This window comes from Chryseobacterium camelliae (genome assembly GCF_002770595.1).
Lineage (GTDB): Bacteria > Bacteroidota > Bacteroidia > Flavobacteriales > Weeksellaceae > Chryseobacterium > Chryseobacterium camelliae.
Window position 1 is genome coordinate 2,768,230 of the sequence record NZ_CP022986.1, and the last position, 115,343, is coordinate 2,883,572.

Here is a 115,343-nt window from a genome sequence, read left to right on the forward strand (position 1 = left end):
CACCAGAGCTTTCTTATCTTTAAAATTAAAATCTTTGATTGTTTTCATAAAATATCCTAGAATTTTCTCTTTCACAAATGTAAGATTTTAAAATCTGGGAAAGAATCGGAACAAATAAAAGTTTTCAAAAAAAATAATCCGCAGACCCAACACTCACTAACCAACAATTTCTTTTTCTATAAAAAAAAATAATGTTACTGTTGTTGAGTGTTGTGAATTTAGGGGATAAGTTTTCAGGAAATACTTCATAACATTTGTTTGGAGGTGCAATTCACATTTTATTTACATTATAATTTTTTGAAAATCAGTTTTTTCAGGTACTTATTAACAAATATGGATAACTTTTCCCCAATTTCCATTATGAATAACTGATTTCTGGAAAAGCCGGAGAATTTCTGCCGGAAAGTTCCGCGAACATTTTCCTTGAAAATTTGAAAAGGATTTCTATTACAAATTTTTTCAGTGTTACGAAACATTTATTTTGCCGGACTTATCCACACTTACTAACAAACCTTTTAACAATTAATCCCCGATCCGCTAACAAACTTTGTGAATATTCTTACCTTTGTAAGGAAATAGATCAAAAAGAGACTTAATAAAATTGTTATGAAAAGAAAAATCGCTATTGCGGCTGACCACGCTGGTTTTGAGTACAAAGAAATTGTTAAGAACTTTCTTTCAGAAAACTTTGAGGTTCAGGATTTTGGAACTTTATCCACAGCGAGTGTGGATTATCCTGACTTTGTACACCCCGCTGCGACCTCTGTGGAGAACGGAGAAAATGAGCTGGGTATCCTGATCTGCGGAAGCGGAAACGGAGTGCAGATTACAGCCAATAAGCATCAGAAGATAAGATGTGCGCTTTGCTGGATGCCGGAGATTGCAGTACTGGCAAGACAGCATAATGACGCCAATATGATTTCCATCCCGGCAAGATTCATATCCAAGGAGCTGGCTATAGAAATTGCAGAGAAATTCCTGTCTACCGACTTTGAAGGCGGCAGGCATCAGACCAGAGTAGATAAAATTGCATATTGCTAAGATGATACAAGGCTTGTAAATTGATTTACAGGCTTTATTATTTTTTATTCGTATATTTGCAGGGTCTGGCAGAAAAACAATCTGTCAATTCCATATAACCTGTAGTGTGCCGATGAGCATTTCTGTCAAAGGTTACCCCCACTTCTCCACTTTATACCATCAACTAAAAACTTCTGTTAACCGGCAGTTGGAAAGAAAATTGATGTTGTAAAGCAAATATTGCATTACATTTGAAGTAAAATCTTTGCGTATTTTTATTCCGTATTGCAGGAATGAAAAAATACAATCGTTAGAAAATGTAAAAAAAGGATCCGGAAAGGAATAATCAAAGCATTCAATTGTCCGGTCCCAAATAATCATCGGAGCCATGCGGCTCATAAAAAGAATTTAAAATGCCAAAAAAAAGAAAATATATAAGTCAGAAAAATGACCATAAGCTCCAGGAGATCGGAAAGCTGATCCTCCGTTATATGAATGAAAATTCAACAAAAGTTTATAATTACAAGCAGATTGCTGACGGAATCGATTATAAGAATCCGAGGCAGAGAGAGCTGGTCATCCAGGCGCTGCATAAACTGCAGGCGGCGGACAGGATCAAAGAATCCGAAAAAGGAAAATACATCGTTAACCTCAACATTAAGGGAACGCTGACCGGAACCATAGATTTTAACCAGTCGGGTAATGCCTATGTAAGTGTAGAAGGTGTGGAAGATGATATTTTCATCCATTCCAAAAATGTGAAAGATGCCCTTCAGGGCGATAAGGTTTTAATTGTTACGTATACCTACAAAGGCAAAAAGCTGGAAGGTTCCGTCCTGGAAGTTCTGGAAAGGACCAGAACGGAATTCGTAGGTACTTTGCAGGTCGTTCCTCATAAGGATTTCGGGTTTGTGGTCTGCGATAAGAAAACGATCAATACCGATATATTCATTCCGAAGGGTAAATTCGGAGGAGCGGAAAACGGTGACAAGGTGATCGTAAAAATGACAGAATGGAGACCGGGAGACAAAAATCCCGAAGGAGAGATCATCCAGGTTTTGGGCGCTCCTGGAGAGCACGAAACTGAAATCCATTCCATTCTTGCCGAATACGGACTCCCGTATACATTCCCTGAGGAAGTGGAGCGGGATGCTGATACAATAGACCGCAGCATCAATGATGAAGAAGTCGCCAAGCGCTGGGATATGCGTGATGTATGTACCTTCACCATTGACCCTAAGGATGCCAAAGATTTTGATGACGCCCTATCCATCAGGAAACTGGATAACGGATACTGGGAAATCGGGGTTCACATTGCCGATGTATCGCATTATGTAGTTCCGGGAACACTGCTGGATGACGAAGCATACCAGAGGGCGACCTCCGTGTACCTGGTAGACCGTGTGGTCCCGATGCTTCCGGAAGTACTGAGTAATGATGTCTGTTCCCTGCGTCCTAATGAAGATAAATTTACCTTCTCGGCTGTATTCCAGCTGGATGATCAGGCCAGAATCCAGAAACAGTGGTTTGGCAGGACAGTGATCCATTCAGACCGCAGGTTTACGTATGAGGAAGCCCAGGAAAGAATTGAAACCAAGCAGGGAGATCTTCAGGAAGAAATCAATGTGCTGGACAGGTTGGCTAAAATCATGCGTGCGGAAAGGATCCGACAGGGGGCCATTACCTTCGACCGCAGTGAAGTACGCTTTAATCTTGATGAAAACAATGAACCGATCGGCGTATACTTCAAGATCAGCAAAGATTCAAACCACCTGATTGAGGAATTCATGCTGTTGGCCAATAAAAAAGTATCCGAATTTATATCGCTGAATAAAAAAGGGGATATCTCACAGAATACCTTCATCTACAGGGTCCACGCGGACCCGGATCCGGCAAAGCTGGAAGCGCTGAGAGATTTTGTCTCTACTTTCGGATATAAAATGGATTTAGCGAATACGAAAAAAGTAGCCGAATCCCTGAACCGTTTACTGCATGACGTAAAAGGAAAAGGGGAAGAAAATATGATTGAAACCCTGGCCATGCGCAGCATGAGCAAAGCGGTTTATTCTACGGAACCGATCGGACATTACGGACTCGGATTCGATTATTACAGCCATTTCACTTCTCCGATCAGGCGTTATCCCGATCTGATCGCTCACAGGCTGCTTCAACATTACCTGAACGGAGGTAAATCCCCGGATAGGAATGCTCTGGAGGAACAGGCGAAACACTGCAGTGCCATGGAAAGGTTAGCTGCTGATGCCGAAAGGGATTCCATTAAATTCATGCAGGTGAAATTCATGGAAAAACACCTGGGCGAAACGTTTACCGGCGTAATTTCCGGGGTGGCGGAATTCGGGTTCTGGGTGGAAATTCCTGAGAACGGTGCTGAAGGGCTGATCAAGCTCAGGGATCTGGTAGACGATTCCTATACGTATGACGCCAAAACCCATGCGGTGTATGGCAACAGGCACGGAAAAAGGTACCAGCTGGGAGATCAGGTGCAGATCAAAGTGGTTAAAGCTAACCTAATACAGAAACAGCTGGATTTCAAGATTGTTGACTGATTATATTGCGAAGGTTAAATACACATCCTTTTTAAGAACAACAGAATTTGAATAAGTACTGATCAACTCTGGAAGAGTGAATCAATAATCAAAAATTTGAAAGATCACAAATTGTGGTCTTTTTTTCTTTTGTTTTAATTCAAACTCAAAGGCAGTTTTAATTCAAATAAAAATATAATCTTTAAATTTGGCTTTGAAACAAATTAGAAATGTTTGAATTAATAATTTCTGCCGTTATACTGGGGTTCATGCTGAGCTTGGTTTTTATAGGACCTATTTTTTTCCTGTTGATTGAAACCAGCTTTTCCCGGGGCCCGAAACATGCCTTAGCACTGGATATCGGAGTCATTTCAGCAGACCTGTTATGTATTGTTGCAGCCTATTATGCGAGTGCAGACATTGTAACGCTGATTGACAAGCATCCGGGGTTTTACCGCATCACCTCCATACTCATCTTTGCTTACGGAATCGTGATGATGGTTACCAAAACCAAGATGCACATGCACGGCGAAGAGAAATTCATCAGTCAGAATTACGTCAAGACGTTTGCCAACGGATTTTTCTTCAACCTCCTGAATGTAGGCGTTATTCTTTTTTGGCTGGTAACGGTGATTTCGGTAAGAAATCAGTATCCGGATACGGGCAATTTTATTTTATACATCGGCATCGTTATTGCCACCTATCTGGGCATAGACCTTGCTAAAATATTTCTTGCCAAACAGTTCCATGATAAGCTGACCCAGAAACTGGCTAACCAAATCAGGAGAATCGTAGGCGGAATTTTAATTGTTTTCAGCTTCTTTATTTTTTTACAGAGCTTTAAAAAATTCAATCAGTTTGACAAGAGGCTGGAAGAAGCCGAAAAGACTGAAGTAAAATACCAGAAACACCATGAGCAAAATAATACTTCCGGAACCACTAAAAAGCGGTGATGCTATTGCTATCATCTCTCCTGCTGGTTCTGTAGATCCCGCTCAGCTGGAGCAGGGATTGCAGATGATCCGCAACAAAGGCTTCGAACCTGTTTTGGGAGAGCACGTATACAGCCGTTTTTCAAACGGGTATTCCTATGCAGGAACCGAACAGGAAAGGATGGAAGACATCAGCAATGCCCTTAATGATCCTGACATCAAAGCGGTTTGGGCTTCCCGAGGCGGATACGGCTGTCAGCACCTGCTCCGGAAGCTTAAAATCAAATCATTCAAAAAAAGTCCGAAATGGTACATCGGCTATTCAGATAATACAGTGATCCAGAGTTACCTGATGAAGAAGGGATATGCTTCTGTCCACGGACAGACAGTAAAAACATCCAGCTTTGGGGTAACGGAAGAAAGCTATGAAAGGATCTTCGGTATCCTCGCCGGAAACCTTCCTGATTATACCCTGCTTCCCCACTCCCTGAACCGGTCCGGAGAGGCAGAAGGAAAGCTGATCGGAGGAAACCTTGCTCTGGTATATGCCCTTCTGGGCACCAAATATTCTTTTGATTTCAAAGACCACATCCTTTTTATCGAAGATATCGGAGAAAACTTTTACGCGCTGGACCGCATGATCATGAGCCTGGAGCTTGCCGGTGTCTTTAAGAAGATCAAAGGACTGATCATTGGTGGCATGACCAATATGGGAGAGGAAAAGGATAATGCAGAATATAATGAAAGCTTTGACGGACTGGCCTACCGGATCATCTCAGAAAAGGTTTCGGGATATAAGTTTCCGGTTGCTTTTGGCTTCCCGAACGGGCATATCCGGGATAACAGGCCTTTGATTATAGGAGGGCACCTTTCCTTAAAGGTGGGAGAAACTGTTTCATTACATTTCAGGAACTGATGCTGTATTCAAAATTCATATTAGCATTCTTACTGATGGTTGCCGGGATCGTACATTTTGTGAAACCGCAGATCTTTCTGAAAATTATGCCCGGTTACGTTCCGTTTCACCTGCCCATGGTATATATCAGCGGAATCGCTGAAATCGTCTGCGGAATCCTTCTGCTGTTCCCTGCTACTCAGAAGATCGGCGCCTATCTCTGTATCGCTTTGTTTATAGCCGTGTTTCCTGCCAATATCGAAATGGCAAGAAAGTTCTACCTGATCCATCATCAATATTTTTGGCTGACTGTATTAAGGCTTCCCCTGCAGCTTGTCCTGATCTGGTGGGCCTGGCAGTTCCGGAAATAAAGAAAGAATAGCATCGGTATATCGTCTTGTCAATGAAAATCAACAGCTTAAAATAAAACTCTCAAACTCAGGAACCCTCCTACCCTAAAACTCAAAAAATCGATGGCAACACACAATGATTTCGGTAAAAAAGCAGAAGATCTGGCTGTTGAGCATCTTCTCAGAAGCGGTTACAAGATCCTGTCACGGAACTTCCGCTTCCAGAAAGCAGAAATCGATATCATTGCTGAGAAAGAGGACCTGATTATTATTGTGGAGGTAAAGGCACGCTCTACCGATGCTTTTATGCTGCCCCAGGAAGCGGTTAAAAAATCAAAAATAAAACTGATTGTCTCTGCGGCGAATCGTTATCTTGAACAATACAACAGGAATGAGGAAGTCAGGTTTGATATCATTACCGTGCTTCCCGATGAGGAGAGAAATTTGGTTATCGAGCATATTATCCATGCCTTCGATGCCTTTGATGCCAATTAAAGAGTACGTTGCAGCAATCTACCAGTTTAACAGTATAATAATAAATCATGTACAGATCGTAATGGTACATTTAGTTTTAAAAATATAGAATTATGAAAACGATATTGGTGACCGGAGCCACATCCGGAATCGGGAAGGCAACGGCAGAGCTGCTTGCTGAGCAGGGAAACAGAATCATCATCTGCGGGAGGAGGACTGCTGTACTGGAAGAGGAAAAAAAACGACTTTCTGCTTTTACCGAAGTCCTGACGCTCAGGTTTGATGTGAGGAACCTTGAAGAGGTTGAACAGGCATTCAGCACGCTTCCTGAAGAATGGAGGACCATTGATGTCCTGATCAACAATGCCGGCAATGCCCATGGGCTCGATCCGCTTTCGGCCGGGAAAACCGATGACTGGGATTCGATGATCGACGGTAACGTAAAAGGACTGCTGTATGTTTCAAAAATGGTCATACCGGGGATGAAGGAACGGAATTCCGGGCATATTGTCAACATCAGTTCGGTAGCGGCCAGGCAGACGTATGCTAATGGTGTCGTGTACTGTGCCACGAAAAAAGCTGTGGATGTTATTTCCGAAGGAATGAGGCTGGAGCTGACCGAATTCGGAATCAGGGTAACCAATATCCAGCCGGGCGCTGTGGAAACCGATTTTTCACTGGTACGATTCAAAGGTGACCAGGAACGCGCAGCCACCGTATATGCAGGCTATGAAGCCCTGAGAGCTGAAGATATTGCCGATTCCATTGCTTACTGCGTCAATACGCCGAAGCACGTCTGCATCTCTGATATGACCATCTACCCTTCTGCACAGGCAGAGCCAAGGACCATTTACAGAAAGTAATTTCAGAATAATGGCTTACATTTGCCTATTGATAAACGGTTACAATTAAAATGAAAATATTATACCTTGAAACGTCTTCCAAAAACTGCTCGGTAGCGGTATCTGATGATGAAAAGCTTCTGTGCCTCTGTGAAGAAGTTTCAGAAAACTACAAACAGTCGGAGAGCCTACATACTTTTGTGGAATGGGCACTGGAAGGAGCCGGATTATCATTGAAAGAAATTGAGGCGGTATCATTAGGTAAAGGCCCGGGATCATACACCGGACTAAGAATCGGGGCTTCTTCAGCCAAAGGGTTCTGCTATGGCCTCAAAGTTCCTCTTATTGCCGTCAATTCCATGGAAAGCATGATAGAGCCTTTTTTAGGACAGAACTTTAATTACATTATATCTTTAGTCGATGCAAGGCGAATGGAAGTATATACGGCAGTATATGACGGTATCACAGGCAATGAGATTTCTGCTACTGAAGCCAAAATACTCGATGAACAATCATTCGTGGAATTCAAAGACAAAAAAGTAATTTTTGTGGGCGACGGAGCCAGGAAAGCAAAAGAAGTGCTGCAGCTTCCGGATGCAGTGTTCAATGATACCATCTACCCTTCCGCACAGTACCTGATTCGCAAAACACTGGAGAAAGCCGGAAACAAGGACTTTGAAGATATCGCCTATTTTGAACCTTTCTACCTGAAAGATTTCCATGGCGTAAAGAAAAAAAGGATGTCCGATCAGGATTGAATATAAAAAATAAAAGCGAAGACTCATCATCTTCGCTTTTATTTTATTGTGGTTTCGCAGGCATGTTACCGGAATTATTCTGCATCCGCATCTGCTGCATGTTAGAGTTGGTATTGTTGCCGGGTTTTTTCGGCTGGTTATTATTGTTATTCGGCTGAGCCGGCGGCCCGTTTAAAACGGCGTTCACATTCTGGGCCGTCCCCTGCTGGCTGGCAGCTCTGTTTGCCTGTGGGTTCATTGGATTTCCCCGGTTGTCCGTAGGCTGGAAGCTGAGGTCGCTTTTCAGGTAGTTGAGCATTTCTTTTGCTTTTAACCCTTCCGGCGTTTTGGAGTAATTCAGGGCAATCTGTTCCAGCTGTAGGATCATGACTTCCTTTCCGCTTGATTTTCCGGCGTTGAAAGCATTCAGCAGATACAGCTTCGGAACCATGGCATCCTTAGGATATTTCTGGATCATCTGGTCCAGGACCTCCCTGCTTTCCGCAAATTTTTCAGATTCAAATAAGGCATAGGCCCGTTTATATTCGTTTTCCACCTCCGGAGACGACTTTACAAATGTGCTGTTTTTAGGATTTCTTGCAAATTCAGCATAAGATGTATAGGGGTAATCTTTCAGGAGAATCTGTTTGGCTCTTTCTGCAGCCTGTGGATTCTTCAGGTAATTCATGGCAAAGATTTCATATAAAGCCTGCAGCATGACCTTTTCTTCAGGTTTTACATCCACCAGGTCATAGAGCGTTTTGGTGGCCAGCGGAGTATTTGTAAAATAGTTCTGATACATAATCCCCAGTCCCAGCGAGGCCGTGTCACGGTCTTTTTTCAGGACGTCCAGTTTGCTGGCGTCTGTAGGGATCTGTTCGATGTAAAAGGCCGGTTCATAACGCCTCGGATTCGGTGCTGCCGCTACGCCCAGAGCTTCACTCTTCATATCCTCAATGGTCGTCATTTTCTTGGAATACCTCCAGTTATCGACCAGCGCACGCTCTCCCCATACCTGTTTGAATGAAGAAGAACCTTTGCTCACCGTACCGGTATTGGAGAAATAAAATCCTCTGGAAGCCACTCCGAAATCCTCAAAAGAATTTGAGCTGTTGGCAAAGACAGAATTGGCGCTGTAATCTCCTGTATCGAAGCCTTTATTTCTCTCCGCGCGCCTTCTTTCCAGTTCCTCTTTTTCCTCTTTGGCCTTGAGCTTGGCAATGTATTTTGAAAAGAAATCTGTTTTCTGGGCATCGTTCATCTTGGCTAAAGCCAGGATGCTGTCGTTTTTCTTGATCAGGTAATAGTTTTTGGAAATCTTTTTGATGTAGGCAGCCTGATCCTGCAGAAGGATCTTGGAAGGCTCATAGGTCATTACAGCCAGGGCAGAATCATAATAGCTTCCGGCCCCGATATAATCATTCTTATCCAGGTAGTTCTTCCCTATTTCATAATACGCCAGTCCGCGTACCTGAGGGTCTGAAACTTTCTCTTTCAGGGATTGCCTGAAAAACTGCTGGGCCTCATCTTTTTTACCGGCTTTGTTGGCCATTAATCCCAGTGCGTAATAGAATTCATTTTTCCGGGATGAATAAGTTCCTTTGCTGCTGATGTTTTCGAGATAAGCCCTCGCTCCGTTATAATCCCCGGTCCCATTGAACGTCTTCGCGATTTCGATCTGTGATTTCACCTCAAATTCAAAATCATTGGCATATTTGTATGCAGCAAGGAAGCTTTCTCTTGCCTTATCGTTTTGGTTGAGGTTTTCAAGCACCTGCCCTCTCAGGAATGCAATCCTGCTTTTCAGCTTCCTGTCGGTATTCAGGTCGAAGGCACGGTCGAGCTCCTTCACGGCTTCCTGCTTTTTGCCTGCATCCAGCAGCGATTCCGAATAATAAATACTCAGTAATTTATCCTGGGATTTATCTACACCTTCCGCCCTTGTTTTTTCAAAAATCTCCTGCGCCCGGTGGTAATCCTTCATTTCATTGTAGGCTACTCCCTGGTAAATTTTGGCCAGCGGGGCTCTTTTATCATCCTTCATATGGGTAAACACATAATTGAGGGCGTCCAGTGCTTCCAATGGCTTATTCTGGTAAATCCTGGACTGTACCAGGATCATGTAGGCATCAAAAATCTGCTTGTTTTTTTCTTCCCCGTTTTTAATAACCGAATATTTATTGATCGCCTTTAAGGCTTTTGCTTCTGCAATCTGAAGGGTGGATGCCCCTTTCTTTTCCGGCTGATTGGGATCTTCCGAAATGGAATTTCCTGCATTCATTCCGCCTGGCACTCCCGGACCGCCCGGCATACCCTGTGGCATCTGCGGAGGCATTCCAGGGGCTCCCCTGCCATTATTGTTGGCCGGCTGCCGGTTCACTTCCGCCATTTTCATGGAATTTTCGGCAAAAGCAGCCGACTGGCCCAGGTCGCTGCCCAGAGGCTGGTCTTCGTAGGTAAGGATGGGGATGTATGGTGCGTAGAAATTGTCCTTATGGTTCTTATCCCTGCTTTCAAACTCACTGTTCAATGCATCCTTTGCATTGAACAGTGTATTGTAATATGTGGAAAATCCTTTCATGAATTTGGATCGCTGTTCCGGCCGTTTGGTTTTTGTGGCACAGGAAGCGACCAGGCAAAATGCTAAAAGGAAGAATATATTCTTTTTCATTATTCAATATAACTCGCTAATCTGCTTTTTATTATAAGCAGGTTGATAATTTTGTAAAAATAATAAAATTTATGTTGGGAAATGATTATATTTCTTTGAGGATTTTGTAAACCAGATGGGTGGGCAGCCCCATGATGGTATAGAAGCTTCCTGTCATCTTTCTGATTTTGGCCATGCCCAGCCATTCCTGTATGCCATAGCTTCCGGCTTTGTCAAAGGGCCTGTAGGTCGTGATATAATACTCTGCTTCTTCCCGGGTAACGCTGTCAAACTCAACTTCAGCGGCATCTGTCATGGTCATGGATTTTTCAGCTGTTTTTACCGTAATGCCGGTATATACAATATGGCTCCTCCCCGACAACTGACTGATCATAGCCCTTGCCTCCTTTTCATCCGCAGGTTTTCCCAGTATGGTGTTATCAATTGCGACTACCGTATCGGCGGTAAGGAGTACTTCATCACCGGTAAGGCTTCTGAAAGTGTCCGCCTTCAGCTGGGAAAGATAAGCGGCTGCCTGGTCTATGGCTGTTCCTTCCGGGAGAATCTCATCACAGTTAATGGATACCACTTCAAAATCGAAGCCTAATCCTGAAAGCAGTTCTTTCCTTCTCGGCGATTGTGAGGCTAATAGTAATTTCATCGTTTTAAACAGATTGTGTTTGATCGTCATTCCATGTTCCCTGGACTTTCATTACCTGTTCGATCACGTCGCGCACTGCACCGGTACCGCCAGGTTTCGGGGAGATGTAATCTGCGATCTCCTTAATTTCAGCAACGGCATTCGGCGGGCAGGCACCGATGGCGGAATGCTTCATGATATGAAGGTCCGGGATGTCATCCCCCATCGTCAGGATTTCTTCGTTCTTAAGTTTGTATTTTTTCTTGAAATCTTCAAAATCAACCATCTTGTCATGGGATTTAGGATAATAGTCTTCAATGCCGAGATATCCGATCCTGTGCTTTACCATTTCATCATTGCCGCCGGTGATCACGCCGATGCGGTAATTGTTTTTCAGGGCTTTAATCACCGCATATCCGTCCAGGACATTCATCACCCGGCACATATTGCCTCCCGGAAGAAGGTATACGCTCCCGTCGGTAAAAACGCCGTCCACATCAAATACAAATGCCTTGATATCTTTTAATTTCTCTTTATAGCTCATACATGTTCTGAATAGAATGATTCATTGTTTTATAGATTTCCAGGCTTTCACCATGAAGCAGTTGCTCATGAAGTTCCAGAATTCTCTTATCGTTGCGTACTGCGGGGCCTGTCTGTGCCTCTTTCGGGGCTACCAAATGAATTTTCTGCACAGTTTCATCGATCAGCGGAAGGAAGTAATCAAACGGGATCTCCTGAGAATCTGAAATTTCCTTGGCCCTGGAAAAAAGGTGGTTTACAAAATTGCATGCAAAAACAGCCGTCAGATGGATGTATTTTCTCTTTTCATAAGTACTTTCCATCACATGCCCGGAAATACGGGAAGCCAGTTGTAACAATAGGGTCTGGTCTTCTGCATGGTCTGCTTCGATGAAGAACGGGATTTCGGAATACTTCAGTTCCTTGGCCTTTGAAAACGTCTGCAAAGGATAAAAGCTTGCTTTACGGTACTCCCCTTTAAGGGTTTCTTTCGGGAGCGAACCGGAAGTATGGGCAACCAGGCAGTCTTCTTCACTGATCAGGCCCGAGACGTCCTCTACAGCATTATCGCTCACACAGATGAGGTACAGGTCTGCTTTTTCCGGGCGTCCTGTTGAGTAAGGAATATTCAGTGCTGAGGAAATACTTTTTAATTCCTGTTCATTTCTTCCGACAATCTGTGCTACGGGGACCTTATTCATCATGAATGCTTTCGCAAGGTGAAAAGCAACATTTCCGGATCCGATGATTACAATTTGCATACAACAAAGATAACGGTTTTCACTTAAGTTATGAGAACGTTGATGCCGGCTGCAGATATTGGCATTTGCTGCAAAGTGTTCAGGCATAAGATCTACAGTGTTGTCATTTCTAAAAGTATCCGGATGGAGACCGATTTTGTCGTAAAGACGGGGAGAATTCTTATATTTATCCGATAATGGATTAAAAATTGAATAAGTAATTTAACTTTCAGTTATTTTTGTAATCCAAAACAATGAAAGCATCTTATGAAGAGTAAGGACGCGGAGATTATTTCAATGATGCAGAATCCCCGGACGCAGGAAAAAGGCGTCCGCGCACTCATGGATGCTTATCAGAGTAGATTGTACTGGCATATAAGAAGGATTATTGTGGACGCGGACCTTGCTCAGGATACTTTGCAGGAAACATTTATAAAAGCTTATCAGAACTTTCATCAGTTTAAAAACGATAGCCAGCTGTATACCTGGCTGTACAGGATTGCTACCAATGAAGCCCTCCAGCAGATCAACAAACTGAAGAAGATGCAGAAGACGGATGAAGATCCGGATTATTATATGCAGAACCTCGTTGCAGACAATGCAGGAGGCGATGCAGAGGAAATACAGATATTATTGCAGAATGCCATACAAAGCCTGCCTGAAAAGCAGAAACTGGTATTTACCATGCGGTATTATGATGATCTGCCGTACGAAGAAATATCCAAGATAGTGGATATGTCCGTAGGCACGCTTAAAACCAATTATCATTATGCCAAACAGAAGATAGAGGAATATATAAAAGAAAATTACGACAGATAATTTCTGAAATGACCAAGATGAAAGAGTTCGATATAGAAAAATTAGAACGTAAGAATATTTACAAAGTTCCTGATGATATGTTCCGGAATATCCAGGATAGCGTAATGAAGGATGTACAGGCCCGTAAGAAGGCCCCTGTTTTTAAGCTGAACTGGGCTTATGCGGCGGCGGCATCAGTCGTTTTGATCTTTGGTGCTACATTTGTATTGAATTCCGGCGGAGATGATCCGGTGAATGATTCAGCCGGTACCACAAAAAATTATGCAGCAAATGCTGCGCCTGCCAGAGAAAGTGAACAGGCATACAAAGTTTTACAATCTGATTTAACCTCTGTTGAAAAAAGTAATCAAACAAGTGAAAATCGTGAAAATAATTCCGGATATGCCCAGACTTTGACAGACAAAAGCGATAAAAAACCACAGACAGTAAAAACTGTTTCTAAACAGACAGAAACTCAGATGAACGAATACCTGGATTCATTTTCCAATGCTGAAATCAGTGAACTGGCTAATAATTCAACCCAGGATGTCTATCTGGATCTGTATAATTAAGAGGAACATGAAAAAAATATTATTCACGCTTTTTATAATCTACGGTTTTGGCCTGAATGCCCAAAGGATGGATTATGACTGGAAGAAGATGGACCCGAAGCAGAGGAAAGAGATTATCAATAACCTGTCTCCTGAAGAAAGAAAAGATCTTCTTAAAAAATTCAGGAACAATATGGTAACCGATAACCTGGATATTGATGCTGAAGACAAAGCGGAATTTACTCAGCTGTATGATGAATACCTGGAAAACCAGAAGCAGATCAAAAGCCAGTTTAATCCGGATTTTGACCCGGAAGCCTTATCTGATGATGAAGCAAAAGCCAAGCTGCAGCAAAGTTTTGAAGTAGGACAGAGGTTACTGGATAACCGTAAAAAATATGCTGATAAAATGCAGCAGATTATTCCCTGCCAGAAAGTCCTGAAGCTGTTCCAGACCGAAGGGATGATGCGCGATAAAATGAACGAAAAGAAATCTTCACGGAATAAAGCTACGGGGCCTAAGCAGAACCCATAATAGTTTATTTTTTTAATGTTGGACGACTCTCATCATTCTTATGATGAGAGTCGTTTGATTTATGCCTGTTGGACCTGAGGAATTAAATCATTTTTTTACCTACATTAGGGATATGAAAAAAATACTTATCCTTTTGCTGTTCTCAGGCGTAGTATTAGCCCAGAAAACAGAAGTTATAGACCTTTCAAAATCTGTGAAGGACAGTAAGAATTCAGTCGGAAGTTTTTCCGTAATAGACCAGAGGGCAGACCAGCAGGTAGGATCGGTCATGTATCATGATGACCCGGTACCCATCCTGTTTGAACATAATGCATCCCAGGATATCAAAGATTGGTTTTATAAATACAACCCGGGAAAAGGCAGTAATAATATGGTTTTTTTACTGGAGGACCTGAAAGTGTCGGAAGACAAGAAAGAAAAGTATTCTGTCGGTAAGCTGGAACTTCGTGCCAGCATTTTTATGAAGAAGGACGACGGATACCATTTTGTGTACAGAAAAGATACAGTAGCCACGGTTTCATCACGGAATACCCCGTATATGGCACAGAGCCTGGCAAAGAAAATAACCCTTATTTTTACCGACCTCCTGAAAGGATCTTATACCAGGAATCCCTGGGATCTGAGCATCCGGGAAAACGAACTCTCTGATTATGCATCTTTGTTAAAGGGAAAGCTGGACATCCTTAAGGCAGACAGCCTTAAAGATGGCGTCTATAAAGATTATTACAGCTTCTTTACACACCATCCGGAATCCGGATTTGTATTACAGGCCAATGATAAAGGCGTTCTGACCAAAGCGGTGAAAGGAGAGGAGAAAACACCCTTAAGGAATTTCTATGCAGTCGTATATAAGGGTGTAGCCTATAAAATTATTCCTGTAGGCTATGCCGAAATTTTCAGAAATGAAAATGGTCTTTTTATAGAGGCTAAAAGGGAAGAATTGTTTCCGGCAAGCAATACGAGCTTTGCTCAGATCGGCGGGGCAACAGGCGGTCTGGTGGGTGGCCTGATTGGTGCCGTCATTGATGTGAGCACAGCAAAACAGAGAAAACGGATTCCAGGATCTGAAGTATACATCGATCCGCTCACCGGCAATTACATCTTACCGGAAGATTTCGGTAAATATAGATAAATCAAAAGAGACAGCCGCGAGCTGTCTCTTTTGATTGTTATGGCTTAGAATAAGAATACGGAAAATCCTTTTCATCCGTTCCCCGGTCTTTATTCGGCTGGGAAACCATTTCAAAATTCAGCTTTGCCCCCTTCATCAGTTCCTGATGACCGAGCCAGTTTTTGGAGTATTTTTTTCCGTTGAATTTTAGCGATTGTACAAACCGGTTATTGTCATTATTATTCCTCGCATTAACCTCAATCGTTTTTCCGTTTTCGAGATGGACGATAGCTTTCTTAAATAGTGGAGCACCCAGAACATATTGGTCCGTAGCCGGCGTTACCGGATAAAATCCGAGTGCTGAGAACACATACCATGCTGAAGTCTGGCCATTGTCCTCATCACCGCAATATCCGTCGGGAGTAGGCTGGTACAGGCGGTCCATGGTTTCGCGCACCCAGTACTGCGTTTTCCAGGGTTCCCCGGAATAATTGTATAGATAGATAATATGCTGGGCCGGCTGGTTCCCGTGGGCATACTGTCCCATATCGGCATTTACCATCTCCTGTATTTCGTGGATGGTTGAACCATAATAGTTGTCATCGTATACCGGCGGCATTTCAAAAATGGAATCCAGTTTTTTAGAGAACTCCTTCCTACCGCCCATCAGGCCGGCTAATCCTTCGATATCTTGGAATACGGACCAGGTATAGTGCCAGCTGTTTCCTTCCGTAAAAGCATCGCCCCATTTGAAAGGGTTGAAAGGGGCCTGGAAACTTCCATCCTGGTTCCTGCCACGCGCAAGCCTGGTCTCAGGATCAATCACTTTCCTGAAATTCTGGGAACGCCTGTAATATTCGCCCCATTCGGATTCAGGTTTTCCCAATGCTTTTCCTAGTTGGGCAATAGCAAAGTCATCATAGGCATATTCCAGGGTCCTTGCTGCATTTTCATTGATCTTCACGTCATAAGGCACATAACCCAGCTTCTTATAGTACCCGATGCCAAGCCTTCCGGTAGCCTGCGGCCCTTCGTTATTTGCACCATGGAGCAGGGCCTGATATAAGGTTTCAATGTCGTAGCCTCTCAGGCCTTTCAGGTAAGCATCAGCAACGACGGAAGCTGAATTGTTGCCGATCATGATATCGGAATAGGAGGGGCTTGACCATTCCGGCAGCCAGCCGCCTTCTTTATAATCTCTGATCAGCCCTTTCTGCATTTCTACATTGATGCCCGGATAAACCAGATTTAGGAAAGGGTAGAGTGCCCTGAAGGTATCCCAAAAGCCTGTACCTGCAAAACGGTATCCTGATTCAGTCTTTCCGGAGTACGGGCTGTAATGAACGATCTTTCCGGTTTTATCAATCTCATACATCTTATGCGGGAAGCAGAGCATCCGGTAAAGACAGGAATAGAATGTCCGCATCTGATCGATGGTTCCGCCTGCGACTTCCACTCTTTTCAGCTTTTCATTCCAGGCAGCTTTCGCTTTCGTGTAGGTATCATCAAAGGAATCTTTATTCAGCTCCCTCTGTAAATTCAGTTCCGCCTGCTCCTGGCTGATGAATGAAGAAGCAATCCTCAGATGGACTTTTTCCCCTTTCTTCGTCGCAAAACCTACGACTGCTCCACAGTGATCACCTTTAATTTCCAGTGCGCCCTGTACAAAATCTTTATCTTTCCATGCCGAATACCGGGTGAACGGCTTGTCTGCATAGATCACAAAATAGTTCTTGAAACCGGTGAGCTTACCGCGGGAATACCGGGTTGAGTAACCTGTAATTTTGTTCTGTGAAGGGATAATCGTAATTGCCGAGCCTTTATCAAAAGCGTCCACCACAAACCAGGAGTTTTCGGAGTCCGGATAGGTCAGGCGCATCTGGGCAGCTCTTTCCGTAGGCGCAATTTCAGCCTTGACATTGTGGTCAGACAGGTAAACACTGTAGTAATAAGGTTTTGATACTTCGGATTTATGAGAAAACCAGCTGGCTCGTTCATCCTCACTAAAACGCATTTTTCCTGTAACAGGCATAATGGAAAACATGCCGTAATCGTTCATCCACGGCGAAGGCTGATGGGTCTGTTTAATGCCCCGGATCTTATCGGCATCGTAGGTATACTGCCATCCGTTTCCGTTTTTCCCGGTCTGTGGTGTCCATAAGTTCATGCCATGAGGGACAGCTACCGCCGGATAGGTGTTTCCGTTTGATAAAGATGGTTTGGAAAGCGTCCCGATAAGCGGATTTACCAGCTCTTCAGGATGGGATACGGCATGTTCAACCCATTGCGATGGTACGGCAATAAAAGGGAAGATAGCCATCAGCAGGAGAATTTTTTTCATAAGTACTATTGATTTCGGCTTTTCTTAAAAAGATTTAAAGTGAAAAGGTAAAAAATATTTATTACATACAGGCAGGATTGCGGATTCTCACTAATGATCAATGGTTGTCATGCTATTTCGTGCAGTCCGGACTTTACTCCTATGATCAATCCTGTCCGGAAACAAAAGGGTATTAAAAATTCCCGGTTAAAATAATTTTTGCTCCATCGGATTAAGAATGAGGAATTACCTTTCAATTTATTATCTTTGCCAATTACAAGGTTCTTAAATGAAAAACATACGAAATTTTTGCATAATTGCCCATATCGACCACGGAAAAAGTACGCTGGCGGACCGTCTTCTTGAGTATACGAATACCGTGACTCAAAGAGAGCTGCAGTCTCAGACCCTGGATGATATGGATCTGGAAAAAGAACGAGGGATTACCATCAAGTCCCACGCCATCCAGATGGATTATGAATACAAAGGAGAAAAATATATCTTAAACCTCATCGATACACCGGGACACGTGGATTTTTCCTACGAAGTTTCCCGTTCCATTGCAGCCTGTGAGGGGGCGCTTCTTATCGTGGATGCGGCTCAGAGCATCCAGGCCCAGACCATCAGTAACCTGTACCTGGCATTGGAAAATGACCTTACGATCATTCCGATCCTGAATAAAATCGACCTTCCTTCAGCCAATCCTGAAGAAGTAACGGATGAAATCATGAACCTGATCGGGTGTGATTATGAAGATGTCTTAAGGGTTTCCGGAAAAACGGGAGAAGGCGTCCACCATCTGCTCGAACAGATTGTAGAAAGGATTCCTGCTCCGGTAGGTGATCCGGATGCACCGCTTCAGGCGCTGGTCTTTGACTCGGTATACAATCCGTTCAGAGGGATCGAAGCCTATTTCAAAGTGGTTAACGGAAGTATTTCCAAAAATGAAAAAATCAAATTCTTTGCTACCGGTAAAGAATACGGAGCTGATGAGGTAGGAACCCTTAAACTGAAACAGGTTCCTAAGAAAACCGTTGGATGCGGTGATGTAGGTTACCTGGTTTCCGGAATCAAGGATGCCCGTGAGGTAAAAGTCGGGGATACTATTACCTCATTCGATAAACCTGCTGCAGGGCCGATTGAAGGTTTTGAGGAAGTAAAGCCGATGGTTTTCGCCGGTATTTACCCGATTGATTCCGAAGACTTCGAAGAACTCAGGTTCTCTCTCGAAAAGCTGAGGCTGAATGACGCTTCCCTGGTTTTCGAGCCGGAAAGTTCAGCGGCATTAGGTTTCGGGTTCCGTTGCGGATTCCTGGGCATGCTCCACATGGAGATCGTACAGGAACGTCTGGACCGTGAGTTCAATATGAATGTGATTACAACGGTACCGAACGTATCGTATTTCGGGTATTCTAAAAAAGAGCCTGAAGTTCCGATCCTGATCAATAACCCGTCAGAAATGATGGATCCTTCCATCATGGACAGAGTGGAAGAACCGTTTATCAAGGCTTCCATCATTACCAAATCCGATTTTGTAGGCCCGGTAATGACTTTATGCATCGAAAAAAGAGGTGAAATCGTTAACCAGAGCTACCTGACTTCGGAAAGGGTTGAACTGGTGTTCAACATGCCGCTTGCAGAAGTGGTGTTTGACTTCTACGACAGGCTGAAATCGATTTCCAAAGGATATGCGTCCTTCGATTACCATCCGATCGGATTCCGGGCTTCCAAGCTCGTAAAAATGGATATCCTGATCAATGGGGATATGGTGGATGCTTTATCATCATTGATTCACGATTCCAATGCCTATTATATCGGTAAAAAGATGTGTGAAAAGCTCCGTGAGCTGATCCCGAGACAGCAGTTCGATATTGCCGTTCAGGCAGCCTTAGGAACAAAAGTAATCGCCAGGGAAACCATTAAAGCGCTGAGGAAAGACGTTACCGCAAAATGTTACGGAGGGGATATTTCCAGAAAGAGAAAGCTATTGGAAAAGCAGAAGGAAGGTAAGAAGAAAATGAAGCAGATCGGAAGGGTAGAAGTGCCGCAGTCGGCATTTATGGCAGTACTGAAGCTGAATGATTAATGAATTCATAGCCCTCGAATGGGTAAATAATAAAAGAAGTCCGCAGATCTATTTCTGCGGATTTTCTGTTTATGACACAAATCCTTTTTTTACGATGATCTAAACCGTAACTTTGTGTACTCACAACGCAAATCAGGGCAATGAACACTCCAAAGAAATTACAGGATATTAAAGTAGCGGTAGACGCAGTTGTTTTCGGGTATTTTGATAAAGAAGACCTTCAGATCCTTCTGATCAAAAGGAAAATAGAACCGTTCCAAGGAGGCTGGGCCCTTCCCGGCGGATTGGTACTTGATGATGAAAACCTGGACGATGCCGTTAAAAGGGAACTCCATGAAGAGGCAGGCATAAAACCCGATTTCCTGGAACAACTGTATACCTTTGGCAATGTAGGCCGTGATCCCCGAAACAGGGTAGTTTCCGTGGCTTATCTGGGGCTTGTGAACCCTTCATACCATGAACTGTCGGCTGACTCCGATGCAGATGATACGCAATGGTTCAGCGTCAACCGCTTGCCCGCACTGGCTTTTGATCACCAGACCATCATCGACCTGGCGTTGAAGAGGCTCCGTACAAAAATACAGTACCAGCCGATCGGATTCAATCTGCTGAATGATGAATTTCCGTTTTCAGACCTTGAGAACCTGTATAAGACCATTATCGGACAGGAAATCGACCGCCGGAATTTCCGGAAAAAAATCATGAGTTACGGACTATTGAACGAAACCAATAACCTCAAAAAAGAAGGCAGTGGGAGGCCGGGGAAAATGTTTACTTTTAATCAGGAAAAATACAAAGAACTGGAAGAGCAGGGCTTTTATTTTGAAATAAAATAGGTCCTGATCAGATGATAGCATCTGCTGATTGGTCAGCAACGGATAATTTTCATCCTTAAATACTTCATATACCTCTTCAATAACAACAAAACCCATAGGATTTTCATCAGGCATCATCCATCGTGTTTCACTGGAATTTATTGATTTGTCTTCATCAGCCTTTTCTAGATTGTAAATTTTTATATCTGAAAATCAGATACTTATTTTATTTAGCGTAAAATTAACGCAAATTAATTTGGCAGATAGAATCATATTCTTTTAAATTTGTGTAAAAATAACGCAATAGTTGAATTTATCTTATGGTCTATTGGGATTTGCTTTAATGGATGTACGGGATGAATTGAGAAATAAACACCAGACAAAAACGGAATATTATGGAAAAGACAGTATTGCATACGCAGATATTTCTGATCGAGGATTTCCTGACTGATCAAGAATGTGATCATTATATCACACAGGCAGAAGACCAGGACTTCGAAGAAGCAAAGATCAACATGAAGGGCAGGCAAGTGATGAGCAAAGGGATCAGGAACAATGACCGGCTGATGGTTTTCGATAATGAACTAGCTGAAAACCTTTTCAGGAAAGCCGCTGAATTTCTTCCCCAGTCCCATGAGAACTACCACATTTCAGGTTTTAATGAAATGTTCAGGATCTATAAATATTCGCCGGGACAGCGATTCAAGATGCATAGGGATGGCAGTTATGTCAGAAATGAAAATGAAAAAAGCTTTTACACCTTCCTGATCTATCTGAACGATGATTTTGAGGGCGGAGAAACCGAGTTTGAAGGCTTATTTACTGTAGCTCCGAAGAAAGGTTCTGCCCTGGTCTTTTATCATCCGCTCAGGCATGAAGGAAAAACACTGATCAGCGGGTTGAAGTACGTCCTGAGGACAGACGTAATGTATACTACACAATCATAAACGAAATATTGAATACATCTGTATTCTTCTAAAAGTCAGCTGTAAGCTGGCACATCAACAATATTAATGGTCTTTAACTAAAATTTAAGTTATGGGAAGTACAAGATACGATATGGACGCTCGTTTCGACAGAGCAAGAAAAATGGGCTATGCATCTAAAAGTGCAGGTGAAATTTTCACTCAGAATGCTAAAAGAATGGCACATGAGTCTATGAATCCAAACGGCATCCTTTTCAGGGAAGCCAGGGACTCATCCGTACACCCGGAATCATTTCCGATTATTTTAGGACTGGACGTTACCGGAAGCATGGGTCATATCCCGTACAACCTGATCCAGGAAGGCCTTCCAAAACTTATGGGAGGAATTATCCAGGGCGGGGTTCCAGATGCCGCATTACTGTTTATGGGGATCGGAGACCATGAATGCGATCATTATCCTTTACAGGTCGGGCAGTTTGAATCCGGAGACGAAGAACTGGATATGTGGCTCACCAGAACCTATATTGAATCCGGCGGCGGTGGCAACGGCGGAGAAAGTTATCTTTTAGCCTGGTATTTTGCCGCTTTCCACACCAGGACAGATGCTTTTGAGAAAAGAAACCAGAAGGGGATTCTCTTTACGGTAGGTGACGAACCCTGTTTAAAAACCCTTCCAGCCTCTGCCATCAGGGAGATTATGGGAACGGGACAGCAGACATTCAGCCATAAGGAACTGTTGGCCGAAGCTCAAAGAAAATATGAAATATATCACATTAACGTTTTGCATTCAGACCAGGCAGTGCGTGCAGACCGCGGATGGAAAGAATTACTGGGACAGAACTGTATTTCCATTACAGACTACCGGGATGTTCCTTATGTGATCAAAGAAATTGTCTGCAAAACCCGCAGGACTGGAAACACTGAACACAAAGACGGGTGGGGCGGAATGTTACAAAGATTCCTGAAATGAAAACAGCAGATATCATCATAGGTTTGGGATTCGGGGACGAAGGAAAAGGGATTACCACAGATTTCCTGGCAGCCCGGAATCCCGATGCAGTGGTCATCCGGTTTTCCGGAGGCCAGCAGGCGGCGCATACGGTGATGATCGGCGACCGGAAACATGTGCATTCCAGCTTTTGCAGCGGGGCTTTGCGGGGACTGCCATCTTACTTCACCGAGCACTGCACCATTCATCCTGTATTTATGTACAATGAGTGGAAGGAACTGAAAAGCAAGAATGGAAATACCAGCCTCCATATCCATCCGCTGGCTAAAGTAACCACCCCTTTTGATGTCCTTCACAACAGGAAAGACATCAGGAATACGCAGCACGGAACCTGCGGGAAAGGTATTGGAGCTACGATGAAAAGACATGAAAGCCCATACCGGCTGTTTGCTGCCGACCTGATAGCGCCGAGAGCCATGCTGATTGAAAAACTGAAAGGTATTGCTTTCTACTATGGTTTTTCGGACGGAGAAGAAATACAGGCGGCCCTGGATGACTTTCTGCATGCCATTGATCAGATGGAATGGAAAATTGAGGGCTACAGCTACCTGGATACATTTGACCATCTGATTTTTGAAGGAAGCCAGGGAATCCTGCTGGATATGGACCACGGTGTTTTTCCGAATGTGACCTATGCCCGTACCACCTCAAAAAATGCGTATGAGGTATGCAGGCAGATCGGGATTGACCACATAGAAATGTATTACGTAACCAGAAGTTATGCAACACGCCACGGAAACGGCTGGATGAGCAATGAAAAAGAGCTTTCATTACAGAATAATGACGAAGAAACCTGTACCTTTAATGAATACCAGGGAGCCTTCCGGACCGGTGATCTGGATTACGAACTGCTGAATTATGCGCTGAAAGTAGACGAAGGCTATGGTTCTGCACACCGAAAGCATCTGGTAGTTACCTGCCTGGATCAGCTGGATGTACCGTTTAAGCTTGAAAAACTGGAGGTAAAGTTTGAAGCGGTATTTGGGTCTTATGCTCCGTATTCAAATGCATTCAGAAGAATTGACGGTTTGGAATAGCCTGTCTGGTGCAACCGATGTATCGATTGTTAAACGGACAAGAATAAAATTAAGGATGAACACGATAGAATATCTAAAAGGCGACGCAACAAGGCCGGCATCTGAAGGAAATGCCATCATCGCCCATATCTGCAATGATATCGGAGGCTGGGGAAAAGGTTTCGTCATGGCCATCTCCGGAAAATGGAAGGAGCCGGAAGCAGCGTACAGGAAGTGGTTTAAAAGCAAGGAACACTTCAGCCTTGGTGAAATTCAGATGGTTCAGGTAGAAGAAGGCCTCTGGATCTGCAATATGATCGGGCAGCATAAAACAATTTCAAAGTCAGGAGGAAAGCCGCCGATCCGGTATGAGGCTGTCGAACAATGCCTGGAGAAATTGGCTGCTGAAGCTTTGCAACGGAATGCTTCCGTTCATATGCCTAGAATAGGCTGCGGACTGGCCGGCGGAAAATGGGAAGAAATAGAACCGATCATCGGGCGGACTTTACTGAATCATCAACTGAAGGTTTTCGTGTATGATTTTAAATAAGATGAAATTCAATCTTAAAAGCCTGATGATAACAGGTATCATTAATTAAATTAGAAATATGAAGATCGAACTCATTAAAGGCGATATCACCAAAATACAAGCAGGAGCCATCGTTAATGCGGCCAATTCCTCTTTGTTGGGCGGTGGCGGGGTAGACGGGGCCATTCACCGGGCAGGCGGAAAGCAGATCCTTGAAGAATGTATCATGATCAGGAACAAACAAGGAAAATGCAATACCGGGGAAGCGGTAGTAACTACAGCGGGAAATCTTCCGGCGCAATATGTCATTCATACGGTTGGCCCGGTCTGGAATGGGGATGAAAAAGAGTGCGCTTCTCTGTTGGAGAACTGCTACAACAATTCATTGAAACTGGCAGAAAGCCTGGATGTAAAAACAATTGCATTTCCTAACATCAGTACCGGGGTCTATCGCTTTCCGAAAGAACGGGCAGGACAAATTGCGGTGGAGACTGTAAAGAACTTCCGGTCAGACAGCATTGAAAAAATTATTTTCGTCTGTTTTGATGATGAAAATGAAGCGATTTATAAAAGGCTTTTAGCATAATGAAAAAGTATAATTTCAGATTTGTATATGATCCAGAAAATCAAAATATAGGATTGACCACTGATGAAATTAATGTATTTCAAAAAGAATTACACCTGAAATTTCCGGAAGCTTATATATTGTATCTTCAGACTGCAGGGAAGAACTCAAATGTTTTTCCTGTTGAAGATAATCCTGAAAAATTAAAAAGAATCCAGGAGGAGTTGAGGGCAGAATTAGAACAGCTGAAGTTGCCAGAAAATAAAAATGTTTTTTGCTTAAGAAAAGATAATTATTATTGTAACTATTTTCAGAGAAATTTTGAATCTTACCTTTTTTTAACTTGTATGAAAACGCAGAAAATTCTAAACTGTATCTTCTTGATGAAATTTGCATCAATGAAGGATGGAATGCTTTTCAGAAACAGGTGACAGAAAAAGATGATTTTGTATCGTTTATTAACAATAAAACGAGAGAGAAATATGGAATCAGTATAAGGCAGCATTTTAAAAATATTCCCTTGTACATTATTTCTGTACCGATAACTATTGCTATCGTAACAGTTATGGCCTTTCAGGTTATAAAAGAAAAAATTGTAAACAAATGAAAAAATTAACCGTATTAACCGGTGCCGGAATCAGTGCCGAAAGCGGAATAAAGACCTTCAGGGACGGAGACGGGCTCTGGGAAAATCACAGCATCACCGATGTGGCCAGTCCGGAAGGATGGCGGAAAGACCGGGCACTGGTCCTGGAATTCTATAACCAGAGGCGGCGCCAGCTTCATGAAGTGGAGCCTAATGAGGCACACCGGTTACTGGCAGAACTGGAAAACTATTTCGAGGTACAGATCATTACGCAAAATATTGATGACCTGCATGAGCGGGCCGGTTCTACCCATATCCTGCATCTGCATGGAGAGTTGTTCAAATCCTGCTCCTGCAATAATAAAAATCTGATTTATGAGCATAAAAACGACATCAATATCGGTGATAAAGCCGAAGATGGTGCTCAGCTAAGGCCGTTTATCGTCTGGTTCGGGGAAGAAGTCCCGTTGATGAAGGAAGCGACGAAAATAGTTAAGGAAGCCGATATCTTCCTGGTGATCGGAACTTCTCTTCAGGTATATCCTGCTGCCGGGTTGCTGCATGATATTAAAGAGGACTGCCTTCTGATCGTTATCAATCCCAACGAAACAGGTTTCGGCTACGGGCAGAGAGCGGTGGTGATGAAAGAAACGGCCACTCAGGGAATGAAGCTGCTGTTTGATCAACTGGTAAATCTTGCCTGATGAAAAATAGTGTAAAAGCGGGAATTTTCGGAGTCTGTATAGGCGATGCGCTGGGTGTGCCGGTAGAATTTAAAAAAAGAGCAGATCTTAAAAGGGCTCCTGTTACAAATATGCAGGCGTTTGGATCCTGGAACCAGCCGAAAGGAACATGGAGTGATGACAGTTCGTTAACACTTTGCCTGGCTGAAAGTTTAACAGACGGCTATGATCTGGAAAAGATTGGCGAAAGCTTTGTGAAATGGGTAGAAGACGGACACTGGACGGCGCATGGGAAGCTTTTTGATATCGGAGGAACAACCCGGCATTCCATTGCAAGGCTCATCAAAGGGGAAAGCGCCAGGTTTTCAGGGAATATTTTTGAAGAAGATAATGGAAATGGTTCTTTAATGAGAATCCTGCCGTTAGCATTTTATCTTAAGGACGAAGAAAATATCGAAAGTTTATACCGGACGGTAAAGGAGGTGTCATCCATTACGCACGGGCATTTCCGCTCTGTTTTTGCCTGCTTTGTCTATGTGGTTTTTGCAATTGCATTGATCAAAGGAAAAGATAAAAGAGAAGCATATACCCATACGCAAAGAGTAGCTTCAGAATTTGCAGAAATTCAGGGTTTTAACCCAAAAGAAATTAAACTTTTTGAACGGATTCTGAAAAATGATATTTCTGTCTGTCCTGAAGATGAAATAAATTCCGGGGGTTACGTCCTTCACAGCCTGGAAGCCTCATTATGGTGTTTCCTGAATTCCGAAAACTATTCCGAAGCAGTTCTGAAAGCCGTTAATCTAGGCGAGGATACCGATACCACCGGAGCCATCACCGGCGGACTGGCAGGATTGTATTACGGCTTTGAAAGTATACCTGAAGAGTGGGTGGCAGAGCTGGTAAGGAAAGACGATATTGAGAAGCTGAGTATAACATTAGAAGATCAATTGATGAAATAAATATCATGGATGAACAACAGAAAAAGAAAATCAGCAAATTTTTAAGCCTTGTGCTCAGGCATAAGCCTGAAACCATCCATCTGAATTTGGATGAAAACGGATGGGCATATGTTGATGAATTAATCACAAAATCAAGAAGAGATTCTTATCATGCTTTTACTTTCGAGGAACTCGATGAGATCGTGGCAACCAATGATAAACAACGGTTTATTTTTAATAAGGATAAAAAGAAAATCCGCGCAAATCAGGGACACTCGGTAGCCATCGACCTGGCTTTACAGTCACGACAGCCACCGGAATTCCTGTACCATGGAACGGCAGAAGTCAATGTTCCGTCCATCCTTGAAAACGGGATTGAAAAGCGCAGCCGGCAGCATGTGCACTTAAGCCAGGATAAAGAAACCGCCACCAAAGTAGGAATGCGGCACGGGAAGCCGGTTATTCTGACGGTTCTGACCGGAAAAATGCATGAGGACGGAATGCTGTTTTATCTTTCGGACAATAAAGTCTGGCTGACGGATTTTGTAGCTCCGGAATATATTATGAAGGTATGAAAAGAACATTAGCAATAGGTGACATCCACGGAGGGCTCAGAGCCCTGAAGCAGGTCCTGGAAAGGGCAAACGTTACCAAAGATGATGCATTGATCTTCCTGGGAGATTATGTAGACGGCTGGAGCGAATCTGCCATGGTGATCGATTTTTTAATGAATGTTGCAGAAGGCCAGGACTGTATCTTCATCAGAGGCAACCACGATGCCTGGTGTGAAGACTGGCTTTTTTCCGGAAAAAGTGATGACACCTGGCTGTCCAACGGCGGAAGAAGTACGGTTGAAGTTATACGGCCTATTCTCCGGATAAACAGGAAATGCACCTGGAATTTTTCCGGCGGATGAAAAACTATCATGCAGATGAGGAAAACCGCCTGTTTATTCACGCAGGGTATTCTTCCATGCACGGTCCGGATAAAGAAGTATACTCTACCAATTACCGCTGGGACAGGACGCTTTGGGAAACTGCTGTAGCCATGGATAAAAAGCTGTCCAGAAATTCCATACTGTATCCCAAGAGGTTCCTCCTGTACAAAGAAATATTCATCGGCCATACCCCGACCCTGCATCTGGAAAGTAAAGAACCGTTACATAAGGCCAATATCTGGAATATTGATACCGGAGCAGGTTTCACCGGATCACTGACCATCATGGATATCCATACCAAAGAATTCTGGCAGAGCGATCCGCTTCCTGGGTTATATCCTGATGAGACAGGACGTAATAAGGAGGCTGTTAAGACACTGAAATAGTTCCTTACTTAGAGTTGGATCCATGGTATGCACAGACCAAACCATCTCTGCTGGAAGGATGAATCAGCCAAAACTCATGAATTGGGAGTAGATTATCCTACATAGCGATACATACCAGATGAATGCTCTTTCCATCCCGCCAAATGCTTTAAATAAGGTCAATCCGTTTCCAAAAACTTTAAGTAATTTTAAAGCCTGAAATTCCCATCAATGAAACTATATGCCCTTTTGTTTCTTTTTGCTTCATCCCTGCTGTATTGCCAGAACGGTTTTAAAACGCCTTTTGAAGAAGGCAATGGCAACCGGACGGTAACGTATGACGAAATGAATGCCTGGTATGAAAACCTGGCGAGGAATTTCAGCACCATCCAATACCTGAAAAAAGGAGAGGATGACAATGGAAAACCAATTTATGTAGTCCTGTATAATCCTTTTCCGGAAAAAGACATGGAACGGCTGAGAAAAGAAAAAGCAGTGCTGTTCATCAATAACGGAATCCATCCCGGTGAACCGGATGGCATTGATGCCACCATGATGCTGATGCGGGATCTGGCAACCGGTAAGATCAGGCGCCCGCAGAATTTTGTGGTGGCCGCTATTTCAGCCTATAATGTCAGCGGAATGCTGAACAGAGGTTCATTTTCAAGAGCCAATCAGAATGGCCCCGAAGCATACGGGTTCCGGGGTAACGCGAGGAATTATGACCTGAACCGGGATTTCATTAAAGCCGATACGAAGAATGCAAGAAGCTTCCAGCAGATCTACCAGTGGCTGAAACCGGATGTTTTTATTGATAACCACGTCAGCAACGGCGCAGATTATCAGTATACTTTTACCTATATCTCCACATTCAAGGAGCGCCTGGGTCATGTTTTGGGAAATTATTTCTACACAACTTATCAGGCAAAAAACCTGGAAGACCTGAAAAAGATCGGGTATGAAAGTACCCCCTATGTCAATATTCACGGGGATGTTCCCGAAGTGGGATTCGCTGCTTTCGAGGATTCACCGAGATATTCTACGGGATATACCACTTTATTCAATACACTGGGTACGGTTCCCGAAACGCATATGCTGAAACCCTATGATAAAAGGGTGGATGCTACCTATCAGTACATGTTGGTCAACCTGAAGAATTTAGACCAGGAGTACAAAAAGATCAGGCAGCTCCGCATCGAAAACCTGAAGCAATACCAGCCGGGAAAACGGTATGGGATCCGATGGAAGATCGATTCCACAAAGTATACGACCATGGATTTCAAAGGCTATGAAGGAAAGTATAAGCCGAGTGACATTTCAGGGAAGCCCAGGTTGTATTATGACCGCAATAAGCCCTTTACGAAAAATATAAAGCTGTTTACGACTGCGGTGCCTACCGGTTACATTACCATTCCGGAGTATTATGTCGTTCCACAGTCACAATACCGGGTGATCGAGGAATTGAGAAGGAACAATATTCAGATGAAGCCGATAAGGAAGGACAGCACCATTGCTGTGGAAGCCTATAAAATCAATGATTTTAAAACCGTTAAAAACCCTTATGAAGGGCATTACCTGCATTTTGACACTGGCGTGGAAGCTTCCAACAGGACCATTGCCTTTATGGCAGGGGATTACCTGGTGCCCACCCGGCAGGAAGGGGTGAAATACATCATTGAGACCTTGGAGCCTGAAGCACTGGACTCTTTCTTCAACTGGAATTTCTTTGATGGGATTTTAGCACAGAAAGAATATTATTCAGCCTATATCTTTGAAGACACGGCTTCCGGCCTTCTGAAAAAAGACCGTGATCTGAAACAGAAATTTGAGGCTAAGAAAGCTTCCGATCCTGCATTTGCAGAAGACGGGACTGCCCAGCTGGACTGGATCTACAGGAATTCGCCTTATTTTGAAGAGAAAACCTTCCGGCAGTATCCGGTATTCAGGATTCTGAATCCTTAGCCAACGCTTAATATGGTCTTCCAAATGATCATTTTAAGCCGATCAGGTTCAGAAACATAGTCCTTTTTTACACCAGCGTGTTCGTATGGTACTAAAAATAGTCTGTCACTGCTGTAAAAACACCATAAAAAATTCTCCGAAAATTCAAATATCATTATATTTGTTGTAATGGCAACAAAGGCACTCTTTAATACGGTGGTCAACTGGTTTATCCGTCAGCGGATCGATCAGATCCAGAATTTTATCGACCATCCTATTGAAACTCAGAAAGGTATCCTGTTTTCTCAGCTGTTTCATGCTGAAGACACGGAATATGGGAAGAAGTATGGGTTCAATTCCATATCCAGCTATCAGGACTTTAAGAACAAGGTTCCGGTAGTTTGCTACGAAGATATGGAGCCTTATATCGAAAAGGCGCGGCAGGGATGCAAAGATGTAAGCTGGCCCGGATACATCAAGCATTTTGCGAAATCTTCCGGTACCACCAATGCCAAAAGCAAATTTATCCCCATTTCTGCAGAAAGCCTTGAATACTGCCATATGAAAGCCGGAAAAGACATGGTGTCCATATATGCCAACAACCATCCTGAAAACCAGCTTTTCACCAACAAAAACCTGCGCCTGGGCGGAAGCTCAGAGCTGTATGCGGACTTTAATACCAAATTCGGGGACCTTTCGGCGATCCTGATTGATAACCTGCCTTTCTGGGTGGAAGTGACGACGACGCCGAGCAAGAAAGTTTCGCTGATGTCCGAATGGGAAAGCAAGCTGAAAGCGATTGTTTCCGAAGTGAAAAATCAGGATGTCGGCAGTATCCTGGGCGTACCGAGCTGGATGATGGTACTGTTGCAGAGGATCTTAAATGAGAAAGACATCAGCAGCATTTCCGAGCTCTGGCCAAACCTTGAGGTATTCTTCCACGGCGGGATCAGCTTTAAGCCTTACCGGGAACAGTACAAGCAGATCATCGGCAAAAAGATCAACTATTACGAAATTTATAATGCCTCTGAAGGGTTTTTCGGCATCCAGGACCGGTCAGACAGCGATGAAATGCTGCTGATGCTGGATTACGGGATCTTCTATGAATTTATTCCGATGGACCAGTTTCACTCTTCTAACCGGAAAGTCGTGAACCTGGAAGACGTGGAAATCGGCAGGAATTATGCCATGGTCATCACTACCAACGGGGGACTTTGGAGGTATCTGATCGGTGATACAGTGGTCTTCACTTCCGTAAATCCGTTCAGGATTAAAATTACGGGAAGAACAAAGCATTATATCAATGCGTTCGGGGAAGAGCTGATGATCACCAACGTAGAATCTGCGCTTTCCAGGGCCTGTGAAGAAACCGGTGCTTACATTACGGAATTTACCGGAGCGCCGATATTCATGAAAGAAAATGAAAGCGGAGCCCATGAGTGGATCTTTGAATTCAGCCGCCAGCCGGATAGCCTGGAACATTTCATCGACATTTTTGACAACCACCTTAAATCCATCAATTCGGATTATGAGGCTAAAAGATACAACAATATCACCCTGAAACGGCCGGTAGTGCATAGGGCACGGCCTAACCTTTTTTACTGCTGGCTGGAGTCCAAAGGCAAGCTGGGAGGGCAGAATAAAGTCCCGAGGCTGTGCAACGACCGGGAATATATGGATCCTTTGCTGGAAATGAACAGATAAAAAAAAACCGCAGTCTCCTGCGGTTTTGTATTGGTGGTTACTTTTTAAGGTCTTCTTTAAGCTTCCTGGCCCCTTCTTCCACTTTTGAAGCGCCTTTGGCGGCGGCATCTTTTACATCGTTCCCGATTTCCTTTCCGGCTTCTTTGAGGTCTTTCCCGGCCTCTTTAAGGTCCTGCTTTGTTTTTTGCGCGGCAGCATCGATCTTTTCACCGGTTTCATGGGCTTTTACTTTTGCATTTTGTCGCGCTTCATTAACTTTAGAAGTGTCTACCAGTCCGGTATTTTCTGTTACTGTAGTCGTGGTCGTTACAGATCCGTCAGGATTTTCTACCTGTTCTGTTTTGGTCGTTGATTTGGTGCATGAAGCTACCATAACTGAAACCAGCAATCCTGCTAAAATTTGTTTTTTCATATTGTATATTTTTTAAAAGGTTAATTTCATCCTATTGGGCTGCCGGTGCAGGCGGATCTGCCTGTTGCTTTTCCCGGGCTGCTTTTTTCTTTTCTTCCTCCAGTTTCTGCTTATTTTCCTGCTCTGCTTCCTTGGCGATACGGTCCTGCTCTGCCTGCAGCCTTGATGCCTCCTTGATAGAATCTTTGTATTTCTGGGAAGACATCCTGATCTGCCTGATCACATCTACAGAGGTGGCCCCCTGTGAAAAAGAGTCTACTGCTGCAGTATCGTAATCCGCTTTAGCGCTGTACTCTGGGTAGGGATCAGCATGCTCTTTCCTGGAACACGAAAGAAATACGGTACCTAAAGCGCAGATAGCAAACACTGAATTTTTCATGAAAGCTAATTTAGCAGAAATTCTGCAATTACAGGATAGTGATCCGATAATTTTACAGAATGGTCTACTTTGTAACTCAGCGGGATAATGGATTTTGAAGTGAATATGTAATCGATTCTCAGCGGGACTTTATAATCATGGAAACTGGTAGAGCTTCCGTTCCCCGCCGTTAGGAATGCATCCTGAAGGTCTTTGCCCAGGTTAAAATATTCATAGGAATTCGGCACGGAATTGAAGTCGCCGGCCAGGATAACCGGATAGGGCGAAAGGTCTACGGCCTTCCTTATTTTCTTGATCTGCTCTTCATGGGCTTTAAAAGTCGGGGTCATATGAGAAAACAGAGCATTGATCTTGCTTCCTTCCTTTCCGATCCCGTCAAACTTCAGCATTGATTTATGCAGCCTGAAGGGTTCCAGATACACATTCACCACCCTTACGATCTTTCCGTTGATATCAATATCCGCATAGAAAGAATTTCCTCTGGACCGGTCTTCTATGAGTTCTGCCTGCCTGATGATCCTGTGTTTGGTTTTCAGGATCACGGTAGGATATTTTACCATGTCTTTTTTAATCGCGTGGTTGGTATCTTTTTCCTGGACGAGAATGATATCTGCCTTCTGGTCCTCAATATATTTTTTAACCTTATCCCAACCGAAGAAACCGTATTTTACATTGAACGTCAGTACTTTAATATTACGCATTGACTTTACATCTTCCTTCTCCGGCGAAAAGTTAATCCAGCGCCGTATAGGGTTGTAAAACAGGAATGTGACCGCTACAAAGGCTAATGCAATTTTTTCCCTTTTGAAAGCCCATATCAGGGTCAGGATGATATGAAGGATAATCAGATAAGGAAACCCGAGGGAGAGAAAATTCAGGTTGGCAAGGATATTAGGCGGTATCCATGCATTCCCTAAGGTACACAACAACAGAATAATGACGATAATATGAATACCTAATAAGATCCGTGGCAGTTTCATGAAGCAGTATCAATCCGCTAACTTTAAGCAAAAATCTTACCAGTAAGGCCGGTCTTAACTAATTTTGGGAGTTTTTAGCATTTAATCTGAAGGTGGCCAGCACCGGATCATGATCCGATAAATTAACGGAACGGTCTACATGGTAACTTACTGCTTCTATATTCTTTGAAGTGAATATATAATCAATTCGTATAGGGAATTTATAATCGTGGAAGCTGGTGCCGCTGCCGCGTCCGGCTTCTACAAATGCATCTTTCAGGTATCCGGCGATGTGATAATATTCGTAAGAATTGGGAACCGCATTGAAGTCTCCGGCTACAATCACGGGGTAAGGAGAATGTTCAGCAGCTTGTCTGATGAGTTCTACCTGCTCCTGATGGATTTTAAAGGTAGACAGGAGCCTGCTGAGAACATTTTTGACTTTTACCTTGTCCTCCTGCTCGTTACCGTTGAGCTTCAGGTTTTCCTTTTCAAAATAATACGACTGTAGGTGGACATTGATGATACGGTAGATGTTTCCTTTAATTTCAATATCATTTTGTGTCGCATAAGCATTTTCTGTATCCCCGTTTCTATTTTCAATCAATTCTTTCTGGCTGATGATCTTATATTTGGATAGGATGGAAACGACAGCATTGGTTTTTTTTTCAGGAAAGCCTTTAAAATAGCTTACATCATAACATTCCTGCAAAAGCACAATGTCCGGGTTGTTTTGGCTGACATAGCGCTGAATTTCATCCTGTCCATATTTTCCGCCTTTGATGTTATAGGACATGATCTTCAGGTCCGGTGTTGTTTTACTGGGCGGAGTATAATTGATCCAGCGGATGGTTGCATTAAAAAAAAGAAGGCCAAACAAAAGGAATATAACGGCTCTTTTCTTCCACAGTACAATCCATAGAAATGTCAGCAGGATATAAGCAATCATCAGGATCGGAAAACCCAGAGACAGCAGATTAAGCCAGGAAAAAGTTTTAGGCGAAATGTAATCGTTCAGCAGCATGGCTGACAAAAGCATAAGAATCCCTACATGAACGAGCAGAAACACAAAACGGACAATCTTCACAAATGTATTTTTTAATTAAAACGGTAGATGTGTTTTCTCCAGCTTCTGGCCAGGAGCCAGCCTACCAGTGCGCCTCCTACATGGGCAAAGTGAGCAATTCCGCCTGCATTTCCGGATACTCCCAGAAATACGGAAACCACAATAATAACCGGCAGTAAAAATTTTACTTTTACCGGAACAGGAATAAACATGATCATGATCTTGGCATCAGGATAGAGCGTAGCAAATGCAGCAATAACCCCGAAGATGGCTCCTGATGCGCCCACCATAGGAACCCTGAGTGCCATGTACAGCTGTTGTGACAGAGCCTGTCCTTCAGGTGTTTTTGCGCTGATCTGAAGGTCTCCGGAATATCCGATTGCTGCTTTAGGATAAATTTCAGAGGCATTCAGCCCTAATTGCTCCATGCCGGAAACAATCTGCTGTACTTCAATAAAATTCCAGAGGTTAAACAGGATAAATGCTCCGATACCACAGGCAAAATAAAGGATCAGGTATCTTTTTTCTCCCAGGCTTTGTTCCAGGATCGGCCCGAAACTCCATAAAGTCAGCATATTGAATAAAATGTGCATGATGCTTCCGTGCATGAACATATGGGTGATGATCTGCCAAGAATGGAAGTTGGGTGAAAAAGGATAATAGGCTGCAAGCGTCTCATTGAGCTGCGGGAATATAAACGACGTTATAACAAAAACGATAACGTTAATGATGATAATATTTCGTGTAATTGGAGGTAGCGTATTAAACATTGCTTAAAATTTGGATTTAAAATCATTGAAAGGGACCTCGTAAAAGCATCTTTTGCCATTAGGCAGGAATTCCGGAAAACCGAGCGCCGTAAAATCCCTGATCAGCTGTTCCGCATCCTTCTTGTAAATAAAATCAAACCTGGATTTGGACTGCATTTTATTCCACTGGTTCTGGTAAAAGTGCATGAATTCGTCTTCCGTACGGTATTCCAGTATTTCAAAAAGATCTTCAAGGAACTTCATGACCTGGGTTTCTTTCAGGCCTTCAGGCACAGCATCGATCCTCAGTACGCTTTCATGAGCAATTTTCATGTCAAACCCTAATTCCGGAAGGAATTTCTTGATGGATTTGTATTTGTTTTTCTCAATTTCGTTCATATGGTACTCCAGGGAGAAAAGCAGGGCATGGGTATTGGGCACGCCTTTTTTAGAAGGTCTCGTACTTTCTGCTACTACCAGCCTGTGCATCCTGCCCAGGTCCAGCATCAGGGTCCTGTCGCCTTTATTGAACAGCCAGTAGCCGCTCGGGAGCCTCATCAGGTCCTCATCGAAATCCTCATCTTCAAAAAGGTTAATCTTGGAAGGTTCCGCAGAAATATTCTGGTGGTACATCTCTGCCAGGTTACTGATCTCCGTCTGCTTAAACTCCCGCTCCTGAAGGAAAGGATTGTAATCCCTGTCAACAATGATTTCAGGCATCTTTACCGTACCGCTGTTCGCTTTGCTCGGGAACGATTTCTGCATGATTTCATCGATCTTCGGATCCTTTTCAAAGTCCAGGCTGGGAGCTACATTGTAGATTCCCAGGGATCTTTTTATGGTGGAACGGATCAGCGCAAAAATAAGGTGCTCATCCTCAAATTTAACTTCCGTTTTCTGGGGATGGATGTTGACATCGATTTTCTCAGGGTCAAGCTCCAGGTACAGGAAGAAGGTGGGAATATAACCCGGCAGAAGCAGGCCATCAAAAGCTTCCTGCACTGCTTTGTTGAAATAAGCGCTTTTAAAGTACCTTCCGTTGACGAACAGGAACTGTTCCCCTCTGGTCTTTTTGGCTCCCTCCGGTTTGGCTACGAAGCCATGGAGCTGGCACCAGATGATATCTTCTTTGATCGGGATCAGCTGCGGCTGGAGTTTCCTTCCGAAAATATCCACGATACGCTGCATCTGGCTTCCCTTTCTCAGCCTGAATACGGCTTCGTCATCGTGGTAAAGCGAGAACTCCAAGTTTTCATGGGCCAGGGCTACCCGCTGGAACTCATCAATCACATGCCTGAATTCGATATTATTGTTTTTCAGGAATTTCCTGCGGGCAGGGACATTGTAAAAAAGATTCTTAACGAGGAAGTTGGAGCCTTCGGCAGTCTGTACAGGATCCTGGAACTGGAATACGCCGCCTTCAATGTAAATATTGGTTCCGATAGAGGCTCCTGCCTGTTTGGTCCTCAGCTCCACCTGCGATACGGCAGCAATAGAAGCCAGTGCCTCACCCCTGAACCCTTTGGTTGATATTTTGAAAATGTCTTCCGTTCCTTTTATCTTGGAGGTAGCATGCCGCTCAAAAGCCATTCTGGCATCCGTCTCAGACATTCCTTTGCCGTCATCAACTACCTGGATGAGATTCTTGCCCGCATCCCGTACGATCAGTTCTATCTTGGCAGCCTCTGCATCGATCGCATTTTCCAAGAGTTCCTTCACAATAGATGCAGGCCTCTGCACGACTTCCCCTGCAGCAATCTGGTTGGCTACATGATCCGGTAAAAGCTGAATAATATCTGACATAAAAACGTAAATCAACTTACAAAAATAGTCAATGAAAACGGGAATAAAAACATTCCAGCCGTGAATTAAGATTTAATTATCAACAATTAAGAACGTTTTATCAAGGTCTTTGTGTGGATAAAATAACAACCCCCTAATTGCAGAGAGAATTAGAGGATTGCTTCAGCTAAGTTTACACAAAATTAATACTGATATTGTTTTTTATTATTTGTCGAAGACAAGGTTCCTTTTTTCTTTTTTATCAGGCTGTTCCCCATGGATCTTTTCATACAGGGACGCTACCACATTGGGTTTCTTATAAATTTTCGCATACCGGTACTGCGTATTGAAATGCCTTAAATGGATTTTATAGGCGTCATACCCGATTACCACCAATAGACAGGCGCTGATCACATAAAACACCCTGAATTCCAGGTGATAATAGGTAAGCCCGGAGAAGATCGCTCCCATTACATATGAGATCATGATGCTCATCAGAAGCTTGGCTCTTGCCGTAAGCTCGGGATTGCTCCTGAACTTTTTCTGCGTAAACATGGAAAACAGGATTCCAAGGTCGGTTGTAGTTCCTGTAAGATGGGTGGTTTTAACAGAGAAGTTGGAAATGCTTGCCGTAAGCCCGTTCTGAAGCCCTGTGGCAAACAACATGAGAGCAACCAGTGCCTCGGTTTCCCCGAGCGTCTGCTGGTAATACAGCTGCCCGTACACCCCTACAAACATCAGGCATATAATCTCCAGAACAATCGGCATGGCATGGGCAAAATACTTGCTCTTCCGGTTAAAGTTGATCACAATAAAATTGGACACGAAACCTCCGAAGAAGAATAAGAAAATCCATCCTCCCACCACGGCTACCTGTGACCAGTTACCCTTGCTGATTTCCGCTGCAAAAATGGCATAATGCCCCGTTACATTGGAGGTAAAGGAAAGGAAGATCAGTAATGAGGCAATATTGATGGTCCCTGCGGTAAAAGCAGTCAGAGTCCCCAGCCTGATATTATCTCCCAACGTTCTGCTATTACTGTATTTTCTTAACATGTTCTAATTTTTTTTAAAGTGTTTTTTCTGATTTGAATGGTCAAACCTCTACAAAGATCTCAGCGAGTTTTCCTCTTTCTGGGAGCTTCTCACGGGTATCCAGTGAAATCTCGCGCGACTGAAGGTCTGCGTTCTTCCTGATATAAGGAATGATGTCAAACATGCCCTTATCTCTGCTCCTGACCGATGAGGAAAAATATGCTTCCTCAACAGAATTCGATTTTACGTATTGGTTAAACGTACGCTGGAAGCTTCCTGTAAAAACATCACAGGTAATTTTGCTGATCAGATGAGGGTACTTGTTCCTGATGATGCTGTAGGCTTCACAGAATTCCTTAGGCCTGATTTTATTGAAGATGCTGCCTTTCGTGTTGAACAGAAGATCCCTGATGGAATCCCCGGTATCATAACCCGAAACCAAAAGAACATGGTATTGATTGGAATCTCCCGATTCATCTTTCTCTTTGAGAACTTTTTTCAAAATATTCAGCGACTCCAGGGAGTAGTCTGTGGCAATTAAAATGGTCCTGTTCATATCTCAAGGTTTTGCGTTATCTTAATTTTTGATACTACAAAACTAAAGCGACCGTATTAGAAGAGCTTTGGAATGAAATTAAAATGTGATTAAGGAGATTAAAATGAGATTAGAAATGGGTAATGGGCAAATTTGGGAGCAGTACTTACATTTCCTGGTTCTGCGTGCTGTAGAAATTGGGGAAGCGCATCTGTACGGTAGTTCCGTGGTTCTCATGTGAGGTCACCACCAGTTCGCCGTGGTGCATGCGTACAATATTCCTGGCCAGCGGAAGGCCGATCCCGTATCCTTCATAATTATCCGTATTCGAAGCCCTGAAAAACGGATCGTATATTTTGTTCATTTCCTGCTGCGGAATCCCGATTCCGTTGTCTTTCACAATCAGGTATACATCATTGTCTGTGGCGCCCAGGGCGACTTTAACCTGCTGGAAGTCCGAATATTTACATCCGTTGCTGATGATGTTGGCAACGGCCAGGTGCAGCAGCTGTTCATTGCCCTGTACCTTAAGTTTCTTAGGGTTGTCAGGCAACATACTGATGTCAAGAAAAATATTGTTGCGGGCATCGATTTTCCTCAGGGTTTCAATCACGTCCCAAAGGAGCTGGTCCATCCGTACTTTATCCATCTTCTGGATTTTTCCGTCGAAACCGGTCTGGGCAATCATCAGCAGGGCCTTGATCTTCCTATCCAGCTTTTCCGCTTCATCCAGGATAATACCGAGGGTTTCGCGGTATTCGCCGGCTGTCCTCGTGATAGAGAGGGCCACATCGGCTTCCCCCATGATAGAGGTAAGCGGGGTCCTCAATTCATGCGAAACATTGCCGATGAGGTGGTTCTGGGTCTCAAACGAGGTTTCAATACGGTTAAGCATATCGTTGAACGTATCCACCAGCTCATTAAGCTCTTTATTGCCCGGCTGAGATTCCAGCCTGAGGTGCAGGTTCTCGGAACTGATTTCCTTTACCTTGCCGGTAATTTTCAGAATAGGCTTGAATAAAGTCTTGGACAGGTAAAAAGAGAAAATCATACTGAAAAACAGTGACAGGACGATACAGGTGATCAGTGTCCTCTTTAAAAAACCGAGGTAGTACACAACGTAATGGTTTTTGGCCGAAGCAATGGCAATGTAGTTTTTGCTGCCGTATCTGAACGTCTGCCCGATATAGTAGAATTCCTTGTCATTGTAATTGGCTTCACCCTGCTTGACAATATTTTTGAAAAATGAAGAAGGAATATGCACCTCCTGTGATATTTTCCTGAAATTGGAATCTGAAGGAACCGCGAAAACATAGTCGCGTTCCATGGGAAGCTCCTCATCATTCAGCCGGTTCAGGATATGGTTTTCCGGCAGGTCCAGGTGTTCCTTGCCTTTTTCAATCTGAATGATGGTTGCCGTACGGATTTTCAGGAGTTCATAAAACCGCTGGTGGGAAAAGTTGACAATAGAAAAGTAAACCAGGCCGCTGAAAAGCAGGATGATTGCGGTAAAAACCATCATGAGGAGCACCATGGTTTTGGTCTGGTTGGTCATTACTCTATTGAACATTCTTTATGGTTTTTTTAAGACATACCCCATTCCGATGACCGTATGGATCAGCTTCTGGTCCTCCTGGTAATCCAGCTTTTTTCTCAGATAATTAACGTAAACATCCACTACATTGGTCCCCAGTTCATAATTGACGCCCCAAACGGCCTCTAAGATTTCGGCTCGTGAAATGACCTTTTCAGGATTATTGACAAAATACAGCAGGAGCTTATATTCAGTGGAGGTCAGCGAAATCTCTTCCCCGCCCCTTGTTACTGTTTTGGTATAGTCATTGACAACAAGGTCTGAAAACCTGAATATATATTCCTGATCCGTTTCCGGCCCGGCTGTTTCCTGGACACCGCTATGGGTATTGCTTCTTCTCAGCAGTGATTTTACACGGGCGACCAGCTCTATGAACTTAAAAGGCTTCACAAGATAATCATCACCTCCGCACTCCAGTCCCAGTACGATGTTTTCGGAGGTTCCCAGAGCAGTTAAAAACAGGATCGGAACATGCTGGTTGGTTTTCCTGATCTCCTTGCAAACATCCAGTCCGTTCATCTCCGGCAGCATGATGTCCAGAATCACCAGGTCGAAATCATTGGACTGTACCAGCTGTACCCCTGTTTTTCCGTCAAAAGCAACGGAAACTTCATAGCCGTTCTCCTGCAGTCCTTTCTTGATGAAAGAGACTACGCTGGTTTCGTCTTCAATAAGGATGATTTTTTTCATGAGGTATGGGAATGACACAAAAATAGGAAATAAATCTGAGTAGCAGCTATAGGCTATCATCTCTATATTTGCCATGGCGGCCGTTCCATACGGTAATTACAGTAAACAGGATATCAATACAGGTTTGCCGGATATCAATTCTTTCGTGCCGGTTTCTTCTTAAATGAGTAATCTTGTTATACTCCGAAGTTGAAACAAAACGAATATTATGAAAGAATCCCTTAACCAGGAAGCGTGGAATGCGCTTATGGACAATAATTATCCCTTAGCGGCAAAATATTGGGTGGACGGGTACGGCCTTCCGGATGATGATGAAGAGCTGGAACGCATATTTCAGCATGTGAACACCCTCAATACAGCACAGCACCATCCGGATCTCTGTGCCATCCTCGGTCTTATTGCCCTTGACCATAATGATATTTTTGATGAAGACAGGGAAAATGCCCTTATCCAGTGCCTGCAGTGGAGCCACCAGGGACTTGAAAAAGATCCCCTTCATTATCAGTGCAGCCGCAATGCCGGATCTGCGCTGTACTGGCTCGGAAGCGGCCCCGAGGCACTGTCGTATTACGAGAAGGCACATAGCATACGGCCATCACCGGTGCTCCAGATCCGCATGTTCAACATCCGGAATCAGGATCAGCGGGATCCGGATTTTTCCGGGCTCATCCTTTCCGAGGATACCGGATCAGGAATGGAAGCCTACAATACCGGTGTAGAACTCAACAGGCTGCTGCTACAGTATCCTGATATGCCCGAAACAGAACAGCAGCGACTCACTGCGTTGAAAAAAAAGTTTTACGAAAAAGCCTATCAGCTTTATAAAGATGCAGTTGTACATAAGACCGGTGACCGGCTGAATGATGATCCCCACACTTTCGCTATGTGCTGCAATAATCTGGCAGGGGAGCTCAGCCATGAAGGCAAATATCAGGAAGCCATTGCCATCGGAACCGAGGGGATTGAGCAGAGCCCGTTTCTCGTCATCCTCATGAACAGGATGAGCAATTATATGTATGGCGGAATGCCGGAACAGACCATTATGGATGGAAAGCGGCTTCTGGATGAGTATGCAGGCCAGATGGACATCATTTCTTTTTTCAGTGTGATAGATACGATCTGCATCAGCTACCTTGAACTTAACAACTATAAGGAAACCCTGCAATGGGCAGACAGAGGACTGGAAACTTATTATCAGATCAATCCGTCAGACCCTATCCTGCAGGATGCGGAAATGACCCGATGTGTGACCAATTTTTTCATTAACAGGGCCAAGGCTGTCGCTGCCCTGGGTATCGATACGGACCCTACTGAAAATGCCAGGAAAGCTGATCAGCTGCTGGAAACAATGCCTGATAACCCAAGCCTGATGATCAGCAGGGCAGATACTTTTGTAAAAGAAGGGCAGTGGGAGAAAGCACTGGAATGCTATGAGCAGGCCATCCATTTCGGGATAGAAAGAGGGATGGAAAGATCTGTGCAGGTAGCCCTGTACAACAAAGGATACATTCAGGAAGTATATCTGAAAGAAAGTGATGAGGCCCTTGGAAGTTTCGGTCAGAGCATAGAGGCAGGGAACAATGATTTCTGGTGTTATTACTGGGCGGTTCACTGTGCCTATAATCTGAGGGAAGATGAAGCCACGGTACGCTACGGTGAATCGGCAATAGCTGTATTACCCCAACAGGATGGTATTGCCGATGATATTGTGGCAGAGGTGTATGAACATATCGGAACGGCCCAGATTGACCTCGGAAATTATGAACAGGCGATAAAAAACCTGCAGAAATCCCTTAATCTGAATTTCTCCCAGACTGCACAGGATAACCTGAAAATTGCCCGGGAACAAATTGGAAAGCAGGGTGGTTTTTTTAAAAAGCTGTTTGGGAAGTAATCTGTGGTCACAGAAGCTTAGCAAAGCGTCAGCTTATAATAAAAAATGCAATTTCTATGAAATAGCGCAGGAATAAGGCGTATTTCAGGGAAAAAACGGTATCTTGAATCTATAATCAGGCTATGGAAAAAATAATCATAAGAAAAGTTGAACCTACAGACAATAAAGGTCTGTCGAAACTCATCAAAAACACGTTTGAAGAACATGATGCACCCCGGGAAGGAACCGTTTTTTCGGATCCGACGACAGATCACCTCTATGAGCTTTTCCAAACGGAGGGTTCTGTGCTTTGGGTAGGGGAACTGGACGGTCATATGGCCGGCTGTTGCGGCATATATCCTACACAGGGGTTGCCTGAAGGCTGTGCAGAATTGGTGAAATTCTATCTCCGCCCTGAAGCACGCGGAAAAGGGCTGGGCCAGGCTTTAATGAATCAGAGCATCAGCAGTGCAAAAGACATGGGATATAAGCAGATTTACCTGGAAAGCCTTCCTGAGTTTGCCAAAGCGGTAAGCATGTATGAAAAAATGGGCTTTACACTGCTAGAAAAACCTTTGGGGGATTCAGGACATGGTTCATGTACAGTATGGATGATCATGGAACTCGATGCTTTATAATACAGACTTTAAATAACCGGTCAGTTTTTACCGGGATGCTTATGAAAACAAAAAACCTCCGCAATTCAATTGCGGAGGTTTGTTTTCCATGTGAAACAGATCCAGGCAGCATGTGTCTGCTGAGTAATGTTTCCTGCTGTGCGGATGAAGGGACTCGAACCCCCATGCCTTATCGGCACCAGATCCTGATTCTGGCGTGGCTACCAATTACACCACATCCGCAGTTTAAGGCCGTATGATAAAGAACTCCTTTTTGTGAGTACAAATATACATGTTTTTCAGAATATTTTCATGACTCATCCTGTAAATTTTATGCAGAAGGCACGAAAAACAGGTAGTCTGTTTAAAATCAACTTTTTAAATTTCTGATGCAGTGCGGGGAGTGGGTAAGAAATCTGGTCAGACCATTATCCAAGTTTGATTATGCTTTTGAAGAAAGTGATTTTTTATATGATAAGTAAAGCATAATTTATTAGCGGTGTAGGCTGAAAACAAAAAAAGCTGATAATATAACATTATCAGCTTTTTTTATGTACCCCGGGCGGGACTTGAACCCGCACGCCAAAAGAGGCACAGGATTTTAAGTCCTGCGTGTCTACCAGTTCCACCACCAGGGCATGGCGTGGAGCGAAAAACGGGATTCGAACCCGCGACCCCAACCTTGGCAAGGTTGTGCTCTACCAGCTGAGCTATTTTCGCAAACTGTGCGGATGAAGGGACTCGAACCCCCACGCCTCACGGCACCAGATCCTAAGTCTGGCGTGGCTACCAATTACACCACATCCGCAGTTTTGTTAAGTCGTATTTTAAAGAGCTTGTCTCGTTTTTGTGAGTGCAAATATAGGACATTTTTCTTTGTCTCCAAACTTTTGCAGGAAAAAAATAAAAAAACTGCAATTTTTTTCCGGATGGTGTGTTATTACATTTCATTTTCTTACTTTTACATCATTATTAATTATGTTATGGAATTACAAGGAACGGTAAAGAAAATCACTGAAACCCAAACGTTTGCAAGCGGATTTCAAAAGAGAGAAATGGTTATTCTGACACAGGAGCAGTATCCGCAGCCTATCAACATAGAATTTCTGTCTGACAAGATCAGTTTGCTGGACAATGTAAGGGAAGGCGAAAATGTGAAAGTAGGCATCAACATCAGAGGAAGAGAATGGGTTTCTCCGCAGGGCGAAACAAAGTACTTCAATTCCATCACCGGATGGAGACTGGAAAAAGTTTCCGATAATGGTTCAGAACCTACCCAGGCTGCACCTTCATCTTCTTCATCCCAGACTTCCAACGAAAATCCTTTTGCAGGGGATGACGATGACGATTTACCTTTTTAATCAGATACAATAAGAAAATCTAATCCTGCTTTTTAAGTGGGATTTTTTTTCCCTCAATCATATGGTTCGACTCGATGAAAATGAAATGTCATTCCCGGATCCGCTTTTGTATGATGGCCATGAGGGCGTTATTGCTTTCGGCGGCGATCTCTCAGTGGAAAGAATCTGGTTCGCGTATACTTTAGGCATATTCCCCTGGTACAATCCGGATGAAGAAATCCTCTGGTGGTGCCCGGATCCCAGGTTCGTATTATTCCCCGAACATCTGCGTGTATCCAAATCCATGCGTAAAATCCTGAACCGGAATATCTTTACCTTCACGGAAAATAAGGATTTCAGGGCGGTCATCAGCAACTGCCAGAAAATCGGAAGGAGAGGCCAGTCGGGAACATGGCTCTCAGATGAGCTGATGGAGTCGTTTATCCGGCTTCATGAATATGGACTGGCTAAAAGTGTGGAAGTATGGCAGGATGACGAACTCGTGGGAGGCTTCTATGGCATCCAGATGGGGAGGGTATTCTGCGGGGAAAGCATGTTCGCTAAAGTCAGCAATGCGTCCAAAGCAGGATTTATTCATTTTGTGCAAACACACCGGGATGAGCTTGACATCATAGACTGCCAGTCGCATACAGACCATCTGGAAAGCATGGGTGCGGAGATGATTTCGAAAAAAGAATTTTTAACCATTTTATATCAGAATAATGAACGAAGATAAAGAAAAATGGATTCTCCTGGCGGTGCTGAGCATCATCTGGGGCTCTTCATTTATTCTCATCAAAAAATCCCTTGAACATTTCAGTCCGTATCAGGTCGGGGCTTTAAGGGTATTGATTGCCGGAATCATCCTTATGCCGGTTGCCATATCCAGATACAGGCAGTTTCCTAAACACCATCTGAAATGGCTCCTTCTGGCGGCATTCACCGGGAACTTCATTCCGATGTTCCTGTTTCCCATTGCAGAAACGGAAGTCAGCAGCAGCATAGCCGGAATCATCAACTCCATGATGCCGATTTTTGTCATTATTGTCGGGGCACTGGTCTGGAAGTTTCAGACGTCCCGGAAACAGATGGTAGGAACGCTGATCAGCTTTACAGGAGTTTGCCTGCTGGCTTTCGGTGGACAGGAAGGGACGGAATTTAAACTGATCCCAATTGTATTGCTGCTGTTTGCCACGCTTTGCTATGCCATGAGTACAACAACCGTCAAGTCCAAGCTGATGGAAGTTTCTTCTACTGTTTTATCTGCTTTTGTATTCTCTTACATCCTGTTTTTGCCTTCTCTGATTGCTTTGGCCTGTACGGGATTCTTCTCAAGCTTCAGTTTTACGAAAGACACGATGTTAGGCCTTATGTTCGTCAGTCTGCTGTCGGTATTCGGGACCGGACTGGCCATGATGATGAATTACAGGCTGCTTAAAGTCTCAACGCCTCTGTTTGCTTCCACGGTAACCCTATTGATGCCGATCGTTGCGATCATCTGGGGCATTCTGGACGGCGAAAAACTCAGTTTCCTGCAGTTTACCGGTGCAGGGATCATTCTTGCCGGGCTGATCTTTTTAAGGGCTAAATCAGATAAAAAATAAATCCTGCCGTAAAGGCAGGATTGTGCTGAATATGATCAGATTTTAATTCTTCTTTTTTGCTTTGGTTTTCCCTCTTTTAATCTCATCTTTCAGGTAAGGATATTTTTTCTGCATATCCTGAACCAGGGATGGGTCAAGGTCTAATGCCCTGTTCAGGGATTCTGCCCCTTTATCCTGGTTTTTAAGATTAAAATAACAGTTGCTCAGCTGGTAATACAGCTCGGCCCTGTGATGGTTCTTCAGTGCTGCCTGAAGGACGGTAACAGCCTCTTCATATTCTCCTAACAGCATCAGTACTTCACAATAGGCGTACCAGTTGTAAAAACGGGAGGGCTCAGCCTCTACAAGTTTCTTCAGGCACGACAGGCTTTCTTCAAATTTACCTGAATCGATGAACAGAAAGGCAAGGCGCTTCTGGTAATCCAGGTTATTTTCATTCAGGTGCGTAGCTTCGCGTGCAAAGTGCAGGGCTTCCGTCATACCGCCCATTTCTTCATACAGGTAAGACTGCTCCATCATCGAAAGGTAGAATTGCGGGTCTTCCCTTAGCGACTTCTGGAAAGCATTGAGTGCCATAATTGGCTGCTTCATTGCTTTGTAGCATAATCCGATCTTGTAGAACGTAAAAGCTTTCGTATATTCCAGTTCCAGCATTTCCCCATAGATATCAATGGCTTTGGCGTACTGGCCCAGTGCTTCGTAACAGGCTGCTTTATTGGCATAAACCCCTACTGAGCTTGAATTGATCGCAAGCAGATAATCGTATCCGCGGATGGCTTCCTCATAATTCTTTCTGTTGAAGTAGAACTGTCCGTATTCCAGCCATGCGGTCTCGGAGTAGGCAAATTCATCCAGGTAGTCATTAAGGAAAGTAATCGCCTCATCGCTCTTATTCAGGTCGCTGTAGCAGAGCATACAGTTCTCCAGCGCGTAATCATCGGTAGGATCTTCCTTCAGGGCACTTTTATAATGTTTCAGTGCATTGAACGGATCGCCGAGGTTAACGTATTCGTCTGCGATAAAGTTGTTCAGGAAATTTTCCTCTTCTTTCAGTTCCAGCGCTTTTTTGCAGATCTCAATGGATTTTCTCGGGTTTCCGAGGTTTGAATAGTATTTCGCATAACAAACCAGGAAGTCCGTATTTTCCATAGAGGAACCTTTCAGCTCGTCAATCAGATCTTTGGCGGTGGTGTATTCTTCCCATTCCAGAAGGATCTCAAGTTTTTTTATTTTGATGTCCAGGGAATTGGGATGAAGCTTAAGCCCGTAGTTCACTGCCTGGTCTGCGTAATTGAAATCACCCAGCTCCAGATAATAAACAATGATGTCTTCCAGTTCTTCTGTATCGAAATAGAATTCATCCTGATTCTCCATCATTTCTTCGAACCGTTTTACCAGTTCATTTTCAAAATATTCTTCCAATAGTATCTTCTCCGTCAGTCCAATGTCCGAATGTTTCTTGCAGACCTTGGCTAACTATTTAATTAATATTATTTCTTCATTATACAGTACAAAATTGCATCTTTTTTCCGGATTTTCTTTTCGTAAGTTTCTATCTTAAAGATAGCGAAAAATCTATCAGGATACAAGTATATTAACACAATATAACATCAAACGGCGGATGATATACGGTGTTTTATATAATTAGATGCATCATTTACATTTATGTTAAATCTCCTTCCGGGTCCTTTTCCACAAATAGTATACTGCAATTTATCTATGCATCAGATCAGGCTCCTGATCTTAGCGATCATATCATCGCCCAGCCTGTCTGCTTCCGCCTGGGTAGCTGCTTCCGTGTAGATCCTGATGATCGGTTCCGTATTGGATTTCCTCAGGTGTACCCAGTTGTTTTCAAAATCAATTTTTACCCCGTCTACCGTAGAGACTTCTTCATTCTGGTATTCCTGTTCCATTTTAGCCAGAAGGCCGTCCACGTCAATTTCAGGAGTAAGCTCTATTTTCTTTTTGCCCATGAAGTATTCCGGGTACCCGGCTCTCAGCTCAGAAACGGTTTTGTTTTCTTTGGCAAGGTGAGTCAGAAACAGGGCAATACCTACCAGGGAATCCCTTCCGTAATGCAGGTCCGGATAGATGATCCCTCCGTTCCCTTCGCCGCCGATAACAGCGTTCTTTTCTTTCATTAAAGTGACAACGTTCACTTCACCAACTGCGCTGGCAAAATATTCCGACTGATGGTCCTGTGCCACGTCCCTCAGTGCACGGCTGGATGAAAGGTTGGAAACTGCTGCGCCTCTTTTATTTTTCAGCAGGTAGTCGGCTACGGCAACCAGGGTGTACTCTTCCCCGAACATTTCTCCTTTTTCATCGATCAGCGCAAGGCGGTCCACATCCGGATCCACGACAACGCCAAGGTCTGCCTTTTCCTTTTCTACCAGTGCACAGATGTCTCCGAGGTGCTCTTTTAACGGTTCCGGATTGTGCGGAAACTCACCGGTCGGATCGCAGTACAGCAATACGGTTTCACAGCCCAGCTGGTCCAGCAGCATCGGGATGGCGATTCCTCCTGTAGAGTTCACGGCGTCCAGGACAATTTTAAATTTTTTAGCTCTGATGGCTTCCGCATCTACCATCGGCAGGTTAAGGATCTGCCGGATATGGATGTCGAACGCATCATTTCTGGTCTCGTATTTTCCGAGGTCATCGATTTCTGCGTAGTTGAAGTCTTCGCTTTCAGCAAGTGCCAGCACTTCAGCACCGTTTTCGCCACTAATGAATTCACCCTTTTCATTTAATAATTTCAGGGCGTTCCACTGTTTGGGATTATGGGAGGCCGTAAGAATGATACCGCCGTCCGCATGGAGTTCGGGTACCATGATCTCCACCGTAGGCGTGGTGGAAAGACCCAAGTCAACCACATGGATCCCAAGGCCCTGCAGGGTAGAGGTTACCAGAGAGGAAACCATCTGCCCGGAAATCCTTGCATCCCTGCCGATAACCAGCGTAAGGTCTTTTTTATTGTTTTTATTCTGGAGCCAGGTTCCGAATGCAGAGGCAAATTTCACCACATCAAGTGGGGTGAGGTTGTCATTTACTTTTCCTCCTATTGTTCCGCGGATTCCTGAAATACTTTTTATTAATGACATTCTGTGTTTATTTAATTCTGATTGATTGTTTATCTCAGGCAAAATTAGATATTATTTGTGATGCCGCCACAGAAAGTTATGAACATCCGCAGTCCTTATCGCAGCTGTTCCTCTTGGAGCTGAACTTCTTGGGTGCAAAATTTTTCCTGAGCACCCTGAACAGAGAATAACACGCAAAGGCTACAATAAGCAGGACCAGGATATACTGTATGATTAATGAAGTGTCCATTATTTTAAAATCTGGTATGCAAACATCGCTACAAAATAGGCCAAACCGGTCATCATGATCACCTGGAAGCCGGTCCATTTCCAGCTTTTGGTTTCCCTGTAGACCACTGCAAGTGTGGAAACACACTGCATTGCAAACGCGTAGAACAGCAGTACCGAAACTCCTGTGGCAAAGCTGAACACTTTTTCTCCGTCAGGCTTCACATCGCGTCTCATCTTATCAATCACCTTTACTTCCGGCGCATCATCTTCCAGGCTGTATAAGGTAGACATGGTGCCTACGAAAACTTCCCGGGCCACAAAGCTCGTTAAGATCCCTACGCCCATTTTCCAGTCATATCCCAGAGGCGCAATCACCGGTTCTATGCCTTTACCCATTTTGGCAAGGTAAGAATGATCCAGCTTCACATTCGTGGCCACCATTTCACCGGGGTTCTGTTTCGGGCCGAAATAGCTCAGGAACCAGATGATGATGCTCACGATAAAGATGATTTTTCCCGCTCCCGTAATGAAGTCCCAGACCTTGCCGAGGACCATTTTGAAATCATAGCCGAACAACGGTTTTTTATATGTAGGAAGATCCATAACCAGGTACGTCTTCCCTTTATCCTTGATGAATGTTTTCAGCACCGCCGCTGAAAGCAGGGCAACAACAAAACCCAGGAGGTACATGCTCATTAAAACCAGTGCTTTGTATTTAATGCCTAAAAAAGTTCCGTCTGAAATAATCAGCCCGATAATGATGCTGTAGACCGGAAGCCTTGCAGAACACGTCATGAAAGGCGTCACCAGAATGGTCAGCAGCCTTTCCTTTACATTTTCAATATTCCTGGTGGAGATCACGGCAGGAATGGCACAGGCAGTCCCGGAAACCAGTGGTACGATACTTTTCCCGTTCAGTCCGAACGGCCTTAGCAGGCGGTCCATCAGGAATACCACACGGGCCATATATCCGGAATCTTCCAGAAGGTAAAGGAAATATAAAAGGATCCCGATCTGCGGGGCAAAAATGACAATTCCTCCTACACCCGGCACAATTCCGTTGGATATAAGGGAATTAACGGGTCCTTCAGGCAGGTGTTCCGCACTGAAAGCAGACAGCCAGGCAAAAAATTCATCAATCCAGTTCATCGGATATTCCGCCAGGAAAAAAACGCTCTGGAAGATGATGAGCAGGATCAGCATAAATACCACATAACCCCAGAACTTATGGACCAGTACCCTGTCCAGCTTTTCCGTAAGCAGCTCTTTGAACTGCGGTTTTTTGGAAATCACATCCGCAAGGATCTTGTCTACCGTCTGGTATCTCCTTACGGTTTCCTGTACCTGCAGCCTTTTAGGAACCAGGCTTTTAGCGTCGGGCTCATTGATCAGCTCCATGGCAGACTGTATGCGTTCCAGTTCTTTTCCCAGGGAAAGGTTGATCCAGGCTCTGTATTCATTGTCCATCCCGTGATGGGAAGCAATTTTCCGGATAAAATCCTTATGTTCAGACGGGATCTCGAAAGAGATGTGGTCAGATGTGACAAAACTGTTGCTGAAGACCGCTTCTTTAAGATCACCGATCCCGATCTCTTCTTTGGCATTGGTCTGGATAACAGTAATGCCTAAAGCACGGGAAAACCTGTCGATATCTATGGTAATGCCCCGTCTTTCCGCCTGGTCGATCTGGTTAACTACGAGGATCATTGGGATGCCCAGGTCCTGGATCTGCTGAAACAGGAGCAACCCTCTTTTGAGGCTCAGTGCTTCAAGGATATAAATGACCCCGGCATAGTTCTGCTGTTCTTCGATCAGGAATTTTGAAAATATCGCTTCATCTTCGGAACTCGGATAGATGCTGTATGATCCGGGTAAATCAATGACCTCAACAACTTCATCTTTATAGTTGTAGTGTCCTGAATGACTGGCTACAGTAACCCCGGCGTAATTTCCGGTTTTCTGTTTTTTATTGCATAAAGTATTAAAAACCGTTGATTTTCCTACATTGGGGTTTCCCACGAGGAGGACCTGTTTTTTTTTATTTTCCTGCATTAATTCAATTGTTCAACAATGATAAAATCTCCTTCTTCTTCACGAAGGGCGATCCGGCTTCTCTCCTCCCCAAACTCCACATACATCGGGCCATTGAACGGGGCCTGATACAATATTCTGAAAATGGTTTCCGGAAGGAGGCCCATTTCTATAATCTTATTAGGCATTTTCAGTTGATGGTTATCATAGCCCAATATCTTTCCCACTCTGTTTCTGGGAAATCCGCTCAGCTTATGTAAATCTTTCTGTTTCAAAAAACTGCATTTTGTGATGCAAATATACGCTATTTAAATTTAATCTAAATAACAATATTGCATGAAAGAAATCAACCCAAATACCTGGGCGTATTTGGGTTGAATAAAGTATCTAATGGGGTCAGAGGGGGTAGGTTAGTTATTTTCTTTTCCTACTTTTTCCACTTTTCCTACATTCAGTTTCTGGTATGGCGGCTCGATAGGATTGTCGCTGGAGTTGAAGAAATCCTTGTACATTTTTTCCTGTTTTTTCAGCATATCACCAATGGTTCCGTCCATTCCCGGAATGGTCTTGGACATCATTTCCTGGGTCAGCATTGGCCTCATAGTCGCAAAAGGATCTTTCTTGAATTCATTGAATGTTTTTTCAAACTTCTCCCTTGGCATTTCGGTAACCTTGAGGTTCATCCCGGAAATCTTTTCTGCGTAGGACAGTTCTTCCCAGTTAGGAACCTTTTTATTGCCCTGGAGTACCCAGGAATAATCCTTGGCCTCATCTTCTATTTTTACGATCAGACCCGGAAGCCCTGAGAATTTGTAAGGACCATCCTGGAACGGAAGGTCTGTACTGAACCATGCGGTCCACTTTCTTCCTCCAAATTCTGTTGTAGCCTTCTGGGCGTTGTAAGCACCGATCTTTTCTTTTCATTCAGGATTTTCCAGTCGAATTTAGGCGTTTCATTATAAGCGATGCTCATTGGAGTAAAACCGCTGGAGATCCTTTCGATGTACTGGATTTTCATACCCGGATACAGCTTTACGATCTTTTCTGAAAACTTAGGCATCCTGATGGATTTGCTCATATCCTTGAATACCCCGGATTTCTGCATCGCTTCTACCTGGATTTTGATAATGGAGTCCTGGCCGATCACAGTATAATCCCTGTACACCGATCTGTCTTTTACAATATCCAGCGCCGTAAGTACTTTTTCAGTTTTGGCAGAGTCTTTTTTAGGCTTAAAAGTCAACTCATAAAAAAAACGGTTGGCTGTTTCTTTGGCATCTTTTGAATCCTGTGCCATACCAAAAGTAAAAAGACCTATCAGTAGTATTGAAAATAGTTTTTTCATTTTAATTTTTACTAATAAGTTGGTAAAAGCAGGAATATGTTACAGTTTTTTCCGGTTTATTTTTTAATGGGCGGAAGATAGCCTAGTCTTTCTGGATTTTAAAATTCCTGGTTTCCGAAGCTGTACCGATTTTGATCATATACGTTCCCGCAGGCAGTGATGACATATCGAGCGCTGTTCTTTTCTGTCCGGGCATAAGGTTGATCAGAAGTTTTCCGGAAAGGTCAAAAACACGGATATTCCGTATGACAAGGTTGTTTTCGATATGAAGCATATCTCTTACCGGGTTCGGATAGTACTGTAAGGCAGATTCTTTTCTGATATCCTTGGTAGACAGGGCGTTGTTGACAACCGTCAGGGTGTAGTCCCTGGTTTCTCCGGATCCGAAGTTCGAGCAGGCATTGCTGCCGGTGACAGAACTGCCGTATGCCCTTGTTCTGAACCTTATTTTAAGCGTTCCTGAAGGAAGACTGGCCGGAATGTTCAGCGTAGTCGTATTTTGTGTCGTCATGGAATTGACCACGGATGTAAATTCATTGCTTTCAAAGGTCCCGTTATTGTTATAATCCATCCAGAGGCCGATGACAGCTTCCGAAGAAGTGGAAGTGTAGAGTGAATATGACTGTCCTGAAATAAGGGTTGCCGTGGTCTGCCCGGAAGCCGGATATTCATGGTAAAAGGTGGTCTGGGCATTGAATGTGTTGTGGTCAAAGGTGGTATTGTTGATCTTTACAGTAATGAACCCGGGATCTGCATCTCCGCCGAGATTGGTGGTGCAGGGTGTATTTTGCGCATTCATAAGAGCTCCCCAGAAGAGAAAGACGGTCAATTTTTTTTTCATAGATAAATTTTAGACCGCAAAAATACTAAACAAATTCAATAATGCAATAATGTTGCAATAATTTAATATGGCCTTGTTGAATATTACGTGTACTCTTTTTTCATGGTGTTGCATATTCCTGCATTCCGTGTCGAGGTATATCAACAAAAAACCAGCCTTCAAGGCTGGTTTATGATTACTTAAAGAGTGATTTACTTAAAGTTGAATTTTACGGTAAACATCACCTGGCTCGGGCGGAGCTGCATGGTGGTCTGAGTAATGGTGGCTGCATCAACATTGATTCGTTCAAATACTTTTCTGTCTGCAATATTCATCCATTTCAACTCAAAATCAACTTTCTTCTTTGCCCAGGTAAACTGATAAGAAACATCGAAAAACCCGTTGTTATATTTGGTTTCTCCCAGTTTGGAATTGATCTGGTCCCAATAAAAACCTATGGTGTGGTTTTCAAGAGGATAAAAGAAAATATTCAGGTTATGATTATAGTTTTCAGTTTTTGCCAGACTGGTCTGGATAATTCCGTTAGTCTGTTTGTTCCAAGATTTGGTCATATTGAAATCAATGCTCATCCATGAGAAATAAGTATTGTTGAATTTGAATCCTAAGCTGTTGCTGGTGTTTTCATTATTGATATCCTGATTATTCCTTCTGGACTGTGATTCCGAATTGGTATTGCTGAAATTCACAGAAGCATTGGTTTTAAACTTCGGGAAGTACTTTCCAATTTCAGAGTAAAAGCTTTTACTAGTTCTATTATTTTCGCTTTCAATGTATTCGATAACACTGAAACCGGATGGGTTCACTGAGCTGGAAGCTAGTAAATTATTTTTGGCATCGCTTAATCTATATCCTAAGTTAAAGAAAAGATTATTCAGCGGATTACGGTACTCCAATCTCACTCCTGCACTTTTAGTAGTGGTTTGCGGAATAGGATTGTTGGGATTCATTACATTAAACCCGGCAGGGCTTGTTAAAATATATCCTGCATAAGCAGTCTGGATGTCTCCGAAATTATTGCTGATATTGGCATTGGCACTTGCTTTAAAGAAAGATGCAAATGAGTACTGTGCGAAGATATTAGGCGTAAATGTTGTTCTGTTCAGAGATTTGGAAACATTTCTAAAGGCATCTTCAGCCTTAATACTATTGAAGTTAACCGGGAAATTGGCAAATAAACTCCAGGCATCAGATTTATAATTAACACCTACAGAGGCGGAAGGCGTAATCTCTGTAAATTTAAGATCATTTTCATACAGGCTGCTTCCGAAATCAGGTGAGTTGGAATTGGTAGAGGCATCAAAATTTGTTGTAAGCCTGTCTGTAGAAAAATCTACACCCACCTGTGGTGTAAAGGTCCATCCTTTTGTTGAAAAACTGATATTCGCAGAGTGTGATGTATCTAATGTCTTGATTCTGAAGTTTTGCAATGCAACTGTTCCGGGAGCAAAGTCAATGGTTGATAAAACATCACTTCCAGGCTGCCTGTAAGGTATCTGCAGGTAATTTGCAGGCGAGATCTCTAAAGTCTGGCGGTCATCCTGATAGTTAATGAAAGACTTCAGGTTGACCATCTTTTCTTTCCAGGGGATGATGGTACTTAATGAATTCTGAAATGATGATGTTGGAGACTGAAGGGCTTCATTGCCATACCGCGTTATCCCTGCATTGGATCTTTCTGCCATGGCACGGTCTGCATTCCAGAATTGGGAGAAAGTGGTCGTGTTTTTAAAGAATCCCTTTTTAGCATTTTTAGTAAAAATCAGTTCACCTTTGGCTTTATCTGTGTAAAATTTATTCAGGAATTTTGTTCCGTACTGAGTTCCCTGCTGGAAATCCGTAGTACTGCTGGTAGATTCTCTTTCTACTGCATTGTTGGTATAGTTTGCATTGGCTTTCAGTTCCCATTCCTTTTTATTATCGATATTGGTAAGGTAGTTGGCAGAGAGGTAATGAACGCTGTTCATCAGGTATCTTTTTACCGGAAGATTTGGGACTTCCGCATTCTCTACATTCAGCCAGTCGTTTTGGGCGGCATTCACCCTTCTTCCTTCCCAGGAGCTACCGAAAGCAAGGATATTTCCTTCATTTTCCACCTGCTCACCGGTATTATTGGTTTTGTAATTAACCACCCATTGGCTTTTCTGTCCGAAGAACATCGGCGTCAGCTTCACATTCCACAGCCATGGATCTCCAAATCCGGTTCCTACTTCCCCGCGCCCGGTCATGGTCACGGAATTTTTGAGTTTGATGTTGATGGCTGCCTGGTCAGAAGGCACTTTATCCTGAAGGATCTTGACCGGCTGGTGGTTTTCGAGGACCTCTACTTTCTGTACAGCATCTTTCGGAAGGGAATTGTTGATGGTTCCGTATCCGCCTTCCATAAGGTCTTTTCCGTTTACATAAAACTTATTGATGGCATTTCCCTGGTAGAGGATGGTTCCGTCGGCATTCACTTCCACACCCGGGATTTTTTTCATGACATCCGCCAGGGTACGGTCATTCTTGCTGTCGAAAGCTTTAAGGTCGTAGGAAATGGTATCTCCGCGGGCTGTAATCATACGGGTTTTCAGTTTTACCTCTTTGATTTCAGTCGCTTCGGATTCCAGCTTGAAGCTGAGTGTCTGATCTGTATTGCTGATCTGCTTAGTCACCGATTTCTGGTTGAAGGCCTTCACTTTAAGGTCCACATTGGATTCCGGAGACGTAAAGGTAATCTTATATTCTCCTTTGGAGTTGGTGATGGCATACGCCAGGATCGCATCTTTGCCGGGCTCTTCTATCGTAACGCTGGCACTTGGAATGGCCACCCCGTCTTCATCCGTAATTTTTCCCGAAACCGTTTTCTGGGCAAAGGTAAGCGCAGAGAAGAAAAGCATCAGAAACAGAAAGACATTCTTTTTCATAGTTTATTATTTGAGTAATTAGTTATACAACAATCAGGTTTGTTACACCTGTATAAAGATGTTTTTTAGTGGCAAAGGTTAAAATCTTTTTTTATCACTACAAATATAGTTATATTTTTGAGCTGACAAATTTTTCTTCAGGTTATTATTGTTTTTAAGAAAAGTATACATTTGTAAAAAATAAACACATTGGAGTAGGAACCAATCTTAAGAAACTCAGAAGCAAAACGAAACTTTCCCAACAAGAGATTGCCGATATGCTGGGACTGGACAGGAATACCTATACAAACTGGGAAAATGAAACCACGGATATCAAATCGCAGTACATCCCGAAACTGGCGGAAATTTTTGAAGTGAGCATCCTTGACCTGTTTCAGGAAGGCCAAAAAAACCAGTTTGTCAATAACAATTATGACAATAAAAACCAGGACAATGCAATTGGACAGAAGGATATCCAGCAGGGGATCATTATTAACATCACGGATTCCGAAGCTGCCAAAATGCTCAGCAGCCAGTTGGAAGAACTGATCAAATCATTGAAGAAATAACTGTTGAATAAGCTTCCGGCTGTTTAGTGCGGATCTGTACAATCGGGCATTCCATTCCCTCTAAATCCCGGATGATCTTATTCGAAGGGTTTCAGCTCGATGGGATTGTTGTACATCTTTTTTCTTTTCTCTATCAGGGACTGATAATATTTACGCTCTTCTCCTGCTATTTCCAGTCCGGAAAAAGCAGCCAGCGTATTTTCCATATTGTATTTGGCCTTCAGGTATTTATCTTTTGGATATTCTTTAAAGGGTGAAAGATTGATGGTGAAACCCGAAGCATATTTTTCAGCTTTTGTCAACGTAAAATGATACTGGTCCCTGGTATCGTACAGTTCAAAGATCAGTCCCGGTAAACCGTTGAATTTGTACGGTCCCAAGGACTGGGGATACTCCTTTGAAAAATACGCAATCCATCGCCTTCCGTATTTGTTGGTGGCAGCCATCTGGCATCTGACGCCATTGATGGTCTTCGTTTCGCCGTACAGGACCCATTTGAGATTAACCTTTTCCTGATACCGTATCTTATCATCCCCGTATTTGAAGAAGACGGTGGTACTGCCTTCTTTTCTCAGCAGCCTTTCCTGAAAATAATCGCTGGCCGTCCGCAAATCTATTCCTGCCTTTGCCTTATACTGTCCGGTATCGTTAAGTAATTCTGGATCCCGGCAAAATAATAGTCCTGGGAATTCCCGACCAGGACAAACTTCTGAAATTTCCGGTAGTTCTCTCCCAGCTTCAGGGAAGCATCATAATCTGCCCTGATGGTGGTGTTCAGCTCTGTTTTCTGCCCGAGAACAGCCCAGGACCAGCATAGCAGGAGGAGCATGATTGTTCTTTCCATATCGTATTATATTAAAAGGCGGAGTTTTTTCTATTCGTTACCTGAAAAATTTTCAGGAGAATTATTCAAACGGCTTAAGCTCTAACGAATTGTTGTACATTATTTTTACTTTATCAAGAATCTTCTGGGTCTCTCTCCTGAAATTTTCATCATCGATCGGAGGAAAAGCAGCCAGCGTAAACCTCATATTATATTGAGCCTGTAAATAATTCCTTTTACTCATCAGTTTGTAATTCGAAAGATTGAATGTGAATTCTTCCGAATCTTTTTCAATTTTCACCGCTGTAAAATGATACTCATCTCTGGTATCATATACTTCCATTACCAGTCCCGGCAGTCCTGTAAATTTATACGGCCCGGTAGAAATAGGATATTCCCGGGAAAAATAGGCAATCCATCTTCTTCCGTATGTATTGGTGGCTGCCATCTGGCATTTTATTCCGTTAATGACTTTTGTATCGCTGTATAAAACCCATTTTAAAGGCTCAGATTCTTCATATCTTATTTTTGCATCCGAAAAACGGATGAACACAGATATTTTGTTATTTTCTTTTATGACCCTTTCCTGAAAGTAATCGCTAATCACTCTGGTATCAATAGCTGCAGTCTGCTTATATTGTCCGGTATCATTCAGGTAGTTACGAGCGGCAGCAAAATACGAGCTCTGGGCATTACTCAGCAAAATAAATTTTTGATTATGATTGTTTTTTTCACCCAATTGCAGCCTTGAATCATACGTTACCTTTAGGGTCGGTATAAAACTGATTTTCTGAGCAAAGCTTAACATACTAATAATGGTGGTGATAATGGTCAGTATTATTTTCATGGTAATATTCAATTAAAAGGCAGGCAGATACATTCTGCCTGCCGGATTTAATTAAGGATTAATGGTAACATCCGGTGTTACGCCACATTCAGCCTGGTTCGCCGTAGCAATCCAGTCAGCCATCTGGTTATAAGTAAAATTACTTGGGAATGTGGTGTAATGCTTTACCCCACAGGTTGAAGTCCAGACTGCCTGAACAGCTTTCGCAAATGCCATCACGGAAATCCCTATCATGGCGGAAAATAAAATCTTTTTTTTCATTGTAATTTTTTATTGGTTGACACTAATTGTTTTGCCACGGTACTTTCCTGTCTAGAATAGAACGTACGGTAGCTGATGCATCATGATAACAGTAAGGAGAATTACACTTGCCGGAACGGCATCGTGTTTCGCGAAATCCTCATTTGTGTTATGGTTCAAAAGTAAGCATAAGTCTGAATTGGTAAGGTGATAAAAACCGGCAAATTATGCTTGTTTTTTTTGGCATGGCCATTAACTTAATCATTAGAAATAGTGTGGCCTGATTTTCCGGTCAAAATGTAATTACTGTAAAAAAGATCAGTATTTAACCAATTAAAATCATTAGATTACATCATGATATGATCTCAGGCAAGTCTGTCTTTTATCAGGATATTGTACTTTTGCAGGATGTACCATGAAGATCAATCCGTTAAAGCTTATTTAGAATAAATAGGTAAAAGTGATTTGTATCATAGATTAAAAAAAGCTTAAACGATGTTAAGTATATATTAATTTAATAATTTTGTAATATAAAGTTTATACAATGGGAATAATTTTAAAGCCTATAGATGTTGTTGATGATATTACCCAGGAAGAATTTATCCGGAAATATCTCAAACCCCGGAAACCGGTTGTCATTAAGAACATGGCGAAAAAATGGCCAGCCTACCAGAAATGGACCATGGACTATATGAAGCAGGTCGTAGGAGATGTGGAGGTCCCGTTGTATGACAGCTCTAAGGCTGATCCTTCAGCTCCTATCAATGCCTCAGCGGCTAAAATGAAGTTCGGGGATTATATCGACCTGATCCAGAGAGAGCCTACAGACCTCAGGATCTTCCTTTTCGACCCTATTAAATATGCCCCGAAGCTCCTGGAAGATTACATTTCCCCGAAAGAGCTGATGGGTGGCTTCCTGGATAAATACCCCAATATGTTCTTCGGTGGAAAGGGCTCCGTAACGTTTCTCCATTTTGATATTGATATGGCCCATATTTTCCATACCCATTTCAACGGCAGGAAACATATCCTCCTGTTTGATTATAAATGGAGGGAAAGGCTGTACCAGATTCCATATGCGACTTACGCCCTTGAAGACTATGATATCGAACATCCTGATTTCACAAAGTTCCCTGCCCTGGACGGGGTAGAAGGAATTGAGTGTTTCCTTGAACATGGCGATACCCTGTTCATGCCTACCGGATGGTGGCACTGGATGAAATACCTCGATGGCAGCTTCTCTATTTCCCTTCGGGCATGGGATAAATCCTGGGCGGTGAAAGCACATTCCCTATGGAACCTTACCGTGCAGCGTAAATTTGACGACCTCATGAAATCCAGGTTCAAGAAAAAGTATATGGACTGGAAAGAAAAGAAAGCGGTTCAAAGAGCAGAGATCGCCCTGAAAAGGGGCCTGCCCAAATAATAAACATATCTATACATTGAAAAGTTACCGCTCAGGCGGTAACTTTTTTTATGACGGTATCTGCATAATACCATAATAAAACCGCCTGTTGATTACAGGCGGTTTTATCATATTCATTGATGTTATAACTCGTATTGGAGACGGATATTAGCAATATTCATCGTAAGCAGCCTGTAAATTGGCTGCAATAGCACCCGCAGGATTTCCTTCGATGTGGTGTCTTTCCAGCATATGCACCAGTTCTCCGTCTTTAAACAGCGCCACGCAGGGTGAGCTTGGCGGGAACGGAGCAAGGTGTTTTCTGGCCTCCATTACGGCTTCTGTATCAAAACCTGCAAAAACAGTCGTTAAATGATCAGGCTTCTTATCTCCGGTCAGAGAGTATACCACACCCGGTCTTGCTGCGCCTGCAGCACATCCACATACGGAATTGATGACCAATAGGGTAGTTCCTGATTGTTTAAGAGCTTCTTCCACCTGTGCAGGAGTCGTAAGATCTTCAAAGCCTTTATCTGTAAGCTCAGCCTTCATAGGCATTACTAAATCTGTTGGGTACATAATATTATATTTTATCCATGCAAAGATAAACAATTACCTACTTCCTTTCAATACATAAAAACTATCATCAGCATTCGTTAATAAAAATAAATCTGAAATTATAAATCCCAACTTGGTTACTATTCGGAAAATTATTACTAAATTTGGTAAGATTCTAAAAACATAGCCATGAAAATTGTTTTAGAAAATTCCCTCACCAGGTAATTGCAACATGAGTTGTGAACCACGAAAAAACGAAATCCGGAGCTATTTAGCTCCGGATTTCTTAATCAAATCGATATGCAAAGGTTAAATATCCTTTTATTATAGCCCGGATCCAGGCATTTCAGTAGTGTATTATCCCGATGATGGTATTAGGGAACCATTCATTAAGACAAAAGCTTTTTAGCCATTTCGGAAATGCTTTTTCCGTCTGACTTCCCCGCCAGGGTCTTGGATGCCACACCCATTACTTTTCCGAGGTCCTTAACGGACTCAGCACCGGTTTCGGCAATGATGTTCTTCATTTCAGATTCCAGTTCTTCCGCTGTCAGCTGTTTGGGAAGGAATTCCTCAATAACTTTCATCTGGGCTTCTTCCACTTCGGCAAGGTCATTTCTTCCCTGTGCCGTAAACTGGTCATATGAATCCTTACGCTGCTTCACCATTCTCTGGAGGATGGCAATTTCCTGCTCGGCAGAAACATCAGCTCCTTTGGCTTCTGTTTTCAACAGTAAAATCTGGGATTTTACAGCACGCAGGGAATCAAGGGCCACTTTGTCCTTGGCTCTCATGGCTGTTTTTATGGCTTCGTTGATGGTATTTTCTAAACTCATATTTAGTCATTTGAAAATTTGAAAATAAATTAATTTGGCAATGTAAATTTCCAAATTATTACATTTTCAAATTAATTTAGTCTACATCCTTATTTAAAAATCTGTTCTCCCTGATGTTTACGGAACCGTTATTTTCAGACAGGTAGGTGTTGATGTTCTGTTCTGAGGCATTGTTCCCGTCAATGGAAATGTTTTTTCTCTTGAACGCAGGTACGGATTCGAATTCATTGCTGCTGTCGAAATTCTGGTAGCGTGAATTGAATTCTTTCAGCTTATTTCTCCTTTCCACGATTTTTTCCTGGTCCACAGATTTGTTCACGAAAGTAAATTCGGATTCTTCCGAATGGTGGATCTCGGACCTGATTTCCGCCTGGGGTTCTTCTTTCGGCTGTTGCTGAGGTTTTTCCGATACGTTTAGTTCCGCTTTAGGCTGCCCGAAATCTGTCTTAGGCTCCTCGATCGGTTCGTGAACGAAAAAACTGAATTCTACAGGTTTTTCTTCAGATGAACTGCCGGGTACCGGCTTATTTTTTTTTTCTTCTGTTTCAAATGAGAACGACTGGATCTCAAGGTCATTAGGATCATTGTCGTCATCAAAAGAGAATACGAAAGATCTTTCTCCGGCCTCCTCGTCTTTTCTCCATTCCTGGGCAGGATGGTCTTCCGTTTCTTCATCACGTCCGAAGAACTTTACTTCAGTTTTTACCTCTTCCTCTTCCATGATCATTTTTTTCTCGGTGGAAGTAATGCTGAACTGGGGCATGTCATGATCGTCATCCAGCCTGAAAAGGTTTTTTCCGCTGAAGTCGTGTGAAGATTCAGGAGCCGACTGTCTTTCTTCCCTGGTTTTGAACGGGGATTCCTTAGGGGTTTCAAAAGTATCGTTCAGGCTGATCTTGATCTTTTCCGTTGGTCCGGCAAATTTTTTATGGTCATTGGAGAATCCGGTAGCAATCACCAGTACACTTACAGAATCGCCCAGCTCTTCATCAGAACCTACCCCGAAGATGATGTCTGCGGTATTCCCGGCTTCTTTCTGGATATGATCCATGATCACACCGATTTCATCCATGGTCACTTCTTCCACGCCGCTTCGGATCAGCAGGAGCACGTTTTTGGCACCGGTGATCTTGTTGTCGTTCAGCAACGGAGAATCAAGGGCTTTCTTAACGGCTTCTTCTGCTTTATTTTCGCCTGAAGCAATTCCGGTGGACATCAGGGCCGTTCCGGAGTTCTGAAGCACGGATTTGGCATCCCTGAAGTCAATATTCACATCAAAGTATCCGGTAATTACCTCTGCCATTCCTTTCGCGGCATTGGTAAGCACCTCATCAGCCTTGGAGAATCCCTGCTTAAAGCCCAGGTTCCCGAACTGCTGTCTCAGTTTATCGTTATTGATCACAATCAGTGAATCAACGTTGTTTCTTAATTTGTCGAGGCCGTTTTCTGCCTGTTCCAGCCTTCTTTTTCCTTCAAAGCTGAACGGAACGGTTACGATCCCTACGGTAAGGATGCCCATATCTTTGGCCACTTTGGCAATAACAGGCGCTGCCCCGGTACCGGTACCACCGCCCATACCGGCAGTAATGAATACCATCTTGGTATTCTGCCCCATGGCAGCCTTGATATCTTCGATGCTTTCGATGGCTGATTTTTCCCCTACTTCAGGATCTGCCCCTGCACCCAGGCCTTCGGTAATGGTAGTTCCCAGCTGAACCTTGTTGGCAACCGGGTTATTGTCCAGGGTCTGTGCATCTGTATTGCATACCACGAAATCCACTCCGTGGATTCCTTTCTCGTACATGTGTTTGAGGGCGTTGTTCCCACCGCCTCCGACACCGATAACTTTTATAATGGATGAATTTCCTTTTGGCAAGTCAAATGAAAACCCCTGTGTCCCTAAATTTTCCATAATTACAATTTTTTTAACAATTGATTATTATTCACTGATGAATGACCGCTTACCGCCCTTAGCATGAAGAAAAATCACCGATCAGTTATCATTTATATTTTTACTCTACTTCTTCAAAGAATTTTTTTACTTTTTCCATCAGCGACTGTCCGAACGTAAGCTTTGACTTCTTATGATCAAACTGCTCGCTTCTCATATGCTGCTCATGGACAGGCTGTTGTTCCTGTTCAGCTACCTGCGGGATTTCAACAGGGGCAACAGGAGTTTCCGGCTGTTGTTCTTCCTCTTCAGGCTCCTGTGCAGCGGCATTCTGCTTCTTGTCACGGATCTTCAAACTTTCCATCAGCAGGCCGATAGAAGTAGCAAATTCCGGGCCTTTAAGATACTGATTTTTATCGTTCGCAATATATTCATTTGCAAAACCTATTCTGCTGTCGAATCCGGTGGTATAATTGGCCAGCTGACGCAGGTGTTTCAGGTTGGAACCCCCGCCTGTAAGGACGATGCCGGCAATCAGTTTCTTTTTCTGCTCAAAGGCGCCGTATGCCTTAAGTTCGGTATTCACCATTTCCAGGATTTCCTCCACTCTTGCATTGATGATCTGGGCAAGAGTCTTCAGGGAAATTTCCTTGTCCGGCCTTCCGTGAAGCCCGGGAATGGTAACATAGGTACTGTCCTTTTCAAGTTCCGGAACGGCTGATCCGAATTTTACCTTCAGCTGGTCGGCATGCTTTTCTATGATGGAGCAGCCTTCCTTGATATCTTCGGTAATAATTCCTCCTCCGTAAGGAATAACACAGGTATGGCGGATGATGTTGTCTTTGAAGATGGCAATATCCGTTGTTCCTCCTCCGATGTCCACGATGGCCACACCGGCTTCCTTCTCTTCTTTGGTCAGAACGGATTCTGAAGAGGCCAGCGGCTCCAGGGTAAGGGCTTCCATTTCCAGGCCGGCTTCCCGCACACATCGTGCGATATTACGGATGCTTCCCATCTGGCCTACCACAACGTGGAAGTTGGCTTCCAGGCGTTTTCCGTGCATGCCAATAGGTTCCTGAATCTCCCCTTCGGAATCTACTTTGTACTCTTGTGGAAGTACATGGATAATTTCTTCTCCAGGAAGCATGACCAGCTTTTTCACCTGATCTTTCAGTGCTTCAATGTCATCATCTGTAATAAACTTATCCGGATGTTCACGCATAATATAATCAGAGTGCTGCAGGGAGCGGATATGCTTTCCCGCAATACCTACCGTTACTTTACGGATAGGGACTCCAGCGCTGGACTGTGCTTCAGCCACGGCAGCTTTGATTGAATTAATGGTTTGCGAAATATTATTCACAATACCTTTGTGAACACCAAGACTCTTTGCCTTCCCGACACCGAGAACTTCTATTTTCCCGTGTGCATTCCTCCTTCCGACAATCGCGACAATCTTCGTTGTCCCGATGTCCAGACCTACTGAATACTCTTGATTTTCCATTTTTTATATCGATTTGATTTTTTTATTCTTTGTTCTATTCTATTTTTATTTTAGCCTTGGTTTTCGGCTTTGCCGCTTCCTTCTTTTTTGTTTTCTTCGGCTGTTCCTTTGCTTTTGCTTTCTGCTTTGCTGCAGTTTTGGTTTTGGCGGGCTGTGAGGGCTTCCTGTCTGCCGTTTTAGGCTTTGCTTCGGTTTTCTTTTCCGTATGCGGCATCGTAACCGGAACCTTGGCCAGCTCCATCTTACCCGCTTTCAGGATGCTGTCGTTTTCCTTGAAGTAAGGATTCAGCGTGGTGACGATCTGGTTCTGGTATTTCACGGAAACCATGCTGTATTTTTCAGGGTCCTGATACACGAGGTACTTCTCCACAAACGTTTTAAACCCTTTTACCTTAAACTCGATATGGTCCAGATCCCCGATTTCCACCTTATAATTCCCTTCGCTGGTAAGAAGATAATAATTTTCTTTAATTTTTGAGATACCGATAAAGAATTTTTTACTGAAATCATCTTTGTCGATCTTTTCCACCAGCTCAGCCAGCTCCCTGTATTCATCAGGCTTCACATCGCCGGTAACCAGCATGGAAGGATGGGAGTAGGTTTTGGAGATCGGAAACTCCACCCCTTTCTCATCAACATAAAAATCCCTTCCGTTCGTATTGAGCCTGAAAACCGGTACCCTCTGCCTGATATCCAGGTTCAGCTTCCCGTTCAGATTCAGGTACACATTCGCACTGTCTACAGCAGGCAGCGCCTTGATTTTCTGTTCCAGAACCGGAATGTTGAGGTCACCAACTTTCCCGGATGGGTTTTCCTTTTTTACAATAGCCAGGATATCTTTTTCATCGATGAAATATACCGGCGTCTTTTCACTCAGTTTTACAGAAATCTTGTTATCCGTAATCTTCTGACTGCTGAACCTTTTCAGTGAAAAGCTCAGCAGGAACCCCAGAATGATCACTGTGACCGCAATTTTTAATATTCTGTATTTATTTTTCATAATCGCTGTACGGTTGTATACTGTACAATGTATTTCTTTTATTTACTCATTACTATTATTATCCTGCACTCTGTACAGAAGCATTCATCCACTCACAGACAGGATCGTACAGGGTATCGATATTCCCGGCACCTATCGTAAGGAGGATGTCAAATTCTTTTTCCTTTATCCTGCCGAATGCATCCCCTAAAGAAGATACCTCCTTCTTATCCAGGGTTACTTTTTCCAACAGCCATTCAGAGGTGATGCCTTCAAAGTTTTCCTGGAGCTCCCTTGCCGGGTAAATGTCCAGCAGGATCAGCTCATCCGGCTGGCTCAGGCTTTCTGCAAATCCGTCTGCAAAATCCCTGGTACGGCTGAACAGGTGCGGCTGAAAGACCACCAGCAGCTTTTTATCCGGGTAAAATGTCTTTACCGATCCCAGTACGGCATTGATTTCCGTGGGATGATGGGCATAATCATCAATGTAAATCTTACCGTTCTGATAAATATGTTTTGTATACCTTCTTTTAATGCCTTTAAAGCTGGCAATGGCTTTTTTCAGCGTTCCGAAATCCACGCCTAAATGATGAAGTATGGCTAATGCCACGGTAGCATTTTCCACATTATGGATCCCCGGAATTTCCCAGACAAAATCCTGTACGGTTTCCTCCGGTGTATGGAAGTCAAAATAAATCTTATCATGTTCCATGCGCAGGTTATCAGAAAAATAATCTGCTTTTTCGTTCACGGCATACGTCCGGTGGTCCCGTCCTATTTCAATGCCTTTCCTTACAAAAAGCTGTCTGTCATCCGGTACCAGAGCGGCAAACTGCCTGAAACCTTCTTCAATGGTATCTTTGTCCCCGTAAATATCCAGGTGGTCTGCATCCGTAGAGGTGATTACAGCCCAGTCGGGGGAGAGGTTCAGGAAACTCCTGTCATATTCATCAGCTTCCACTACGGAGTACTGGCTGCCGTTATACAGGAAGTTGGACCGGAAATTTTCAGAAATTCCGCCCAGAAAACAGGAGAACGGAAGGTCAGCTTCTCTACAAAGGTGCGAGACCAATGTAGAAGTAGTGGTCTTGCCATGGGTACCGGCCACAGCGATGCAGTCTGTATTTTCTGTGATCAGGCCTAAGACTTTGGCTCTTTTTTTAACCTCGAAACCATGGGCACTGAAGTAATCCAGGATACCCAGCATTTTAATTGCCGGGGTATAGATGACCAGGGTCTGATCCTGATCAAGGTCAGTGATCCTTTCGTCGATCAGATCTTCAAAAACAATATCGATTCCTTCCTCCATCAGCTGCCGGGTCAGTTTGGTATTGGTTTTATCGTACCCGAGAACTTTTTTGCCGGAAGCATGGAAATAGCGTGCCAGAGCAGACATGCCGATGCCTCCAATCCCGACGAAGTAAAAATTCTGATATGTTTCTAATCTGTTCATTTATTCTGTTTGTATTATTGTATTATGTAAAATGTATTCACGTACTTTATGATGGCATACTCTATACTTTTACAGCCTACTTTTACAGTTTCTTTATTATTTCTTCCACAATCTCCTTGGCTGCATCCGGCTTGGCAAAATACTGCAGGTTTTGAGACATCTCTCTTCTTAATGCTTCATCTTCGCAGATTTCTGAAAGGGTACTCCAGAACTTTTCCTGCATTTCGGAATCTCTTACCATTCTTGCGGCATTCTTTTCCACCAGCGTCATGGCATTTTTGGTCTGATGGTCTTCCGCTGCAAAAGGGAAGGGCACCAACAGGACCGGTTTCCGGGCTACTGCCAGTTCTGAAATGGCAATGGCTCCGGCTCTGGAAACAATGATATCCGCTGCCGAATAGGCGGTTTCCATATCTTTGATGAATTCAAGGATGCGGATGTTATCGCCAGCTATATTTTTGGTCTCTTCCGCAATTTCTTTGTAATCCAGCTTTCCCGTTTGCCAGATCAGCTGGTAGTCTTTGCTGATGATGTCCTTCAGATGGGCTTTCCAGGCATTGTTCAGGGTCCTAGATCCTAAGGATCCGCCTACGGAAAGGATGGTTAGCTGATCAGGATTCAGTCCCATTTCCTGTTTGGCTGCCGCCGTATCTTTCATTCCGGATACAATGGTGGACCGGATAGGATTTCCCAGGAAGTGTATCTTTTCTGCCGGAAAACCTTCCACTTTCGGGTAGGCTGTAAATACCGCTCTGGCTTTCTTGCTTAAAATTTTGTTGGTTACTCCTGCATGGGCATTCTGCTCCTGAATAAAAACAGGGATACTAATCTTAGCGGCTTCGTACAGAGCGGGACCGCTGGCAAAGCCTCCCGTACCGATGGCAAGATCCGGGGCAAATTTTTTGATGATCGCCTTGGATCTGGACAGGCTGTTCAGGATTTTAAAAGGCAACCCCAGGTTGGACAACAGGTTGCCCCTGTTGATGCCTGCGATATCAATCCCTTCAATGCTGTAACCGGCCTGCGGGACTTTTTCCATTTCCATTTTCCCGTTGGCCCCGATGAACAGAAAATCTGCATCCGGAAATCTTTTTCGGATCTCATCTGCGATGGCAATGGCCGGGAAGATATGTCCTCCTGTTCCTCCGCCGGATAGCAATACTTTTAGTTTTCTGTTCATAGTATATTCAGGTTCTCCCTGTTTGTTATCTTAATTATGCAATGTCATTGATCTCTGCAATACTCTGTTTTTTTCCCATGCCTTCTTCATCATAGATCTGTATCCTCGAACTGATGTTGAGGATGATTCCCAGCTGCAGGTAGGTCACCAGCATGGAGGTTCCCCCGTAGCTGATGAGCGGCAGCGGCTGCCCGGTGACCGGAATGAGGTTGACTGCCACGGCAATGTTCACCGAAAGCTGTATAAAAATCATCACACCCAGGCTGAGCACCAGCAGCGAGCCGAAAAAGGCCGGCATTTTACTGGCGATCATCACGATCCTGATCATCATAATGAGGTACATGCTGATGAGGAATGCCGCGCCTATCACGCCATATTCTTCCACAATGATGGCAAAGATAAAGTCAGAGGCTGACTGCGGGAGCATTTGCTTCAACGCACTTTTCCCCGGTCCCATTCCTGTAATCCCACCATGTACAATGGCGGCTTTCGCCTGCATGACCTGGTAGTTTTTGGCCTTGACGCTTTCGTCATCCACATCGGCAGATTTGGCCTTGCTGGAAGTAAAGGTCTCTACACGGCTCATCCAGGTATGTACCCTGTTCCCGCCGATCAAGTTGGTATTCAGTGCCACCAGAAGGAACAGTGCGATCGCAACGAAAGAGGATGAAATGAATCCGGCAATATATTTCCAGTGCAGCTGTCCTACGATCAGCACGATAACGGAAACCATGAGGATCATCAGTGCCGTAGAACCGTTGTCTTTGGCGACCAGCACAAAAACGAGGAGGATAGGCCCGAAAATGTACATGATATTCTCTATCGGGAGCCGTTCGCGGGTTATTTTCTTGGTCAGGTACCTGCACAGGTAAATCACCAGCATTAAAAAGGCAAATGACGAAGGCTGGAATGAGATCGGTGTTCCCGGGATCTTCAGCCACCGGGAAGCACTCGCCCCGTCGATGGTCTGTCCGGTAAATATGGTGATAATCAACAGAATAATCATCAGGCCGAGCAGGATGCTGCTGAGCTTTCCGATGTACTCGTATTTTATGGTTCCTACCAGCCTCATGATGACCAGTCCCAGTACCACAAAGAACATGTGTTTGATAACGTGGCCGGTAGTGGTCCCGTTGTTAACGATGTATTCGAGATTTGAACTCGCGGAATATACCGGGAAGATAGAGAAGATGGAAATCACAAGGATCACCATCCAAAGCACTTTATCGCCCTTTAGAAATTCAAATCTGCTTTCTGTGGTCTGTTCGTTCATATACTGTATTCATGTCTGTATGCAAAAAGTATTGATGCGGGAAACCTGATTTCCGGATACCTTTTACACAGGACCATTATTTTAATACCTGCTCTTTAAACTGCCGTCCCCGGTCTTCATAGCTCTTGAATAAGTCAAAGCTCGCACAGCATGGGGACAGTAATACCGTATCGCCTTTTTTGGCCAGTGCCTTTGCAGTCTTCACGGCATCTTCCATGCTTGACGTATCATAGATCATATCCTTTTTATCTTTAAAATAGGAGATAATTTTCTGGTTGTCTATTCCCAGGCAGACAATTGCCTTTACTTTTCTTTTGACAAGATCCTCTATTTCCGAGTAATCATTGCCTTTATCCACACCGCCTACAATCCATACGGTTGGGGTTTTCATGCTTTCCAGGGCATAATAGGTGGCGTTCACATTGGTGGCCTTGCTGTCATTGATGTACTTTACGCCATCCAGCTCGGAAACCATTTCCAGCCTGTGTTCCACGGCCTGGAAGGTCATCAGTGAATTCCTGATGCTTTCATTGTTGATCTCCAGTATTTTACCGGCGATGGACGCTGCCAGGCTATTGGCTACATTGTGGTTTCCGATCAGTGACAAATCATCGATCTTCATCGAGAATTCATCTTGGAGTGTAACCACGATCGTATCTTCGCCTGTTACAAAACCTCCTTCCGGCAGTTGTTCCCGGGTTGAAAAAGGGATCATCTTCGCTTTGATCTCCAGCTTTTCCAGAAGGTTTTTGCTCATTTCGTCATCTTTGTTGTAGATGAAGAAATTATCATTTTCTTGGTTTTCCGCAATCCTGAATTTCGCCAGTGCATATTCTTCGTAATTGTAGTTGTACTGGTCCAGGTGGTCTTTGGAAAGGTTCAGCAGCAGGGAAATATACGGCCTGAAATTCTGGATGTCATCCAACTGGAATGAACTTACTTCCAGCACATAATATTCATGGTCTTCATCTGCTACCTGCTTCGCAAAGCTGTAGCCTATATTTCCGCCCAGGCCTACATTCAGCCCGTCATTTTTCAGGATGTAGTAGATCAGGGAAGTGGTGGTGGTCTTTCCGTTGCTTCCGGTAACGGCGATGATCTTGGCATCGGTGAATTCCGAGGCAAATTCGATCTCAGAAGAAAGCCTGATGCCCTTCTCCTGGATTTTCTGGATCATGTCTGACTTTTTGGGAATCCCCGGGCTTTTGACGATCCAGTCTGCGCCTAAAATCCTTTCTTCGTCGTGGTTTTCTTCCTCAAAATCAATGGCATTGTCCGTAAGAAATTGCTTATAGTGATCCTTAATGGCACCCTTGTCTGAAAGAAAAACTTCCATACCCTGTTTTTTTGCCAAATAAGCAGCACCGCAACCGCTTTCTCCACCTCCTAAAACAACTACTTTCATATTATTTTTTGATTTAATGATTTAAAAATTTAAATGATTCAAAGATTTTTTAAATGTTTAAATACCTCAATTTTTAAATTATTTCTTATCTCATTTTCAATGTGATCAGGCACACAATAGCCAGCATTACCCCAATGATAATCATCCTGTTAACAATTTTGCTCTCATGAAAACCGGTTTTCTGGTAATGATGATGCAGGGGAGACATTTTAAACAGCCGGTTATTCTGGGCATATTCCAGCCCGTATTTCCTTTTTCTGAACTTAAAGACGCCTACCTGAAGCATCACAGAAATATTTTCAATCAGGAAGATCCCGCATAACACCGGAATCATCAGCTCTTTCCTCAGGATGATGGCCAGGACGGCAATAACACCTCCCAGCATCAAGCTTCCCGTATCACCCATGAATACCTGGGCAGGATAAGTATTGTACCAGAAAAACCCGATCACCGCTCCCACCATGGCCACTACAAAAATGGTGGTCTCACCCATATTGGGGAGGAACATGATGTTGAGGTAATCTGCAAAGATGATGTTTCCCGATACATAGGCGAAAAATGCCAGCGCCAGCAGGATGACTGTGCTGGTTCCGGCTGCCAGTCCGTCTATACCATCAGTGATATTGGCTCCGTTGGAAACCGCAGTCACGATGAAGATCACGATCGGGATGAATACGATCCAGGCCCATTCATGCGCATCTTTATCGTTCATCCAGAACAGGATACCGCTGTAATCAAATTCATTATTCTTGGCAAAAGGAACCGTAGAAACGGTAATTTTCTCCGTCGGCATAAAATTCTGCTCCACATTGTTCCGGTTCACTACCTTGGCATCCGAATATTTCCTTTTTACCGTAATATCAGGATGGAAATACATGGTTACACCTACAATCAATCCCAGGCCTACCTGTCCGACCACCTTGAACTTTCCGCTCAGGCCGTCTTTATTTTTCTTGATCTTCTTCAGGTAATCATCAAGGAAACCGATGGCACCCATCCAGATCACCGATACCAGCAGGAGGATGATATACACATTCATGATCCGGGTAAACAGCAATACGGGAATAATGGTGGCCAGGATGATGATGAGGCCTCCCATGGTTGGGGTGCCTTCCTTCTGTTTCTGTCCGTCAAGCCCGAGGTCACGCACCAGTTCACCCATCTGTTTTTTCCTCAGGAAATTGATGATCCTTTTCCCGTATACCAGGGCAATGGTCAGGGAAAACAGCACCGCAATCCCCGCACGGAAGGAAATGTATTTCAGCATTCCCAGTCCGGGAATATGGATCCCGTGGTTGGTGAGATATTCGTATAGGTAGTATAGCATGTTTCCTCTTTAGATTTAAAAATTTAATTATTTAAGCATTTAAAGATCAATGTGTTCTTTTAAATATTTGATGAAGTTGGAGATGTTGGAAGAGATTTCTCTTGACAGGGTGATTATTTGTTCTGCCAATGCTTTGTCTCCTAATTCCAGTCTTCTACTTATGATCATCATACTTCTTACTTCTGCGCAACTGCCTTTAGCAATTTTTAAATATTTAATAAATTGTCTGTTACTGTTATATTCTGAGCCTTCTGCAATATTATTTGATACTGAAAAAGCGGCTCTTTTAATCTGATTGTTAAATTCAAATTCTTTTTCGAAAGATGAATGACCAAGAAATCTGTAAGTCCTTTCAATCAGGTCTAAAGCCTTGATATAAACCGGAAATTCCTCGAAATTTTTTGTCATTACTTAATCTTTTAAATCTTTAAATCATTCAATCTTTGATTCAATCTGTTTATTTACTCATCAGTCTCCACAGTTCATTAATGGTTTCCTTGTCATCGAAATGATGTTTTACGCCATTGATTTCCTGGTAGTTCTCGTGACCTTTGCCGGCAACGAGGACAATATCTTTAGGTTCTGCGAACTTGATCGCCATTTTAATCGCTTCTTTCCGGTCCGGGATCGAAGTGTATTTGCTGAAGTTCTGCGGCTCTACGCCGGCTTCAATATCTTTTATGATCCGGGCCGGGTCTTCAGTCCTCGGATTATCGGACGTGATGATGGCCAGCGTTGATTTCCGGGTTGCAATAGCACCCATTTCAGACCTTTTGGAATGATCACGGTCGCCTCCGCAGCCGAAGACAGTAATCAGCCGTTCATTTTTGGTCCTGATGTCATTGATGCTGTCCAGGATATTTTCCAGGGCATCCGGGGTGTGGGCATAATCGACCACGAAGAAAATACCGCCATCGGATTTAAAGGTTTCAAACCTTCCGGAGACCCTTTTCAGGACGCTGATGGCCTGGAGGATCTCATCCTGTCCGAAGCCCAGCTCGGAAGCGATGCCGAAAACAAGCAGGAGGTTATAGACGTTGAACTTTCCGGTAAGGGTAGTCCAGAATTCTTTCCCGTTGAAGTTCAGCAGCATGCCGTTGAAATCCACTTCAAGAAGACGACCGTGATAATCGGCCATGGTTTTCATGGCATAGGTCTTCTTTACGGCTTTGGTGTTCTGGAGCATTACGCTGCCGTTTTTATCATCGGCGTTGGTGATGGCTACGGCCGTATCCGGCAATCCGTCAAAAAACCGTTTTTTGGTCTTCAGGTATTCATCGAATGTCTTATGATAGTCTAAATGATCGTGGGTAAGATTGGTAAACCCTGCAACGGTAAAATGCAGCCCTTCAATCCTGTTCTGGGCAATGCCATGGGAGCTGACCTCCATGAATGCGAATTCACAGCCTTCTTCCAGGGCTTCTGCCAGGATCCTGTTGATGGTAATGATATCCGGCGTGGTATGGGTGGCCGGGATGATTTTTTCTCCGATCCTTATTTCCACCGTAGACAGCAGTGCGGCTTCATAACCGAGGTTGCTGAATACGTCAAACAGCAGGGTGGAAACCGATGTTTTTCCGTTGGTCCCGGTAACCCCGATGAGCTTCAGCTTTTGTGAAGGGTTTCCGTAAAAGTTGGATGCCAGCTGCCCCAATGCTTTTGAGGAATCTTTCACCTTGATGTAAGTGACTTTTTCATCAAGGTTTTCAGGAAGCTCTTCACATACGATGGCTTCTGCACCTTTTTCAACAGAAGAGCCAATATAGGCGTGGCCGTCTGCCACGGTTCCTCTTACGGCAACATAGAGCGTGCCTGCGGCAGCTTTTCTGCTGTCGAAAACCAATCCGGAGATCTCGCGGTTTTCATCACCGTGAATTTCCAATACCGGAATCCTGCTCAATAATTCTGTTATTACCATTCTATGCTGTGGTCTTTATCTGTTTTAAACTGTTTCGGAAATCTTTATGTTCCGGGTCATTAATTCTGCAGGGATAAATAAATCCTCTGGTTCTTACTTATGGCCGTCCCTTCTGTCGGGAACTGGTCCTTGATCCTTCCTACGCCTTTATAATCTACCCGGTAACCGAGGTTTTCCAGCTGTGGAATTATATTTTTGCCAATCAATCCTACTACGTTGGGCATCCTTTTTCCTTCTACGGTTACTTTCACATTAGGATCAACCATCTTATTCAGATTCACTTTCCTGTCTACCAGCATTTCCTTTTCTATGTTCTGCGGGGTCTTCAGGAAGGTTTTGCCTGCGATTTCCTTAAATACCGGAGCTGCAACGGCTCCTCCGTAAAAACCTATTGAGGTATTGGGCTCGCTGACCATGACATAGCAGGTATATTTGGGATTGTCTGCAGGGTAGAATCCGGCGAATGAAGACCTGTATTTCATAGGTCCGGGAAGCCAGTATTCAAACCTTGCGGTACCGGTTTTCCCGGCCATTTTCAGATTGGGGGTAAAGATGCTTTTTCCGGTCCCTTTTTCTACGGCTTTGGTCAGCGCGTCGGTCATCATTTTGATGGCTTTTTCAGAGGCCATTTTATTGACCATCACTTCAGGCTTGGCCTGATAGATCAGCCTGCCGTCTTTCATGATTTTATCGATGAACAGGGGCTTAAGCATTTTTCCTCCGTTGGCAACCCCGTTATAAAATGTCGTCAGCTGAAGCAGGTTGATGTTGGATGCATATCCGTAACCCAGGGAAGCCAGAGCTGCTGCGTTCCATCTTTTGCTTTCCGGGGTAACGAACCTCGGCTTGGTGATTCCCGGAAGTTCGATATCCATTTTGTCAAACAGTTTCCAGCGCTTTAAGTGGTCCAGGAAGATCTGCGGCTTTTCCGCATAGTATTTGGTGATCAGCTTGGCTGTTCCTACGTTGCTGGATTTGGCGAGCACGTCACTGATGTCGTAGGTGCCTCCGCCGTGTCCGTCGGAAATCCTCTGCTTGGCATATACCCAGACTCCGTTTCCAACTTTAACCGTGGTATTTTCATCGATAAAACCGTCATCCATGGCTGCCAGGAGCGATACGGTCTTAAAGGTGGAGCCCGGTTCTATATTGTCTTTAAGGGCATAATTGTATGAGTCGATGTATTCTCCGGATTCGGTTCTTCTGAGGTTGACCAGTGCGCGTACTTTTCCTGTTGCAACTTCCATAACGATAACCGTTCCGTGTTCGGCTTCAAAATGAAGCAGCTGCTTTTCCAGGGCAGAGTGTGCAATATCCTGTATCCTGAGGTCCAGTGTGGTATACACATCCTGGCCGTCTACAGGTTCCTGTACTTTCCAGTAGTCGATAGGCTTCCACTGGGAGGAATTGATCCTCTGCTCCAGCCTCTTACCGTTGGTTCCGGTCAGGTATTTGGAAAAGGCACCTTCCAGTCCGGAGCTGTATTCGCCGTTATCCATCCCGATGGTTCCGGCACCGATTTCCGAGGTGGCCAGTTCCCTTTTATAGTTTCTGTCGACAATAAACCCGCCTTTGTTTTTTCCTCTCTTAAAGATCGGGAACTTCCTGATGCGGTCATATTCATCGAAATCCAGCCCTTTGACGAGTGCATAATACTGGTTTTTCCTGGCTCTCTGCTCATCGAACCGCTTCCTGAATTCAGCCCGTGGCTTTCCGAACATCTTGCTCAGGGAATCTGTCAGCGCGCCGATGTTGTTGCTGTAGACCGTATCCTTCATGGTTTTGAAATCCAGGTAGATGTCATAGCGCATTACGGTCGTGGCGAGAATAGAGCCGTCTGATGCAAAAAGGTTTCCGCGTGCTGCCTTCAGAGTGGCCTCACGGTAATTTTTATTGATGTAATCATCTTTGATCTCCTGTACATTGGTATTCTGCAGGATGACAATCCTGGCAAGGAACATGACAAACACGCACAAAGCTACCACTGCAAAGAGGTAGCCCCACCGTAACGTTTTCTTACGTTTGTTATCGTATTCATTTTGCTTTTGCATCGGTACTGTCCAGTTTGATTAGCAATTTATGTGGGTGGCTTTCCAGGGTCATCAGCGAATCCCGGGCGACCTCCTTCCCCAACTCCGATTCCATTTTTACTTTGATCAGCTTACTTTGTGCGTAAGCGTTCCTCGATTTGTATTCTTCTGTCTCTTCCTTTAAGGCGTTGACGATCTTTATTTTTTTGTTCACCAGGTGGTTGCTGTAGATCATGGCCATCATCAGCACGAACAGCAGCAGGAAATACTTGTAATGTATCTTGATCTCATCACGGTTCAGGAAATTCCCTTTTATAATGTCTATAAAGGTTAATCTCTTCTGAGGGCGGTATGTTGTTTTCTTTGCCACTGCTTCTGTTTCGTTTAATGATCAATATTCACCATTCACTACTGACGATTCATCATTTTACACTTTGATCCCGGTTCTCATCTTAGCACTTCTTGCTCTTGAGTTTTCTTCAATTTCCTGATCGTCAGGAACGATGGCTTTGCTTTTCAGCAGTTCAAATGCTTTTTTATAGTTTCCGTAAATATCCCTTTCCGGTTCTCCTTCAAACATTCCGTTTTTAAGGAACCTTTTAACGAGGCGGTCTTCCAGGGAGTGGTAGGAAATCACCACCAGCCTGCCGCCAGGCTTTAACACTTTATAGGCCTGCACCAGCATTTCTTTCAGGACTTCCAGCTCCTGGTTTACCTCGATCCGGATGGCCTGGAACAGCTGTGCATAAAATTTATTGACTTTATGCTGAGGAATGTAGCTGAAAAGCTTTTTGAGGTCTTCCGTAGTTTCTATAGCCTTAATCTTTCTGTGGTGTACGATTTCCCTGGCCAGTTTGCGGGCTTCCCTCAGTTCTCCGTAGTAGTAGAAAATATCGGCCAGCTCTTCTTCTTCGTACTGGTTGATCACCTTTCTGGCATCCAGGCTCTGCATCACGTTCATCCTCATGTCCAGCGGGGCATTGCTCCTGGTGGAAAACCCTCTTTCCGCCTCATCAAACTGATGCGAGGATACGCCGAGGTCAGCCAGAATCCCGTCTACCTGGGAAATGCCGTACATCAGCATAGAGTTCTCCAAAAACCTGAAATTCTGATTGATTAAAGTAAACCTGGAATCGTCTAACGTATTGTTCAGGGCATCCAGGTCCTGGTCAAAGCTGAACAGCCGGCCCTTTTCAGAAAGCCTGCTCAGTATCTCGCGTGAATGACCTCCGCCACCGAAGGTACAGTCTATATATATTCCGTCCTGATTCGTCACCAAATCATCAACACTCTGCTTTAACAAAACGGGATTATGATACATACCTCAGTTTGTGTTTTTTATGCCTTTACAGCGGTTATTCCTCATCAAAAGCACTGCCCATTACATCTTCGGCAAGACTTGCAAAATCTTCTTCATTGGTGGATATTACCTGCTCATATGCCGTTTTGTCCCAGATCTCAAACAATTCCCCTGCACTGGTGATCACAATATCTTTCTGAAGATGTGCGAAATTCGTGAGGTCTTTTGATATCTGCAGCCTTCCTGCATTGTCCGTTTCCACTGTTTTTACGCCTGCCGTAAACATTCTGATGAAATCAGCATTCTTTTTAATGAATCGGTTCAGTTTATTAATCTTGCCCATCAGTTTCTCCCACACATTCATAGGATAAACTTCCAGGCAGGGCTGGAACACGGAGCGTTTGATCACAAATGTCTTATTATCAAAGTCTTCCATCTGTTTTATTAAAGAAGAGGGAAGCTTTAACCGACCTTTGTCATCGATCTTGCACTCATATGTTCCAATGAAATTCTTCATTTGGGACAAAATTATATAATAATTTCCAAAATTTCCCACTTTTTCCCACTTTTTGACTTAATGTTAATAAGTTTTGACACAGGGGCTTACTAAGCTGATGATCCGTTGGCCTTCATTTTGTTGGAAGGGTATTATTCGCCTCATAGCAAAAAGCCAATGAAAAAAGACCTCAAGATATAACCAGGTATGTTATTTTTAGTTTAAATTAGAGGGATCAAAATATTTTTGAGGTTTAATTTGTATTTTTGCAAGGCTTAGATTAGCATTATGATATTCAGTACAAAAAAAGAAAAGAAATATACCTTTGTGGAAGCGGGGGAAGGACGGCCATTGGTTCTGTTGCACGGACTGATGGGAGGTTTGAGTAATTTCGACAAGATGGTGGCTTTTTTTTCAGACCGGGGATTCAAAGTATACGTTCCCCAGCTGCCGATCTACGATTTGCCGGTACTCAATACCAATCTCACCACCATTGCAAAATATATCATCCGGTTTATAGAAAGCCATATTTCTGAGCCGGTTTCTATCGTAGGGAATTCCATGGGAGGGCATATCGGCCTTATCCTTACCCTGGCAAGGCCGGACCTGGTTAAGAACCTGGTGCTTACCGGGAGCTCGGGATTGTATGAAAGGACTTTCGGGGACAGCTTTCCGAGAAAAAACGACCGTTCCTACATCAGGAAAAAAACAGAGGAGGTATTCTATGATCCTGCCGTAGCTACGGAAGACCTGGTAGATGAAGTGTTCAATGTGGTTAATGACAGGATGAAAGGCATCAAAACGGTTATGCTGGCCAGAAGTGCCATCAAACACAATATGCTGCATGACCTTCCTAAAATTACCTGTCCTACGTGCCTGATCTGGGGCAAACAGGATAATGTAACGCCTCCCGAAGTCGCGGAGGATATGCATAAGTTCATCCCGAATTCGGATCTTTTCTGGATCGAGCATTGCGGTCACGCTGCGATGATGGAAAAACCGGATGAGTTCAATGAGATCCTCTACAACTGGATAAAAGATAAAGTTTAACAATAACAATATACAACCATTAAGACTTTTCTTAATGGTTTATTTTTCTAAATCATTCAACAATGGTCATTAAAACAGCAACATTTGTCAAAAGCAGCGGAAAGTGGCAGGACTGCCCTGAACCCAATATCCCGGAATATGCTTTTATCGGAAGGTCCAATGTTGGCAAATCATCACTCATCAATGCCATGATGAATCATAAAGACCTGGCCAAGACTTCACAGACGCCCGGTAAAACCCAGCTGATCAACCATTTCCTGGTCAACGAAACCTGGTACCTGACGGATTTACCCGGTTACGGCTACGCAAAAGTGTCCAAGTCTATCCGGAAAGATTTTGAAAAGCTGATCACCAATTACATCCTCAACCGGAGAAACCTGGTGAACCTTTTCGTACTGGTGGACTCCCGCCATTCTCCTCAGAAAATCGACCTGGAATTCATCCAGTGGTGCGGCGAAAGCGGCGTACCGTTTTCTATTGTATTTACCAAAGCAGACAAACTGAAACCGAACGTTGTCATTAAAAATTTAGAGGACTATAAAACGGAGCTGCATAAAACCTGGGAAGACCTGCCGGAACTGTACGTAACTTCAGCAGAGAAAAAGGAAGGTGGTGACGAAATCCTGAAATTTATAGAAAAAACCAATACATTCCTGATTAACAATAAGGTCAGTTTCAATGAGTAATATAATCTGGAAGATCAAAAGTTTTGAAGAGCTCACCGTCCCGGAACTGTATGCCATTATAAAAGCTAGGGTAGATGTATTTGTAGTAGAACAGGATTGCCCTTATCCTGACCTGGATGGCTATGACCAGCAGGCTCTTCATCTGTGGGCTGAGCAAGACGGTGATGTGCTGGCTTACTGCCGCATTTTCAGTAAAGGCATCAAATATGACGAAGCTTCCATCGGAAGGGTACTCACCACAGCGCAGGCAAGAGGAAAAAACCTTGGGAAACAGCTGATCGACTATGCCGTACAGGCTGTTGAAAACCGTTTCCACACTCCGGAAATCCGGATTTCAGCCCAGGACTACCTGCTGAAATTCTACAGCGGCTTCGGGTTTGAAGATACCGGGAAGAAATACCTTGAAGACGATATTCCGCATACAGAAATGATCCGGAAATAAATAAACAGGGAGGTCCGAAACCGGATCTCCCTGTTTGATATAAAGAATGGTATTAGTTTTTGTTGGTAATGGCTTTGTTAATAATGGGTTCCAGATTGGAGGGCAGGTCAGCAGATTTGATCTGATAGCGGGTAATGCCCATATCCTTGAACCAGTTTTCCCAGAATTCTTTGATAACGGCTTCTTCAAAAGGGTTTCCTTTCTCAGGATTGATGCCTAACACAACCACTTCCAGGTTTTTGAGGTTGTCATTGGCTTTTACAAATCCCAGATTGCCTTTCTGAATCTGCTCTTTAAAATCTGAGTTATTAAGTTTCAGAGATTGTATCAGCTTTGATGTAAGGTACGAGGTTTTTGTTGTTTCAGAGAACTTGGAATCTTCATGATACATATAGCCGTCTGTCAGGATGAAGAGAATATTCCTGTGGTCGTCTTTGATGCAGTAATCTTTCACTTTATTCTTAAAGAACTCCCAGATATCCGATCCGACATAACTTCCGTCCTTAATTGCTGATTCGTAAATCCCGACAGGCAGAGTAGAGTAGTTTTTAGCCATCATATCCATATTATCCTCAGATGTGTTTTTATCAAATGAGATCTTCAGCTGTTTGGTCACCTCATTGATTTTAGGATCGGAAGGTTCAGGATTGAAAAATACCTGCATCTGGTCATTGAGGCGGATGACTTTTTTCTTTTCAATATGGCTTAAAAACCCTTTGTTAATCGCTTTGATATATTCGAGGTCACGCTGATAATATTCCATGGTAGGATTAGGATTGGTCACAGGATCTATCCTGTCGGAAAGGTCAATCAGAATGCTGACATTTAAGTCATTTGGGTTTACAATTATTGAATCTTCTTTATCATCTTTCCCATCTTCACCCTCTTTTTCTTTACCACATGAGAATAAAAATAAAACAATAAATAAGTATAGTATTTTTTTCATAAGGTTAAATTTATAAAGCGGAAATATACACAGAGTTCTGGCTTTTCTCATTGGCTCCCACAAGGTCAAGGTTGGTATTGTAGGTCTCAATGCAGCTTTCGATCAATGACTGTTTCTCAGTTTTGGAAACGGCAATCTTTTCACCGATATAGGTGATCCAGCCCTGTACATATTCTGAAGCATACAGCTTATAATCCTTGGTCGGAATGATGACCCCATCAATGATATTCTGAAGCTCTTCAACACGTCCCCTGGTCTTAATCACCAGCTCTTTAACATTGCTGATGGCCGTTGTAATTTCTTCCAGTTCTTTTCTTAGGATACCGATTTTCTCAGTCAGGAATGCAATATTTTTCTTCCGGATTTCCACTTCATTCCTGATCTTATCCCGTTCGCGGTGTTCCTTCATCACAAAATCAAAGACCAGACCCCAGATGATATAGACAATAAAACCGGCAAAGATGATTCCCCAGAACTGGTTTTTACCGAAAGCAATCTTGAGGTCAAAAGGCGGAGTCTGGAAGGTCTTGTTCAGGTCGTACAGCTTGGATTCAATCTCATAGGCCAGGATCACGTCAAATACGAAAGTCACAATGAAGAGCAGTCCCAGTTTGATGTAATTGGTCCTGTTTTTATTTTCACCGAACATATGGATCAGAAAGCCCAACCCTAAAAATACAAACGGAATAAGTATAACAAAGGCACCTTCCAGGAGTCCGTCATTCCATGCTTTGCTCAGGGCTTTGGCATCGAGTACATTCTGGATAATGGTGGTATTGGGATCAAAATCCCTGAAAAATGCTGAATAGGAGGTAGAAATATAAAATGTGAAAAGATACAGGGTGATCGGGATGATAAGAATAAGGCCGATCCAGAATTTAGCCGAAGCTCCCCGGGTAGCTTTCACATTGTACTTCTCAGGATTTCGCGGGAGGTCTATGATTTCTTCATTGAGGGTTTCAATGGTTTTCTGAACGTCTTTTATCTCCTCTTCTTTTTTCCTGAGCTGTTCTTCTTTCGTATCCTGTGAAACGTTGAGGGCTTTGATTTCAGTTTCCCGGTTTTTCTGTTCATTTACATAAGATTCTTTCAGCTTGCCCTGCTTTTCCTCCATCTCTTTTTCTTCATTCTGAAATTTGGAATAGACGGCATCCAGGCATATCGAAAGGGTAGAGTGGTTTCCGAAGGTTCTTGCACTGTCTCTGTAGCCGGCTTCGTGGTAGGTTCTTTTCCTGCTCTCTTCAGAAGATTCTCCATCCTGCGCCGGTTTTTCCTCAGCTACATCCGGTTCTTCCGAAGCAATAACGGGCAGCGATTTCAGCTTAAATAAGTTTTTAATATTTGTTGTCATATCAATTAGTTGTTAAGTTCATATAAAATATCGGTTTTGGGTTTTCCTGTCTGTACAGATTCGATGAGATAATCTACAATAGGCTTTGCATTTTCTTCCAGGAACCCGAACATCAGCACATACTTTTCCATAGCCGCGTATTCGTTGGGCGTAACCACGCCGTCTGCCCAGATCATGACGGTGAGATCATAGAGGTATTCCACCTTTTCTTCAATCGTTTTGGGAAGCAGGGATTTGATATTGATAGGATTCATGAGGATGTCGTCAAGGTTCTTGGAGGAGATTCCTCTTTCTTCAGCACACTGGTACAGCATTTTAAGTTCAAGGGTGCTGAAGTCGTCGTCGCAGATGGCCATCTGGTAAAGTCTTAAAAAGTGGGCTTTCAGGTTTTCAGTAATAGGAGTTTGTTCCATACGGTCAGTCTTCTTTGGGTTTTTTAGGGTTGATGATGATATCTTTGGCGTGTGTCATAAGGGTGTAGTGTGGGTGTGCAGGTTCTTCGGTAATATCTTCCTGTTTCTCAACGGCTTTAATTTTGTCGGCAAAAGCAATTAAGAAAAAGAGTATGCCTGTAATGGTATCTATCGGAATCCATAAGCTTTTTCTGTACAGGAACACAGGAAAAACAGGATTAAACAGCATGAGCACAGCCGTAAAAATAACGCTCAGGTAATACTGTCTTGCAATAATGCCGTTATAGATGATAATCAATGCACCAATGGAAACAAGAGTCCTGAGGAAAGTATAGTATTCTATAGGAAGTTTATAAATGGCAAGAAAGCAGGCTGTGGCACAAAAGATAAGCAGAGCTTTCATAAACGCCGGTTTTGAAATCCTGTATTCACATTATAATGCATATTGAAATGATCTTCGGACATCAATATGAAACAGAAGAAATCGAAGCATGCGATGACGGCGGGGATTAAAGTCCAGCAAAAAAGAAGATAAAACAGTCCCCGTATATTCTGGCCCAAATAGAATCTGTGAATTCCCAGCCCGCCTAAAAACAAGGCAAGTATAGCGGTAGTAAATTTTGATTTCATACTCTTGACAGGATTTCGTTTTTCTTAGTTTCAAATTCCTCGGGAGAAATGATCCCGTGCTCTGACAGGCTTTTCAGCTTTTGCAAAACAGCAAAAGGATCTTCCGATTCTATCAACGTAGGCTGCGGCGTAAATGCCTGTGGCTGCGCGATAATGGGCGTTGCATTATTTACGATAACTCCTCCTGCCGAAGCTCTCCTTGTTTCCAGGTCTTTTTCTCTTCGGACTCCTCTCATCCGTTCTTCTATTTCCTGAGCAAACTGATACAGTTTCCTGGCCTGTGCTTTGGGCAGGTAATCTATCATATTACTGAAATTCCTGACGGTACGCATGGTAAAAGTAGAGCCTATGATTCGCTCTTTAATATGGCAGTCAAGAACATCCTGCCAGCCATAATCCTGGAAATCCATTGACAAACCGAAATTCCTGGGTCTGCAGAAAATAATTCTCCTGTTGGTAAGGGCAATACAGTCCGGAGAAATGTTTAAAGCAGGCTTTTTCTGAACGGCAATGTATTCTACAAATTCCTGTGAGGTGAGTAGGCTGTTGATTCTCACCAGAAGCTTTTCGACCGCTTTAGGGTCCTGCTCCTCGTTTAAAAATTGTCTTAAATTCATGATTGTTATTTTTGTTTTGGATCTTTATATACATATCCTAGTTTATTTTCTTTTTTAAGTAGTACGGTATACCAGTGAGGATTTCCAGGCAAGGGAACCAGTTTTTCATTTTTAGATATTCCACCAATAATAACTGAACTACGATCTGGCCTTTTGTATACATTTATAACCGTAAGTCTTGCCATATACCGGTTATTGGTATTGATGTTAATGGCATCAATCTGTATTTTCGGTGATATAGTAGTGCGTGACGATTTGGATTTTCCGGAAGTATTCTTTTTAGAGTTATGTCTGGGTCTCCGGGAATCACTTTCTGACGGGCGCCTGCTGCACGCTCCGCATGTTCCTCCGTTTCTGGCACAGTGTCCGCACCCCGAACAATTGGTACAGGCTGTACAGCCGGCATCGCCGGTGCAACCCCGGGAATGCTCTGTAGCGGCCACCGGCTCAGGTTTCCAGAAATGTGTAAATAAGGTTCCCAGACATACCAGGATAATAGAAATAAAAGTTTTCATGGTTAATAGATTTAAGCGTAAAGTTCAAGGGTTTTATGCAACTGCTCGCGGTACTGATAGATCTCATCCAGATTGTTCAGCAGGACTTTTTCGCCTGCCTCCTTACCGTTATGGAAGACTTCCAGGTATTTATTGGATGTATTGAAATGCAGCCTGCAAAGCGGTTTCCGGTTATTATCGTCCAGCAGGATCCCGAAATAGGAAAGAGTATCCCGGTATGCGATCCTTGGAGAAGGGATCTTTTCCCTGAGGATGGCCTTAACAATCTGGAATCCTTCTATTTCTTCTTCAGTCGTTACGATCTTAGCGTCATTCTGATCTATAGGATTGTTCTTTGCCGGTTCTTCCTGCTTTTCAATCTGCTCATTAATGCTTAATGCAGATTTCAGCCTGAAACTGATGGATTCATTAATTGAAGTACTTAATGCTTTTTTGGTGTATTCTTTAAACGCAACCATCCTGTTGGCGGTGATCGACTTTTCAAAGAACCGGCTGACCAGAAGTTTCACCAGTTCGTCTGAAGGACTTTCAATTTCCTTTTCAAACTCTTTCCGGATGGCTTTGATATATTTCAGGGCTTCTGCCGAATCGAGGATTTCCTCAAGATTGTAGTCCTTTTTGGTGAATTTCTCCAGGATTTTGATCGAACTGTCTTTCAGGTCCTCAATGTCAATGGTGAAAAAGGGCTTTTCATCCATAATATTGGGCTTCTCCAGGTCCGTATAGAAATTATAGACGATTCCGTTGGTCAGCACGCCAAAACGCGTCTTGGAAACATGATAATACCGGTGGAGTTGTGAATTGTGGGCATCGGCACTTTCTTTCCAGTGCTTGCATTCAATAATGAAAATCGGCTGGTCGTTGTGGCGGATGACGTAATCCACTTTTTCTCCTTTCTTGGTCCCGATATCACATACATGTTCCGGAATGACTTCCGTGGGATTGAAGATATCGTAGCCCAGAATCTGAATAAAAGGCATAACAAATGCATTCTTCGTGGCTTCTTCGGTGCCGATCTGGTCTTTCAGCCCCATAACTTTCTGATGCAGCTGCTCAAGTTTAATTTTAAGATCCATGGTTTAAGGATTAAGGGTTTGATCAATGATTTCGGACATCGGTGCGTTGGATTTCACGGAAGCGATGCCTCTTTCCATTGAAAAACTGTCATTGTACAGCTGGCTTTTGCCAATGATCTCACCATTTCCTGCTTTCAGCACAAAATAAGGCTTGTTATTGGTGGACATGCGCCGGTCAAATCTTGGATCATTGTTTGAATTGACCCTTACGGATTCAATTCCTTTCAGGCAGGATGCCTTCTGTACATAGCCTTCGCTGGTTAAGATGGTTTCTCCGTTACCGGCTCTCAGGTTAAACTGATACTCTTTGTTGGTTCGCTGTATAATAATAAATTTTCCCATTATTTTTATTTTATAAATCGTTCTGAAATTTCATGTTCTTCAATAATCTGTGTATTAGGCAGGATGATCTGAAGTTGATTGTTAATAGGATTTTTAATAAGTTTTGCTCCTGCCCTGCAATTGCTGAATCGGTATCTGAATGCTTTAAGTCCATTGATAAAACCCCTACTTAAAGTTTCGTGATAAACATATTTGGAGCAGCTCATTTTAAATAAACACATTCTTCTTCTGTGGGGAGGGACTATCCTCCAGTACAGTTTAATGATGATGATCAACAAGTATTTCATCATCGGATTTTATAAAAACAGCCATCTGGTATGAGGTCATATAACCTTGTTTTTCAGTATTTCCAAAACATCCTTCAACAGGCTGGATGTAGGTGGAAACGCTTTCAAGTCTCAAATATTTCCAGCCTTGTTCAGACTGATCTTTGATGAGCTGGTCTAATTGTTTTGCAATAGCTTCCGAACCTTGCTCATGAATGTTAATGCTAGCCACAAAAGGCATTACTTTATATTCCATAATTATTAATTTTTTAATACCTCAAAAGTAAAGTCATTCACGTAGCCATCCTTACGGGTTTCCGTAAAAACAAAAAAACCTTTCAGAAAATGAAAGGTTTATTGTTGAGTGAAATGAATTCATATGATGCCAAGGTCTTTACAGAATACTACAAGTTGCTCATTGCTGTTGACCTGCAGGGCATCTTTAAGGGCATTCAGCCTTTTTTCAATACTGCTCAAACTGTTGGGCGTTATATGGTTCTTCTGGAAGTAAACGGGAATGTTTTTTTGTAAAACTCCCTGGGAAATCAGGGACACCAGATTAATGTCATAGTCGGAAAATTCGTAGCTGTTCAGCTTTTTGATTTCCTGTTTCAGATCCAGGGAGAGGTAATTTTCATTTTGAGCTACGGCGGTAAGGGCCTTTTTGAGCTCTTTTGAATCGTTTCTCGCTTTTCTTACATATCCGTTGATGCCCGATTTGGTAAAAAGGGAATCTATAACGCCGGATTTATGTTCCGCAGAAAAAACAATGACCTTAAGGTCAGGCTGAAGTTTTCTTACCTCTTCGATAAGTTCTTGGCCGTTCTTGATATGTTGTTCCCGATGGTCTTCTTCATACTCGAGATCGGTAATCATCAGGTCATAAGGTTCTTTTTCACGGATGGACTTCTGTATTTTCCCCAGGGCATCGTCACAGTAATAGGCATAATCTACTGTGTTGATGTTCAGTTCTTCCAGTGTTCTTTGTACTGAAATATTCGCACTTTCATGATCTTCTGCTATTAAAATTTTTTTAAACATGGTTAGTTTTTTTTAGAGATAAGAGATGGTATTAATCAAGTCATTCATTTACTTATTTATCAATAAAGACTATCACAATACCCAAATCATCTTATATGATTTTTGATTGGTATGTACGTTAAAAACCTGTGCTTGCTCAATAAGCAAGCACAGGATAAAGTTAGGCATATTGGATCAATTCCCAGTTCACAGCCTGTCCATTGTAAGGGGGCATTCTGTTGCCTCTTGAAATAGGAGCAGTAGTCGATGGGCTTCCAACAACTTTCCATACCCCAGATTCCGGGCAGTCTTCACCTGTTTTTGCTTTTGTTCCTAATGGTCTTTTCATAGTAAATGATTTTAAAAGTTAACAGGTCAAAAGTATAACGCCTGATCATTCCATCCTTACGGTTTCACGTAAAAGTGAGAAATAAATGAAATTAAGCCATTTATATGAGCCCGATATCCTTACAAATCACAATCATTTCAATATTGTTTTTTGCATTAAGGCTGTCACGGAGGTCATTCAGCCTTTTTTCAATGGACCGGATGCTGTGGGGATTAATGTTATTCTTTTTAAAATAACTGCCTATTTCATTCTGTTTCCAGCCTTTGGAAAGAAGTTCCAGCAGTTTCAGGTCGTAATCGGTAAAGTCAAACGAAATATGGCGCAGGGCATTCATAATATCCTGAGGAATGGCTCTTTCCCCATTATACACTTTGCTGATGGTGTTTTTCAGGTCTTTTCCGTCATTCCGTGCTTTGCTTACATACCCGTTGATCTGATACCTTTCATACAGGTCATAAATAATTTTAGCCCGGTGCTCTATGGAGAAAACAATCACCTTTAAATCCGGCTGTACCGTTCTTGCCTCAAGGATCAGCTCCTGGCCGGAATGTATGTTTTGCCGGATATGATCTTTCTGAAAGGACAAATCTGTAATAAGCAGATCATAAGGCATACTCTCAACAGCGGCTTTTTTTATTTTGCTGATGGCGGTATCACAATACGTGACAAAGTCAAAGTGCGGGATGTCCAATTCCTTAATGGTATTGGCAATTCCCAGATTCATCACCTGCTGGTCTTCGGCAATTAAAATTTTTTTGAACATGGTTACAACGTTTACGAAGTCGGAACAGAAAGATTCACTTTCAGCCCTTTTTCAATTTCCGTGTCAAAAATAATGGCTCCACCGATAGCAGCCATGCGGCTTTCCGCATTACGAAGCCCGTTTTTGTAAATAAGATCCCCGGGAATACCGATGCCGTTGTCTTTATATTGGATCTCTACGGACGTCTCCGTCTTTTCAAACCTGAAAGCGACATGGCTGGCCTGGCTGTGCTTTTTCATATTCACCATCAGTTCGCGGATGATCTGGAAGACTTCGTCTTTTACTGGCGGACTGATGTTTTCCCACAATGCCGGATTGTTTCCTGCGGTAAATGTTTTTACTGTGTCATTATTGAAAGAGGCGATCAGCTCTGAAATTTTCTTGCTGAATTCCTGTTCCTCATCCGCTTTGTCATAGGAGATATCCCTTGACTTTTCATATACGAATTCCAGTTCATCCAAAGCGGTATCCCGGTCAAAATGTTCCTGGTTTTCAATTTTAGTCATCACCTGGTAAATACCATTGGCGACGACATCATGCACTTTTTTGGATAACCGCAGCTGGGTGTTTTTTACTTCGAGTTCTTTTTCTTGTTTCAATCGGATTTGCCTCTTGCGATACCACACATTAGTAATAATTAAAGCAAAAACAATAGCAGAAGTAATAATTGATAATTGCAGGAGTTTGTTTTCACCTTCAACTTTAGCTGTTTTCAATATTTCATTTTCTGCATTTTTTCCCTCTAAATCATAGCGGATAAATGCAAATTGATTTTTAGCTCTATTTCTTTCCAATTGTAGACTGTCATCTAATTCTTTGAATTGAGAAAAATTTTTAAGGTAATTTTTAGGATCTAACTTTATTATTTTCTGTAATGCCTCAAGTTGGTCATTTGCACTTTTATTCTGTATGCACTTCTGTAACATCATCTTAGCATACTTTAGCGAGAGAGCTTTATTTTTGTCATAATAATAATCAGCTATAGTGGAATAGCTAGAGCTTTGTCCTAAACTATCATTTTCATTCTGCCTGATGTTTAGAGCTTTTAATAAATTCGGTACCGGATCATAAGATGGATTACTTAGATATTCAGCTTTAGTTAGGTTGTTTAAAGCCATTGCATAGTAACTTTGATCTGTCGAAAGAATTGCTTTCCGTAAATAATTTTTTGCTAATTCAAGTTCACCTTCATTTATTAGAACATCTCCAATATTATTATAAAATAAATATTTTGCGTCGTGATTATCTGTGAATTTTAATGCTTGATTAAAATATTTAAATGCATTTTTATAATTCTTGAGATAATTGAAATCTATCGCAATATTATTATAATTTATAGCTAATGTACTTCTTACTGTACTGTCATTGTCTTTTTTAAGATAATGGTTTGCTTCTAAAGAGGATTCAATTCCTCCAAAAAAATCTTCTTTGCGGGTCTGAATCATAGCCATATTAACTAATGATTTGGCAACACCTAGTGAATCATTGTTTTTTAAATATTCATTTTTAGCTATGTTGTAATAGTAAAAAGCCGAATCAGATATTTTAGCATCCCTAAATACTTTAGCTTTTTTATAATTGATATTATTATCGCTAACATTTTTAGATTTATTTTCGTTTTTGCATGAAAATAAAAAAACAAGAGTGGTAAAAAATAATAATTTTCGCATGGTTAGTTTTTCGTGCAAATTAATAAAAAAGGACAAACTTTAAGTAGTTTGCCCTTTTATACTCATTATGGTCTTGGTGGTGGAGGTAATTGTCCTGTGTTTCCTCCAATTGGACCACTTCCCTCACCATTATCTCCTGTTCCAGTGTCCGGCGTTAGCCCTGTCCCGGGATTATCAGCTGTCTGAATGGTTGTGGTATCGCTGTTATTATTGCATGATGTATTGGCATTATGGTTTCCGAATGCTAAACCGAATAGCATTAAAATAAATTGGATCATTTTTCAAAAAATTTAATTGTTAAAGCATTCGTGTACTTCCCTGCGAAACCGATCGCAGGCAGTGGTACACGGTAAAAATTTCGAAGCGCTTCTTAAATTTTTTGGGAAGTGAACCTTCTAAAACGGAAGAGAAACATCTGCTTCCCAACCCGGATATTTTCTTCCGTTTTATCTGGTGAGTTTGAAATCAGTTTGAAAAGTTGTTGTTGTTTAATGTTTTGTTTCTCACTGATTTCTTTTACAAATATCCGCGATAAATGACCGAATCTACGGACAGGCGTTAGACAGATGGACAGCTTGTAAATGTTTGATTTTTACGGTAAACCGCAATTTATTTGTCAGAAATTTGTCTAATTTGGACAGCAAATAATTAATACCTGAAATTTTATGTATGAGAAGAAAAAATTTTTAGTAAAAACTGTATTTGAAACAGCAAGAAATGAGATTCCTCGTGGAAACAAAAGTTCTATTTCATCATATTTAAGTTCACTTTTTGAAGAACGGTATGGTTTTGAAAGAGATGAAAGATCATATGTGAGATATTATAAAACCCTAGTCCAGGAAAATACAGACTATAATATTGATGATGTAGCGTTAGATTATTTAAGTAAATATATTGGATATCATAACTTTGAAGATTTTTGCGACAGAGTTAAATTGGAAGATGATAATTCAGAAACTTTCTCTTTAAGTTTCAAAGAGATATCCGAAAGAATTCAACAAATTATCATTACAGTATCACCAACTATTCTTTTACCAGATTTTATAAGGAAAAACGGATTGGGTTTAATGGAAATGACTTTTGTGTTACTCTTAGTAACTGGTGGTGTGGTATTCTCTAAAGGCAAGAAACCAATTTTAGAAATAGGGGAAGATTCTGCCATCGAAAAACCGTACATGTATTGGAACGGCGAAAGGTTTATTGCTACTGACAGCGCTTATGTGGGACCTGATAAACATGTGATTGCCATGGATGATGACCGGTTTTTAAAGCAGAGAAAGATAACCCGCAGAGATACCATGACTGTAGATAATTCCATGCATAAAGTATGGTATGATAAAAGCAATAATCAGGTTGAATTCTTTACCAGCCCAGGGATACATCCGGAAAACGGGAAAGCCCTTAAAGATGTGACCGAAGGAATATTGTTTCACCATGCCGGGCAAGAATCCTATGCAGACCGGTAATCCCTTCACAAGCATTTAAAACTGCCGTAAAACAGTTGACATCATATTCCTTTATTTCGTGTTTTTATACGATGAATAGAGGAATATTTTTATTTCTGGTAGGTATCAGCGCTCTGCTGGGGCCTATAAGGAGACGACGCCTGGTACGCCATCCCTTTGAATTTAGTCTCCTTTGAACGGGAAATATTTGAAAATCGGAGCACATTTGTGCTCTGATTTACGTTTGCATACTGCGCATGAATGTTTCATGATATCAGGTCCTGGAATAGGATTTGCCTGTTTTTTTTACTATCTTAGGTAGGTCTATTTTTCCTGAAGAAAATTACTGTATCAAACATTATTTTCCGGGAACAACATCCGCACACAATAGAAATGACGTGACACTATGGTAACAACATTAAAAAAGGGCATCATCTTTCCGAGCCTTATTTTCATTCTGGGTATTTCATTCATATCCATTTTTTTTCCTCAGGTAACTGAACAGCTGCTCAACAGCGTTAAAAATTTCATATTTGTCAACCTGAACTGGGTCTATATCTGGTCCGTGACGATATTTGTTATTTTCCTGGTCTATCTCACCTTCAGTGATTACGGGAAGATAAAACTGGGCAGGAATGACAGCAAACCGGAATACTCGTTCTTTTCTTGGATGTCTATGCTGTTTGCTGCAGGGATGGGGATTGGGCTGATGTATTTCGGGGTTGCGGAGCCCATGCAGCACTATTCGTCCGAAGTTTTTGCCTCAGGGCATTATATCAATCGTGCCAAGAATGCTCAGTTGTATACCTTTTTCCATTGGGGTATCCATGCGTGGGCCATCTATGCGGTAGTAGGGCTTTCCCTGGCATATTTTACCTACCGTTACCGGCTTCCGCTGTCACTTCGCAGCTGCTTCTATCCACTGCTGAAAAATAAGATCAACGGGAACTGGGGCAATGCCATCGATGTCTTTGCCTTATGCAGTACATTTTTCGGGATTACCACTACACTGGGTTTCGGCGTGGTTCAGATCAATTCCGGTTTGCAGATCCTGCACGTGATCCCCGAAAACAGCTTTACCTATCAGGTCATTATTGTGGCAGTCCTGGTTTCGCTTTCAGTACTCTCGGCGGTAAGCGGAGTAGATAAAGGCATTAAAATCCTGAGCAACGTCAATATCATCAGTGTGATATGCCTTCTGCTTTTCGTTTTATTTTTAGGTCCCACAGTGTATGTCATTGCAAGCTTTACCGAAGGCCTGGGCAACTATATCAACAGTTTTTTCAGCCTTACATTCAATACGCATATCTATGAAAAGGATACTTTACCCTGGTTTTATGACTGGACGATTTTGTACTGGGCATGGTGGATCTCCTGGTCGCCTTACGTAGGGCTGTTTATTGCCAGGATCTCAAAAGGAAGGACCATCCGCGAGTTTATTATGGCTGTCCTGGTATTGCCAACGGTATTTAATTTTATATGGATGTCGGTTTTCGGGAACAGTGCCATCTGGTTTGATCTTACCACAGCCCAGGGAGCACTCAGCAAGCTTGCTTCCAATCCGGATATGCTGATGTTCCGGTTCCTGGATTACTTGCCGCTCACAACGCTGGTCAGCTTTGTTGTGATTGCCATCATCATCATATTCTTTGTGACTTCCGCAGATTCAGGAATTTTCGTAATGAACAGCATTGCTACGGAAAATGCGCCTAAATCCCCGAAATGGCAGATCGTATTCTGGGGCATTCTGTTAGCGGCACTGGCACTCCTCCTGCTGAATGCCGGCGGCCTGAAAGCCCTGCAGACCATGACGCTCATCACTGCACTGCCTTTTGCCCTCATTATGATTGTTTTTATTGTCAGCCTGATGAAAGCCCTCGTCGTCGACCGGAATTATTATGAAAAAGATTTTTCCGCTTCCGCGATCCCCTGGACAGGAGTGATCTGGAAACAGAGGCTGAAGCAGATTGTTTCTTTTAAGGACCGGCCCTCCGTGGATGATTTCATACAGGATACGGTAAAAACGGCATTCACAGAGCTCAAAGATGAATTTATGGGCAACGGGATCGAAGCCAAGATCAATACCTGGACTGATCCGGCAGCTGTTGAGATCGAGATCCGCCATGATGTCGTCAACAATTTTGTGTACGGAGTGAAGAGCCATTCAAAAACCATATCCGAATCTATGATCAAGGATGATAACCTTCCAGATGTTGATGAAAGTAAAACCTATTATCCCAGGGCCTATTTCGGGGATGCCCGTGAAGGATACGATATTCAGTATTTTACCAAAGATGAACTTATTTCAGACGTCCTGAAGCATTATGAAAGATTCCTGGAGATTATTTCCGATGAAGACAATGAAATGTTTATCAGCATCAACACCGGAAAGAAATAACGGTAATAAAAAAAGCGAAGAAACCTGTTCCTTCGCTTTTTTTTGGTTATGCATTCAGCATTCCCAGTTCCCCGAAATGCTTCCTGAATTTCTGTATTTTAGGTCCCACTACAGCGCTGCAGTACGGCTGGTCAGGATTTTCGTGGTAATAGCCCTGATGGTATTGCTCAGCCGGCCAGAACGTATCGAATTTCGTTACTTCCGTCACATACGTCCCCTGCCATCTTCCGGATTCCTGAGAAGCTTTGATCGCAGCCTCCGCTTTGGCCTTTTCAGCATCGTCTTTATAGTAGATGACAGAACGGTATTGGGTTCCTACATCATTCCCCTGGCGGTTCAGCTGGGTAGGGTCATGAAGGAAGAAGAACACATCCATCAGCTGCTCATAAGAAATGATGGATGGATCATATGTGATCTGCACCACTTCTGCATGTCCGGTCTCGCCGGTGCATACTTCCTTATAGGTAGGGTTATCGGTATGGCCTCCGGAATATCCCGATACGGCGGAAACCACTCCTTTCAGCATATTAAAACAGCTTTCCACACACCAGAAACAGCCTCCCCCAAAGGTAATCTGTTCTAAATTATTGTTATCCATTGTCAATTGATTATTGTATTAAAATTCTTTTCTCCTGAAGAAATGGGTCAGAGAAAAAACAATCAAAAATAGGAAAACTTTTGCAGTCTGTATAGCGGACAGGCATTCAAAAATAAATCACATTGATTGTTTTTGCCAATCATGAAACCACGATCTGTACCAAATCCTGATTGCAGGAAGATGCGTGTGCTAGTCATGATATGGCAACCACTATAGTCACAGAGATTTTTTGACACATAAGAATAATGAAGGAAAATCTTTGAAAACAGAAGAGCACATAAGTTCTAAAAACCTGCGGTTTTTAAAATGCATGAAAAATCTGCTTCATCTGCCGATCTGCGAGAGGATCATTATGCATTTCTGAGATGTCCCGACTGTAGAAACGATTGAGATGGATAAGGATAAAACCACAACAGTCACAAAAGTTTTGACACAAAAGAATAATGAAGGAAAATCTTTGAAAACAGAAGAGCACATAAGTTCTAAAAACCTGCGGTTTTTAAAATGCATGAAAAAATCTGCTTCATCTGCCGATCTGCGAGAGAATCATTATGCATTTCTGAGATGTCCCAACCGTAGAAACGATTGAGATGGATAAGGATAAACCACGACAGTCACAAAAGTTTTGACACATAAGAATGATGAAGGAAAAAGCTCTGAAAACAGAAGAGCATTTAAGTTGATGAAATCAAAGATTTTTATCTGATGCTGTCTAATATTGCTTGCTTTACTAAAGTTGTTTGACGACTGAACCTTGTCAGGGTTTAAAACCCTGACAAGGTTGAGGGATCAGTACCGATTGAACCACTGAATTTGACGTTCTCTACAAATCAAATAAAAAAGCATCCGAAAAGGATGCTTTATATCAATGGTATAGATGATTGGTCTATTTTTTCTCCCAGACTAAGGCACTGGCACCGAGGATCGCCGCATCGGCTTCATCCAGCTCGCTGAAAACCAGTTTCACTTTGTTCCTGAAAATCGGGAGGAGGTTTCTTTCCATATGCAACTTGGCAGGTTTCAGGATAAATTCACCGGCTTTGATCACCCCGCCGAATAGCAGGATTGCTTCCGGAGAAGAAAACATCACAAAATTCGCCAAGGCTTCACCCAGTTTCTGTCCGGTATACCGGAATACCTCAATGGCAATAGGATCTCCTTTCAGGGCACATTCGTGAACGGTTTTGGAATTGATTTCCTCTTCAGGGTATTGGTTCAGCATGGATTCTGCAAATTCGGCCCTCATTTTTTTCGCGGTAATCGAAATTCCGGTTGCTGAGGCGTAAGCTTCAAGGCTTCCTTCGGAACCTGTGCTCCAGTGCTTTCTTCCGCCCGGTTTTACAATGGTATGACCAAGTTCACCGGCAAATCCGTCATGGCCGTAGATCAGGCTTCCGCTGGCTACAATACCGCTTCCTACCCCTGTTCCCAGGGTAATCATAATGAAATCCTTCATTCCGCGTGCTGCCCCGAAGAGCATCTCTCCCAAAGCAGCCGCATTGGCATCATTGGTTACGGTACACGGAAGATTGAATTTATTCCGCATCAGCTCCGCGAAAGGAACAACGCCTTTCCAGGGCAGGTTAGGAGCCAGCTCAATAGTCCCTTTATAGTAGTTCCCGTTAGGAGCACCTACGCCTATTCCGTCAAAGTTTCTTTCTTTTCCGTAACGCTCTATGGAAGGGAATACCTGTTCATATAACGCGTCAATGAATCCTTCAACAGTAGGATAAGCATCCGTACGGAGGCTGCCTTTTTCAAGAACCTCTCCTCTGTGGTTTACCACACCGAATTTGGTGTTGGTGCCGCCAATATCAATTCCTAAGGCAACGTTTTTTGATAAATCTATTAATGACATTTTCTTTTGTAAAAAATTCTAAAGGTCTAAATTATAAAAAAGATTGTATTAATAGATTATTAACGAAATATTTATTTAAATAATTAGGCTGATTTTACCGTCTTCTTTTTTCTGCGGCCCCACCAGATCATAAATCCCGTTACCGGCAGGGAAGCACAGATCAGGCTTACCACAAAGGCAATGATTTTGGTCGGAAGTCCCAGGATAGCCCCTACGTGGATGTCATAGTTGGCTGCGACAGCTTTTTCACCCAGGTTTTTATCCTTAGGGTCATGGGTATGCAGCAGTTCACCGGAGTTTTCATCGAAGATCAGGCTGCTGCTTTTATGATAAGAGTAGGAAAGGTGCTTTACGTAGACTTCAAAATTCGGGTGGGCATGGTCATCCATATGTTCATGGCCCAGATCAATAGAAAACCCGTATGCATCCGGATATTTTGCCTTTACTGTATTGCTGATCTTGTCCAGTGTTCCTGCTGTCCTCATTTCAACCGGAGCTTTTGTAGTGATGGATGAAAAATCAGGATATTTTGTCTCTCCTCCTGAGAAGGTGAAGTAGATTGCTGCCTGTACGAAGAAAAACGCGTAGAATAAACCGGTAATGGCGAAAATCAGGGCGAAGATAGACGAATAAAAACCCAGGATATTATGGAGGTCATAATTTTTCCGTTTCCAGTTTTTTACATTCTTCCATTTAAAGGAAAGGCGCTGTTTCCTGGCAGCCTTGTTTTTGGGCCACCATAAAATAATCCCGGAAATCAGCATAATCACAAAAATAATGACCGGGATTCCTACCAGGTAGGTTCCCCACGACTGTTTGAGGAGGTAACTCCAGTGGATCATCTTTACGATCTGGAAAAAGCCGTTCTTTTCGTCATAGGTCCTCAGGACTTTTCCGGTGTACGGATTTACATACGCCACTTTATAAATCGGGAATTCATCAAAATAATTCCAGCCTTCCGGGTTATGCTCGTACCAGTAGAACTGGTAAGAAAGTGTCTTATCAACCGGGATATTGACCCAATGGACCGGATATTTCTCTTTTACCTGCTCCGCAACAGCTTTTTCGAGCACTCGGATCGGAAGCACTTCTTTGCGGTCGATGCTTTGTTCCTGATGATAGATGACATCTTTCCGGGTTAAGTTTTCTACTTCATCTTTGAAAACATACAGCGCTCCCGTAATGGAAATAATAAAAATCAGGAAGCCTACGGCCAGCCCCAGCCATAAATGCAGTTTCCCTGTCCATTTCTTAAATACACCCGGCTTTTTTTTATGATGATGTTTTTTCCTCATGTCTCTGAAAAGTTTTACAAAGATAAGTTTAATGTTTTTATTTAGATTAATTAAAATCTATATTCAACCATAAAAGTTCCCCTCATCCCCAAGGCATTCACGAAATCACTGTCGCGGGCTGCCCACCAGGCAATAGCCGGCTGATATACTTTATTGAAGACATTTTCGATTCCAAGCGATAGTTTCCATTTGGAATTAAGATCATACGAAGACCTGAAATTGAATACGGTATAATCAGGAACAGTACCTTCCCCATATGAATATAGTCCGGTTTTAGGATTCGGATCAAAGCGGTTTTGCCTGAAGCCATGCAGCATATCCAGGCCAATAGAAAGAGCCTGAACCGGCTTTACTTGTATATATGCCAGTACTTTCGGTGCTGAAATCCTGCTGTTGTTGATCTTGGCTGAATAATCACCGTCATCTTTCAGGGAGGTGATCCCTTCCATCCAGCTGTAGCTTCCTCCGAAATTCAGCCATTTTAACGGCGTGAAGTTCAGGTAGCCTTCCACACCGTATACGATTTCCGGGGCCCGCTGGATTGTCAGTGACCGGTCCGGGCTTTGTACGAAAGATGCCCCCAGCTTTGAGGTGCTCACATAAGAAGTCATTTCATAGTTCAGCCATTTCGCAATCTGTCCTGTTGCTCCGAATTCATAGTTGTTGACAATAATCGGCTTGGTCTCCAGATTGGCAATGGTTTCTGAAGTAGAGGTCCTCAGAATTCTTCCCAGTTCATTGATGGAATAGGATTGAGAAAAGCTGCCGAAAAGATTGAGGTAAGGCTGGATGTTGTACCTGAGCCCTATATTTCCTACCAGGGCATTGTATTCCAGGTCTCCTCCCTGTACGAAAATGCTTTTGGTAAATGTTCCGTCATTTTTAATGGTGGACAGCGTATTGAAATCACCGACTTTTACCTTGATGTTTTCATACCGTAAGCCTCCTTTCAGCGTCAGCTTTTTAAGCAGATCCACTTTTACCATCACGAAGGGAGCTACATTGGTCATGTCCATATCCGGGGTCCAGTAGCGGCCGTCCTCCAGTTTCTGGACTGTTTTGTCATTCAGGACATCAAGACCGTATATCACTTCTCCCTGGGAGTTTGCCGTATTCCAGAGCTGGGTATCCAGGTTAGCCCTCAGCCCGGACTTTTTTGATATAACATTGGATTGTCCGCCGTTCAAGAATGTATCGCTGTATCCATATACCGTCCTGAAATCCTGGTAATACAGGTTGACATTCAGGGCTGTATTCCGGAACAGGTTTTTATTGTCGTAGCTTAATTTATAGTTGTGGTTCCTGGGGGTTCCCTGGGGTGTAAGGCCCAGGTTTTTCCCCGTTCCTTCTGCAATGGTGGGCGTAATGCCATATTTTCCTGTCTTCAGGCCGAGATCAAGGTCAGATTTTGAGGCATATCCGATGTAGGAAGCTTCAATCCTCTGATTCTGATTGATATTGTATCCCAGCTTCAGCATACCATTGTAATTATCCATTTTTGCCGTACTGTAGGTGGGGCTGAGATAAACGCCGTCTGCATCTTTCATATAGCCCGTCCGTTCATAGGTCAGGGATGCTACATAATCAAACTTATCGGATAGCTTACCTGATAAAAGCTGTGTCGCTCTGAATCCCAAGGTCCCGCCATAGGGCTGACCGGTGATGCCGATCTGAGAAATTCCTGAAATTTTCTGGCCGGTCCTGCTCCTTCTGGTAATATAGTTGATAATTCCTCCATCTGCACCGTTCCCGTAAATGGATGATGCGCCTTTGATCACCTCAATCCTTTCGATTACCGAAGGGTCAATGGAACGGATGTCCCTTGCACCATTTCTTAAAGGGGTAGACTGTGGGATCCCGTCAATAAGGACCAATACCTGACGTCCTCTCAGCGTCTGGCCGCTGTTGGTGGTTGTTCCTGAGCTTGTTGCAAGACTGGGCACCGTATACTGGAGGATATTGCTGATATCTGAATTAATGGTCAGCTGTGACTGAACCTGCTTTTCACTCACTACCGTTACTGAGCTTGGAACTTCCTTGATGCTTTCTTTCTTCCGGGAGGCCGTCATGACCACCTCATCCACATTGTTTATTTTTAAGCTGTCTTCCGACTGGGCAAAAGCCATAGCCGCTGCCAGGAAAGATATTCCTGTAAATGTTCTTTTCATTGATTCTTTTTTCTTTGCTTTTTTTGTTTGCCCTGCCATACCAGAAATCCGGTAACAGGCAGTGAAGTGCAGATCAGTCCCGTGGCGAACCAGAGGATTTTACCCAAAAGCCCGAAATATGATCCTGTGTGGATATCATAGTTCGCATGGGCGTACTGTTCCGCATTGGTTAAGGTATGATGTGGTTTATTGGATAATATTTTGCCTGAATACCGGTCGAAAATCAGCTGGTGCCTGATGGCATACCTGCCGTCTTCACCATAAACGGTTACCGGGATGTTTTTCAGTTCCTTTCCTTTTTTATTTTTGCCGTTAAGAGGGATCCTGAAACTTGAGGATGTCCCGTATAATTGTTGAGCCTGCTGTGCAGCAAGGTCAAAAAGGTGTCCTTTTTTTGATGTAAGGGAGTCTGGGGATGTGATTTCTTTGTCTTTCGGAAGCTCTGCCGTTCCGGACAGGGAATAGTTAAAGGCATTTTTTACCCACGGATAGGAAAAGTAGATTCCTGTCAGGCTGATCAAAAGAGCAATAAATGAGGCATAAAAGCCTAAAACATTGTGGAGGTCATAGTTTTTCCGTTTCCAGCCTTTTACATTTTTCCAGCTGAACCTGAGGCGTGACTTCCGGGCATTTTTATTCTTCGGCCACCATAATACAATGCCGGTGATCAGCATCATGATGAAGAGCACAGTCGGAATGCCCACGACATATTTACCCCAGTCTGCGGGAAGCAGCAAACTCCAGTGGATGGCTTTCAGGATAGGGAAGAGGTCATATTTTTCATTGTACACCCCCAGGATCTCTCCGGTGTACTGATTGACATACACCAGCTTATTGACCTTCACCTCATCAAAATAGTTCCATGCTTTTTTATTTCTTTCATAATACAGGAACTCGTAGGAGCGGTTTTTATCCAGGTACATCTCTACGGAACTGATGGGAACTATTTCACGGACTTCCGATGAAACTTTTTCCTTCAGAACATCAATGGACAAGGGAACCGGAGTAATGCTTTCCGCTTTCACATACATGGCGTCTTTTCTCAGGATGTCCTGAATTTCATCTTTAAAAACATACAGGGTTCCTGTAAGCGAAACGATGAAAACAATAATCCCCACAGAAAGGCCGAGCCACAGATGCAGCTTTGCAGACCATTGTTTGCCCCATGAAGGTTTCTTTTTATGAAGATGTTTCTTTCTCATGAAAAAAAGCCAGCCTTCAGGCTGGCTCTGTGATGGTTTTGGGTTAGAATTTATATCCTACGGATAACCTGAAATTTCTTGGTGCCTCTGCCTGGTAGTAATAGTAATTCCCATAAGGCGAACCTGAATACAGGTACCGGTTAAATACATTGAACACATTCAAGCCTACCCTGAACCGGGTATCTTCCCAGGAAAGTCCGGCATCAAATTTTACATAGTCGCCCATATTCTGCTGTGTGCCGCTGTTGGCCCAGTTCCAGGTGCTTCTGTCGCCAAGGTAAGTCCCTCCGAAAGAAAGCCCGAAACCTTCCAGGGCTCCGTTGGTAAACGTATAGTTCAGCCATCCGTTGGCGGTGTGCTTGGCATATCCGGGAACCCTCATCCCTACAGGATTGCTTACTGGATCGTTGGATTCGGTAACTTTGTTTTCCGTGAAGGCATAATTAAAAATAGCATTGAACCCCTTTACAATTTCCCCTTTCAGATCGAATTCCACACCCTGTACCCTGGTTTTTCCAAGCAGGATGGAGAATTGTTCATTCCCTGTATTGGTCGGGTCATTGGTCGTTGCATTATTTTTGATGATGTTATACAGGGATAATGTTGTATTCCATTTACCTCCGAACCAGTCTTTTTTCACACCGACTTCCATATTGTTCCCTGTAATCGGTTTTACCGTACTGCCGTCCCTGAAAATAGCGGCCTGCGGTACGAATGACTGGTCATATAAGCCGTAAACGGACAGGTTTTGATCGATGGAATAGCTAATCCCCACACGTGGTGTGATCTTATCCGCTTCCATCTTAGTTCCATAGTTGCTTTCTTTTACCGTAGTATACCTTGCAGCAAGGGTTAACCTTAACCGGTCTTCAAGAAAACCGAGTTCATCCTGCAAATATAAACCGGTGTAGTTCTGATTCAGCATGCTGCCTGTGCCGGCTCTTTCTGTAAGCGTCTTGGTTGTTCCGTCAAAAGGAAGAAAGGCCTGAGTGTTATTGTAGCCGTAATACGCTCCCGTATTGATATCGTAATTGTTGGTATTCAGGTTATACCAGTATCTGTAATCAGGAATTGTATTTCCGGGATCTGTTGCTGTAGGAGCTCTGTAATCTCCGTTAGCATTGAACATGTCCAGATTATATCCCTGAGACCAGTCTGCCATGTATTTTTTGCTTCCTAAATCCAGTCCGGCTAAGATTTTATGGGAAACCAGACCTGTTTTAGCATACCCGTTCAGGAAAATCTGCCCGAATTTCATCGTATTATCTGCTTCCCAATAGCCCAGGCGACGGATCATGTAATTCCCTTCAAATCTGCTTGGCCAAAGGTTGCTTCCCATTGTGTATTCATTCACATAAGTCAACTGGGACGTCAGTTTCCAGTTCTCATTAAATTTATGCTGTAAATTAATGTTCACCGTATTGTTGTCCACTTTAGTCGGTTCGATACTCGGATCGGTCGCCGTATACGAAACCGGTCTTGTAGCGTAGCCGTCAAAGCTGAAAACATAGGCTGAACCTACTTCAGACATTTTGGCTTTCTGATAGATGTATTCTGCTGTTAACGTAGTTTTATCGGTAAGGTTGACCTTCAGGGAAGGATTGATGATATACCGGTCATTGAATTCATAATCCCTGAAGCTGTTCCTGTTTTGCGCCATCAGGTTGAGCCTGAATGCCACCTTATCGGTGATTTTGGTATCAATGTCGGTTTCTCCGCGGTACATATTGAAGCTTCCCAGGGTTACCCTCGCGGAACCGTTCAATGACTGTCCGGTAGGCTTTTTGGTAACGATATTGTAAATCCCGCTCGGCTCGCCGTTAGACATCAGGAATCCCGATGGTCCTTTGATGAATTCAATATGGTCTACAAAGGACATATCTTCGCTTAACGGTCCCCAGTTGGATGTAACGTTGACTCCGTTCATGAAAGCAGCTGCCCTGGAACCTCTCATATTGACCCTGGTATACATGTCTCCCCAGTGTTCCAGCCTTTGTGCTCCGGCTACATTTCTCAGCACGCCGTCACTCATGGTGGTGACCTGCTGGTCTTCCAGTGCCCGGTTGGTAATGATGGAAATATTCTGTGGGATTTTAATCAGTTCCTCATCCAGTCGCATGGAGGAAGAACCTTCTTTTTCAACGTATTTTTTGTAGTATTTGCCGCTTACAACAACTTCTTCGATGTCATTCGATTTAATGGTGTCATTGTGTTGGGCCCATGCCAGTGTCGTTGCAAGAATTGCAGCGGCCATTGTAAGTTTTCTCATTCAGGTAGTCCTTTAGTAGTGTATCTAAAATTTATAGGTAATGCTTCCTAATGCATTGATCAGTGTTTGCGGGTTGGCGGTGGTGTATCCTATCCAGTAGTGCTGATTGGTAAAGTTGTCTACTTTTACTCCGATCCTGAATTTCTTAGCATCGTAAAAAGCATTCGCGTTCAGCACGAAATATTTAGGCAGGGTAAAAGTTGATCCCGGCTCATTTAAAATTTTGTTACCGCTGGCATAATTTCCTCCGATGCCGAATCCTAAACCTTTTAGGTTGCCTTCCAGGAACTGGTAACTGGCGTTGAAGTTGGCGAGCCATGGCGACCCTGCAGTATTCGGCCTTAAACCTATCCTGTTTTGCTGGGCACTGTCCATTTCGGTAAATTTGGAATCGTTATAGCTGATTCCCCCGATTACGGAGAAGCCTTTGACAAGGTATGCATTCACCTCTAGCTCCACTCCCTTACTCGTCATTGCTCCTGCCTGGGTCTGTATGGCTCTTGCTCCTGCATAACCGAGTGTTAATAAAGTATTCTTTACATCGATATTATAGTAGCTTACCGTGGCATTGATCCTTCCGTTGATCAGGTTGGTCTTTAATCCTCCTTCAAACTGGTTCGCTCTTTCCGGGGTTGACAATGCCGTATTTCCTGCCGCATCAGTCATGTAATACCCATTGCTCCTGAAGCTGTTCTGGTAGTTCCCGAAGACGGAGAACCTGTCCTTCACAATTTCATATACGATCCCGAACTTCGGAGACCATGCTGATTGTTTGTATGGATCGGTATCCAGCGTACCGCTTTTTCCGCCTTTGAAATCATTGCTTTCATACCGAACAGAAGCCATAATATTCAGTCCGGATAACGGAGTGAACACATTGGAAATATAACCGCTGTAGGTATTAAGGTCTCCTTTGATTGCGTAATCACTGACATTTCCGGACAGATAAAGGTTTCCAAGCGTCTGCCCGTTCATATTTGAATAATCACCACCTGATAATGGCACGATATCAAAGCTTCCGGATGCCGGGAAGATGAACATCTGGCGGTCGCGGGTCTGCATGAAGTCAAATCCGGCAACGGTCCTGTTTCTCATTTCACCAAAGGAATAGTCCAGGTTGAAGTTCTGCTGTACCTGGAAGAATTTTTTCTTACTGTCTACAGTGGACTGGTCAGCTCTTACGACATTCAGTGCTGCGGTTGCAGGATTCATCATGACAGAAAAATAAGGATTGAATCCGTCTGAATAACTGTATGCTGAACTTACAGCAGTGGTTGAACGGATATTTTTGTTGATCTGATAATTGATCTGGCCGAAGAGATTCCTCACTTTCGCTGTTGTATAGAGATCATCTCCGGTATAGGATTGCTTATAGTCCAGGCCGGCTTTTTCAAGGTCTTTCATATTGTCAAATCCGGTAGTGGCTTTTGAAAGGTAAAAGAAAGACTGTTCAGGAGTCGCCCTGGTTTCAAACATTTCATATTCCAGATTGAAACTTAATTGATCATTAAGTTTGTATGTTAATGACGGGGTAAAGGCAAAATAGGAATTTTTAGCATCCGTCTTTTGAAACGTACCCTGATTGGTATATGCGGTATTCACCCTGAAAAGCAGTTTTTTATCATTGGTAAGCGGAGCGTTGAGATCAGCCTGCGCACGGTAATAGTTATAGCTTCCGCCGATCAGTGAAACATTTCCTCCGAAATGTTCATACGGTTTTTTAGTCACCCTGTTGACGAGTCCTCCGTACGAAGTTACGGTACTTCCGAAAAGAGTGGCGGAAGGGCCTTTAAGCACTTCAATCTTTTCGAGGTTAATGGCATCCATAGAAGTAGTCACCGGTGCTACCAGTCCGTTGCGCAAAGAATTGTTAGAGACAAACCCTCTCATGCTGTAATAAGCACCGCCATCACCGGCTCTGTTGGTGGCGCTCCACATGCGCTGTACTCCGGGCACATTGCGCAATGCGTCATCTGCGGTAAAAATAAGCTGGTTTTCCAGTACCGTTTTATCAATGGAAGAATAGACCTGAGGGTTTTCAATGGCCTTCAGGGGCATTTTATTGGTATATTCCGTATCTTTTTTGATGTAGGCATCAACAATCACTTCCTCTATATCATTTGCTTTCACAGTATCTTTAACCTGTGCTGCAACAACAACACCTGACAGCATTGCCACACTCAGTACCATCTTTTTCATCGTATAGTATTTTTATAATAATGTTTAATAATCAAAAGTAAAGGGACGGAGAGCGACAGCCATCCGAGCAGATCCCAGATCCCGTCACCGTTCAATGCCGCAACCAGTCCGAAAACGGATAAGAGAGCCAGAAGGATGTGCATGCCCCAGAGTTTGAGAAATGTATTTTTCATGCCTTGGTGTTTTTAGGAATCAGGATCTGTAACTGCTGTTTTTCAGCTTTTCTTCTGGCAATCCATAAATACAGCCCTGTAATAAGCACCAGAATGGTAAATACGTCGAATACCACCCAGATAATTTTAAGGCCTATCCCGCCGTAATTCCCGAAATGCAATGGCTCTGAGATGAATAAGGCATTGACATACCATGGCATATCCCTGGAATCAGTTACAGTACCCGTTGTAGCATCTATAAGGACCGGCTTCAGTAGTTTGGAGGTTAGCTCCGTATTTCCCCGCATGAACACCGCATAGTGATGTTTGCTGGTGAAATCCGTACCCGGAAATGCAATCACGGCTACATTCATATCCTTGATGGCTTTCTCAGCAGATCTTTTGGCATTATCCAGAGAACTGAGCTTTCCGGTAATAGGTTTCTGATTTTTGTACGGAGCCGTCATTTCTGCCAGCTGGCCCTGTTGCCACAATCCGACGATAACATCAGAGAGGGTATTGATAACTCCTGTAAATCCTACCACAAGTATCCATGCGGTAATGGCAATTCCCAGAAGGTTATGGGTATCCAGCCATTTGAGCCTTTTAGACTTATTCTTGCGGACCATACCGAAATCATACTTCTTCATGATAGGGCCGTAGAGTACGATTCCTGAAACAATGGAAATCATAAACAGAATGCCCATAATGCCTAGGAAAAGCTTTCCCGGAATGCCGAGGAACATATCCGTATGCAGTTTAAGAATAATATGCATGATTCCATCTGTCCTTGGAGCTCCCAGAATTTCTCCGGTATATTCGTTCAGCACCAGGTATTTACTTTTTTCATACGGTGCATCCGGCCTGTCTACAATATCGAAAATGACTTTGTTCTTTTCATTTTCGTCCCAGAAAACATACCTTGCTTTCTCGCCGGGATATTTAGATTCCGCCATATGGGCGAGGGTATCCAGGCTCAATTTCGCATGGTTTTTTATTACTGCTTCTTTATTTTCCTCCAGGAGATGTTCAATTTCTTCATGGAAAATCAACGGCAACCCTGTGATACAGAGGTACAGCAGAAAAACGGTACAGATGAGGCTTGTCCATTTATGCCAATTAAACCAGCGCTTAGCCGCTTTCAGTTTCATGAACCAACAATTTTTTGCAAATATATTATTTTTAACTGTTCTAAATAAATAAAATACTTGATATTTGTCATAGGATGTTATCCTGTGGATAACAAAAAACCGCTCTAGCCTTTGCTGGAGCGGTTTTATATTGTTAAAATAATTTCTTATGCCGGGATTTCTCCTTTGTATAAGAATGAAATGATCTCTTTGTTCATCTTGTCGATCATATCACTGAACAGGTGGAAAGATTCCTGTTTGTAGATGACCAACGGATCTTTCTGCTCGTAAACGGCTCCCTGTGATGATCTTCTCAGGTCATCCATTTCACGCAGGTGAAGCTTCCAGTTTTCATCAATGATCGATAAGGTAATATTCTTTTCAAAATCATTGATCAGGCTGTCGCAATGTGTTTCATACGCCTCTTTGAGATCGGTTACGATGGTAAGCGTCTTATGGCCGTCTGTAAATGGAACCTGGATCATTTTAAACATGGCTCCCTGGTTCTGGTATACATTCTCAATAATCGGGAATGATTTTTCTTTCAGAAGGTTAAGCTTCATCTGGTAATCTTCCTGGGCAGCCTTAAATACGATTTCAGTCAGGTCTTTGACATTTTTGTTGCCGAAATCATTTTCTGAAACCGGAGATTCCATTGTGAAGTTCTTGATGATCTCAAATTCGAAATCCTTATAGTTTCCGGATGCTTTTCCTTTGGCTACGATGGAGTTGGCCACGTCAAAGATCATATTGGTAATGTCATACTTCAGGTGATCCCCGAATAATGCATTCTTTCTTCTCTTATAGATCACGTCACGCTGCTTGTTCATTACGTCATCATATTCAAGCAGCCTTTTCCTGATCCCGAAGTTGTTTTCCTCTACTTTTTTCTGGGCTCTCTCAATAGACTTGGTAATCATGGAATGCTGAATAACTTCGCCTTCCTTGTGACCCATCCTGTCCATCATCTTGGCAATACGCTCGGAGCCGAATAAACGCATCAGGTTATCTTCAAGGGATACATAGAACTGAGAGCTTCCCGGGTCTCCCTGACGGCCGGCCCTACCTCTCAACTGTCTGTCCACACGTCTGGAATCATGTCGCTCCGTACCGATGATGGCAAGACCACCTGCTTCTTTTACTTCTTTGGACAGTTTGATATCCGTACCACGTCCTGCCATGTTGGTGGCAATGGTTACCACACCCGGCTGTCCTGCTCCGGCAACGATTTCCGCTTCCTTCTTGTGAAGTTTCGCGTTCAGTACCTGGTGCGGGATTTTTCTCAGCTGAAGCGCTTTAGACAGTAACTGGGAAATTTCTACGGATGTAGTTCCTACCAGCACCGGTCTCCTGGCTTCGGTAAGCTTTTCAATTTCTTCAATGACAGCATTGTATTTTTCACGGTTGGTTTTGAAAACCAGGTCCTGCTTGTCATTTCTCTGGATCGGACGGTTGGTCGGGATCACCACGACATCCAGTTTATAGATTTCCCAAAGTTCGCCGGCTTCCGTTTCAGCCGTACCGGTCATCCCCGCAAGCTTGTTGTACATACGGAAATAGTTCTGCAGGGTAACGGTGGCAAAAGTCTGGGTTGCTGCTTCGATTTTTACGTTTTCCTTAGCCTCGATCGCCTGGTGAAGACCGTCTGAATACCGTCTTCCTTCCATGATACGTCCCGTCTGCTCATCTACGATCTTTACCTCGCCGTCAATCACCACATACTCGTCATCTTTTTCAAACAGGGTATAGGCTTTAAGCAGCTGGCTCATAGTATGAACCCTTTCGGACTTCTCCGCAAATTCTGAAAACAGTTTTTCCTTTGCTTCAAATTCCTCTTCTTTAGACAGGTTTCTCGCTTCTACTTCAGCGATTTCAGTGCCGATATCAGGAAGGACGAAGAAGTTCGGATCCGAATTCCCCTGGGACATATATTCCACCCCCTTATCGGTGAGGTCTACCTGATTGTTCTTTTCTTCGATCACGAAGTAAAGGTCTTTATCTACAATCGGCATATCCCGGTTATTGTCCTGCATGTATTGTGCTTCCACTTTCTGAAGCAATGCACGGTTCCCGCTCTCAGACAGGAATTTAATCAGCTGTCTGTTTTTAGGAAGCCCTCTGTAGGCCTGAAGAAGCTTGAATCCTCCTTCTTTGGTGTTCCCGGCTGCGATCAGTTTTTTCGCCTCGTTGAAAATTGCAGAAACGGTTTTTTTCTGTACCTCAACGATGCGGTCGATGGACGGTTTCAGCACATCGAATTCCTGACGGTCACCCTGAGGTACCGGCCCGGAAATAATCAGCGGCGTCCTGGCATCATCTACCAGCACGGAGTCCACCTCATCCACAATGGCGAAATTAAGATCTCTCTGTACCAGCTCTGAAGGTGAGGTCACCATATTGTCTCTCAGGTAATCGAAACCGAATTCATTATTCGTTCCGTAGGTAATATCTGAGTTATACGCTTTTCTTCTTCCGTCAGAGTTAGGCTGGTGGTTGTCGATACAGTCGATCGACAGTCCGTGGAACTGGTACAACGGGCCCATCCAGGCCGAGTCCCTTCTCGCAAGATAGTCGTTAACGGTTACCACATGTACCCCTCTTCCCGGAAGTGAATTTAAATAGATAGGCAGTGTTCCCACTAAGGTTTTACCCTCACCGGTTGCCATCTCGGCAATTTTACCGCTGTGAAGGATGACCCCGCCGATGAACTGTACGTCGTAATGTACCATATCCCACACTACGGCAGTTCCTGCAGCATCCCATGAGTTTTTCCAGATGGCTGTATCACCCTGGATTTCTACAAAGTCTTTTCCTGCACCGGCCAGTTGTCTGTCCCAGTCGGTAGCCGTTACACGGATTTCTCCGTTCTGGGCCCATCTCCGGGCAGTTTCCTTGATCAGCGCAAAGGCTTCAGGAAGGATCTGTCCAAGGACTTTCTCCTCAAGTTCGTAAGATTCTTTTTTCAGGACCTCGATTCTGGAAAACAGAGCTTCCTTTTCATCAACATTGGTCGAATTTTTAATCTGCTCTTTAATTTGTTCTATCTGTGCTGTGACTTTACTGCTTGCAGACTGTATCATCTCCTTAAATTCAGCAGTTTTTTGTCTCAATCCGTCATCAGATAATTCCTGGATGCCGGGTTCTGCAGCTTTGATTTTTGTTACAACTTTTTTTACTTCTTTTAGGTCCTGCGCTTTCTTGTCTCCCAAAAACCCTTTAAGAACTTTGTTTAAAAAACTCATAAATTTTTACTTTATGCCTAAAGTGATATGCTTTAAGCGTTTTAACAACACGCCTATCGTGTAAATTGATGTATGAAATGGCAAAGCTCCAGGCAGGATGCCTAAAGCCTGTTCAATGCTTAATATTCGTCTTCGTTCCAAAGGAAGTCCTCATCGGTAGGATAATCACTCCATACCTCTTCAATAGACTCATAAATCTCTCCTTCATCTTCAATGGCCTGAAGATTTTCTACCACTTCCATAGGGGCACCTGTTCTGATCGCATAATCAATAAGCTCCGCTTTCGTCATCGGCCACGGTGCGTCACTTAAATATGAGGCTAATTCTAATGTCCAGTACATAATTTTTTAATTTTTGCAAAAGTATAAAAATAGGTTATATAATAAGATTTTTTATAACTGATTTTCAATTCTTTTTGTTAATTTTTATTATTGTTGAACGCATACCATGACAAAGCATGATGTGCAGGTCATTTGGTGTCATTTTCTCAAAAACCATTCCACAAATTTTTTTATGCCATTTTGGAAGTCGGTGTCTGGTTTGTAGCCGATTAAGGCTTTTGCTTTGCTGATGTCGGCATTGGTTTTCTGCACATCTCCGGGCTGCATGGGAAGCATCTTTTTCCGTGCCTTTTTCCCCAGCCTGTCCTCAATGGCAGACAGCATTTCAGACAGCGAAATCACCTGGCTTTCACCAAGGTTCAGGACTTCATATACCCCGGAATGGTTTTCCAAATATCTGACAGACTTTACAATCCCGTCAATAATGTCATCAATATAGGTATAGTCCCTTGCCGTGGTACCGTCACCGTAAAACGGGATTTCCTGATCTTCGGAAATCAGCCGGGTAAACTTGTGAATGGCCAGATCGGGCCTTTGACGGGGGCCGTAAACCGTAAAAAACCTCAGCTGGATCATGTCCATGCCGTACAGCTGATGATAGACGTGCCCCAGAACTTCCCCGCATTTTTTGGTGGCAGCATACGGTGAAATGGGATGGTCTACAGGATCGGTTTCCGAAAAAGGAATCTTTTCATTGTTTCCGTAAACGCTTGACGATGAGGCGCAGAGAAATTTTGTAATATCGAATGCTCTGCACAATTCCCAGAGATTCATGGTACCGCGGATGTTTACTTCTTCATATTCCAGCGGTCTTTCAATAGAGGGGCGTACTCCTGCTAGCGCTGCCAAATGGATGACAAGGTCAATGCGGTGTTTTCTGAAGATGTTTTCCAGGCCGGATTTATCCCTGATATCCTGGTGGTATAATACATACCGGTCTGATTCTGTGGCTGAAATGAGGTTCCGGATGTCTTCCTCCTTATTCTTATATTCAAAAGCCGGATTCTGGCCAACCGATTCAAGCGTATTGTTAATTTTAACCCTATAGTCGTAAAAATCATCAAAGCTGTCAATGTTAATGACAGAATGTCCGTTTTTCAATAACTGCTCTGTCAAGTGAGAACCAATAAACCCGCTTCCTCCGGTAACAAGATAAACCATCCGTGATTTTTTTATCACACAAAAGTATAAAATTTACTTTTGAAAATATAAATGATTACTTTTACTTCCAAAAGGAGTACATATATGATGCAGTTTCAGGGACAAATTTTAAAAATGGCCACCTACAACGACCGGCCTGTGCAATATTACCTTAACCTTTCCGGGGATCTGATCCACATGAACGAGCTGTTCGGAAAAGAACTGACCATAAAGCACACTGGATATGAGTGTGTGCACTGCGGCGAGGACAAGCCGGTATACAGGATGGGATTCTGCAAAAACTGCTTCTTCGAAAGTCCGTATGCCAGTGATACCATTATCCGTCCCGAGCTTTCAAAAGCCCACCTGGGTATTGCCGAGCGTGACCTGGATATTGAAAAAGAAATACAGCTTCAGCCTCATACCGTTTACCTGGCCTATACGGGAGAAGTGAAGGTTGGGGTAACGAGAAATACGCAAATTCCTACGCGATGGATCGATCAGGGCGCAACATTTGCTCTTCCCATAGCGCGAACTGAGAACCGCTATGAAGCCGGAATGATAGAAGTGGCTTTAAAACAGCATGTGCCGGACAAAACGAGCTGGAAAAAAATGCTCCAGGATGATTTCGAAGGGGAAGTGGACCTGGCCGATTTCCAGCAGAAGATCAGGCAGTATTTTCCGGATGATTTCCAGAAATTTTACAGTGAAGGGGAAGAGGTATGGATGATAGATTATCCTTTTGAAAAACCTGAAAAGGTAACCTCATTCACGCTGGACAAAAAACCTGAATATACAGGACGGCTTACCGGAATCAAAGGGCAGTACCTCAGTTTCGAAGGTGGTGACTTCATCAATATCAGGGGCCACGAAGGCTACAGGGTGGAGCTCACTATTAAAGACTGATTGTATTAATACCGATAATAATTATGAAGAAATGGGGTAAAAAGCTGCTTGTTGTTTTAGGAATTCTGTTTCTGATTATTCTTATGGGTAATTTCGGACTGAACATATGGCTTAAAAGAAGCCTTCCCGGATACATCAGCAAAAATACCGATTACAAAGTTTCCTATAAGAAACTGGATGTGGACCTGCTGACCGGGAATATATTTTCCGCCGGAATTTCCATCAATAATAAAAATCCCCTGAATACCGACGTTATAGGCCTTCAGGGGACTATCGATACACTAAAGATCAGCCGTTTCGGAATCTATGATGCGGTTTTCAACAAGCAGATCAGCTCATCAGACCTCCTTCTTGCCCACCCGCGGCTTAATGTCATCCTTGCGAAACCGGTCAGCCGGAAAACCGGAAAAAAAAGCAACCCTGTCGTTTTTGAAAATATCAGGATCAATCAGGGAGATATTACCATTTTTAAGCATACCCGGCAGAAATACCTGGCAGTGAAGGATCTTGATTTAGCTGTGAATAATCTCCGGATGACTGAAAAGTCGGTAGAAAATCAGCTTCCTCTTGTATTTGACCAATACAGGATCCGGGGCAAAAACCTGTTTTTCAGGCCGGATAATAAGTATGTCCTGAAGATAAATACCATAAGCACTTCGGAAGGATTAATGACGCTGGAAGGGTTGAGGCTGATCCCGCTTCTGACTTTCCCCCAGTTCAAAAGATTTTATCCCCGTCAGACAAAACTCTACCAATGCACTATTCCTAAAGTGGAATTTAAGGATGTGCTGCTCAGGAAAAATAAAATATCACTGGCCAATGCTGTTTTCCAAAGCCCGGAACTTTTAATGTATACGACCGATGCGCAGCCTCAGAAGTCCGATAAGCCATTTGGTTTCGAAATCAGCCTCAATGCTGTAAAACTTGTCAATGCCAGAATAAAGATCACAAAGCCCGATGGCAGCCGTCTGGTGTCTGCCGGCACCCTGAATGTGAACATCAACCAGCTGACCCTTGACAAAGAAACATCAAAAGAGGTCATTCCCGTAGGTTATAAAAACTTTACGGTTTCAGGAAGGGATATCGTGTATTCCGGTCCTAAAGATTTTACAGTGGGCAGTCTTGCGCTGAACCCGAAAAGCGGAGAACTGAGGAATGTTTCTGTAGCTGATCCGGCTACAGGTAAAGAACCATCGAACCTCTTGGTTGACCGCCTTGCTTTTACCCTGAACAAGTGGGAATTTATTGAGCGCAAGCTAAGCCTTGATATCAAGGAAATTCTGGTAGATAATGCTAAGGGAGGCATACGGACAGCTGAAACTACTCCAAACAAAAAATCAGGGGACGGCGGGATTCATTTTCCGGTCCTGGTCAGGAAAATCCTGATCAGGGATTCTGATATTGGTTATGAAAAAAATAATCAGCCTCTGGCCGTTACCAATCTGAATGCATCCGTAAACGGGCTTCAGCTGGACCGGTTATCCGGAAATCCGGGGATGGCCGTAAGCATGAAAGATTACCGGATCACTGCCGGAACATTTTCTTACCGGACCCGGTTTTACCACATGACTGCCAGTGCATCTGAGTTCAGTCAGAATAAGATCAGCATCAGCCAGTTTGCGATGAAACCGGTAGTTTCGAGAGCGCAGTTCATCCGGATGATACCCGTGGAAAGTGATTTATACGATATCAGTGTACGGCAGATCACGGCTGACGGAAGCTGGGATTTCTTTTCCGGGAAAAAGTTTATCAATGCCTCCCATGTAACGGTCAGTTCAGCAGATGCCAATATTTTCAGGAGTAAGATCCCGAAAGATGATCCCAAGGAAAAAGCATTGTATTCCAGGATGCTCAGGACCATTAAAATTCCCCTGTATGTAAAGAATCTTGATCTTAAAAATTCAAGACTCGTTTACGAAGAAGATACACCTGAAAGTGAAGGCCCCGGAAAGCTGACCTTTGGCAGTTTTAATATGAATGTTAAAAACCTGAATTCTGCCAGGATGCAGGGAA

General features: G+C 43.3%; 111 protein-coding genes, 4 tRNA genes and 2 pseudogenes (2 of these 117 only partly in view). 40 read left to right on the top strand and 77 right to left on the bottom strand.

The annotated features are described in order from the left end of the window. Window positions 1–48, bottom strand: the 5' end (the start) of a protein-coding gene (locus CGB83_RS12785) for a phosphoglycerate kinase (RefSeq protein WP_100076139.1). Its footprint begins 1,143 nt before the window's first position; 48 of the gene's 1,191 nt are visible here — the first part of the coding sequence; it begins with the start codon at window positions 46–48; its stop codon lies off the left edge, out of view. Between the two features lie 558 nt (window positions 49–606). Here CGB83_RS12785 and rpiB point away from each other — a divergent pair. The 8 genes from rpiB (at window position 607) to tsaB (ending at window position 7,817) form a co-directional block, all read left to right on the top strand. Then, window positions 607–1,041, top strand: a complete 435-nt coding sequence (rpiB, locus tag CGB83_RS12795; protein WP_100076141.1) for a ribose 5-phosphate isomerase B — start codon at window positions 607–609, stop codon at window positions 1,039–1,041. Between the two features lie 392 nt (window positions 1,042–1,433). Continuing rightward, window positions 1,434–3,587: a ribonuclease R gene (gene rnr / locus CGB83_RS12805; protein ID WP_100076143.1), complete on the top strand. Its 2,154-nt coding sequence runs from the start codon at window positions 1,434–1,436 to the stop codon at window positions 3,585–3,587. A gap of 209 nt (window positions 3,588–3,796) precedes the next feature. Then, window positions 3,797–4,519, top strand: coding sequence for a LysE family translocator (locus CGB83_RS12810; protein ID WP_100076144.1), 723 nt, complete (start codon window positions 3,797–3,799; stop codon window positions 4,517–4,519). Continuing rightward, complete coding sequence (locus tag CGB83_RS12815) at window positions 4,479–5,414, top strand: S66 peptidase family protein (protein WP_100076145.1); 936 nt, start codon at window positions 4,479–4,481, stop codon at window positions 5,412–5,414. Before CGB83_RS12810 ends, CGB83_RS12815 begins: the two co-directional genes overlap by 41 nt. Then, on the top strand, window positions 5,414–5,764 hold the full coding sequence (locus tag CGB83_RS12820) for a DoxX family protein (protein WP_100076146.1): 351 nt from the start codon (window positions 5,414–5,416) through the stop codon (window positions 5,762–5,764). Before CGB83_RS12815 ends, CGB83_RS12820 begins: the two co-directional genes overlap by 1 nt. Before the next feature lie 102 nt (window positions 5,765–5,866). After that, window positions 5,867–6,238: a YraN family protein gene (locus tag CGB83_RS12825; protein WP_100076147.1), complete on the top strand. Its 372-nt coding sequence runs from the start codon at window positions 5,867–5,869 to the stop codon at window positions 6,236–6,238. A gap of 92 nt (window positions 6,239–6,330) precedes the next feature. Further along, the gene (locus tag CGB83_RS12830; protein ID WP_100076148.1) at window positions 6,331–7,080 is read left to right on the top strand and encodes an SDR family NAD(P)-dependent oxidoreductase; all 750 of its coding nucleotides are present in this window, start codon (window positions 6,331–6,333) and stop codon (window positions 7,078–7,080) included. 50 nt (window positions 7,081–7,130) lie between these two features. Next, window positions 7,131–7,817, top strand: a complete 687-nt coding sequence (tsaB, locus tag CGB83_RS12835; protein ID WP_100076149.1) for a tRNA (adenosine(37)-N6)-threonylcarbamoyltransferase complex dimerization subunit type 1 TsaB — start codon at window positions 7,131–7,133, stop codon at window positions 7,815–7,817. A gap of 43 nt (window positions 7,818–7,860) precedes the next feature. Here the strand turns inward: tsaB and porW are convergent, their stop codons facing one another. The 4 genes from porW to CGB83_RS12855 all read right to left on the bottom strand — a co-directional run bounded on the left by porW (window position 7,861) and on the right by CGB83_RS12855 (window position 12,369). Then, entirely contained in the window at window positions 7,861–10,467 is a 2,607-nt protein-coding gene (porW, locus tag CGB83_RS12840; protein ID WP_228419919.1) for a type IX secretion system periplasmic lipoprotein PorW/SprE, read from the bottom strand. A gap of 85 nt (window positions 10,468–10,552) precedes the next feature. Beyond that, window positions 10,553–11,107: a Maf family protein gene (locus tag CGB83_RS12845; RefSeq protein WP_100076150.1), complete on the bottom strand. Its 555-nt coding sequence runs from the start codon at window positions 11,105–11,107 to the stop codon at window positions 10,553–10,555. 4 nt (window positions 11,108–11,111) lie between these two features. Next, window positions 11,112–11,630 carry a KdsC family phosphatase gene (locus CGB83_RS12850; protein ID WP_100076151.1) on the bottom strand — a complete coding sequence of 173 codons (519 nt, stop codon included), beginning with the start codon at window positions 11,628–11,630 and terminating at the stop codon, window positions 11,112–11,114. Beyond that, window positions 11,620–12,369 (bottom strand): Rossmann-like and DUF2520 domain-containing protein, encoded by a 750-nt coding sequence (locus CGB83_RS12855; protein WP_100076152.1) that lies wholly within the window; start codon window positions 12,367–12,369, stop codon window positions 11,620–11,622. The genes CGB83_RS12850 and CGB83_RS12855 overlap by 11 nt, the downstream gene beginning before the upstream one ends. Before the next feature lie 246 nt (window positions 12,370–12,615). On the opposite strand from CGB83_RS12855, the gene CGB83_RS12860 reads away from it, so the two are divergent. The 4 genes from CGB83_RS12860 (at window position 12,616) to CGB83_RS12875 (ending at window position 15,364) form a co-directional block, all read left to right on the top strand. Further along, complete coding sequence (locus CGB83_RS12860) at window positions 12,616–13,167, top strand: RNA polymerase sigma factor (RefSeq protein WP_100076153.1); 552 nt, start codon at window positions 12,616–12,618, stop codon at window positions 13,165–13,167. Between the two features lie 17 nt (window positions 13,168–13,184). After that, window positions 13,185–13,718, top strand: coding sequence for a hypothetical protein (locus tag CGB83_RS12865; protein ID WP_100077589.1), 534 nt, complete (start codon window positions 13,185–13,187; stop codon window positions 13,716–13,718). Between the two features lie 7 nt (window positions 13,719–13,725). Beyond that, window positions 13,726–14,232, top strand: coding sequence for a hypothetical protein (locus CGB83_RS12870; protein WP_100076154.1), 507 nt, complete (start codon window positions 13,726–13,728; stop codon window positions 14,230–14,232). A 112-nt stretch (window positions 14,233–14,344) separates the two neighbouring features. Next, window positions 14,345–15,364, top strand: coding sequence for a YajG family lipoprotein (locus CGB83_RS12875; RefSeq protein WP_100076155.1), 1,020 nt, complete (start codon window positions 14,345–14,347; stop codon window positions 15,362–15,364). A gap of 37 nt (window positions 15,365–15,401) precedes the next feature. On the opposite strand, the gene CGB83_RS12880 is transcribed toward CGB83_RS12875, so the two are convergent. Next, window positions 15,402–17,684: a GH92 family glycosyl hydrolase gene (locus CGB83_RS12880; protein ID WP_100076156.1), complete on the bottom strand. Its 2,283-nt coding sequence runs from the start codon at window positions 17,682–17,684 to the stop codon at window positions 15,402–15,404. Window positions 17,685–17,952: 268 nt separating this feature from the next. Here CGB83_RS12880 and lepA point away from each other — a divergent pair, with 268 nt between their 5' ends. The 14 genes and pseudogenes from lepA (at window position 17,953) to CGB83_RS12955 (ending at window position 31,766) form a co-directional block, all read left to right on the top strand. After that, on the top strand, window positions 17,953–19,749 hold the full coding sequence (gene lepA / locus CGB83_RS12885) for a translation elongation factor 4 (protein WP_100076157.1): 1,797 nt from the start codon (window positions 17,953–17,955) through the stop codon (window positions 19,747–19,749). A gap of 140 nt (window positions 19,750–19,889) precedes the next feature. Continuing rightward, window positions 19,890–20,585: an NUDIX hydrolase gene (locus CGB83_RS12890; protein ID WP_100076158.1), complete on the top strand. Its 696-nt coding sequence runs from the start codon at window positions 19,890–19,892 to the stop codon at window positions 20,583–20,585. Between the two features lie 374 nt (window positions 20,586–20,959). Continuing rightward, on the top strand, window positions 20,960–21,511 hold the full coding sequence (locus tag CGB83_RS12895; protein ID WP_100076159.1) for a prolyl hydroxylase family protein: 552 nt from the start codon (window positions 20,960–20,962) through the stop codon (window positions 21,509–21,511). 91 nt (window positions 21,512–21,602) lie between these two features. Further along, a complete protein-coding gene (locus CGB83_RS12900) occupies window positions 21,603–22,460 on the top strand; it encodes a hypothetical protein (RefSeq protein WP_228419921.1) in 858 nt (285 codons plus the stop codon). Further along, the gene (locus tag CGB83_RS12905; protein ID WP_100076160.1) at window positions 22,457–23,536 is read left to right on the top strand and encodes an adenylosuccinate synthetase; all 1,080 of its coding nucleotides are present in this window, start codon (window positions 22,457–22,459) and stop codon (window positions 23,534–23,536) included. The genes CGB83_RS12900 and CGB83_RS12905 overlap by 4 nt, the downstream gene beginning before the upstream one ends. A gap of 55 nt (window positions 23,537–23,591) precedes the next feature. Next, window positions 23,592–24,065 (top strand): macro domain-containing protein, encoded by a 474-nt coding sequence (locus CGB83_RS12910; protein ID WP_100077590.1) that lies wholly within the window; start codon window positions 23,592–23,594, stop codon window positions 24,063–24,065. A gap of 58 nt (window positions 24,066–24,123) precedes the next feature. Continuing rightward, window positions 24,124–24,630 carry an O-acetyl-ADP-ribose deacetylase gene (locus tag CGB83_RS12915; RefSeq protein ID WP_100076161.1) on the top strand — a complete coding sequence of 169 codons (507 nt, stop codon included), beginning with the start codon at window positions 24,124–24,126 and terminating at the stop codon, window positions 24,628–24,630. After that, window positions 24,630–25,040, top strand: a complete 411-nt coding sequence (locus CGB83_RS12920) for an SMI1/KNR4 family protein (protein ID WP_100076162.1) — start codon at window positions 24,630–24,632, stop codon at window positions 25,038–25,040. The genes CGB83_RS12915 and CGB83_RS12920 overlap by 1 nt, the downstream gene beginning before the upstream one ends. 172 nt (window positions 25,041–25,212) lie before the next feature. Then, complete coding sequence (locus CGB83_RS12930; RefSeq protein ID WP_100076164.1) at window positions 25,213–25,899, top strand: SIR2 family NAD-dependent protein deacylase; 687 nt, start codon at window positions 25,213–25,215, stop codon at window positions 25,897–25,899. Next, window positions 25,899–26,840 carry an ADP-ribosylglycohydrolase family protein gene (locus CGB83_RS12935; RefSeq protein ID WP_100076165.1) on the top strand — a complete coding sequence of 314 codons (942 nt, stop codon included), beginning with the start codon at window positions 25,899–25,901 and terminating at the stop codon, window positions 26,838–26,840. Before CGB83_RS12930 ends, CGB83_RS12935 begins: the two co-directional genes overlap by 1 nt. Window positions 26,841–26,845: 5 nt before the next feature. After that, the gene (locus CGB83_RS12940; RefSeq protein WP_100076166.1) at window positions 26,846–27,394 is read left to right on the top strand and encodes an RNA 2'-phosphotransferase; all 549 of its coding nucleotides are present in this window, start codon (window positions 26,846–26,848) and stop codon (window positions 27,392–27,394) included. Then, window positions 27,391–28,142: pseudogene (locus CGB83_RS12945) on the top strand (metallophosphoesterase family protein). Before CGB83_RS12940 ends, CGB83_RS12945 begins: the two are co-directional and overlap by 4 nt. A 210-nt stretch (window positions 28,143–28,352) precedes the next feature. Further along, a complete protein-coding gene (locus CGB83_RS12950; protein WP_100076167.1) occupies window positions 28,353–30,083 on the top strand; it encodes a M14 family metallopeptidase in 1,731 nt (576 codons plus the stop codon). 168 nt (window positions 30,084–30,251) lie between these two features. Then, the gene (locus CGB83_RS12955; RefSeq protein WP_100076168.1) at window positions 30,252–31,766 is read left to right on the top strand and encodes a GH3 auxin-responsive promoter family protein; all 1,515 of its coding nucleotides are present in this window, start codon (window positions 30,252–30,254) and stop codon (window positions 31,764–31,766) included. A 37-nt stretch (window positions 31,767–31,803) separates the two neighbouring features. On the opposite strand, the gene CGB83_RS12960 is transcribed toward CGB83_RS12955, so the two are convergent. The 10 genes from CGB83_RS12960 to CGB83_RS13005 form a co-directional block, all read right to left on the bottom strand. Further along, window positions 31,804–32,178 (bottom strand): hypothetical protein, encoded by a 375-nt coding sequence (locus CGB83_RS12960; RefSeq protein WP_100076169.1) that lies wholly within the window; start codon window positions 32,176–32,178, stop codon window positions 31,804–31,806. 31 nt (window positions 32,179–32,209) lie between these two features. Further along, entirely contained in the window at window positions 32,210–32,557 is a 348-nt protein-coding gene (locus CGB83_RS12965; RefSeq protein ID WP_100076170.1) for a hypothetical protein, read from the bottom strand. Window positions 32,558–32,562: 5 nt separating this feature from the next. Then, the gene (locus CGB83_RS12970; RefSeq protein ID WP_100076171.1) at window positions 32,563–33,537 is read right to left on the bottom strand and encodes an endonuclease/exonuclease/phosphatase family protein; all 975 of its coding nucleotides are present in this window, start codon (window positions 33,535–33,537) and stop codon (window positions 32,563–32,565) included. A 58-nt stretch (window positions 33,538–33,595) separates the two neighbouring features. Continuing rightward, the gene (locus CGB83_RS12975) at window positions 33,596–34,603 is read right to left on the bottom strand and encodes an endonuclease/exonuclease/phosphatase family protein (RefSeq protein ID WP_100076172.1); all 1,008 of its coding nucleotides are present in this window, start codon (window positions 34,601–34,603) and stop codon (window positions 33,596–33,598) included. An 11-nt stretch (window positions 34,604–34,614) separates the two neighbouring features. Beyond that, a complete protein-coding gene (locus CGB83_RS12980; RefSeq protein ID WP_100076173.1) occupies window positions 34,615–35,352 on the bottom strand; it encodes a rhomboid family intramembrane serine protease in 738 nt (245 codons plus the stop codon). Window positions 35,353–35,355: 3 nt separating this feature from the next. Continuing rightward, complete coding sequence (gene mutL, locus CGB83_RS12985; RefSeq protein ID WP_100076174.1) at window positions 35,356–37,134, bottom strand: DNA mismatch repair endonuclease MutL; 1,779 nt, start codon at window positions 37,132–37,134, stop codon at window positions 35,356–35,358. 204 nt (window positions 37,135–37,338) lie between these two features. After that, window positions 37,339–38,169 (bottom strand): YoaK family protein, encoded by an 831-nt coding sequence (locus tag CGB83_RS12990; RefSeq protein WP_100076175.1) that lies wholly within the window; start codon window positions 38,167–38,169, stop codon window positions 37,339–37,341. Window positions 38,170–38,209: 40 nt separating this feature from the next. Next, entirely contained in the window at window positions 38,210–38,704 is a 495-nt protein-coding gene (locus tag CGB83_RS12995; protein WP_100076176.1) for a hypothetical protein, read from the bottom strand. A gap of 145 nt (window positions 38,705–38,849) precedes the next feature. After that, window positions 38,850–40,253, bottom strand: a complete 1,404-nt coding sequence (locus tag CGB83_RS13000; RefSeq protein WP_100076177.1) for a sensor histidine kinase — start codon at window positions 40,251–40,253, stop codon at window positions 38,850–38,852. 3 nt (window positions 40,254–40,256) lie between these two features. Next, window positions 40,257–40,967: a response regulator transcription factor gene (locus CGB83_RS13005; protein ID WP_100076178.1), complete on the bottom strand. Its 711-nt coding sequence runs from the start codon at window positions 40,965–40,967 to the stop codon at window positions 40,257–40,259. A gap of 208 nt (window positions 40,968–41,175) precedes the next feature. Here CGB83_RS13005 and CGB83_RS13010 point away from each other — a divergent pair, with 208 nt between their 5' ends. Both CGB83_RS13010 and CGB83_RS13015 read left to right on the top strand, forming a co-directional pair. After that, complete coding sequence (locus tag CGB83_RS13010) at window positions 41,176–42,861, top strand: tetratricopeptide repeat protein (RefSeq protein ID WP_100076179.1); 1,686 nt, start codon at window positions 41,176–41,178, stop codon at window positions 42,859–42,861. Window positions 42,862–42,983: 122 nt separating this feature from the next. Next, window positions 42,984–43,478, top strand: coding sequence for a GNAT family N-acetyltransferase (locus CGB83_RS13015; protein ID WP_100076180.1), 495 nt, complete (start codon window positions 42,984–42,986; stop codon window positions 43,476–43,478). Between the two features lie 139 nt (window positions 43,479–43,617). On the opposite strand, the gene CGB83_RS13020 is transcribed toward CGB83_RS13015, so the two are convergent. The 4 genes from CGB83_RS13020 to CGB83_RS13035 form a co-directional block, all read right to left on the bottom strand. Beyond that, window positions 43,618–43,700: transfer RNA gene (locus CGB83_RS13020), tRNA-Leu, on the bottom strand. Between the two features lie 311 nt (window positions 43,701–44,011). Further along, window positions 44,012–44,095, bottom strand: a tRNA-Leu gene (locus CGB83_RS13025). 6 nt (window positions 44,096–44,101) lie between these two features. Then, window positions 44,102–44,177 (bottom strand) — tRNA-Gly (locus CGB83_RS13030). Between the two features lie 6 nt (window positions 44,178–44,183). Then, a tRNA-Leu gene (locus CGB83_RS13035) sits at window positions 44,184–44,265 on the bottom strand. 175 nt (window positions 44,266–44,440) lie between these two features. Here CGB83_RS13035 and CGB83_RS13040 point away from each other — a divergent pair. The 3 genes from CGB83_RS13040 to CGB83_RS13050 all read left to right on the top strand — a co-directional run bounded on the left by CGB83_RS13040 (window position 44,441) and on the right by CGB83_RS13050 (window position 46,401). Further along, window positions 44,441–44,818, top strand: a complete 378-nt coding sequence (locus tag CGB83_RS13040) for a DUF3127 domain-containing protein (RefSeq protein WP_157761420.1) — start codon at window positions 44,441–44,443, stop codon at window positions 44,816–44,818. Between the two features lie 61 nt (window positions 44,819–44,879). Then, entirely contained in the window at window positions 44,880–45,533 is a 654-nt protein-coding gene (aat, locus tag CGB83_RS13045; RefSeq protein ID WP_100076182.1) for a leucyl/phenylalanyl-tRNA--protein transferase, read from the top strand. Continuing rightward, entirely contained in the window at window positions 45,520–46,401 is an 882-nt protein-coding gene (locus CGB83_RS13050) for a DMT family transporter (RefSeq protein ID WP_100076183.1), read from the top strand. The genes aat and CGB83_RS13050 overlap by 14 nt, the downstream gene beginning before the upstream one ends. Window positions 46,402–46,443: 42 nt before the next feature. Here CGB83_RS13050 and CGB83_RS13055 read toward each other — a convergent pair whose 3' ends face one another. From CGB83_RS13055 to CGB83_RS13085, 9 genes and pseudogenes are all read right to left on the bottom strand, one after another. After that, a complete protein-coding gene (locus CGB83_RS13055) occupies window positions 46,444–47,823 on the bottom strand; it encodes a tetratricopeptide repeat protein (protein ID WP_100076184.1) in 1,380 nt (459 codons plus the stop codon). Between the two features lie 302 nt (window positions 47,824–48,125). After that, window positions 48,126–49,508 carry a phosphoglucosamine mutase gene (gene glmM, locus CGB83_RS13060; protein WP_100076185.1) on the bottom strand — a complete coding sequence of 461 codons (1,383 nt, stop codon included), beginning with the start codon at window positions 49,506–49,508 and terminating at the stop codon, window positions 48,126–48,128. A 76-nt stretch (window positions 49,509–49,584) separates the two neighbouring features. Next, window positions 49,585–49,737 carry a hypothetical protein gene (locus CGB83_RS20320; RefSeq protein WP_172954701.1) on the bottom strand — a complete coding sequence of 51 codons (153 nt, stop codon included), beginning with the start codon at window positions 49,735–49,737 and terminating at the stop codon, window positions 49,585–49,587. Further along, entirely contained in the window at window positions 49,737–51,770 is a 2,034-nt protein-coding gene (gene feoB / locus CGB83_RS13065) for a ferrous iron transport protein B (RefSeq protein WP_100076186.1), read from the bottom strand. Before feoB ends, CGB83_RS20320 begins: the two co-directional genes overlap by 1 nt. Continuing rightward, entirely contained in the window at window positions 51,770–52,024 is a 255-nt protein-coding gene (locus tag CGB83_RS13070) for a FeoA family protein (protein ID WP_100076187.1), read from the bottom strand. The genes feoB and CGB83_RS13070 overlap by 1 nt, the downstream gene beginning before the upstream one ends. Before the next feature lie 135 nt (window positions 52,025–52,159). Further along, entirely contained in the window at window positions 52,160–52,432 is a 273-nt protein-coding gene (locus tag CGB83_RS20625; protein WP_272482345.1) for a hypothetical protein, read from the bottom strand. Next, window positions 52,433–53,094, bottom strand: a pseudogene (locus tag CGB83_RS13075) (GLPGLI family protein); the annotation flags it as partial. It lies immediately after the preceding gene. Window positions 53,095–53,176: 82 nt separating this feature from the next. After that, a complete protein-coding gene (locus CGB83_RS13080) occupies window positions 53,177–53,935 on the bottom strand; it encodes a GEVED domain-containing protein (protein WP_100076188.1) in 759 nt (252 codons plus the stop codon). Between the two features lie 191 nt (window positions 53,936–54,126). Next, entirely contained in the window at window positions 54,127–56,838 is a 2,712-nt protein-coding gene (locus CGB83_RS13085; protein WP_100076189.1) for a carboxypeptidase regulatory-like domain-containing protein, read from the bottom strand. Between the two features lie 188 nt (window positions 56,839–57,026). On the opposite strand from CGB83_RS13085, the gene CGB83_RS13090 reads away from it, so the two are divergent. Then, window positions 57,027–57,386, top strand: coding sequence for a helix-turn-helix domain-containing protein (locus tag CGB83_RS13090; protein WP_100076190.1), 360 nt, complete (start codon window positions 57,027–57,029; stop codon window positions 57,384–57,386). A gap of 77 nt (window positions 57,387–57,463) precedes the next feature. Here CGB83_RS13090 and CGB83_RS13095 read toward each other — a convergent pair whose 3' ends face one another. The 4 genes from CGB83_RS13095 to CGB83_RS13105 form a co-directional block, all read right to left on the bottom strand. Then, window positions 57,464–57,997: a GLPGLI family protein gene (locus CGB83_RS13095; RefSeq protein ID WP_228419923.1), complete on the bottom strand. Its 534-nt coding sequence runs from the start codon at window positions 57,995–57,997 to the stop codon at window positions 57,464–57,466. 2 nt (window positions 57,998–57,999) lie between these two features. Then, window positions 58,000–58,230: a hypothetical protein gene (locus CGB83_RS20455; protein WP_228419925.1), complete on the bottom strand. Its 231-nt coding sequence runs from the start codon at window positions 58,228–58,230 to the stop codon at window positions 58,000–58,002. A gap of 61 nt (window positions 58,231–58,291) precedes the next feature. Continuing rightward, on the bottom strand, window positions 58,292–59,056 hold the full coding sequence (locus tag CGB83_RS13100) for a GLPGLI family protein (RefSeq protein ID WP_100076191.1): 765 nt from the start codon (window positions 59,054–59,056) through the stop codon (window positions 58,292–58,294). A 51-nt stretch (window positions 59,057–59,107) separates the two neighbouring features. Beyond that, window positions 59,108–59,317, bottom strand: coding sequence for a hypothetical protein (locus CGB83_RS13105; protein ID WP_100076192.1), 210 nt, complete (start codon window positions 59,315–59,317; stop codon window positions 59,108–59,110). A gap of 523 nt (window positions 59,318–59,840) precedes the next feature. Here CGB83_RS13105 and CGB83_RS13110 point away from each other — a divergent pair. Then, entirely contained in the window at window positions 59,841–60,722 is an 882-nt protein-coding gene (locus CGB83_RS13110) for a cupin-like domain-containing protein (protein ID WP_100076193.1), read from the top strand. A gap of 147 nt (window positions 60,723–60,869) precedes the next feature. Here the strand turns inward: CGB83_RS13110 and CGB83_RS13115 are convergent, their stop codons facing one another. The 16 genes from CGB83_RS13115 to mraZ form a co-directional block, all read right to left on the bottom strand. After that, window positions 60,870–61,280 (bottom strand): BrxA/BrxB family bacilliredoxin, encoded by a 411-nt coding sequence (locus tag CGB83_RS13115; protein WP_100076194.1) that lies wholly within the window; start codon window positions 61,278–61,280, stop codon window positions 60,870–60,872. A gap of 368 nt (window positions 61,281–61,648) precedes the next feature. Further along, window positions 61,649–62,095, bottom strand: a complete 447-nt coding sequence (locus CGB83_RS13120; RefSeq protein WP_100076195.1) for a GatB/YqeY domain-containing protein — start codon at window positions 62,093–62,095, stop codon at window positions 61,649–61,651. Between the two features lie 76 nt (window positions 62,096–62,171). Next, window positions 62,172–64,007 (bottom strand): cell division protein FtsZ, encoded by a 1,836-nt coding sequence (ftsZ, locus tag CGB83_RS13125; RefSeq protein WP_100076196.1) that lies wholly within the window; start codon window positions 64,005–64,007, stop codon window positions 62,172–62,174. 100 nt (window positions 64,008–64,107) lie between these two features. Next, the gene (gene ftsA / locus CGB83_RS13130; protein ID WP_100076197.1) at window positions 64,108–65,490 is read right to left on the bottom strand and encodes a cell division protein FtsA; all 1,383 of its coding nucleotides are present in this window, start codon (window positions 65,488–65,490) and stop codon (window positions 64,108–64,110) included. A gap of 34 nt (window positions 65,491–65,524) precedes the next feature. After that, on the bottom strand, window positions 65,525–66,490 hold the full coding sequence (locus CGB83_RS13135; RefSeq protein WP_172954702.1) for a cell division protein FtsQ/DivIB: 966 nt from the start codon (window positions 66,488–66,490) through the stop codon (window positions 65,525–65,527). A gap of 58 nt (window positions 66,491–66,548) precedes the next feature. Then, window positions 66,549–67,922, bottom strand: coding sequence for a UDP-N-acetylmuramate--L-alanine ligase (murC, locus tag CGB83_RS13140; protein ID WP_100076198.1), 1,374 nt, complete (start codon window positions 67,920–67,922; stop codon window positions 66,549–66,551). 82 nt (window positions 67,923–68,004) lie between these two features. Continuing rightward, window positions 68,005–69,102: an undecaprenyldiphospho-muramoylpentapeptide beta-N-acetylglucosaminyltransferase gene (gene murG / locus CGB83_RS13145; protein WP_100076199.1), complete on the bottom strand. Its 1,098-nt coding sequence runs from the start codon at window positions 69,100–69,102 to the stop codon at window positions 68,005–68,007. A 34-nt stretch (window positions 69,103–69,136) separates the two neighbouring features. Next, the gene (locus CGB83_RS13150; protein WP_100076200.1) at window positions 69,137–70,375 is read right to left on the bottom strand and encodes an FtsW/RodA/SpoVE family cell cycle protein; all 1,239 of its coding nucleotides are present in this window, start codon (window positions 70,373–70,375) and stop codon (window positions 69,137–69,139) included. A 76-nt stretch (window positions 70,376–70,451) separates the two neighbouring features. Then, complete coding sequence (gene murD / locus CGB83_RS13155; RefSeq protein WP_100076201.1) at window positions 70,452–71,780, bottom strand: UDP-N-acetylmuramoyl-L-alanine--D-glutamate ligase; 1,329 nt, start codon at window positions 71,778–71,780, stop codon at window positions 70,452–70,454. Window positions 71,781–71,865: 85 nt separating this feature from the next. Further along, window positions 71,866–73,107, bottom strand: a complete 1,242-nt coding sequence (gene mraY, locus CGB83_RS13160; protein WP_100076202.1) for a phospho-N-acetylmuramoyl-pentapeptide-transferase — start codon at window positions 73,105–73,107, stop codon at window positions 71,866–71,868. A 39-nt stretch (window positions 73,108–73,146) separates the two neighbouring features. After that, window positions 73,147–73,515, bottom strand: a complete 369-nt coding sequence (locus CGB83_RS13165; protein WP_100076203.1) for a four helix bundle protein — start codon at window positions 73,513–73,515, stop codon at window positions 73,147–73,149. Window positions 73,516–73,564: 49 nt separating this feature from the next. Beyond that, complete coding sequence (locus tag CGB83_RS13170; RefSeq protein ID WP_100076204.1) at window positions 73,565–75,025, bottom strand: UDP-N-acetylmuramoyl-L-alanyl-D-glutamate--2,6-diaminopimelate ligase; 1,461 nt, start codon at window positions 75,023–75,025, stop codon at window positions 73,565–73,567. A gap of 59 nt (window positions 75,026–75,084) precedes the next feature. Then, a complete protein-coding gene (locus tag CGB83_RS13175) occupies window positions 75,085–77,076 on the bottom strand; it encodes a penicillin-binding transpeptidase domain-containing protein (RefSeq protein WP_100076205.1) in 1,992 nt (663 codons plus the stop codon). After that, complete coding sequence (locus tag CGB83_RS13180; protein ID WP_100076206.1) at window positions 77,060–77,425, bottom strand: FtsL-like putative cell division protein; 366 nt, start codon at window positions 77,423–77,425, stop codon at window positions 77,060–77,062. The genes CGB83_RS13175 and CGB83_RS13180 overlap by 17 nt, the downstream gene beginning before the upstream one ends. 57 nt (window positions 77,426–77,482) lie before the next feature. Next, a complete protein-coding gene (rsmH, locus tag CGB83_RS13185; RefSeq protein WP_100076207.1) occupies window positions 77,483–78,376 on the bottom strand; it encodes a 16S rRNA (cytosine(1402)-N(4))-methyltransferase RsmH in 894 nt (297 codons plus the stop codon). Between the two features lie 34 nt (window positions 78,377–78,410). Continuing rightward, entirely contained in the window at window positions 78,411–78,872 is a 462-nt protein-coding gene (mraZ, locus tag CGB83_RS13190; RefSeq protein ID WP_100076208.1) for a division/cell wall cluster transcriptional repressor MraZ, read from the bottom strand. 267 nt (window positions 78,873–79,139) lie between these two features. Between mraZ and CGB83_RS13195 the strand changes: the two genes are divergently transcribed. The 3 genes from CGB83_RS13195 to CGB83_RS13205 all read left to right on the top strand — a co-directional run bounded on the left by CGB83_RS13195 (window position 79,140) and on the right by CGB83_RS13205 (window position 81,029). After that, window positions 79,140–79,901, top strand: coding sequence for an alpha/beta fold hydrolase (locus CGB83_RS13195; RefSeq protein WP_100076209.1), 762 nt, complete (start codon window positions 79,140–79,142; stop codon window positions 79,899–79,901). A gap of 62 nt (window positions 79,902–79,963) precedes the next feature. Further along, on the top strand, window positions 79,964–80,587 hold the full coding sequence (yihA, locus tag CGB83_RS13200; RefSeq protein ID WP_100076210.1) for a ribosome biogenesis GTP-binding protein YihA/YsxC: 624 nt from the start codon (window positions 79,964–79,966) through the stop codon (window positions 80,585–80,587). Further along, window positions 80,580–81,029, top strand: a complete 450-nt coding sequence (locus CGB83_RS13205; protein WP_100076211.1) for a GNAT family N-acetyltransferase — start codon at window positions 80,580–80,582, stop codon at window positions 81,027–81,029. Before yihA ends, CGB83_RS13205 begins: the two co-directional genes overlap by 8 nt. Window positions 81,030–81,081: 52 nt before the next feature. Here CGB83_RS13205 and CGB83_RS13210 read toward each other — a convergent pair whose 3' ends face one another. The 16 genes from CGB83_RS13210 to CGB83_RS13280 all read right to left on the bottom strand — a co-directional run bounded on the left by CGB83_RS13210 (window position 81,082) and on the right by CGB83_RS13280 (window position 91,247). Next, window positions 81,082–81,975, bottom strand: coding sequence for a hypothetical protein (locus tag CGB83_RS13210; RefSeq protein WP_100076212.1), 894 nt, complete (start codon window positions 81,973–81,975; stop codon window positions 81,082–81,084). Between the two features lie 10 nt (window positions 81,976–81,985). Beyond that, window positions 81,986–83,326 (bottom strand): coiled-coil domain-containing protein, encoded by a 1,341-nt coding sequence (locus CGB83_RS13215; RefSeq protein ID WP_100076213.1) that lies wholly within the window; start codon window positions 83,324–83,326, stop codon window positions 81,986–81,988. Window positions 83,327–83,331: 5 nt separating this feature from the next. Further along, complete coding sequence (locus tag CGB83_RS13220; protein ID WP_100076214.1) at window positions 83,332–83,739, bottom strand: hypothetical protein; 408 nt, start codon at window positions 83,737–83,739, stop codon at window positions 83,332–83,334. 4 nt (window positions 83,740–83,743) lie between these two features. Continuing rightward, window positions 83,744–84,142: a DUF6804 family protein gene (locus tag CGB83_RS13225; RefSeq protein WP_100076215.1), complete on the bottom strand. Its 399-nt coding sequence runs from the start codon at window positions 84,140–84,142 to the stop codon at window positions 83,744–83,746. Beyond that, the gene (locus tag CGB83_RS13230) at window positions 84,139–84,369 is read right to left on the bottom strand and encodes a TM2 domain-containing protein (protein ID WP_100076216.1); all 231 of its coding nucleotides are present in this window, start codon (window positions 84,367–84,369) and stop codon (window positions 84,139–84,141) included. Before CGB83_RS13230 ends, CGB83_RS13225 begins: the two co-directional genes overlap by 4 nt. After that, a complete protein-coding gene (locus tag CGB83_RS13235; RefSeq protein WP_100076217.1) occupies window positions 84,366–84,986 on the bottom strand; it encodes a PH domain-containing protein in 621 nt (206 codons plus the stop codon). The genes CGB83_RS13230 and CGB83_RS13235 overlap by 4 nt, the downstream gene beginning before the upstream one ends. A gap of 5 nt (window positions 84,987–84,991) precedes the next feature. Further along, window positions 84,992–85,501, bottom strand: coding sequence for an SH3 domain-containing protein (locus CGB83_RS13240; protein WP_100076218.1), 510 nt, complete (start codon window positions 85,499–85,501; stop codon window positions 84,992–84,994). A gap of 11 nt (window positions 85,502–85,512) precedes the next feature. After that, window positions 85,513–86,577 (bottom strand): type I restriction endonuclease, encoded by a 1,065-nt coding sequence (locus CGB83_RS13245; protein WP_100076219.1) that lies wholly within the window; start codon window positions 86,575–86,577, stop codon window positions 85,513–85,515. Window positions 86,578–86,580: 3 nt separating this feature from the next. Continuing rightward, window positions 86,581–86,919: a YegP family protein gene (locus CGB83_RS13250; protein ID WP_100076220.1), complete on the bottom strand. Its 339-nt coding sequence runs from the start codon at window positions 86,917–86,919 to the stop codon at window positions 86,581–86,583. Between the two features lie 5 nt (window positions 86,920–86,924). Beyond that, the gene (gene yidD, locus CGB83_RS13255; protein WP_335621862.1) at window positions 86,925–87,209 is read right to left on the bottom strand and encodes a membrane protein insertion efficiency factor YidD; all 285 of its coding nucleotides are present in this window, start codon (window positions 87,207–87,209) and stop codon (window positions 86,925–86,927) included. Next, the gene (locus tag CGB83_RS13260; protein ID WP_172954703.1) at window positions 87,178–87,441 is read right to left on the bottom strand and encodes a hypothetical protein; all 264 of its coding nucleotides are present in this window, start codon (window positions 87,439–87,441) and stop codon (window positions 87,178–87,180) included. The genes yidD and CGB83_RS13260 overlap by 32 nt, the downstream gene beginning before the upstream one ends. A gap of 119 nt (window positions 87,442–87,560) precedes the next feature. After that, window positions 87,561–88,226 (bottom strand): response regulator, encoded by a 666-nt coding sequence (locus CGB83_RS13265; RefSeq protein ID WP_100076223.1) that lies wholly within the window; start codon window positions 88,224–88,226, stop codon window positions 87,561–87,563. 160 nt (window positions 88,227–88,386) lie between these two features. After that, entirely contained in the window at window positions 88,387–88,554 is a 168-nt protein-coding gene (locus tag CGB83_RS20325) for a hypothetical protein (protein ID WP_172954704.1), read from the bottom strand. A 100-nt stretch (window positions 88,555–88,654) separates the two neighbouring features. After that, the gene (locus tag CGB83_RS13270) at window positions 88,655–89,317 is read right to left on the bottom strand and encodes a response regulator (RefSeq protein ID WP_100076224.1); all 663 of its coding nucleotides are present in this window, start codon (window positions 89,315–89,317) and stop codon (window positions 88,655–88,657) included. An 11-nt stretch (window positions 89,318–89,328) separates the two neighbouring features. Continuing rightward, the gene (locus tag CGB83_RS13275; protein ID WP_100076225.1) at window positions 89,329–90,987 is read right to left on the bottom strand and encodes an ATP-binding protein; all 1,659 of its coding nucleotides are present in this window, start codon (window positions 90,985–90,987) and stop codon (window positions 89,329–89,331) included. A 65-nt stretch (window positions 90,988–91,052) separates the two neighbouring features. Next, window positions 91,053–91,247 (bottom strand): hypothetical protein, encoded by a 195-nt coding sequence (locus tag CGB83_RS13280; protein WP_157761421.1) that lies wholly within the window; start codon window positions 91,245–91,247, stop codon window positions 91,053–91,055. A 405-nt stretch (window positions 91,248–91,652) separates the two neighbouring features. Here CGB83_RS13280 and CGB83_RS13285 point away from each other — a divergent pair, with 405 nt between their 5' ends. Next, a complete protein-coding gene (locus CGB83_RS13285; RefSeq protein ID WP_100076227.1) occupies window positions 91,653–92,453 on the top strand; it encodes a hypothetical protein in 801 nt (266 codons plus the stop codon). Between the two features lie 385 nt (window positions 92,454–92,838). Continuing rightward, entirely contained in the window at window positions 92,839–94,830 is a 1,992-nt protein-coding gene (locus CGB83_RS13290; protein WP_100076228.1) for a BCCT family transporter, read from the top strand. 46 nt (window positions 94,831–94,876) lie between these two features. Here the strand turns inward: CGB83_RS13290 and msrA are convergent, their stop codons facing one another. The 12 genes from msrA to CGB83_RS13345 form a co-directional block, all read right to left on the bottom strand. Then, window positions 94,877–95,428: a peptide-methionine (S)-S-oxide reductase MsrA gene (gene msrA / locus CGB83_RS13295; protein ID WP_100076229.1), complete on the bottom strand. Its 552-nt coding sequence runs from the start codon at window positions 95,426–95,428 to the stop codon at window positions 94,877–94,879. A gap of 886 nt (window positions 95,429–96,314) precedes the next feature. Further along, the gene (locus CGB83_RS13300) at window positions 96,315–97,286 is read right to left on the bottom strand and encodes an ROK family protein (protein WP_100076230.1); all 972 of its coding nucleotides are present in this window, start codon (window positions 97,284–97,286) and stop codon (window positions 96,315–96,317) included. A gap of 83 nt (window positions 97,287–97,369) precedes the next feature. Beyond that, window positions 97,370–98,581, bottom strand: coding sequence for a PepSY-associated TM helix domain-containing protein (locus CGB83_RS13305; protein WP_100076231.1), 1,212 nt, complete (start codon window positions 98,579–98,581; stop codon window positions 97,370–97,372). Window positions 98,582–98,631: 50 nt separating this feature from the next. Further along, on the bottom strand, window positions 98,632–100,749 hold the full coding sequence (locus CGB83_RS13310) for a TonB-dependent receptor (RefSeq protein ID WP_100077592.1): 2,118 nt from the start codon (window positions 100,747–100,749) through the stop codon (window positions 98,632–98,634). Then, complete coding sequence (locus CGB83_RS13315) at window positions 100,746–101,951, bottom strand: PepSY-associated TM helix domain-containing protein (protein WP_100076232.1); 1,206 nt, start codon at window positions 101,949–101,951, stop codon at window positions 100,746–100,748. Before CGB83_RS13315 ends, CGB83_RS13310 begins: the two co-directional genes overlap by 4 nt. 43 nt (window positions 101,952–101,994) lie before the next feature. Beyond that, window positions 101,995–104,220, bottom strand: coding sequence for a TonB-dependent siderophore receptor (locus CGB83_RS13320; protein ID WP_100076233.1), 2,226 nt, complete (start codon window positions 104,218–104,220; stop codon window positions 101,995–101,997). Window positions 104,221–104,244: 24 nt separating this feature from the next. Beyond that, window positions 104,245–106,419 carry a TonB-dependent siderophore receptor gene (locus tag CGB83_RS13325; protein ID WP_100076234.1) on the bottom strand — a complete coding sequence of 725 codons (2,175 nt, stop codon included), beginning with the start codon at window positions 106,417–106,419 and terminating at the stop codon, window positions 104,245–104,247. After that, window positions 106,416–106,592 carry a hypothetical protein gene (locus tag CGB83_RS20330; RefSeq protein WP_172954705.1) on the bottom strand — a complete coding sequence of 59 codons (177 nt, stop codon included), beginning with the start codon at window positions 106,590–106,592 and terminating at the stop codon, window positions 106,416–106,418. The genes CGB83_RS13325 and CGB83_RS20330 overlap by 4 nt, the downstream gene beginning before the upstream one ends. After that, window positions 106,589–107,722 (bottom strand): PepSY-associated TM helix domain-containing protein, encoded by a 1,134-nt coding sequence (locus CGB83_RS13330; protein ID WP_100076235.1) that lies wholly within the window; start codon window positions 107,720–107,722, stop codon window positions 106,589–106,591. Before CGB83_RS13330 ends, CGB83_RS20330 begins: the two co-directional genes overlap by 4 nt. A gap of 146 nt (window positions 107,723–107,868) precedes the next feature. Further along, entirely contained in the window at window positions 107,869–110,943 is a 3,075-nt protein-coding gene (gene secA, locus CGB83_RS13335) for a preprotein translocase subunit SecA (protein WP_100076236.1), read from the bottom strand. Between the two features lie 119 nt (window positions 110,944–111,062). Next, complete coding sequence (locus CGB83_RS13340) at window positions 111,063–111,284, bottom strand: DUF2795 domain-containing protein (RefSeq protein WP_002662059.1); 222 nt, start codon at window positions 111,282–111,284, stop codon at window positions 111,063–111,065. 138 nt (window positions 111,285–111,422) lie between these two features. Then, window positions 111,423–112,445 carry a GDP-mannose 4,6-dehydratase gene (locus CGB83_RS13345; protein ID WP_100076237.1) on the bottom strand — a complete coding sequence of 341 codons (1,023 nt, stop codon included), beginning with the start codon at window positions 112,443–112,445 and terminating at the stop codon, window positions 111,423–111,425. A gap of 87 nt (window positions 112,446–112,532) precedes the next feature. Here CGB83_RS13345 and CGB83_RS13350 point away from each other — a divergent pair, with 87 nt between their 5' ends. After that, window positions 112,533–113,330: a DUF2797 domain-containing protein gene (locus tag CGB83_RS13350; RefSeq protein WP_100077593.1), complete on the top strand. Its 798-nt coding sequence runs from the start codon at window positions 112,533–112,535 to the stop codon at window positions 113,328–113,330. Between the two features lie 23 nt (window positions 113,331–113,353). Further along, window positions 113,354–115,343, top strand: partial view of an AsmA family protein gene (locus CGB83_RS13355; protein ID WP_100076238.1) — the 5' portion only. The gene runs 581 nt beyond the window's last position; the window shows 1,990 of its 2,571 coding nt (coding positions 1–1,990); the start codon lies at window positions 113,354–113,356; the stop codon falls past the right edge of the window.

Bases quoted from the DNA above. Each gene is read 5' to 3' on its own strand.
- CGB83_RS13110 (WP_100076193.1), top strand. From the start codon at position 59,841: ATGGGAATAATTTTAAAGCCTATAGATGTTGTTGATGATATTACCCAG.
- CGB83_RS20320 (WP_172954701.1), bottom strand. From the start codon at position 49,737: ATGGACACTTCATTAATCATACAGTATATCCTGGTCCTGCTTATTGTA.
- CGB83_RS13345 (WP_100076237.1), bottom strand. From the start codon at position 112,445: ATGGTTTATCTTGTTACCGGAGGAAGCGGGTTTATTGGTTCTCACTTG.
- glmM (WP_100076185.1), bottom strand. From the start codon at position 49,508: ATGTCATTAATAAAAAGTATTTCAGGAATCCGCGGAACAATAGGAGGA.
- CGB83_RS12950 (WP_100076167.1), top strand. From the start codon at position 28,353: ATGAAACTATATGCCCTTTTGTTTCTTTTTGCTTCATCCCTGCTGTAT.
- secA (WP_100076236.1), bottom strand. From the start codon at position 110,943: ATGAGTTTTTTAAACAAAGTTCTTAAAGGGTTTTTGGGAGACAAGAAA.
- CGB83_RS13040 (WP_157761420.1), top strand. From the start codon at position 44,441: ATGGAATTACAAGGAACGGTAAAGAAAATCACTGAAACCCAAACGTTT.
- CGB83_RS13100 (WP_100076191.1), bottom strand. From the start codon at position 59,056: ATGAAAATAATACTGACCATTATCACCACCATTATTAGTATGTTAAGC.
- CGB83_RS12910 (WP_100077590.1), top strand. From the start codon at position 23,592: ATGAACACGATAGAATATCTAAAAGGCGACGCAACAAGGCCGGCATCT.
- ftsZ (WP_100076196.1), bottom strand. From the start codon at position 64,007: ATGGAAAATTTAGGGACACAGGGGTTTTCATTTGACTTGCCAAAAGGA.
- CGB83_RS12960 (WP_100076169.1), bottom strand. From the start codon at position 32,178: ATGAAAAAACAAATTTTAGCAGGATTGCTGGTTTCAGTTATGGTAGCT.
- CGB83_RS13005 (WP_100076178.1), bottom strand. From the start codon at position 40,967: ATGAAAAAAATCATCCTTATTGAAGACGAAACCAGCGTAGTCTCTTTC.
- CGB83_RS20330 (WP_172954705.1), bottom strand. From the start codon at position 106,592: ATGAAAAATACATTTCTCAAACTCTGGGGCATGCACATCCTTCTGGCT.
- CGB83_RS13320 (WP_100076233.1), bottom strand. From the start codon at position 104,220: ATGAGAAAACTTACAATGGCCGCTGCAATTCTTGCAACGACACTGGCA.
- CGB83_RS12880 (WP_100076156.1), bottom strand. From the start codon at position 17,684: ATGAAAAAAATTCTCCTGCTGATGGCTATCTTCCCTTTTATTGCCGTA.
- CGB83_RS13340 (WP_002662059.1), bottom strand. From the start codon at position 111,284: ATGTACTGGACATTAGAATTAGCCTCATATTTAAGTGACGCACCGTGG.
- CGB83_RS20325 (WP_172954704.1), bottom strand. From the start codon at position 88,554: ATGAAAAGACCATTAGGAACAAAAGCAAAAACAGGTGAAGACTGCCCG.
- mutL (WP_100076174.1), bottom strand. From the start codon at position 37,134: ATGTCAGATATTATTCAGCTTTTACCGGATCATGTAGCCAACCAGATT.
- tsaB (WP_100076149.1), top strand. From the start codon at position 7,131: ATGAAAATATTATACCTTGAAACGTCTTCCAAAAACTGCTCGGTAGCG.
- porW (WP_228419919.1), bottom strand. From the start codon at position 10,467: ATGAAAAAGAATATATTCTTCCTTTTAGCATTTTGCCTGGTCGCTTCC.
- CGB83_RS12965 (WP_100076170.1), bottom strand. From the start codon at position 32,557: ATGAAAAATTCAGTGTTTGCTATCTGCGCTTTAGGTACCGTATTTCTT.
- CGB83_RS12905 (WP_100076160.1), top strand. From the start codon at position 22,457: ATGAAAACAGCAGATATCATCATAGGTTTGGGATTCGGGGACGAAGGA.
- CGB83_RS12895 (WP_100076159.1), top strand. From the start codon at position 20,960: ATGGAAAAGACAGTATTGCATACGCAGATATTTCTGATCGAGGATTTC.
- CGB83_RS12830 (WP_100076148.1), top strand. From the start codon at position 6,331: ATGAAAACGATATTGGTGACCGGAGCCACATCCGGAATCGGGAAGGCA.
- msrA (WP_100076229.1), bottom strand. From the start codon at position 95,428: ATGGATAACAATAATTTAGAACAGATTACCTTTGGGGGAGGCTGTTTC.
- CGB83_RS13195 (WP_100076209.1), top strand. From the start codon at position 79,140: ATGATATTCAGTACAAAAAAAGAAAAGAAATATACCTTTGTGGAAGCG.
- CGB83_RS13175 (WP_100076205.1), bottom strand. From the start codon at position 77,076: ATGCAAAAGCAAAATGAATACGATAACAAACGTAAGAAAACGTTACGG.
- CGB83_RS13135 (WP_172954702.1), bottom strand. From the start codon at position 66,490: ATGAAAAATAAATACAGAATATTAAAAATTGCGGTCACAGTGATCATT.
- CGB83_RS13285 (WP_100076227.1), top strand. From the start codon at position 91,653: ATGTATGAGAAGAAAAAATTTTTAGTAAAAACTGTATTTGAAACAGCA.
- CGB83_RS13240 (WP_100076218.1), bottom strand. From the start codon at position 85,501: ATGAAAACTTTTATTTCTATTATCCTGGTATGTCTGGGAACCTTATTT.
- CGB83_RS13280 (WP_157761421.1), bottom strand. From the start codon at position 91,247: ATGCTATTCGGTTTAGCATTCGGAAACCATAATGCCAATACATCATGC.
- CGB83_RS12915 (WP_100076161.1), top strand. From the start codon at position 24,124: ATGAAGATCGAACTCATTAAAGGCGATATCACCAAAATACAAGCAGGA.
- CGB83_RS13265 (WP_100076223.1), bottom strand. From the start codon at position 88,226: ATGTTTAAAAAAATTTTAATAGCAGAAGATCATGAAAGTGCGAATATT.
- CGB83_RS13220 (WP_100076214.1), bottom strand. From the start codon at position 83,739: ATGGAACAAACTCCTATTACTGAAAACCTGAAAGCCCACTTTTTAAGA.
- CGB83_RS12845 (WP_100076150.1), bottom strand. From the start codon at position 11,107: ATGAAATTACTATTAGCCTCACAATCGCCGAGAAGGAAAGAACTGCTT.
- CGB83_RS12865 (WP_100077589.1), top strand. From the start codon at position 13,185: ATGAAAGAGTTCGATATAGAAAAATTAGAACGTAAGAATATTTACAAA.
- CGB83_RS12815 (WP_100076145.1), top strand. From the start codon at position 4,479: ATGAGCAAAATAATACTTCCGGAACCACTAAAAAGCGGTGATGCTATT.
- mraY (WP_100076202.1), bottom strand. From the start codon at position 73,107: ATGCTATACTACCTATACGAATATCTCACCAACCACGGGATCCATATT.
- CGB83_RS13225 (WP_100076215.1), bottom strand. From the start codon at position 84,142: ATGAAAGCTCTGCTTATCTTTTGTGCCACAGCCTGCTTTCTTGCCATT.
- CGB83_RS13210 (WP_100076212.1), bottom strand. From the start codon at position 81,975: ATGAAAAAAATACTATACTTATTTATTGTTTTATTTTTATTCTCATGT.
- CGB83_RS12970 (WP_100076171.1), bottom strand. From the start codon at position 33,537: ATGAAACTGCCACGGATCTTATTAGGTATTCATATTATCGTCATTATT.
- CGB83_RS12940 (WP_100076166.1), top strand. From the start codon at position 26,846: ATGGATGAACAACAGAAAAAGAAAATCAGCAAATTTTTAAGCCTTGTG.
- CGB83_RS13105 (WP_100076192.1), bottom strand. From the start codon at position 59,317: ATGAAAAAAAAGATTTTATTTTCCGCCATGATAGGGATTTCCGTGATG.
- CGB83_RS13300 (WP_100076230.1), bottom strand. From the start codon at position 97,286: ATGTCATTAATAGATTTATCAAAAAACGTTGCCTTAGGAATTGATATT.
- CGB83_RS13085 (WP_100076189.1), bottom strand. From the start codon at position 56,838: ATGAAAAAGAATGTCTTTCTGTTTCTGATGCTTTTCTTCTCTGCGCTT.
- rnr (WP_100076143.1), top strand. From the start codon at position 1,434: ATGCCAAAAAAAAGAAAATATATAAGTCAGAAAAATGACCATAAGCTC.
- CGB83_RS13115 (WP_100076194.1), bottom strand. From the start codon at position 61,280: ATGTACCCAACAGATTTAGTAATGCCTATGAAGGCTGAGCTTACAGAT.
- CGB83_RS12820 (WP_100076146.1), top strand. From the start codon at position 5,414: ATGCTGTATTCAAAATTCATATTAGCATTCTTACTGATGGTTGCCGGG.
- CGB83_RS13050 (WP_100076183.1), top strand. From the start codon at position 45,520: ATGAACGAAGATAAAGAAAAATGGATTCTCCTGGCGGTGCTGAGCATC.
- CGB83_RS13310 (WP_100077592.1), bottom strand. From the start codon at position 100,749: ATGAAAAGAACATTTACAGGAATATCTTTCCTGGCAGCGGCTATGGCT.
- CGB83_RS12825 (WP_100076147.1), top strand. From the start codon at position 5,867: ATGGCAACACACAATGATTTCGGTAAAAAAGCAGAAGATCTGGCTGTT.
- CGB83_RS12875 (WP_100076155.1), top strand. From the start codon at position 14,345: ATGAAAAAAATACTTATCCTTTTGCTGTTCTCAGGCGTAGTATTAGCC.
- CGB83_RS12920 (WP_100076162.1), top strand. From the start codon at position 24,630: ATGAAAAAGTATAATTTCAGATTTGTATATGATCCAGAAAATCAAAAT.
- CGB83_RS12850 (WP_100076151.1), bottom strand. From the start codon at position 11,630: ATGAGCTATAAAGAGAAATTAAAAGATATCAAGGCATTTGTATTTGAT.
- CGB83_RS13080 (WP_100076188.1), bottom strand. From the start codon at position 53,935: ATGAAAAAAAAATTGACCGTCTTTCTCTTCTGGGGAGCTCTTATGAAT.
- CGB83_RS13325 (WP_100076234.1), bottom strand. From the start codon at position 106,419: ATGAAAAAGATGGTACTGAGTGTGGCAATGCTGTCAGGTGTTGTTGTT.
- CGB83_RS13290 (WP_100076228.1), top strand. From the start codon at position 92,839: ATGGTAACAACATTAAAAAAGGGCATCATCTTTCCGAGCCTTATTTTC.
- murG (WP_100076199.1), bottom strand. From the start codon at position 69,102: ATGAACAGAAAACTAAAAGTATTGCTATCCGGCGGAGGAACAGGAGGA.
- CGB83_RS13230 (WP_100076216.1), bottom strand. From the start codon at position 84,369: ATGAAATCAAAATTTACTACCGCTATACTTGCCTTGTTTTTAGGCGGG.
- CGB83_RS12855 (WP_100076152.1), bottom strand. From the start codon at position 12,369: ATGCAAATTGTAATCATCGGATCCGGAAATGTTGCTTTTCACCTTGCG.
- CGB83_RS12810 (WP_100076144.1), top strand. From the start codon at position 3,797: ATGTTTGAATTAATAATTTCTGCCGTTATACTGGGGTTCATGCTGAGC.
- CGB83_RS13165 (WP_100076203.1), bottom strand. From the start codon at position 73,515: ATGACAAAAAATTTCGAGGAATTTCCGGTTTATATCAAGGCTTTAGAC.
- feoB (WP_100076186.1), bottom strand. From the start codon at position 51,770: ATGCAGGAAAATAAAAAAAAACAGGTCCTCCTCGTGGGAAACCCCAAT.
- CGB83_RS13315 (WP_100076232.1), bottom strand. From the start codon at position 101,951: ATGAGAAAGAAACATCTTCATAAAAAGAAACCTTCATGGGGCAAACAA.
- CGB83_RS13305 (WP_100076231.1), bottom strand. From the start codon at position 98,581: ATGAGGAAAAAACATCATCATAAAAAAAAGCCGGGTGTATTTAAGAAA.
- CGB83_RS13250 (WP_100076220.1), bottom strand. From the start codon at position 86,919: ATGGGAAAATTTATTATTATACAGCGAACCAACAAAGAGTATCAGTTT.
- CGB83_RS12890 (WP_100076158.1), top strand. From the start codon at position 19,890: ATGAACACTCCAAAGAAATTACAGGATATTAAAGTAGCGGTAGACGCA.
- aat (WP_100076182.1), top strand. From the start codon at position 44,880: ATGGTTCGACTCGATGAAAATGAAATGTCATTCCCGGATCCGCTTTTG.
- rpiB (WP_100076141.1), top strand. From the start codon at position 607: ATGAAAAGAAAAATCGCTATTGCGGCTGACCACGCTGGTTTTGAGTAC.
- CGB83_RS20455 (WP_228419925.1), bottom strand. From the start codon at position 58,230: ATGGAAAGAACAATCATGCTCCTCCTGCTATGCTGGTCCTGGGCTGTT.
- CGB83_RS13120 (WP_100076195.1), bottom strand. From the start codon at position 62,095: ATGAGTTTAGAAAATACCATCAACGAAGCCATAAAAACAGCCATGAGA.
- CGB83_RS13260 (WP_172954703.1), bottom strand. From the start codon at position 87,441: ATGGAATATAAAGTAATGCCTTTTGTGGCTAGCATTAACATTCATGAG.
- CGB83_RS12860 (WP_100076153.1), top strand. From the start codon at position 12,616: ATGAAGAGTAAGGACGCGGAGATTATTTCAATGATGCAGAATCCCCGG.
- CGB83_RS13275 (WP_100076225.1), bottom strand. From the start codon at position 90,987: ATGCGAAAATTATTATTTTTTACCACTCTTGTTTTTTTATTTTCATGC.
- CGB83_RS12995 (WP_100076176.1), bottom strand. From the start codon at position 38,704: ATGAACAGGACCATTTTAATTGCCACAGACTACTCCCTGGAGTCGCTG.
- CGB83_RS13205 (WP_100076211.1), top strand. From the start codon at position 80,580: ATGAGTAATATAATCTGGAAGATCAAAAGTTTTGAAGAGCTCACCGTC.
- CGB83_RS13170 (WP_100076204.1), bottom strand. From the start codon at position 75,025: ATGGTAATAACAGAATTATTGAGCAGGATTCCGGTATTGGAAATTCAC.
- CGB83_RS12870 (WP_100076154.1), top strand. From the start codon at position 13,726: ATGAAAAAAATATTATTCACGCTTTTTATAATCTACGGTTTTGGCCTG.
- CGB83_RS12955 (WP_100076168.1), top strand. From the start codon at position 30,252: ATGGCAACAAAGGCACTCTTTAATACGGTGGTCAACTGGTTTATCCGT.
- CGB83_RS13330 (WP_100076235.1), bottom strand. From the start codon at position 107,722: ATGAAACTGAAAGCGGCTAAGCGCTGGTTTAATTGGCATAAATGGACA.
- yihA (WP_100076210.1), top strand. From the start codon at position 79,964: ATGGTCATTAAAACAGCAACATTTGTCAAAAGCAGCGGAAAGTGGCAG.
- CGB83_RS12900 (WP_228419921.1), top strand. From the start codon at position 21,603: ATGGGAAGTACAAGATACGATATGGACGCTCGTTTCGACAGAGCAAGA.
- CGB83_RS12990 (WP_100076175.1), bottom strand. From the start codon at position 38,169: ATGTTAAGAAAATACAGTAATAGCAGAACGTTGGGAGATAATATCAGG.
- CGB83_RS12980 (WP_100076173.1), bottom strand. From the start codon at position 35,352: ATGTTTAATACGCTACCTCCAATTACACGAAATATTATCATCATTAAC.
- CGB83_RS12935 (WP_100076165.1), top strand. From the start codon at position 25,899: ATGAAAAATAGTGTAAAAGCGGGAATTTTCGGAGTCTGTATAGGCGAT.
- CGB83_RS13150 (WP_100076200.1), bottom strand. From the start codon at position 70,375: ATGAACGAACAGACCACAGAAAGCAGATTTGAATTTCTAAAGGGCGAT.
- CGB83_RS13215 (WP_100076213.1), bottom strand. From the start codon at position 83,326: ATGACAACAAATATTAAAAACTTATTTAAGCTGAAATCGCTGCCCGTT.
- murC (WP_100076198.1), bottom strand. From the start codon at position 67,922: ATGAACAGATTAGAAACATATCAGAATTTTTACTTCGTCGGGATTGGA.
- CGB83_RS13015 (WP_100076180.1), top strand. From the start codon at position 42,984: ATGGAAAAAATAATCATAAGAAAAGTTGAACCTACAGACAATAAAGGT.
- CGB83_RS13000 (WP_100076177.1), bottom strand. From the start codon at position 40,253: ATGTTCAATAGAGTAATGACCAACCAGACCAAAACCATGGTGCTCCTC.
- CGB83_RS12930 (WP_100076164.1), top strand. From the start codon at position 25,213: ATGAAAAAATTAACCGTATTAACCGGTGCCGGAATCAGTGCCGAAAGC.
- CGB83_RS13350 (WP_100077593.1), top strand. From the start codon at position 112,533: ATGCAGTTTCAGGGACAAATTTTAAAAATGGCCACCTACAACGACCGG.
- mraZ (WP_100076208.1), bottom strand. From the start codon at position 78,872: ATGAAGAATTTCATTGGAACATATGAGTGCAAGATCGATGACAAAGGT.
- CGB83_RS13270 (WP_100076224.1), bottom strand. From the start codon at position 89,317: ATGTTCAAAAAAATTTTAATTGCCGAAGACCAGCAGGTGATGAATCTG.
- CGB83_RS20625 (WP_272482345.1), bottom strand. From the start codon at position 52,432: ATGAACCTCAAGGTTACCGAAATGCCAAGGGAGAAGTTTGAAAAAACA.
- CGB83_RS13235 (WP_100076217.1), bottom strand. From the start codon at position 84,986: ATGAATTTAAGACAATTTTTAAACGAGGAGCAGGACCCTAAAGCGGTC.
- CGB83_RS13245 (WP_100076219.1), bottom strand. From the start codon at position 86,577: ATGGATCTTAAAATTAAACTTGAGCAGCTGCATCAGAAAGTTATGGGG.
- ftsA (WP_100076197.1), bottom strand. From the start codon at position 65,490: ATGGAAAATCAAGAGTATTCAGTAGGTCTGGACATCGGGACAACGAAG.
- yidD (WP_335621862.1), bottom strand. From the start codon at position 87,209: ATGATGAAATACTTGTTGATCATCATCATTAAACTGTACTGGAGGATA.
- murD (WP_100076201.1), bottom strand. From the start codon at position 71,780: ATGAAAGTAGTTGTTTTAGGAGGTGGAGAAAGCGGTTGCGGTGCTGCT.
- lepA (WP_100076157.1), top strand. From the start codon at position 17,953: ATGAAAAACATACGAAATTTTTGCATAATTGCCCATATCGACCACGGA.
- CGB83_RS13010 (WP_100076179.1), top strand. From the start codon at position 41,176: ATGAAAGAATCCCTTAACCAGGAAGCGTGGAATGCGCTTATGGACAAT.
- rsmH (WP_100076207.1), bottom strand. From the start codon at position 78,376: ATGTATCATAATCCCGTTTTGTTAAAGCAGAGTGTTGATGATTTGGTG.